Source organism: Domibacillus iocasae, assembly GCF_001750285.1.
Classification (GTDB): domain Bacteria; phylum Bacillota; class Bacilli; order Bacillales; family Domibacillaceae; genus Domibacillus; species Domibacillus iocasae.
In genome coordinates, this window is sequence record NZ_MAMP01000021.1 from 57,672 (window position 1) to 173,014 (window position 115,343).

At 43.6% G+C, this 115,343-nt stretch carries 102 protein-coding genes and 2 pseudogenes (2 of these 104 cut by a window edge); 80 read left to right on the top strand and 24 right to left on the bottom strand.

The genetic code is table 11. The annotated features are described in order from the left end of the window. Positions 1–927 carry the 5' portion of an SLC13 family permease gene (locus tag BA724_RS09100; protein WP_069938356.1) on the bottom strand. It extends 366 nt beyond the left edge of the window, so only the first 927 of its 1,293 coding nucleotides appear in the window; it begins with the start codon at positions 925–927; its stop codon lies beyond the left edge, outside the window. A gap of 768 nt (positions 928–1,695) precedes the next feature. On the opposite strand from BA724_RS09100, the gene BA724_RS09105 reads away from it, so the two are divergent. From BA724_RS09105 to BA724_RS09115, 3 genes are all read left to right on the top strand, one after another. Continuing rightward, positions 1,696–2,622 carry a DMT family transporter gene (locus tag BA724_RS09105; protein ID WP_169818534.1) on the top strand — a complete coding sequence of 309 codons (927 nt, stop codon included), beginning with the start codon at positions 1,696–1,698 and terminating at the stop codon, positions 2,620–2,622. A gap of 47 nt (positions 2,623–2,669) precedes the next feature. Continuing rightward, the gene (locus BA724_RS09110) at positions 2,670–3,611 is read left to right on the top strand and encodes a DMT family transporter (protein WP_069938358.1); all 942 of its coding nucleotides are present in this window, start codon (positions 2,670–2,672) and stop codon (positions 3,609–3,611) included. 74 nt (positions 3,612–3,685) lie between these two features. Next, on the top strand, positions 3,686–4,462 hold the full coding sequence (locus BA724_RS09115; protein ID WP_069938359.1) for an IclR family transcriptional regulator: 777 nt from the start codon (positions 3,686–3,688) through the stop codon (positions 4,460–4,462). Positions 4,463–4,962: 500 nt separating this feature from the next. Here BA724_RS09115 and BA724_RS09120 read toward each other — a convergent pair whose 3' ends face one another. The 7 genes from BA724_RS09120 to BA724_RS09150 are packed head-to-tail and all read right to left on the bottom strand — an operon-like array spanning position 4,963 to position 11,026. Next, complete coding sequence (locus BA724_RS09120; protein WP_069938360.1) at positions 4,963–5,778, bottom strand: DODA-type extradiol aromatic ring-opening family dioxygenase; 816 nt, start codon at positions 5,776–5,778, stop codon at positions 4,963–4,965. A gap of 18 nt (positions 5,779–5,796) precedes the next feature. Next, positions 5,797–5,994: a 4-oxalocrotonate tautomerase gene (locus BA724_RS09125; RefSeq protein WP_069938361.1), complete on the bottom strand. Its 198-nt coding sequence runs from the start codon at positions 5,992–5,994 to the stop codon at positions 5,797–5,799. A gap of 14 nt (positions 5,995–6,008) precedes the next feature. Further along, on the bottom strand, positions 6,009–6,794 hold the full coding sequence (locus BA724_RS09130) for a 2-keto-4-pentenoate hydratase (protein ID WP_069938362.1): 786 nt from the start codon (positions 6,792–6,794) through the stop codon (positions 6,009–6,011). A gap of 11 nt (positions 6,795–6,805) precedes the next feature. After that, complete coding sequence (dmpG, locus tag BA724_RS09135) at positions 6,806–7,834, bottom strand: 4-hydroxy-2-oxovalerate aldolase (RefSeq protein ID WP_069938363.1); 1,029 nt, start codon at positions 7,832–7,834, stop codon at positions 6,806–6,808. A 26-nt stretch (positions 7,835–7,860) separates the two neighbouring features. Beyond that, the gene (locus tag BA724_RS09140; RefSeq protein ID WP_069938364.1) at positions 7,861–8,745 is read right to left on the bottom strand and encodes an acetaldehyde dehydrogenase (acetylating); all 885 of its coding nucleotides are present in this window, start codon (positions 8,743–8,745) and stop codon (positions 7,861–7,863) included. A gap of 19 nt (positions 8,746–8,764) precedes the next feature. Next, on the bottom strand, positions 8,765–9,544 hold the full coding sequence (locus BA724_RS09145) for a 2-keto-4-pentenoate hydratase (protein WP_083256163.1): 780 nt from the start codon (positions 9,542–9,544) through the stop codon (positions 8,765–8,767). 15 nt (positions 9,545–9,559) lie between these two features. Continuing rightward, positions 9,560–11,026 (bottom strand): aldehyde dehydrogenase, encoded by a 1,467-nt coding sequence (locus tag BA724_RS09150; RefSeq protein WP_141719924.1) that lies wholly within the window; start codon positions 11,024–11,026, stop codon positions 9,560–9,562. A 240-nt stretch (positions 11,027–11,266) separates the two neighbouring features. Between BA724_RS09150 and BA724_RS09155 the strand changes: the two genes are divergently transcribed. From BA724_RS09155 to BA724_RS09190, 8 genes are all read left to right on the top strand, one after another. Then, positions 11,267–12,064, top strand: a complete 798-nt coding sequence (locus BA724_RS09155; RefSeq protein WP_141719910.1) for an IclR family transcriptional regulator — start codon at positions 11,267–11,269, stop codon at positions 12,062–12,064. Between the two features lie 40 nt (positions 12,065–12,104). Continuing rightward, positions 12,105–13,037 (top strand): amidohydrolase family protein, encoded by a 933-nt coding sequence (locus BA724_RS09160; RefSeq protein ID WP_069938367.1) that lies wholly within the window; start codon positions 12,105–12,107, stop codon positions 13,035–13,037. Between the two features lie 278 nt (positions 13,038–13,315). After that, positions 13,316–14,569, top strand: a complete 1,254-nt coding sequence (locus BA724_RS09165) for an aromatic ring-hydroxylating dioxygenase subunit alpha (protein ID WP_069938368.1) — start codon at positions 13,316–13,318, stop codon at positions 14,567–14,569. 66 nt (positions 14,570–14,635) lie between these two features. Continuing rightward, the gene (locus BA724_RS18615) at positions 14,636–14,836 is read left to right on the top strand and encodes a hypothetical protein (protein WP_069938369.1); all 201 of its coding nucleotides are present in this window, start codon (positions 14,636–14,638) and stop codon (positions 14,834–14,836) included. A 16-nt stretch (positions 14,837–14,852) separates the two neighbouring features. Then, positions 14,853–15,581: a 3,4-dihydroxyphthalate decarboxylase gene (gene phtC / locus BA724_RS09175; protein ID WP_069938370.1), complete on the top strand. Its 729-nt coding sequence runs from the start codon at positions 14,853–14,855 to the stop codon at positions 15,579–15,581. 20 nt (positions 15,582–15,601) lie between these two features. Further along, a complete protein-coding gene (locus BA724_RS09180; protein ID WP_069938371.1) occupies positions 15,602–16,813 on the top strand; it encodes a Gfo/Idh/MocA family protein in 1,212 nt (403 codons plus the stop codon). A 26-nt stretch (positions 16,814–16,839) separates the two neighbouring features. Further along, positions 16,840–17,853 (top strand): NAD(P)/FAD-dependent oxidoreductase, encoded by a 1,014-nt coding sequence (locus BA724_RS09185; RefSeq protein ID WP_069938372.1) that lies wholly within the window; start codon positions 16,840–16,842, stop codon positions 17,851–17,853. A 32-nt stretch (positions 17,854–17,885) separates the two neighbouring features. Further along, positions 17,886–18,131 carry a ferredoxin gene (locus BA724_RS09190; RefSeq protein WP_069938373.1) on the top strand — a complete coding sequence of 82 codons (246 nt, stop codon included), beginning with the start codon at positions 17,886–17,888 and terminating at the stop codon, positions 18,129–18,131. A gap of 727 nt (positions 18,132–18,858) precedes the next feature. On the opposite strand, the gene BA724_RS09195 is transcribed toward BA724_RS09190, so the two are convergent. Continuing rightward, positions 18,859–19,101: a Rossmann-fold NAD(P)-binding domain-containing protein gene (locus BA724_RS09195; protein ID WP_069938374.1), complete on the bottom strand. Its 243-nt coding sequence runs from the start codon at positions 19,099–19,101 to the stop codon at positions 18,859–18,861. Between the two features lie 258 nt (positions 19,102–19,359). Between BA724_RS09195 and BA724_RS09200 the strand changes: the two genes are divergently transcribed. From BA724_RS09200 to BA724_RS09215, 4 genes are all read left to right on the top strand, one after another. Then, positions 19,360–20,640 (top strand): Rieske 2Fe-2S domain-containing protein, encoded by a 1,281-nt coding sequence (locus BA724_RS09200; RefSeq protein ID WP_069938375.1) that lies wholly within the window; start codon positions 19,360–19,362, stop codon positions 20,638–20,640. A 118-nt stretch (positions 20,641–20,758) separates the two neighbouring features. Continuing rightward, entirely contained in the window at positions 20,759–21,853 is a 1,095-nt protein-coding gene (locus BA724_RS09205; protein ID WP_069938376.1) for a zinc-dependent alcohol dehydrogenase, read from the top strand. A gap of 167 nt (positions 21,854–22,020) precedes the next feature. After that, positions 22,021–23,415, top strand: a complete 1,395-nt coding sequence (locus BA724_RS09210; protein ID WP_069938377.1) for a hypothetical protein — start codon at positions 22,021–22,023, stop codon at positions 23,413–23,415. A 278-nt stretch (positions 23,416–23,693) separates the two neighbouring features. Beyond that, on the top strand, positions 23,694–24,587 hold the full coding sequence (locus BA724_RS09215) for a LysR family transcriptional regulator (RefSeq protein ID WP_069938378.1): 894 nt from the start codon (positions 23,694–23,696) through the stop codon (positions 24,585–24,587). A gap of 289 nt (positions 24,588–24,876) precedes the next feature. Here the strand turns inward: BA724_RS09215 and BA724_RS09220 are convergent, their stop codons facing one another. The 3 genes from BA724_RS09220 to BA724_RS09230 form a co-directional block, all read right to left on the bottom strand. After that, complete coding sequence (locus BA724_RS09220) at positions 24,877–26,382, bottom strand: tripartite tricarboxylate transporter permease (protein ID WP_069938379.1); 1,506 nt, start codon at positions 26,380–26,382, stop codon at positions 24,877–24,879. Between the two features lie 12 nt (positions 26,383–26,394). Next, a complete protein-coding gene (locus BA724_RS09225; RefSeq protein ID WP_069938380.1) occupies positions 26,395–26,847 on the bottom strand; it encodes a tripartite tricarboxylate transporter TctB family protein in 453 nt (150 codons plus the stop codon). A gap of 67 nt (positions 26,848–26,914) precedes the next feature. Next, complete coding sequence (locus BA724_RS09230; protein WP_069938381.1) at positions 26,915–27,916, bottom strand: Bug family tripartite tricarboxylate transporter substrate binding protein; 1,002 nt, start codon at positions 27,914–27,916, stop codon at positions 26,915–26,917. Positions 27,917–28,384: 468 nt separating this feature from the next. On the opposite strand from BA724_RS09230, the gene BA724_RS09235 reads away from it, so the two are divergent. The 23 genes and pseudogenes from BA724_RS09235 (at position 28,385) to BA724_RS09345 (ending at position 59,088) form a co-directional block, all read left to right on the top strand. Next, on the top strand, positions 28,385–29,557 hold the full coding sequence (locus BA724_RS09235; protein ID WP_069938382.1) for an MFS transporter: 1,173 nt from the start codon (positions 28,385–28,387) through the stop codon (positions 29,555–29,557). Between the two features lie 152 nt (positions 29,558–29,709). Beyond that, positions 29,710–30,525 (top strand): pyruvate, water dikinase regulatory protein, encoded by an 816-nt coding sequence (locus tag BA724_RS09240; RefSeq protein ID WP_069938383.1) that lies wholly within the window; start codon positions 29,710–29,712, stop codon positions 30,523–30,525. A gap of 2 nt (positions 30,526–30,527) precedes the next feature. Further along, on the top strand, positions 30,528–33,200 hold the full coding sequence (ppdK, locus tag BA724_RS09245; RefSeq protein WP_069938384.1) for a pyruvate, phosphate dikinase: 2,673 nt from the start codon (positions 30,528–30,530) through the stop codon (positions 33,198–33,200). Between the two features lie 336 nt (positions 33,201–33,536). Beyond that, positions 33,537–34,976: a PTS mannitol transporter subunit IIBC gene (locus BA724_RS09250; protein ID WP_069938385.1), complete on the top strand. Its 1,440-nt coding sequence runs from the start codon at positions 33,537–33,539 to the stop codon at positions 34,974–34,976. Between the two features lie 260 nt (positions 34,977–35,236). Further along, a complete protein-coding gene (locus tag BA724_RS09255) occupies positions 35,237–37,333 on the top strand; it encodes a BglG family transcription antiterminator (RefSeq protein WP_069938386.1) in 2,097 nt (698 codons plus the stop codon). Between the two features lies 1 nt (position 37,334). Further along, a complete protein-coding gene (locus BA724_RS09260) occupies positions 37,335–37,763 on the top strand; it encodes a PTS mannitol transporter subunit IIA (protein WP_069938387.1) in 429 nt (142 codons plus the stop codon). 1 nt (position 37,764) lies between these two features. Continuing rightward, positions 37,765–38,913 carry a mannitol-1-phosphate 5-dehydrogenase gene (locus BA724_RS09265; RefSeq protein WP_069938388.1) on the top strand — a complete coding sequence of 383 codons (1,149 nt, stop codon included), beginning with the start codon at positions 37,765–37,767 and terminating at the stop codon, positions 38,911–38,913. Positions 38,914–39,456: 543 nt separating this feature from the next. Further along, on the top strand, positions 39,457–40,923 hold the full coding sequence (locus BA724_RS09270) for a SulP family inorganic anion transporter (protein ID WP_069938389.1): 1,467 nt from the start codon (positions 39,457–39,459) through the stop codon (positions 40,921–40,923). A 73-nt stretch (positions 40,924–40,996) separates the two neighbouring features. Further along, positions 40,997–41,404: pseudogene (locus tag BA724_RS09275) on the top strand (universal stress protein). Between the two features lie 180 nt (positions 41,405–41,584). Further along, entirely contained in the window at positions 41,585–42,949 is a 1,365-nt protein-coding gene (locus tag BA724_RS09280; RefSeq protein ID WP_069938390.1) for a diaminobutyrate--2-oxoglutarate transaminase, read from the top strand. Continuing rightward, complete coding sequence (locus tag BA724_RS09285; protein WP_069938391.1) at positions 42,942–44,363, top strand: MFS transporter; 1,422 nt, start codon at positions 42,942–42,944, stop codon at positions 44,361–44,363. The genes BA724_RS09280 and BA724_RS09285 overlap by 8 nt, the downstream gene beginning before the upstream one ends. Beyond that, positions 44,350–46,017 carry an IucA/IucC family protein gene (locus BA724_RS09290; RefSeq protein ID WP_069938392.1) on the top strand — a complete coding sequence of 556 codons (1,668 nt, stop codon included), beginning with the start codon at positions 44,350–44,352 and terminating at the stop codon, positions 46,015–46,017. The genes BA724_RS09285 and BA724_RS09290 overlap by 14 nt, the downstream gene beginning before the upstream one ends. Beyond that, the gene (locus BA724_RS09295; RefSeq protein ID WP_069938393.1) at positions 46,001–47,761 is read left to right on the top strand and encodes an IucA/IucC family protein; all 1,761 of its coding nucleotides are present in this window, start codon (positions 46,001–46,003) and stop codon (positions 47,759–47,761) included. Before BA724_RS09290 ends, BA724_RS09295 begins: the two co-directional genes overlap by 17 nt. After that, positions 47,758–48,543 (top strand): HpcH/HpaI aldolase family protein, encoded by a 786-nt coding sequence (locus BA724_RS09300; protein ID WP_069938394.1) that lies wholly within the window; start codon positions 47,758–47,760, stop codon positions 48,541–48,543. The genes BA724_RS09295 and BA724_RS09300 overlap by 4 nt, the downstream gene beginning before the upstream one ends. Continuing rightward, on the top strand, positions 48,533–49,780 hold the full coding sequence (locus BA724_RS09305) for a type III PLP-dependent enzyme (RefSeq protein ID WP_069938395.1): 1,248 nt from the start codon (positions 48,533–48,535) through the stop codon (positions 49,778–49,780). Before BA724_RS09300 ends, BA724_RS09305 begins: the two co-directional genes overlap by 11 nt. After that, the gene (locus tag BA724_RS09310) at positions 49,740–51,563 is read left to right on the top strand and encodes an IucA/IucC family protein (protein WP_069938396.1); all 1,824 of its coding nucleotides are present in this window, start codon (positions 49,740–49,742) and stop codon (positions 51,561–51,563) included. The genes BA724_RS09305 and BA724_RS09310 overlap by 41 nt, the downstream gene beginning before the upstream one ends. Continuing rightward, entirely contained in the window at positions 51,550–52,158 is a 609-nt protein-coding gene (locus tag BA724_RS09315) for an RraA family protein (protein ID WP_069938397.1), read from the top strand. Before BA724_RS09310 ends, BA724_RS09315 begins: the two co-directional genes overlap by 14 nt. A gap of 108 nt (positions 52,159–52,266) precedes the next feature. Continuing rightward, on the top strand, positions 52,267–53,268 hold the full coding sequence (locus tag BA724_RS09320; RefSeq protein ID WP_069938398.1) for an ABC transporter substrate-binding protein: 1,002 nt from the start codon (positions 52,267–52,269) through the stop codon (positions 53,266–53,268). A gap of 83 nt (positions 53,269–53,351) precedes the next feature. Then, entirely contained in the window at positions 53,352–54,368 is a 1,017-nt protein-coding gene (locus BA724_RS09325) for a FecCD family ABC transporter permease (RefSeq protein ID WP_069938399.1), read from the top strand. Beyond that, positions 54,361–55,401: a FecCD family ABC transporter permease gene (locus BA724_RS09330; RefSeq protein ID WP_069938400.1), complete on the top strand. Its 1,041-nt coding sequence runs from the start codon at positions 54,361–54,363 to the stop codon at positions 55,399–55,401. The genes BA724_RS09325 and BA724_RS09330 overlap by 8 nt, the downstream gene beginning before the upstream one ends. Before the next feature lie 18 nt (positions 55,402–55,419). Continuing rightward, positions 55,420–56,241 (top strand): ABC transporter ATP-binding protein, encoded by an 822-nt coding sequence (locus tag BA724_RS09335; protein ID WP_069938401.1) that lies wholly within the window; start codon positions 55,420–55,422, stop codon positions 56,239–56,241. A gap of 13 nt (positions 56,242–56,254) precedes the next feature. Then, complete coding sequence (locus BA724_RS09340; RefSeq protein ID WP_069938402.1) at positions 56,255–56,995, top strand: IucA/IucC family C-terminal-domain containing protein; 741 nt, start codon at positions 56,255–56,257, stop codon at positions 56,993–56,995. Positions 56,996–57,351: 356 nt separating this feature from the next. Continuing rightward, positions 57,352–59,088 carry an alpha-glycosidase gene (locus tag BA724_RS09345; protein ID WP_069938403.1) on the top strand — a complete coding sequence of 579 codons (1,737 nt, stop codon included), beginning with the start codon at positions 57,352–57,354 and terminating at the stop codon, positions 59,086–59,088. Between the two features lie 46 nt (positions 59,089–59,134). On the opposite strand, the gene BA724_RS09350 is transcribed toward BA724_RS09345, so the two are convergent. Further along, positions 59,135–60,070 carry a bile acid:sodium symporter family protein gene (locus tag BA724_RS09350; RefSeq protein ID WP_069938656.1) on the bottom strand — a complete coding sequence of 312 codons (936 nt, stop codon included), beginning with the start codon at positions 60,068–60,070 and terminating at the stop codon, positions 59,135–59,137. Positions 60,071–60,308: 238 nt separating this feature from the next. On the opposite strand from BA724_RS09350, the gene BA724_RS17985 reads away from it, so the two are divergent. Beyond that, positions 60,309–60,479, top strand: coding sequence for a glycerol-3-phosphate acyltransferase (locus BA724_RS17985; RefSeq protein ID WP_083256165.1), 171 nt, complete (start codon positions 60,309–60,311; stop codon positions 60,477–60,479). Positions 60,480–60,638: 159 nt separating this feature from the next. Here BA724_RS17985 and BA724_RS18290 read toward each other — a convergent pair. Beyond that, positions 60,639–60,749 (bottom strand): annotated as a pseudogene (locus BA724_RS18290) (hypothetical protein); the annotation flags it as partial. Positions 60,750–60,821: 72 nt separating this feature from the next. On the opposite strand from BA724_RS18290, the gene BA724_RS09355 reads away from it, so the two are divergent. From BA724_RS09355 to BA724_RS09365, 3 genes are all read left to right on the top strand, one after another. Beyond that, positions 60,822–61,277, top strand: coding sequence for a GNAT family N-acetyltransferase (locus tag BA724_RS09355; protein WP_069938404.1), 456 nt, complete (start codon positions 60,822–60,824; stop codon positions 61,275–61,277). A gap of 84 nt (positions 61,278–61,361) precedes the next feature. After that, the gene (pduL, locus tag BA724_RS09360) at positions 61,362–61,946 is read left to right on the top strand and encodes a phosphate propanoyltransferase (protein ID WP_069938405.1); all 585 of its coding nucleotides are present in this window, start codon (positions 61,362–61,364) and stop codon (positions 61,944–61,946) included. Between the two features lie 273 nt (positions 61,947–62,219). Next, on the top strand, positions 62,220–63,020 hold the full coding sequence (locus BA724_RS09365; protein WP_069938406.1) for a YihY/virulence factor BrkB family protein: 801 nt from the start codon (positions 62,220–62,222) through the stop codon (positions 63,018–63,020). A 323-nt stretch (positions 63,021–63,343) separates the two neighbouring features. On the opposite strand, the gene BA724_RS09370 is transcribed toward BA724_RS09365, so the two are convergent. After that, the gene (locus BA724_RS09370; RefSeq protein WP_069938407.1) at positions 63,344–63,904 is read right to left on the bottom strand and encodes a hypothetical protein; all 561 of its coding nucleotides are present in this window, start codon (positions 63,902–63,904) and stop codon (positions 63,344–63,346) included. Positions 63,905–63,949: 45 nt separating this feature from the next. On the opposite strand from BA724_RS09370, the gene BA724_RS09375 reads away from it, so the two are divergent. From BA724_RS09375 to BA724_RS09385, 3 genes are all read left to right on the top strand, one after another. Further along, entirely contained in the window at positions 63,950–64,459 is a 510-nt protein-coding gene (locus BA724_RS09375) for a dihydrofolate reductase family protein (protein WP_425389012.1), read from the top strand. 4 nt (positions 64,460–64,463) lie between these two features. Beyond that, a complete protein-coding gene (locus tag BA724_RS09380; RefSeq protein WP_069938409.1) occupies positions 64,464–65,465 on the top strand; it encodes a PQQ-dependent sugar dehydrogenase in 1,002 nt (333 codons plus the stop codon). Between the two features lie 147 nt (positions 65,466–65,612). Next, the gene (locus tag BA724_RS09385; protein WP_069938410.1) at positions 65,613–66,308 is read left to right on the top strand and encodes a DsbA family oxidoreductase; all 696 of its coding nucleotides are present in this window, start codon (positions 65,613–65,615) and stop codon (positions 66,306–66,308) included. A gap of 221 nt (positions 66,309–66,529) precedes the next feature. Here BA724_RS09385 and BA724_RS09390 read toward each other — a convergent pair whose 3' ends face one another. Then, positions 66,530–67,984, bottom strand: a complete 1,455-nt coding sequence (locus BA724_RS09390) for an FAD-dependent oxidoreductase (protein WP_069938411.1) — start codon at positions 67,982–67,984, stop codon at positions 66,530–66,532. 78 nt (positions 67,985–68,062) lie between these two features. On the opposite strand from BA724_RS09390, the gene BA724_RS09395 reads away from it, so the two are divergent. Further along, on the top strand, positions 68,063–68,641 hold the full coding sequence (locus BA724_RS09395; RefSeq protein ID WP_342669999.1) for a metallophosphoesterase family protein: 579 nt from the start codon (positions 68,063–68,065) through the stop codon (positions 68,639–68,641). Here BA724_RS09395 and BA724_RS09400 read toward each other — a convergent pair. After that, the gene (locus tag BA724_RS09400; RefSeq protein ID WP_069938413.1) at positions 68,638–69,543 is read right to left on the bottom strand and encodes an AEC family transporter; all 906 of its coding nucleotides are present in this window, start codon (positions 69,541–69,543) and stop codon (positions 68,638–68,640) included. The genes BA724_RS09395 and BA724_RS09400 overlap by 4 nt on opposite strands. A 196-nt stretch (positions 69,544–69,739) precedes the next feature. Here BA724_RS09400 and BA724_RS09405 point away from each other — a divergent pair, with 196 nt between their 5' ends. The 10 genes from BA724_RS09405 (at position 69,740) to BA724_RS09440 (ending at position 76,382) form a co-directional block, all read left to right on the top strand. Then, positions 69,740–70,354 carry an acetate uptake transporter gene (locus tag BA724_RS09405; protein ID WP_069938414.1) on the top strand — a complete coding sequence of 205 codons (615 nt, stop codon included), beginning with the start codon at positions 69,740–69,742 and terminating at the stop codon, positions 70,352–70,354. A gap of 91 nt (positions 70,355–70,445) precedes the next feature. Continuing rightward, the gene (locus tag BA724_RS09410) at positions 70,446–71,207 is read left to right on the top strand and encodes a threonine/serine exporter family protein (RefSeq protein ID WP_069938657.1); all 762 of its coding nucleotides are present in this window, start codon (positions 70,446–70,448) and stop codon (positions 71,205–71,207) included. Positions 71,208–71,219: 12 nt separating this feature from the next. Beyond that, on the top strand, positions 71,220–71,663 hold the full coding sequence (locus tag BA724_RS09415; RefSeq protein WP_069938415.1) for a threonine/serine exporter family protein: 444 nt from the start codon (positions 71,220–71,222) through the stop codon (positions 71,661–71,663). 24 nt (positions 71,664–71,687) lie between these two features. Then, the gene (locus BA724_RS09420; protein ID WP_069938416.1) at positions 71,688–72,611 is read left to right on the top strand and encodes a DMT family transporter; all 924 of its coding nucleotides are present in this window, start codon (positions 71,688–71,690) and stop codon (positions 72,609–72,611) included. Between the two features lie 38 nt (positions 72,612–72,649). Beyond that, the gene (locus BA724_RS17990; RefSeq protein ID WP_083256166.1) at positions 72,650–72,799 is read left to right on the top strand and encodes a DUF624 domain-containing protein; all 150 of its coding nucleotides are present in this window, start codon (positions 72,650–72,652) and stop codon (positions 72,797–72,799) included. A gap of 198 nt (positions 72,800–72,997) precedes the next feature. Next, positions 72,998–74,557 (top strand): sodium:solute symporter family protein, encoded by a 1,560-nt coding sequence (locus BA724_RS09425; protein WP_069938417.1) that lies wholly within the window; start codon positions 72,998–73,000, stop codon positions 74,555–74,557. Continuing rightward, positions 74,550–74,780, top strand: a complete 231-nt coding sequence (locus BA724_RS09430; protein ID WP_069938418.1) for a hypothetical protein — start codon at positions 74,550–74,552, stop codon at positions 74,778–74,780. The genes BA724_RS09425 and BA724_RS09430 overlap by 8 nt, the downstream gene beginning before the upstream one ends. A 145-nt stretch (positions 74,781–74,925) precedes the next feature. After that, positions 74,926–75,075 carry a hypothetical protein gene (locus tag BA724_RS18850; protein ID WP_245676184.1) on the top strand — a complete coding sequence of 50 codons (150 nt, stop codon included), beginning with the start codon at positions 74,926–74,928 and terminating at the stop codon, positions 75,073–75,075. 178 nt (positions 75,076–75,253) lie between these two features. Further along, a complete protein-coding gene (locus tag BA724_RS18855) occupies positions 75,254–75,493 on the top strand; it encodes a dihydrofolate reductase family protein (protein WP_245676186.1) in 240 nt (79 codons plus the stop codon). Between the two features lie 64 nt (positions 75,494–75,557). Next, entirely contained in the window at positions 75,558–76,382 is an 825-nt protein-coding gene (locus BA724_RS09440) for an alpha/beta hydrolase (protein WP_069938419.1), read from the top strand. Between the two features lie 56 nt (positions 76,383–76,438). On the opposite strand, the gene BA724_RS09445 is transcribed toward BA724_RS09440, so the two are convergent. Beyond that, positions 76,439–77,071 carry a hypothetical protein gene (locus tag BA724_RS09445; RefSeq protein ID WP_069938420.1) on the bottom strand — a complete coding sequence of 211 codons (633 nt, stop codon included), beginning with the start codon at positions 77,069–77,071 and terminating at the stop codon, positions 76,439–76,441. A 614-nt stretch (positions 77,072–77,685) separates the two neighbouring features. On the opposite strand from BA724_RS09445, the gene BA724_RS09450 reads away from it, so the two are divergent. From BA724_RS09450 to BA724_RS09500, 11 genes are all read left to right on the top strand, one after another. Continuing rightward, positions 77,686–80,583 (top strand): DEAD/DEAH box helicase, encoded by a 2,898-nt coding sequence (locus BA724_RS09450; protein WP_069938421.1) that lies wholly within the window; start codon positions 77,686–77,688, stop codon positions 80,581–80,583. 1 nt (position 80,584) lies between these two features. Beyond that, positions 80,585–80,977, top strand: coding sequence for an 8-oxo-dGTP diphosphatase MutT (mutT, locus tag BA724_RS09455; RefSeq protein ID WP_069938422.1), 393 nt, complete (start codon positions 80,585–80,587; stop codon positions 80,975–80,977). Positions 80,978–81,235: 258 nt separating this feature from the next. Then, on the top strand, positions 81,236–82,621 hold the full coding sequence (locus BA724_RS09460) for a sigma-54 interaction domain-containing protein (RefSeq protein WP_069938423.1): 1,386 nt from the start codon (positions 81,236–81,238) through the stop codon (positions 82,619–82,621). A 327-nt stretch (positions 82,622–82,948) separates the two neighbouring features. Next, positions 82,949–83,929 (top strand): agmatinase, encoded by a 981-nt coding sequence (gene speB, locus BA724_RS09465; RefSeq protein ID WP_069938424.1) that lies wholly within the window; start codon positions 82,949–82,951, stop codon positions 83,927–83,929. Between the two features lie 33 nt (positions 83,930–83,962). Next, positions 83,963–85,387 carry a sodium:solute symporter family protein gene (locus BA724_RS09470; protein WP_069938425.1) on the top strand — a complete coding sequence of 475 codons (1,425 nt, stop codon included), beginning with the start codon at positions 83,963–83,965 and terminating at the stop codon, positions 85,385–85,387. 11 nt (positions 85,388–85,398) lie between these two features. Then, on the top strand, positions 85,399–86,841 hold the full coding sequence (locus BA724_RS09475) for an aldehyde dehydrogenase family protein (protein WP_069938426.1): 1,443 nt from the start codon (positions 85,399–85,401) through the stop codon (positions 86,839–86,841). A gap of 16 nt (positions 86,842–86,857) precedes the next feature. Continuing rightward, positions 86,858–88,246 (top strand): purine-cytosine permease family protein, encoded by a 1,389-nt coding sequence (locus BA724_RS09480; RefSeq protein WP_069938427.1) that lies wholly within the window; start codon positions 86,858–86,860, stop codon positions 88,244–88,246. Continuing rightward, a complete protein-coding gene (locus BA724_RS09485) occupies positions 88,230–89,063 on the top strand; it encodes a carbon-nitrogen hydrolase family protein (RefSeq protein WP_069938428.1) in 834 nt (277 codons plus the stop codon). The genes BA724_RS09480 and BA724_RS09485 overlap by 17 nt, the downstream gene beginning before the upstream one ends. Next, complete coding sequence (locus BA724_RS09490; protein WP_425389013.1) at positions 89,023–89,700, top strand: cyclase family protein; 678 nt, start codon at positions 89,023–89,025, stop codon at positions 89,698–89,700. The genes BA724_RS09485 and BA724_RS09490 overlap by 41 nt, the downstream gene beginning before the upstream one ends. Before the next feature lie 124 nt (positions 89,701–89,824). Further along, the gene (locus tag BA724_RS09495) at positions 89,825–90,244 is read left to right on the top strand and encodes a VOC family protein (protein ID WP_069938658.1); all 420 of its coding nucleotides are present in this window, start codon (positions 89,825–89,827) and stop codon (positions 90,242–90,244) included. A 391-nt stretch (positions 90,245–90,635) separates the two neighbouring features. Continuing rightward, the gene (locus BA724_RS09500) at positions 90,636–93,746 is read left to right on the top strand and encodes a PAS domain S-box protein (protein WP_069938430.1); all 3,111 of its coding nucleotides are present in this window, start codon (positions 90,636–90,638) and stop codon (positions 93,744–93,746) included. Between the two features lie 329 nt (positions 93,747–94,075). Here BA724_RS09500 and helD read toward each other — a convergent pair whose 3' ends face one another. Further along, positions 94,076–96,403: an RNA polymerase recycling motor HelD gene (helD, locus tag BA724_RS09505; RefSeq protein WP_069938431.1), complete on the bottom strand. Its 2,328-nt coding sequence runs from the start codon at positions 96,401–96,403 to the stop codon at positions 94,076–94,078. Positions 96,404–96,592: 189 nt separating this feature from the next. On the opposite strand from helD, the gene BA724_RS09510 reads away from it, so the two are divergent. Both BA724_RS09510 and yidA read left to right on the top strand, forming a co-directional pair. Beyond that, a complete protein-coding gene (locus BA724_RS09510) occupies positions 96,593–97,570 on the top strand; it encodes an aldo/keto reductase (RefSeq protein ID WP_069938432.1) in 978 nt (325 codons plus the stop codon). A gap of 209 nt (positions 97,571–97,779) precedes the next feature. Beyond that, positions 97,780–98,589, top strand: a complete 810-nt coding sequence (gene yidA, locus BA724_RS09515; RefSeq protein ID WP_069938433.1) for a sugar-phosphatase — start codon at positions 97,780–97,782, stop codon at positions 98,587–98,589. A 136-nt stretch (positions 98,590–98,725) separates the two neighbouring features. On the opposite strand, the gene BA724_RS09520 is transcribed toward yidA, so the two are convergent. Next, on the bottom strand, positions 98,726–99,610 hold the full coding sequence (locus tag BA724_RS09520; protein ID WP_069938434.1) for an NAD(P)-dependent oxidoreductase: 885 nt from the start codon (positions 99,608–99,610) through the stop codon (positions 98,726–98,728). 122 nt (positions 99,611–99,732) lie between these two features. Here BA724_RS09520 and BA724_RS09525 point away from each other — a divergent pair, with 122 nt between their 5' ends. The 6 genes from BA724_RS09525 (at position 99,733) to BA724_RS09550 (ending at position 107,323) form a co-directional block, all read left to right on the top strand. After that, positions 99,733–100,077, top strand: a complete 345-nt coding sequence (locus BA724_RS09525) for a Na-translocating system protein MpsC family protein (protein WP_069938435.1) — start codon at positions 99,733–99,735, stop codon at positions 100,075–100,077. 29 nt (positions 100,078–100,106) lie between these two features. Continuing rightward, positions 100,107–100,883, top strand: coding sequence for a formate dehydrogenase accessory sulfurtransferase FdhD (fdhD, locus tag BA724_RS09530; RefSeq protein ID WP_425389016.1), 777 nt, complete (start codon positions 100,107–100,109; stop codon positions 100,881–100,883). Positions 100,884–101,163: 280 nt separating this feature from the next. Further along, positions 101,164–104,121, top strand: a complete 2,958-nt coding sequence (fdhF, locus tag BA724_RS09535) for a formate dehydrogenase subunit alpha (protein ID WP_083256168.1) — start codon at positions 101,164–101,166, stop codon at positions 104,119–104,121. Further along, positions 104,114–104,593 carry a DUF1641 domain-containing protein gene (locus tag BA724_RS09540; protein ID WP_069938437.1) on the top strand — a complete coding sequence of 160 codons (480 nt, stop codon included), beginning with the start codon at positions 104,114–104,116 and terminating at the stop codon, positions 104,591–104,593. Before fdhF ends, BA724_RS09540 begins: the two co-directional genes overlap by 8 nt. Before the next feature lie 69 nt (positions 104,594–104,662). Next, a complete protein-coding gene (locus tag BA724_RS09545; RefSeq protein WP_211272226.1) occupies positions 104,663–105,928 on the top strand; it encodes an L-lactate MFS transporter in 1,266 nt (421 codons plus the stop codon). Between the two features lie 138 nt (positions 105,929–106,066). Beyond that, the gene (locus tag BA724_RS09550; RefSeq protein ID WP_069938439.1) at positions 106,067–107,323 is read left to right on the top strand and encodes a YeeE/YedE family protein; all 1,257 of its coding nucleotides are present in this window, start codon (positions 106,067–106,069) and stop codon (positions 107,321–107,323) included. 82 nt (positions 107,324–107,405) lie between these two features. Here BA724_RS09550 and BA724_RS09555 read toward each other — a convergent pair whose 3' ends face one another. After that, a complete protein-coding gene (locus BA724_RS09555; protein WP_342670000.1) occupies positions 107,406–108,428 on the bottom strand; it encodes a sodium:calcium antiporter in 1,023 nt (340 codons plus the stop codon). A gap of 186 nt (positions 108,429–108,614) precedes the next feature. Further along, on the bottom strand, positions 108,615–109,394 hold the full coding sequence (locus BA724_RS09560) for a Cof-type HAD-IIB family hydrolase (RefSeq protein ID WP_069938440.1): 780 nt from the start codon (positions 109,392–109,394) through the stop codon (positions 108,615–108,617). A 189-nt stretch (positions 109,395–109,583) separates the two neighbouring features. Here BA724_RS09560 and BA724_RS09565 point away from each other — a divergent pair, with 189 nt between their 5' ends. Next, a complete protein-coding gene (locus BA724_RS09565; RefSeq protein ID WP_069938441.1) occupies positions 109,584–109,916 on the top strand; it encodes a bh protein in 333 nt (110 codons plus the stop codon). A 60-nt stretch (positions 109,917–109,976) separates the two neighbouring features. On the opposite strand, the gene BA724_RS09570 is transcribed toward BA724_RS09565, so the two are convergent. Next, complete coding sequence (locus BA724_RS09570) at positions 109,977–110,849, bottom strand: cation diffusion facilitator family transporter (protein ID WP_069938442.1); 873 nt, start codon at positions 110,847–110,849, stop codon at positions 109,977–109,979. Positions 110,850–110,917: 68 nt separating this feature from the next. On the opposite strand from BA724_RS09570, the gene BA724_RS09575 reads away from it, so the two are divergent. After that, on the top strand, positions 110,918–111,115 hold the full coding sequence (locus tag BA724_RS09575; protein WP_069938443.1) for a hypothetical protein: 198 nt from the start codon (positions 110,918–110,920) through the stop codon (positions 111,113–111,115). 548 nt (positions 111,116–111,663) lie between these two features. Here BA724_RS09575 and BA724_RS09580 read toward each other — a convergent pair. Next, the gene (locus BA724_RS09580; RefSeq protein WP_069938444.1) at positions 111,664–112,131 is read right to left on the bottom strand and encodes a GyrI-like domain-containing protein; all 468 of its coding nucleotides are present in this window, start codon (positions 112,129–112,131) and stop codon (positions 111,664–111,666) included. 113 nt (positions 112,132–112,244) lie between these two features. Between BA724_RS09580 and BA724_RS09585 the strand changes: the two genes are divergently transcribed. The 3 genes in view from BA724_RS09585 to dat are tightly spaced (at most 38 nt apart) and all read left to right on the top strand, a layout consistent with a single transcriptional unit that may run on beyond the window. Beyond that, entirely contained in the window at positions 112,245–113,564 is a 1,320-nt protein-coding gene (locus tag BA724_RS09585; RefSeq protein WP_069938445.1) for an FAD-dependent oxidoreductase, read from the top strand. After that, entirely contained in the window at positions 113,561–114,559 is a 999-nt protein-coding gene (locus BA724_RS09590) for a class I SAM-dependent methyltransferase (protein WP_069938446.1), read from the top strand. Before BA724_RS09585 ends, BA724_RS09590 begins: the two co-directional genes overlap by 4 nt. A 38-nt stretch (positions 114,560–114,597) precedes the next feature. Further along, positions 114,598–115,343 carry the 5' portion of a D-amino-acid transaminase gene (dat, locus tag BA724_RS09595; protein ID WP_069938447.1) on the top strand. Its footprint extends 85 nt past the window's final position, so only the first 746 of its 831 coding nucleotides appear in the window; its start codon is at positions 114,598–114,600; the stop codon falls past the right edge of the window.

Sequence of the window (115,343 nt, forward strand, 5' to 3'; positions counted from 1 at the left end):
ATAGGTCATTACCCCAATTGTTTCCATCACACTTACATATGTTACGATTCCTGTAACGAGGAAAATAACGCCCCATGGCATTTCTTTCAAAACACCCTCTTGTTTACTTGGGGCTAACAAGGCTAATGCTAAGCCAACGATGATCGCCGCAAAACCAATATTTATATCAAACTTCAGCGTTAAGATTCCTAAGACGACAATGCCCAACAGACAAGCAGCTTTATATAAGTCTAAGCTTCCAGCCCGTTTTACTGTCGGCTCTCCATTAGCATCAAGAGCCTCTACCGAGGAGCCTACAATACCGAGAGTAGTCGGTCGATTACTTAAGTAACGATGACCGCCGAACATAAAGTATGCAATCATTGCGACGAGTCCGAAATAGATGAAGCAATTAACTAATAGCAATGCTGGGGAATGCTCAAGATCCCTAGCCTGCATTCCGCCGTTTACAATGATGCCAAAGACATTTAAAGGGGAGAAAGAACCAGCTTGCATCCCCATAATAATCATGACACTCATCATTAACGGACTGATGTTATTTTTGTGTGCGATTTTTAATGCGATTGGAGCTAAAAGAGAAACAACGGCAATTCCATACGTACCTACCGCTGCAAGTACCAACGCTAATAGAAACATTAGCCACGGTACCAAGCCTACATTGCCATTGACTGAACGGAGCCCATAGTCAGCAATTAGGTCAACGACCCCGCTTTTTTGGATGATGGTGAACAAATACGTGATCCCCACAATAATGATAAATAGTTCCACTGGAAATGCGCCATAAATTTCATCCATACTAAGACCACTGACTAGGGAACCGACTATAAATGCGGAGAAAAAGCCCCAAACACCTATGTTAATCGGTAAGATTGCGCCCATAACAAAAATAATTAAAAGTACCCCGATTGCAATTACTTCAATGCTCATTAAATCTCCCCCCAAATTTAAAATGTAATAGAATAATACTGCAAATGTAATATTCTTTATGAAGCGCTTACATTTATTGGCCGTATATTTTCCCCGTGAATGAAGATTGATACAAAGATGGTAACATGGCACCTCCTATTATTTGTCTAATAGATTTCAAAGACCGGTAAATTCTTTGAGAACTAAGATTATTTATAAGTTAATTGATATTTGTCTTTCATACAACACGAGTATTCCGATATACGCAACAAATGATAAAATTTTAAATTTTTTAAATTATCAGTTCAGTTGAAATATTGTTCATTCAAATGTTTTCCAATTCTTTTTATTTTATTGAAGGTCAACAGCTGCCTATAGTCGAAGATAAAAACTGAGAACGTAAAAAGACGTACGCTTCTAATAATACATCGCTTTTTACAAAAGGTTATGTATATGTCCGAGTTAGAAGTGAAAAAATAATAAATATATTTGTTGCATATAGAGGAACAAGGTAGTTGTATAGTGAATAAGTTTCCCTTAACATGAATTTTGAATAGTTAATATATTGAAGACGTAATTGGTATATCATTGTATTTGAAGTTAGCGGAAAAATCTCGTTTATTTTGTAAACGCTTTATATATTTGTTCGGTATTCAGTTACAAAATCGCAGAATCATTTGGTTATGAACCATGTAACAGTCATAGCAAGCTCAAGGTGCTTTGTAAGGATACAAAGAGAAGAGGGTGAGATGAACGATGCAGATCTTGATTTCTACAATGGGGGAAAAGATGAATAAGGTAAAAAATAACGCGTATATTCTTTTAATTTTCTGTACGATGTTTTGGGGTGGAAATGCGGTTGCGGGAAAATATTTAGCAGGTTCTATTCCTCCCGTTACAATCTCTTTTATGCGTTTGGCGATTTCCCTGTTAATCATTTTGCCAATCTTGTACCCTTTATTTAAAAGGGAAGCACCAGCAGCGCGCAAAAATATCAAATTATTACTTATTTTAGCCATTACAGGTGTGATTGGCTATAACTTATTTAGTTACTGGGCAGTGAATTATACTTCCGCAATCAACAGCAGCCTGCTTAATAGCACCGGTCCCCTGTTAATCTTCATGTTGTCTTATATCGTGACAGGTGAAAAAATAACGAAGAAGTTTGCTTTGTCCATTCTTCTTTCATTAAGTGGAGTTATGATCGTTATTACCAGAGGGTCATTTGAAAGGCTGGTCACCTTTCAATTTAATGCGGGTGATTTGATTATGCTTCTTGCTGTCACGATGTGGGCTGTTTATTCTATTTTATTAAAAAGCGCATCCCATAAAATGGATATAATTACCATATTTGGTTATAGTCTTTTGATCGGTTTTGCTTTAATGATTCCAGGGACGCTCATCGAATTATCTGTGATTCCAATCGAAAAGCTGGGGTCAACAGAATGGATTGCGCTTCTTTATTTAGGGATTTTTCCATCGATCTTTTCTTTCTTGCTTTGGAATCGAGCCATAGCATTGATTGGTCCATCAAGGTCTTCTATCTTCATGAACTTAACACCCGTATTTGCCGCTTTGATCGCTTTCTTTGTCTTAGGGGAGGTCATTACCGTTCCGCAAATTTTAGGAGGGATACTAGTCTTCATAGGTGTATTTTATTCATCAATCAAGAAAAAAGAGTATACACCTGAAAATGTACTGTTGAGAATCAAATGAATGTAAAACAAAACACTATATAAATAGAAGAAAAGGGGGGATGAAAGATGGGAGAAATGCTTGCTTTGCTATCGATGGTATTGTTTTCGGCCAATATCATTCTGACAAAAGTGGCGATTGCCCGATTAAATCTAAATCTTGGGTTTCTTATTTCGGTAGCTGTTAATGTGCTATTCGCATTTTTTCTTTTTTTTATTCAAATTCTCTTTTTTGAAGCAGGAGATTTAACGTGGCACGCTAAAGGATTTTTTCTTTTTTTGCTGGCAGGCTTTTTTGGTACTTACTTGGGAAGATGGTTTTTCTTTGAAACGATCGCAAAATTAGGACCAACACGTGCAAGTGCTTTCCAGGTGACGAACCCGATCTTTACAACGATCATTGCCTGGCTGTTTTTAAAGGAGCAATTAAGTTCAAGGGACTTATCTTCTATTCTATTAATCCTGTTTGGCTTATTCCTCGTATCCTATATCCCGCAAAGATCGAAGAAAGGTGAACTAGCTCAAAAAAGAAAAATGATATATTTTCACCCGTTTCCTGAATTGACCTTAAAGGGGTTTGTTCAATCTGGCATCCTTGTGGCTTTACTTAGCTCGTTTTCATATGCGATTGGTAATGTCATACGGGGTGCCGCTATTATAAACTGGGATCAGCCTATTTTAGGTGGAGCATTGGGTGCATTGCTGGGGTTTGTGCTGCACGCAGCTACAAGTAAAAGTAAAAGCCATATTTGGCGGCAATTAAAAGAGGCGGATACAACCGGTGTATGGCTTTATGTAATAAGCGGGATCATTACGATATCTGCTCAAATTTCTGTTATTGCATCCATGCGTTATATACCAGTTTCAGTAGCAAATCTTATTACGCTCTCAACACCCATTCTAGTTACCCCAGTGAGCTACTTCCTATTTAAAAACCAGGAAGGTATAACGTATCAGACAATTATAGGCATTGGACTGGTTTTAAGCGGGTTAGTGTTTATTATTTTATAAAATAGAGAGATCTTGTTCAGGCAGTTTTTAAGTTGAAAGATAATTGATAAAAAAGTAAATTCGGAGGGGTAATTATGGGCAACGAATTAAATCAAAGTTATTTTCTTTCTTCTGTTAAGAATGCGCTGCTGATAATGCGGAGTTTTACATTAGAAGAGCCGGAAAAAAAAGTAACAGACCTGGCCAACTCGCTGAACTTAGGAAAAAGTACGGTTAGCCGCTTATTATCTACTCTGGCAAGTGAAGGGTTTGTGGTGAAAAATCCTGAAACAAATAAATATCGATTAGGCTTATCTATTTTAAATCTCAATACGATCGTGACAAACAATATCGAAATTAATCGAGACTCACAGCCTATTTTGAGAGAACTTGTAAATGAAGTAAGAGAAACGGCACATATCGCTGTTTTAGAAGGAACAGATATCGTTTATCTATATAAAGTGGATTGTAAGCATCCTGTGCAGATTTTAACTCACATTGGAAAAAGAAACCCGGTTCATGCTACCAGTTCCGGGAAAGTGTTATTAGCTCACCAGTCGGAAGAGGTTATTCTTCATTGTCTGGAGAAAGAGCTTTATGGTTTCCAAAAAAACACTATTACTGATCCTGAAAAGCTCCGTGAATGTTTAACTCGCGTTAAAAAACAGGGATTCGCTACAAGTTCAGAAGAATTACTGGATGGTGTAGTATCTGTCGCAGCACCTGTACGTGACTATACAGGGAAAGTCGTTTACTCCGTTTCTGTTACAGGTCCCGAACACCGTATGGATCCAAGAAACCCGGCGCTCGTTAATAAAGTAATAAAAGCAGCGAAGGAAATTTCCGAGAACTTAGGCTGCTGGAAATATTAAGAAGGTTCATCTAATTGTAATTGTTCACATAAGAGAATAAGGTAAAAGTAAAGTGGAGTGAGGACCGACTGAAGGCGGCCGCTCTTTTTTTGTTTTTTTAGTGATCATATAAAGTGCACTGCTGGAGGGGAATGAATTAGATTAATAGTAATAAATGAAATGCAAAAATCATTACCACCCTTTAGGGGAATCGTAGTGATTTTTTCGTCATTAGACAAAAGAAAAATGCATTAAACATGAGCCGAAAGACGGAAGACGGGCAGTTCCGCTTTCCTGGTGGGCATACGCTGAACCCGTCTTCCCGCCGCCGGTTTCAGCTGCGGTGCTTGTCCACTGGGAGTCTACGCTGCCCGTCTTCCGCCTGGTGCACAACAAAAGAGCTTAGCCGGTTAGTGTATTCATCAGACAATAAAATAACGAAAAAGCACCCGCTTCTTTTCAGAATCAGCCGGTGCTTTTTCATTACGATTACTTTCGCATAATGCTTTTTGTTTACTAGCTTAAATAGCTACACTTTTTTGTTGAAACGTAATGATGGCATTCCAGCTACCGGATGATTGTCCTGCTGCGCCGATGGCAGGCTCATTATGCTGATCAAGCATACTCAGCAGCATGGCGAGATGCCGTCCACCTGATTCTACTCCTGCAAGACGGGCGTATTGCGGCAGCATGTTGTACGCGGCATCGTAATCTTTATTGGCGATAAATTGTAAAAACTCTTTATCTAGTGCATGCTCGGAGGCTGTTGGCTTATTTTCACGACCTCTGACCAGGTTGTGGGAAAGAGCCCCACTCGATACAAAGACGATGTTTTTCGAACTTTCATCGAGCACTTTTTTGATCGTTTTTCCCCATTCATACGTTTCCTGCAAGGAAGCAGCCAGGGTAACGGATAAGTTAATGACCGGGATATCTTCATTTGGCACAAGGTAGCGAAGAGGAACGACGCTTCCGTAATCCCAGACATAGTAAGGATCCGTAACAGAAACTGCTTTTATCCCATTTTGCTCACCGGCTTTAACAAGCTGCGAAGCGAGCTCTGCATCTCCTGGGAAGAAATAAGGGACGTCTTTAATTAAATCGGGACATTCAAAGGCTGTCAGCACTCCCTTGTGCTCAGGTGTTGCATCCACGTAATGAAAGAAGGTAGAGGGCCAATGACAGGAAACAAGCACAATCACATCTGGTTTTAATTCTTCTATTCGTTTGGCAGTTTGTTTGAGTCCGTCAATCATATCATGCTGAAAGTCTGGTGCGTTCTCTTCATGACAGATACTTGGCACGTGGGGTGCCAGCATACTAAATAAAATCGGCAATGTTACCCCTCCTAGTCGTTATTTATTTTTTGCCAGCTTCGACATAGGGACACCGGCTCGCCCCCAGTGCGTTTTCGGTATTTCCGTTACAATAACCCGGACTGCTTCGTGCGGAGCATCAAGTGTAGCAGCCACCGTGTCAGTTATATTTTCAATCAGTTCTTCTACTTTTTCTTCAGGTCTCCCCTGAAGAATTTGTATATTCACAATCGGCATGATTTTTACCCCTTTTATGCTTGGACTTTAAACGTAACATCCTGAAAACCATCGAATTTTCCAACGACTTGATCTCCATCAGCCAGCATAACCGCTCCGGTAATCGCACCAGATAAAATAACATCCCCTTTGCGGATTTTATCTCCTTTTTTAGCGAGCATATTAGCCAGCATGGCAATAGAGTTTGCCGGATGTCCTAAAACAGCCGCACCCGCGCCAAGTTCTTTTATCTCCCCATTAATGGACATTGTTACGCCCACTAAATCAAGATCCATAGTGGCGGGCTTTTTTAATGAATTGCCCAGCACCACTCTTGATGTGGAGGCGTTATCCGCCACGACGTCTGGCAGTGTGAAATTGAAATTTTCATAACGGCTATCGATAATTTCAAGAGCGGGTACCACATAATCTGTTGCTGCCAGCACCTGGGCACCGGTAATGCCGGGTCCTTCGATGTCTTTTCCGATCACGAAAGCAATTTCCGCTTCCACTTTTGGGTGAATTAAATCACTTAAATGAACCGTACCGCCATTTTCAATGAGCATATAGTCAAACACGTATCCGTAAATGGGCTCGTCCACATTCATTTGGGTCATTTTTGCTCTGCTTGTGAGGCCCATTTTTGGCCCAATAATTTTCCGGCCTTCCGCCAGTTTCATTTTGACGATTTCTTCTTGAACGAGGTACCCTTCTTCAACGGTTAAATCCGATTTTAAATCAGCTGTTACCCGCTGCGTTTCGTATTTCTCTGTTTCTGCTTTTACTAAGTACTCTGCCAATTCCTTGTAAACTCCCTGCATAATAGCGCCTCCTATTTTGTAACCAAGTTAGCTGATTGTTTGGCAAGATCTGCTGCAACATCAAAGATCATGTCTTCCTGACCGCCAACGACTTTTTGTTTTCCGAGCTCAATAAGAATATCACGAGAATCAACACCAAACTGCTGCGCTGCCCGCTGTGCATGAAGCAAGAAACTTGAATAAACCCCTGCATAGCCAAGAACGAGCGAACCTTTTGTGATTTCCTGCGGCTTTTCTAAAATCGGTGCGACTAAATCTTCTGCAATATCCATCATTTTATAAAGATCAACCCCTGTTTGAATACCCATCCGGTCAAGTACAGCGACAAGTACTTCTGTTTGTGTATTGCCCGCTCCAGCGCCAAGGCAGCGAATACTGCCGTCAATGCGGTCAGCGCCTTCTTGAATAGCCGCAAGTGTATTCGCCATGGCAAGCGATAAGTTGTTGTGAGCATGGAAGCCAATATTGACGGACAATTCATTTTTCAATCTGCGAATGCGTTCCGCCGTTTCATGAGGAAGCAATGCTCCTGCTGAATCCACAATATATACTGTATCGGCACCGTAGCCTTCCATGAGTTTCGCTTGTTCTGTCAGTTTTTCAGGAGAAGCCATATGCGACATCATCAGAAACCCGACTGTTTCCATCCCGAGTTCTTTTGCACGTGCGATGTGTTGCGGTGCAACATCGGCTTCGGTAACATGAGTGGCAACCCGGGCCATTTTGGCGCCAAGTGCTGCGGCTTCATTTAAATCTCTGACCGTTCCTATGCCTGGGATCAGCAATACGGCAATCTTTGCTTGATCAACAGCCGATACAGCGGCTTCGATCAGCTCCATTTCATTTGTTTTTGAAAGGCCATATTGGAGGGAAGAACCACCAAGTCCATCCCCATGAGATACTTCAATATAAGGGACACCCGCTTGATCAAGTGCACCGGCTACAGCAGCCACTTGATCCACCGTATATTGATGGCGTATGGCGTGACTTCCATCACGCAGTGCCACTTCGGTAATGATAATTTTTTTATCTGTCTGCATTTTTTCCGCTCCTCTCTAAATGGTCGTTACACAACAACCTTATTAAGTTTATGTTTTGCCCATTCTTCTGCTACTTTGACCGCAGCGGCTGTCATAATATCCAGATTACCAGAGAAGGAAGGCAAGTAATCTCCCGCACCTTCCACTTCTATGAAAACGGTTACTTTGTTATCTTCAAAAATCGGGTCCTGTTTCACACGATAACCCGGGACGTAAGACTGAACGTCTTTTTCCATTTCTTTGATGGATTGGATGATATCTTCTTTTTTTACATCCGATCCATCAACCAGTACGTGGATCGTATCGCGCATCATAATAGGGGGTTCGGCCGGATTTAAAATAATAATCGCTTTTCCTTTTTCCGCTCCGCCAATTTGTTCAATCCCGCCGGCTGTTGTTTTCGTAAATTCATCGATATTGGCTCGTGTTCCAGGGCCTGCACTATCGCTGGAAATCGTTGCAACGATTTCCGCATACGTCACGGATTGAACACGGTCAATGGCATGAACCATTGGAATCGTTGCCTGGCCGCCACATGTAATTAAATTAATATTATCTGCATCCAAATGTTCCTGAATATTAACCGGAGGTACTACCAGTGGACCAACTGCGGCCGGTGTTAAATCTAATACTTGCTTACCGGCTTCTTTTAATTTCTTGGCATGGCGGATGTGTGCTTTTGCGGATGTGGCATCAAAGATAATGTCCGCAAGCTCTGGCCGTGCCAGAAACCCGTCAAGGCCGTTATCAATGGTTTCATACCCCAATGCTCTCGCTTTTCTCAATCCATCAGAGTCAGGATCAATCCCGATGACCGTTGTTAACTCCAGCACGTCTGACCGCCCAAGCTTTATCATTAAGTCGGTTCCGATATTTCCGGAGCCGAGTACCGCTACTTTTATTTTATCCATGAAGAAACCCCTTTCAAATTTATTCTGTAAAATGAACGCTCACTTGCCCAATATGTGCGAATTTAGCTGTAAACACATCACCAGCTTGTGCATTAACCGCTGTTGAAAGGGCCCCAGATAAAATCACTTCTCCGGCTTCAAGCGCGATGTCAAATTCAGATAGCTTATTAGCCAGCCATGCCACGCAGGTGGCAGGATGTCCAAGTGCCGCAGCGCCCACACCTGTGTTGACCACTTCACCATTTTTCTCAAACACCATGCCCATCATTTCAAGATCCACTTCTTCAGGTTTTACAGGTTTGCCGCCTAAGATGTAAAGACCGGATGATGCATTGTCTGCAACGGTATCGGCCAGTTTAATTTTCCAGTCCCGGATGCGGCTGTCTACAATTTCCAAAGAGGGAAGAACATATTCGGTTGCCCGCAGCACATCGATCGGTGTAATACCTGGGCCTTTAAGCGTTTCTTTAAGCACAAAGGCAATTTCTGCTTCGACCTTTGGCTGAAGAAGGCGTTTAACCGAAATTGCCCCACCATTCTCAACGACCATATCATCAAGAAGGTGTCCATAATCCGGTTCGCTTACACCAAGAAGGTTCTGCATCGCTTTTGATGTGAGGCCAATTTTTTTGCCGGTTATTTTCCGTCCGGATTTTACTTTTTCTGCAATCGTTTCAAGCTGGACGTAATACGCCTTGATGACATCAAAATCACCTTGAATGGCTGTAAGGGGAGTGGTGCCATTGCGTGTTTCTTCCGCTTCAAGAAGCAGATTTGAGTATTCTTTAATTTGTGTCAATTGGATCCCTCTCCTTTACAATTTAATCGTAATGTTTGACAGCTCTGAATAGAAATCAAGGCTGTGCATGCCGCCAGTACGGCCAATTCCGCTGTGCTTCATGCCGCCAAATGGTGTTCGCAAGTCACGAAGGAACCACGTATTTACCCAAACAATTCCGGATTCCACCTGATGGGAAACACGATGCGCCCGGCGCAAATCATTTGTCCAAATGGTCGCACTTAATCCGTAGTGCGTGTCATTCGCCTGGGCAATCACTTCTTCTTCTGTATCAAATGGCAGCACGGTAACAACAGGACCGAAAATTTCTTCTCTTACACATCTTGAATTCCGGTCAAGCCCTGTGACAATCGTCGGCTCCAGGAAATAGCCTTTGTCCAGGTGTTCCGGACGGCCTCCGCCAGTTAAAATATCTGCACCGTCTGCACGGGCAATATCAATATAGCTGTTAACACGGTCATAATGCTCTTTCCCGACAAGGGCTCCAACATTTGTATCTGCTTCTAATGGAAGACCAACTTTTAATTTTTTCGTTTCTGCTGTGAATTTCTCAAGGAATTTTTCATATGCCGGACGCTCCACATAAATACGGGAACCGCATAAGCATACTTCACCCTGATTAATAAAGCTTGATCGTATCGTTGTTTCAATTACTTCATCCAGATCTGCATCCGCAAAAATAATATTCGGATTTTTCCCGCCAAGTTCAAAAGAAAGCTTTTTCAGTGAATCAGCTGATGCTTTCATAATAGCCGACCCTGTGCCTGGTTCCCCAATAAACGAAATGGCGTCCACATCAGGATGCTCTGAAATCGCGCCGCCTGCTGAATTTGGACCGAAACCGTGAACAAGATTGACCACGCCGTCAGGCACGCCAGCTTCTTTACAAATTTCCATTAACACAGTGGCCGTCATCGGTGTCCATTCAGCCGGTTTAATGACTGCTGTATTTCCCATTCCGAGGCATGGTGCCAGTTTCCATGTCAAAAGAAGAAGCGGAAGGTTCCACGGTTTAATAATGCCAACAACACCAACCGGGCGGCGGTACGAATAATGGATTGCCTGGTCGTCCTGCTGCTGTGCTTCGTTGCTCACTGAAGTAATATAGTCAGCAAAAAAATGAAAATTATATGCTGCACGCGGCACGTCGATTTTCTTAGCGAGAGAAAGAGGCTTTCCTGTGTCATACGATTCTAAATAGGCAAGCTCATCCTGGCGTTCTAAAATTAAATCACCGATGCGGCGCAAAATTTTTGAACGCTCTGTCAGCGTCATTTTTTTCCAAGGTCCGTTAAGTGCCCGGCGTGCTGCAGCAACTGCTAGATCCACTTCTTCTTTCCCGCCTTCTGCCACTGTACCGAGTACTTCTTCTGTCGCGGGATCAATATTTTCAAACGTTTTTTTATTAAGGGATTCTGTAAATTGTCCGTTAATAAAATGCAGACAGTTGATTGGCTCTGTTATCGGTGCATTTTTTGTCAATTCTTGATTTTTCACTTGTGATGTTGACACGTTATCCCATCCTTTACGTAAGTTTTTTCGTTTCTGGTTAAAAGGTTAAAGAATAAATCCACGCTATTCAACAGCGTTGTTCTTCTATACGCAACAAAAAAATAAAAATATAAAATATTCAGTATTTTCTTTTCAGTATCCGATCAATCTGCTATATTTTCACCAATAACTATCTAGTAATTGCTGGATATGAAACTGGGAGGTGGAAAAATGAGCGATGATCAATTACTTTCATCTGTTAAAAATGCCCTTCGCATTTTAAGAAGCTTTTCGATGGAAGAACCCGAGAAAAAAGTTAATGACCTGGCTGAATCGCTCGGAATGAATAAAAGTACAGTCAGCCGCATGATGGCGACTCTGGCCAGTGAGAATTTTGTTTACAAAGATCAAAAAACAAAAAAATATCGATTGGGCGTTTCGGCTCTAGCATTAAGCGGCATTGCCGGCAGCCAGCTTGATATTTCACGTGAAGCGCAATCCATTTTAAAGACACTTGTTGAAACAATGGAGGAAACAGTACATCTATCTGTTTTGGATCAATTGGACGTTATGTATATTGAAAAAGTGGAGTGCCAGCAGCCCGTGCGTGTATTAACGTATGTGGGGAGCCGCAATCCAATCTATTGTACAAGCGCAGGGAAAGTGATCCTGGCGAATTCAGAGAAACAACTCACAGAAAAAGTAATTGGGAGAGGGTTAAAAGCATTTACGGAGCACACCATTACAAATCCAGGTGATTTAATTGAACACCTTGAACAAATTCGTGAAACGGGTTATGCCTATAGCATTGAAGAGCTTCAAGAAGGGGTAACATCTGTTGCAGCTCCAGTATTCGATCATACAGGCAATGTCATAGCAGCGTTGTCAGTCGTTGGGCCGAAACAGCGTATTCAGCCTCATAGAATACCGATTTTCGCCAAAAGCATTACCGTTGCTGCAAAAGAAATATCAGCACAAATGGGCTATGAGGAAACTATGAATGAAATAGTAGAAAAATATTTTTTGTGAAAATAAGTACTGTCAATAGACGAAAGAGGAGAGATTTAATATGCATGATTTTCATACACATTTTATTCCAGAAGAAGTATTAACTTGGCTTAAAGAACAAAAAAATAGCGTTGGAGCGGAATGGTCCAATTTAAATCATAACAAAACGTTTCTAACTGTGAATGGAAAATGGGGATTTGAATTGAAGGATTCTTTTACGGATTACCAGAGGTACAAAGAGGAACAGGAAAAAGCTGGTGTCACGCATCCTGTCATCTCTCCTGTTCCGCAGCTTTTTCTTTATGAACTTCCAACGGACGTGACGAAAGAGTTAGTGACCGTATATAATCAGTCGCTTGCAGAGCTTGTTCATGCAAACAAAGGTGAGCTGTCTGCTTTTGCGACGGTGTCTCTTTCCAGCCCGGAACTGGCAGCTGCTCAATTGAGAGAGGCTATGCGGAACGGTTTGAAAGGCGCGATTATTGGACCAAACGCTGAAGGGCGCATGCTGACGGATCCATATTTTTATTCGTTCTTTGAAGAAGCAGACCGGCTTCAGGCCATCCTTTTTATTCATCCGCTTCTTTGCGAAGACCCACGTCTTAAAAAGAGAAAAATGCCGAATTTGATTGGAGTTCCATGGGAAACAACGATTTGTGCAACGGATTTACTTCTTGGAGGAATGCTGGATAAATATCCAAAGATTAAATTTTTATTGGCTCACGGGGGCGGTTTTTTACCGTATCAGATTGGTCGTCTGAATAAAGGGTATATGCAATGGCCGGATGTATCTAGTGTTTTAGAGGAAGCACCAGAAGAATATTTGAAACGTTTTTGGTTTGATTCTGTTCTTTGGCATCCCCAGGCGCTGGAGTTTCTCCTTCAAACAGTGGGCGAAGAGCGGGTTGTTCCAGGATCTGATTTTCCATTTGATCTATGCGTATGGCCGCCGGAATCAAGTGCAACGAAAGGGTCCGATTTCCTTATTCGTTAAGATTCAGAACAAATTTGGCTGCCGCTTAGTAATGAAAAAATAGTAATTTAAAAAATAATGCAATGTGTTGCTTATAGCAGAACAGCGTGGTTGTATAGAAAACACTTACTATTTAGAATGGGAATTACAAAAAATAAAACAGAGGTGATTCATCAGGACCTAGCAGCTAATAATTTTCAATATTCAATAAACCGGAAGCGTATACAGATGCGGTTAATGAAAAGAAAACGATTTTGCTGAATATTTTTAACTACTTAACTTAAAGGAGAGATGACACGATGTTAAGCAAAGAACAAAACGAAGCCTTAACTGAAGTTGGAGCCGGAAAGCCAATGGGGGAGCTATTAAGAAGATATTGGCACCCTATTGCGATTAGTGCTGATGTGGAAAAAATTGGAACGATCAAGAAAGTGAAAATTCTTGATGAAGCACTGGTTTTATACCGCGATAAATCGAATAATCTTGGCTTGGTCGCTGATCGTTGTGCCCACCGCGGGGTATCCCTTGAATATGCCATTCCGGATGAGTGTGGTTTACGCTGTCAATATCATGGCTGGTTATATGACCAAACTGGGCAATGTGTTGAACAGCCAAATGAGCCGGAAGACAGCACGTTTAAAAAACGAATCAAGATTTCAGGTTATGAAGTAAAAGAACTGGGCGGGCTGGTTTTTGCTTACATGGGTCCTGCACCTGCACCAGAACTGCCAAATTGGGATTTATTTGTTCAGGACAACGTGATTCGCACGATTGGATATGCCGAGATACCGTGCAACTGGGTGCAAATTATGGAAAATTCGCTTGATCCGACACATTTAGAGTGGCTGCATGGACATTACTTCGAACATGTATTTGAACAGCAAGGCCGTCCACAGAATGAATGGCCGATCACAAAGCGCCATCTGAAAATTGGGTTTGATGAATTTGAATATGGAATTATTAAACGCCGCGTGTTAGAAGGGCAAACAGAAGAAAATGAAGATTGGGCAGTCGGCCACCCGATTGTTTTTCCAAATTACTTGAGAGTTGGAGATAGCGGAGCGCACTCTTTCCAAATTCGGGTACCAATCGATGATACACATACATTACATTTTTGGTATACATGTTTTGTGCCGGCTGAAGGCATTAAAATCCCTGAAAACTATCCTATTTCATCCTATGAATGCCCAATTTATGATGAAAACGGAAAATTTGTAACAGACTATATCGATGGACAGGACATGATGGCCTGGATTACACAAGGTCCTGTTGCAGATCGATCTGTGGAACGGCTTGGAACATCTGATAAAGGGATTATTATGTATCGACAAATGCTGAAACGCGAATTGAAGAAAATGCAAAATGGGGAAGATCCAAAGTGTACAATTCGGGATCCGCAGCAAAATCAGAACATTGAACTTCCACAGGAAGAAGACAAATTTAGTGAGGGCGGGTTGCTGTCAGGGGTAGCTGTTCATTGGAATACACGCTATGCACCAAACCTAATTGAGATTATTGATATTTGCAAAGGCGAACCGGTTTCTTCTAAATAGTTCATAAAAAACAGTCCTTCTATAAGGAGGAGGGCTGTTTGTCCCCTTATTGAGGAGGTTTTTAAAATGGCGGAGAAGACAAATTACGAAATTAAATTGAAATACTGTCCCAATTGCGGGGAGTCGTTATTGAAAACGGGCAGTCTTTTGAATGAATATTGGATCTCTGAAGATACAGCGTACTTTTGCTGGTGTGGAGATTGTTCATGGAGAGGCGAAATTATCGAAGTAAAACGTGTAATCGCTCCAGAATTAGTTACATCATAAAAAAAGGTGTGATAGGATGAATGACTCATTGGAAGAACTCAGGGAGAAAGTAGCGCTATCTTGTAGAATTTTAGCAATGGAAGGGCTGGTTGATGAAACATTAGGCCATGTCAGCGCCCGTATTCCTGGAACAGATGAAATGTTTATACGCTGTCGTGGCGAATCGGAAAAAGGGGTTAGATATACGACGATTGACGCAATAAGACGAGTAGATTTCGATGGTCATGGAGAAGATTTACAGGGCATGTATCATGTCCCGAAAGAACTTTCCATCCATGGTGAAATCATGAAATCGCGTTCTGACGTTGGCTGTGTTATTCATGCCCATCCACCGGCGACGTTAATTTGTGGCATTACCGATCTGAAATTCCGGCCGATTTTTGGTGCCTTTAATATACCGGCAATGCGTATGGCTCTGGAAGGTGTTCCTATTTTCCCGAGATCGTATTTAGTAACCAGACCAGAACTGGCAGCTCCTATGATTGAAAAAATGGGAAACAAAGATATCTGTTTAATGAAAGGGCATGGAATTACAGCGACGGGTGCAACGGTTGAAGAAGCAACGATCAATGCACTGAATTTCAATACACTTGCCAAAGTGACACTGGAAGTAGAAAAAACAGGAAGAGAAGCTCCTTCCATTTCAGAGGAAGACATTGCGGAATTGCCTGATTTGGGAACGAAATTTAACGCCAAATGGGTTTGGCAATATTATGTGGAAAAATTAAAAGAACAAGAAAAATAAAGAAAAAAAGGGGGAGGAGTATGGCTTCCAAAAAACAAAGTATAAATATTGGAATTGTCGGGTTGGGGATTGCAGGGGCATCGATGATACCGGCAATAATAGCACATCCACATGTGAACCTGGCTGCAGCAGCGACGAGAAATCAAGAACGTCTTGATAAGTTTGCAAACGATTATCATGCAAAAACGTACTATACCATTGATGAATTATGCCGGGATCCAGAGATAGATGCTGTTTATATTGCCACGCCGACAGAACTGCATACAGAACATGTCCGCATTGCCGCTGAGGCAAAAAAACATATTATTGTTGAAAAACCGTTAGCTGTTTCTTTAGAAGATGCCGAGAGCATGATCGAACTTGCTGAAAAAAACGGTGTTCATCTTATCGTAGGCCATTCTCACAGCTTTGAGCCGCCTATTCAAAAAATGAAGGAAATCATCGACAGCGGTAAATTGGGAAGAGTCTTGATGATTCACAATTGGTATTACAACGATTGGATTTATCGCCCGAGAACGCCGGAAGAATTGAAAACGGATCTTGGCGGCGGGGTTACTTATCGTCAGGGATCACATCAATTTGACATTATACGGCTATTAGGTGGAGGAGAAGTAAGAAGTATTCGGGCTGCCACAGCCATTTCAGATCCTGAAAGGCCGACAGAGGGGAACCATTCCGTCTTTTTAGAATTTGAAAACGGCATTGCAGCGACGGCTGTATATAATGGCTACGATCATTTTCATACGACTGAGTTAACATTTAATATTGGTGAGGGCGGACCTCTTTCAAACTCAGGTGTTTATGCGCAAGCCCGCAGAACAATAAAAGCAACGAACTCTCCTCAAGATGAGGTGGCATTAAAGGTTGAGGCAGGGTATGGAGGGAGCCGGTCCAAAAATTATCAAGAGGCTGAAAAACATCATCCTTTTTTTGGTTTAACCATTGTGAGCTGTGAAAAGGGTGATATCCGGCAAAGCCCAGATGGATTAATCGTTTATGGAGAAGAAGAAAAATATACCGTTCAAATTCCAATGGAAGAGACCGGACGGATTAACGTTATCAATGAAATTTATAAAGCTGTCATTAAAGGCGTAAAACCGATTCATGATGGCCGTTGGGCAAGAGCAAACTTAGAGGTATGTATAAAAGCGATTCAATCCTCAAAAGAAAGAAAAGAATTATATTTGAATTATCAGGTCCCGGTCAAAGAGCCAGTTGAGAATAACATATGATTTTTAATGAGCAGAGGTGAAATGAGATGGAAGAAAAGGTTTTTGATATAACCATTATTGGCGGCGGACCGGTCGGATTGTTTACCGCATTTTACGCAGGCATGAGGCAGGCATCAGTGAAAATCATTGAGAGCCTGCCCCAGCTTGGGGGACAGCTTTCTGCTTTATATCCGGAAAAGTTTATTTATGATATCGCCGGGTTCCCAAAAGTGCGGGCCCAGGAGCTGATTGATAATTTGGTCGAGCAGATGAATCTGTTTCAAGACAATACGACGCTTTGTCTTGGCCAGTCTGTCCAGCATATTGAGAAACAGGATGGTATTTTTACGATCAGAACCGAGAATGAAACCCACTATTCAAAAGTGATCATCATCACGGCCGGCAATGGCGCCTTTCAAGCGAGAAAGCTGCCGATCGACGTATCAGAAATGCATGAAAAGGCCAATGTCCACTATTTTGTCAATGATCTAAGCCGGTTCGCCGGGAAAAAGGTCGTCGTGTTTGGCGGCGGTGATTCCGCAGTGGACTGGGCGCTGATGCTTGAGCCGATCGCTGAAAAAGTGACCCTTGTCCACCGGCGCGACAAGTTCCGTGCTCACGAGCACAGCGTCACCCTGCTGAAGGAGTCCCGTGTGGAGATTGTCACCCCTTATGTTCCTGTTCAATTACTGGGTGAGCAGTCTGTTGAAACAGTAGTGCTAGAAGAAGTGAAAGGGGCAGGGAGAAAAGAGATAGATGTGGATGACGTGCTGGTCAACTACGGGTTTGTGTCTTCACTGGGTCCGATTAAAGGATGGGATCTGGCCATTGAAAGCAATTCGATCGTCGTTAACTCGAGAATGGAAACGAATATCGAAGGCATTTATGCGGCAGGGGACATTTGTACGTATGACGGCAAAATCAAGTTGATTGCGACCGGCTTTGGCGAGGCAGCGACGGCGGTAAGCAATGCGAAGGTGTACATCGAGCCTTCCGCGAAAGTGCAGCCGCTTCACAGCACGAGTTTAATGGAAAAGAAAGAAACGAAGGTAGTAACGTAACTTTTTTAATCATGATTCAGGAGGGGTTCTAGATGACAAAATTCACATGGGTGGATCAGGAAACCTGTATTGCCTGCGGCGCTTGCGGGGCGGCTGCCCCGGACATTTTTGATTATAACGATGAAGGAATAGCATACGTTATATTGGACGGAAATCAGGGGAATTGTGAAGTGCGGGATGAGTTATCGGATGAGTTAGAAGATGCTTCGGAAGGCTGCCCAACAGAATCAATTAAAGTTTCAGACCATGCATTTACAGAAGGAATGAAAATCAGTTAAAAGAATTTTAATGAATTTTAAAATAGATTAACACGACTCCAAATTGGTCCTTCTATTATAGCACCGATCAAACTACTCCTGTTCTAATCGGTGCTAATAGAGGACTAGCTTGGAGAATTATAAGTCGTCAAAAAACACGAAGAGAAACTTTGCTCTTCGTGTTTCTTCAATTTATTATAATTTTTTATCATTATGAATGAGAAGCAGTGGAACTACAAATCAAGGATACTAGGATCACGCTTAATGCTGAACGTTCATGATTTTTCAGCAAATTTATCAATTGGCTTATTTAGAAGTTGATAAAATTTTTTAAAAAAATTTAAGTTTCTTCATCGTTAAAAACCGCTCATAAACTCAAATTGCTTTCTTTATCGACCTCTGACCTCTTTAACCATGAAATCACGGACTTCGGCATTGTTCCATAGGTTTGTCATACGGACATCTCCTCGATCAGTCTTTTTTCCACGGTTTGTGCGGAAGAAAGACTGATCGACGGGACGTTTTATCAATATTCAATATTGGCCGGTCGCTAAAGGCTGTCTATCGGACAACAACAGAGCGTTAAAAACATCAAAACAAATAAATGACAAAACATCTTATGATTGAATTCAGTACGACGTTAACTGGTTTGACAAGCTTATTCATTCACAGAATACTAGGCTAAGCAATTACATATAAATGATTGCTCCTTTAGTCCTTCTATTTCTTTAAATAGAAGCAGAATGACCTACCAGACTTGTGCTACTTGAGACAATTCAGCAGCCTCCCAAACTGGCAAAACGGTGAATCCGTCCTGTTCTGCCAGCCCCCAATTTTCATCACCAATACGAAGACCGATAACTACATTGATGCCATGATTTCGAAGGAAATTCGCCCTTTGCTGCCCCCCGTTATCTTGATAACCGAGAATCGCCACGGTTTTGTTGCTATAGCACTTTAGTATTAATTGTTCAAATTCTTTATCATTCATGAATATGCCCCTTCTTTCTAATAAACTTGGAAAATCCCGAAAAAATATTCTAAATTTTCTTTTTATTATATTCGTGAATTTGCTGCCAAGCAAATTGATGATTTTAATTTACCCCATTAAAAATATTGATAGCATTTTTGAAGCGATCAGACCTATTAAAGTTTCCTATAAGTCAGATAAAAAGAATCAATTTGAAAACGCTTTATTTTTATATGAGAATGGTAGTAGAACATCATTAAAGCGGGGAGGAACAAATATATGTTATCAATTAACGACAATAAATTACTGACAAACACGGGTCCTGGAACAACAATGGGAAATCTTCTTAGACAATATTGGATTCCAGCATTCTTAGCTGAGGAACTTCCGCATCCAGATTGTCCTCCGGTACGAGTCAAACTTTTGGGTGAGGAATTAATTGGTTTCCGCAATACAAATGGAGAGGTTGGTTTAGTTGATGAATTTTGCCCTCATCGTAAAGTCTCTCTCTTTTATGGCCGTAACGAAGATTGTGGCCTTCGATGTGCATACCATGGCTGGAAATTTGACACTGCTGGAAACTGTGTAGATTTACCTTCGGAGCCTGCAGAAAGTAAGTTTAAGGAGAAAGTAAAAATTAAGTCCTATCCATGTGAAGAACGTGGCGGTGTTATTTGGACATATATGGGTCCGGCTGAGTCCAAACCTGAACTTCCTGAACAAGAGTGGATGCTCGTTTCTGATAGCCAACGACATCTCTCAAAGAAAGTACAAGAATGCAACTTCTTTCAAGCATTAGAAGGTGGAATTGATTCGAGCCACGTGTCGATTCTGCACTCCGGTTCGGTAGGAGCTTTAGGCGTTTCTCAAAAAAGCAACAGTACCGCTTTATTAGCAAAAGATACAGCACCACGATTCGAAGTTGTCGATACAGATTATGGGCTGTTGATCGGTGCAAGAAGAGAAGCGGATGAAGATAACTTTTATTGGAGAATTACACAGTTTTTAATGCCTTGGTATACAATGATCCCGCCATTTGGTGGCGCTCCAAGAGGCGGCCACGCTTGGGTGCCAATTGATGATGAAAATTGCTGGGTATGGAGCTGGAGCTGGACACCAGATCGCGATTTAACCGAAGAAGAAGTGGCACAGATGAAAACAGGGGCAGGAATTCACCCGTCACTAATACCCGGTACATTCCGGACGAAGGCCAATAAAGAAAATGACTTCCTTATTGATCGAGAGATGCAAAGAAGAGGGGAATCGTTTGCTGGAATTTTTGGTGTTGGAATGGAGGATCATGCTGTTCAAGTAAGTGCAGGAGCTATTGTTGATCGTTCACAAGAGAAGTTAGGAACCAGTGATACGGCTATTATAAAAGCAAGACAATGTTTATTAAAAGCAGTAAAGATTCTTGAAGAGGGCAAAAGGCTGCCTGCCCTGGATCCTAGCACTCATCGAATTCGTTCCGCTTCTGTGTTATTACCTAAAGGAGTGCCGTTCCAAGAAGGCGCGAAAGAAGCATTGCAGCTCGCTGAAAAAGACTTTGAAGCAGTTTAATTGTGAAATTTGAAAATCAGTCGCTGCCTTGCGACTTTAAGAGAATGCATGTTACAGGGATTCCGTTTAATTATTATAAAAACTGTATAACTATTACTTTTTATTGAGGTGGATTTTTATGGGGGAAACAGCATTAGCTGCGGTAGCAACAGATACAAAACTTACAGAAATTAAAGAAGTTCTTTTACCGGATATTAAAGAAGATACAGGCATCTTAAAAGTAGAGATTGTTGGCGTCTGTGGGACCGATGTTTCTTATTATAATGATTTAAAAGAACCAATGATTTTAGGCCATCATGTAGTGGGTCATATTCACAAAATTGGTGAAGAAGCTTCCAAAAGATGGGGAGTCAAAGAAGGTGATCGAATTGTCATGGAAGAGTATATTCCTTGCGGTCAATGTGAGCTGTGCCGGACAGGGCTATATAGATTATGTCCCAATACGAATCCAAAAGTTGACGGGATAAGATATGGTGCCACACCTATTGCAACGGAACCTTCTCTGTATGGCGGTTTTAGTCAATACATGTATTTACATCCGAATGCTGTTCTCCATAAGCTTCCTTCACATGTACTGGCGGTCGAAGCTGCATTAACTTTGCCATTATCGAATGGTTTTGAATGGATGAGAATTATTGGTGGCGTAGGTCCTGGAGATGTCGTTGTTATACAAGGACCAGGACAGCAGGGACTGGCCTGTGCTTTAGCAGCAAAAGCAGCTGGAGCTGAAACGGTGATTATGACTGGCCGAAACAGCAGCCAAGAGCGCCTGAGATTGGCACTGGAATTGGGCGCTGATTATTCAGTTAATGTGAGTTCAGAGGATCTGATCGAAAGAGTACGGCAAATCACAAACGGCAAAATGGCTGATCTCGTCATTGATGTAACGAGTGGTGGAACAGAGCCTGTTGTCTCGTCATTGGCAGTCGTAAAAACGGGCGGGATGGTTTTACTAGGAGCGCTAAAGAACCGAAAATTTGATGATTTCGACTTGGATGTCATTTACAATAAAAGTTTAACGATTAAAGGCGTCCGTGGACATAGTTATAAATCCGTTCAAATGGCAGTAGAATTCATCTCCTCGGGCAAATTCCCGCTTAGTAGGATGAACTCACATAATTATAAATTAAGTGAAACGGACTTAGCATTAAGAACGGCGGCAGGAGAGGTTGATCCTTTGCGGTTATTGGTTACCGTCTCTCCATGGTTATAAACCATACCCAAAAAAGCTCCTTTTAGTTAAGGAGCTTTTCTGGTTTCATGCGAGTAGATGAAATGACGGTTTACCTATAGACAGTTTTGATTTAACGCATAACAGCTTGGTGAAATTTAAATGAAAGGTCTTTAGGAAATCAATATATTTCCTTTTAGGATGACTTGATGAAAATACAACAATTCTTTTTTTGTGCTAGATCAAGTATTTTTACACTTGCTGTATTGCTCTTTCTTGTCTTTCAATTAATGCCGTTTAAAGGATTAGACTTTATTTTATCAGTCGTTTCCATATTGGCTATTGCTTTATCCCTTTCATCATGTAAGTTATTTACCCGGCTGATGTCAATTGTGTTTTTAACTTTAGGGACATGGATGGTTTGGAATAAAGACTTTTCTTTTGTTTCCTATATAAAGCTCTATGGTGATATGCTCTATTTACTTTCTCTGTTTTTGATCGTTCCCTTATTATCTATACCGATACAGGTTGGAGAGTATAGGAAGGTTTTTGAACAACTGTTTCAGAAGAGAGTAAAATCAATTTCTCAATTTTACCGCATTATTACGGGTTTATCTTATTTTCTGGGCAGTTTTTTGAATTTAGCGGCAATTCCTATTGTCCACTCAAGTGTAAAATCTGCTGTGGATGTCCAGCAAATCGATGAACCAAAGCGCTTTTTAGCCAGCAGCATCATTCAAGGGTACTCATTACCCAATATGTGGACCCCTTTATCAGGAGTGGTAGGCGCTGTTCTTTATGTAACAGATGTCTCCTGGATATATATTTTCCCAACTTTATTTCTCATCAGTTTAGTCACACTCATCTTTAATTGGACTCTTTTTAGCATCATTGAGCATAAAAAATCTGGTCGTGTAAAACAAGAAACAGCTGTAACCGCTGAACACACGCTGCCCGATTCCCATCCTCTCTTTTTTCGTAAGATGCTCCAAACGCTGCTGGCGATTATATTGCTATTACTGCTGATCGTCGGGGTTGATGCTGTCTTTTCATTAGGTTTAACTGTGAGCGTTACCCTGATAACGCTCCCCTTTGCTTGGCTGTGGTGTCTTACATTAAGGAAAGGTCAGGCCTTTATGCCAATGATAAAACAGCATTTTACACATAAAGTAGGGGAGATGAGTGAATCCTTTGCTATTTTTCTAAGCGCCGGTTTTTTTGTGCAGGCTCTGCAGTATTCTGGAAATGATCGTTTCGTTAATCAATTATTTGTTCAATTCAGCGAACTTGTTGGCGTTCACTTTTTTTTATTTTTGATCCCCTATATTACACTGTTATTGGCCTATTTAGGCATGCATCCAATTGTTGTCGTCACTTTACTGGCCCAATCACTAGCACCTGATATTTTAGGTGTTCCACCTGAACAATTGGCTATTGCTTTTCTAGGTGGGGCTGTCATGACGTTTTATATGGGTCCATTCAGTGGAACTCTTGGACTCATGTCTTCTATTATTGATGTCGCCCCTTTGCGTATTTCCAGATGGAGTCTAGTACAGGTAATAGGCTTTTCGTTTATTCTAACGGCTGCTTTTTGGCTGGGTTAATGAAGCTTTCTAATAAGTTAGATTCGTTTATCTCAAGCAGCCCAGGCTATTTTGCAGCCTGGGCTGCTTTCATGTGTTTTCAGCCATTTTCTGATCAAACTAATACATTTGATCAAAGGAAATATTATTTTATAAAAGAACTTAGGATTTTACATAAAAAATTTTGAATATTTTAAAAAATAAATACATTTACATGAAAATGGATGGAACATTGGTCATTAATATATTAAAATTGTTAATAGGTTAATGTTACCACCGATAAGAAAGGATAGAAGACGATGGAATTAAAAAATATTGAAGCATTCTTGATGGTGGTAGAAAAAGGGAGCTTTTCAGCCGCAGCCGCAGCCTTATATATTAGCCAGCCTACTATCAGTGTTCGAATTCAACAACTAGAAAGACATTTAAATTGTTCATTATTTGAAAGAGAAAATGGAAAAAAAACAGTATTAACGCATTCTGGTAAACGAGTTTATCAATATTTTTATGAAGCGCATCAGCTTATAGAGAAGGCGCAAGATATTCTTAAAGAAGAACCTGTCCATTCAAAAAAAATAAAGATATCTTGTATGAATCATATGGGTGTAGAAATAATGCCGGAATTACTAAAGATTTTATATGACTGTTTCCCTGGATTTGAATTTCCAGTTGAGATTAAATCCACCGAGCAAATGACGGACGATATCGGTATAGGGGATATAGATATGGGATTTGCTTACGTACAACCAAAAGAAATCCATCCAGATCTTTCGGTCATTAAAATTGCCAGCGAGCAAAATATTCTTGTTTGTGCACCAGACCATCCTCTTACCAAAACAGATAAAATTGTTCCGTCAGATTTGGAAAATGAGCGTATTATTGTGTATAATCGTGAGTTTGTTACGACTAAAACCATAAGCGAATTCCTTGAAAAGAATCGGTTAAAAGAATATAAAGAAGTGGAAATTAATAATGTGGGATGGCTAAAAATGATGGTTCGAAAAGGGTTAGGAGTGGCTTTTTTACAAGAGATGATCGTACAAGAAGAACTTAGAAATGGAACACTAAAAAAAGTTCCTCTTAGCAAATCTATTCCACCTACTTCGATTTACTTATATTTACATGCTGAGTTATCTCAAAATATAAAAGAAACCATTATTCAAACCTCTAAAAGGATTTTTTCTCAAATTTAATGCTACGCCTTTGAAAGTCTTATGGTATATCACTACTGTTAACGAAAGAAAAAGAGATAACATCGAAAAAGTGATCCGTACTTTACGGCTTCTTCTTTGTCGCTTAACCAGATTAGTAGTGGAGAAAAGCCAGCTAAAATGGCAGAAAAAGCACACTATGGTTTATGCAGTCACAAAACTTGTGATCTCTAAGTTTTTTTATTAAAGCTGATTGCGCAAAAAAGCAGCCTTTCCCTGGATGAAAGGCTGCTTTTCTATTCCTAATTAATAGGAAGAGATAAGATTACTTCTATACTTCAACGTCACTTGCTAAGTACGCCCTTTTTTTCTTCAGTGCACTAAAAATGCTTAAGATTAAAATAAGGATACATAAAACACTTAAAGTCCCAGATATTGGTCTTAAGAATAAAAAGAGTAAACCATTTTCAGAGATTGCAAGAGATTGGATCAAAGAAGTTTCAAGTTGAGCCCCTAATACAAAAGTCAACACCGTGGCAGCAATTGGAAAGTCAAATTTTTTCATAAAGTACCCTATGACCCCAAATAGAACCATCATGCCAACGTCCCATAAACTATTATTAATCGTATATGTCCCTACACAACAAACCAATAATAAAATCGGAAAGAGCAATTGATATGGAATTAAAGCAACCTTTGCCCATACACCTGCCAATGGCAAGTTAAAGATTAGAAGAACAACGTTTCCGATAAACATACTTGCAATTATAGCCCATATAAAATCAGGATTACTCGTAAAAAGAGCAGGGCCAGGCGTTAGACCATGTACGATAAACGCTCCCAAGATGACCGCAATTGTAGGAGAGCTTGGAAGCCCTAGAGTAAATAGGGGAATGAGGGAAGCGCCGCTGTGAGCATTATTTGCTGTTTCTGGACCAGCTACTCCTTCAATCGCCCCTTTACCGAAACGAGAAGGATCCTTTGCCCGCTTTTTTTCTAGTGAATAAGACATTAGAGACGAAATAGCAGCATTGGATCCAGGAATAAGGCCAATCAGGAAACCTAAAATCGTTCCTCTACCAATTGACATAGAAGTAGGCAGCCATTCTTCTTTTTTAGGAAAAAGTCCTTGGATTTTTGCAGGTTTCTCCATGTTTGTCGGGTTTCCAGCATTTGATAAGATCTCAGAAATCCCGAAAAGCCCGATTGCCAAAACTGTAAAATCAATTCCTCCAAGCAGTTCCTGCTGGCCAAAGGTAAAACGAATTGCTCCTGATGCCGGGTCCATGCCTATTAGTGATAATGTGAGTCCAAATATTGCAGCGATTAATCCTCTAACTAAGGATTTTCCCATTAATCCAACTAATGTAAGCAAACCAAGCAGCATGAGTGTGAAATACTCTGGAGGACCAAACCTGGTTCCGAACTCGGCTAAAACGGGCCCTAAAAACGTTAACCCAAGGACAGCCACTATGCCGCCTATAAAAGAGCCGATCGCAGCCACGCCAAGGGCCGTTCCTGCTCGTCCCTGTTTGGCTAACTGATGTCCGTCAATACAGGTGATAACCGATGCGGATTCTCCGGGAGTATTAATTAAAACGGAGGTAATAGTCCCTCCATACATAGAACCATAATAAATGCCTGAAAGCATAATGATCGCTGTTACTGGTTCCATGCCAAACGTAACGGGTATCAGCAAAGCAGTTCCGGATACAGGACCTAATCCGGGCAATATCCCTACAAGCATACCAATAGACACGCCAATTACACAATAGATTATATTCGTTAAGGTAAGCGCACTTTCAAATCCATGTAAAAGCAAAGATAGTGATTCCATTACAGCTCCTCCTTACCAGCCAAATTCATTTACAGGCAATGTGACACTTAAAACCTTAGCGAAAATCCAAAATAAAAAAAGCGAGGCTCCTACGGAAATACCAATGTTAAGGTGCCAGCGGTAATAGCGAAAGAGTAAAGCAAATAAGAAAATGGTGCTGGATAAGACAAATCCTAATAGGGGAACCACACCAAGATAAATTAACATACTAGCTAAAATAAATACGATGTTTTTTAATTCTGTTCCTCTGGGCATTGGCTCACTTTCAGATTCTTCCGACTTAAAAGTAGTATAGATATAACACAAAGAAAGAATAACCAACATTCCGGATAGCCAAAGCGGGAAAAATCCTGGTCCCAGTCCATCTGCTCCCGAATAAGACAATGTAAGTGATTGGATAAAGAAAATGATGGAAAAAATCAAAAAAGCTAAGCCGAACCAAACCCCTGCCTTCCATGTCTTCATCTGATCCCACTTCCTTTTCAAAGTATAATCTAGGTATAGTTTTTTTCTATGCCTAGTATGGATTATGTTATTCTACTAAACCGATATTTTTTAAGATCTTCCCATACTCGTTGTAACTTTCTGTGATCTCTTTTTGAAATTCTTCAGGGCCTGCATACTTAGGGTCAACATCGATTTCCTTTAATTGTTCTTGCACAGAAGGATCATCTAATGCCTGTTTAAAAGCATCATGGATCAATTTTTGAACATCTTGCGGCAGGCCTTTAGGAGCGACAACACCGGTAAATACATCTACTTCTGCATCTAAACCTTTTTCTTTTAACAAGGGGGTATCTTGATGGGCTTCAGGTTTATAGCTTCCTAAATTCGCTAATATACGAAAATCTCCGGACTTAACATATTCTTTTGCTGTTTGAGGAAGTAAACTAGCTCCTTGAGTATGTCCACCTAACACAGCTGTAACAGTTTCACCGCCGCTTTCAAAGTGAACGGCCTTCGTTTTTACGTTTGCAGCAGCGTTTAAAGCTTCCATACTAATGTGTACAGTACTGCCAGCGCCCACTGTAGCGTAAGTAAATTTCCCTGGATTCTTTTTGACATATTCCAGCCACTCATCAAATGTTTTCCATGGTGCGTCTGATTTTACAGTCAAAAATTGAGGAACAACGGTCGCTTGTAAAATAGGTTGAAAACTATCATGAGTAAAGACAGTTTTCCCAAAAAGCGGTTGAAGGGAGAGCTGAGACACGGTTAACATCCCAAGGGTATAGCCATCTGGTTTTGCTCCGTGTACTTCTGTTGCTCCAATTGTAGCGGCACCACCGGGCTTATTCACAACTACGATCGATTGTCCATTAGGGATGTATTTTTCAGCTCCCTTTGCAAGCACCCGGGCTATCATTTCTGTAGAAGAACCTGAGGCATAAGGAACGATCAATTGGATTGTTTTTTTAGGAAAGTCACTATTAGCCTGCCCTTCATTGTTTTCTGAAGAGGCCTTTTGGGTTTGTGAGCAACCTCCAAGTATTAAGGATAAAATCAACATGGATAACATAACTAATTTTTTCATCATCAAAACCCCCTTTTGATTTTTATAAGCGCTTACATTTATTTTGGAATGTCATGTGCCTGAGTTCGACATTGGTTCTGTCTATCATTTTTCTTAGATAATGATTTTTCTACACAAAGTAAACTGAATAACTCTGCTTGTAACCACTTCAAGTAATGAAAATTAATAAATCAAATCAACACCCCCTTGCCAAATTTTTCTTAAAGATACCTTGCTTTTAATAAATCTGTTTTTTACGTTACACCATGGTTGTAAGTAAATAAAAGACCCAAGTTGCATATAACAGAACAAATGAAAAAAATTAAAAATTTTGACTTTTTCATTATCCATCTATTTGAGTATTAATATTATCTATTGGTCGGATAAAAATAATCAATTTGATAATGATGTACCTTTTCATTAATAATCTACATATATCCATAAAACTTAATTTAAATATCTTATTCGGATGAAATCGAGGGATAAAAGATGCATGATCAGAGCATATGGAGTAAGGACTTTATATTAGTCTCAATTAGCAGCTTTTTTCAGTTTATGACCTTCTATACGATGCTTGCTACTCTCCCTATGTTTGTTTTGGATTTTTTACAAGGAACTAGTCTTCAAGCGGGCCTTGTCATCACGTTACATGCGCTCGGTGCCATTCTATTAAGACCATTGACAGGGAGGTGGCTGGATGAACTTGGAAGGGAGAGGGTTTTACAGGTCTCATTAATTTTATTTACAGGTATTTGTTTTTTGTATCTGGGGGTTCGAAGTCTTTTACTTTTACTTTTTATTCGACTTTTCCACGGCATGACATTCGGAACATTGTCTACGACAATGGCGACAATTGCAATTGATATTTCTCCGGATCAACGCAAGGGGGAAGCATTAGGGTATTTTGGAATGTTTATGAGTTTGGCAATGGTTCTTGGCCCCTTTACCGGCCTTGCGATTATTAGCCACTATAGCTACAACGTATTGTTTATTTGTTGTACTGTTTTTGCTTTGCTTACCTTTCTTTCTGGAAGCTTAGCGGGGGCTTTTGAAAAAAAAGAAAAAGCGAAGAGTATGGAATCATTGAGTTGGAGAAACTTTATCGAAATTAAAGCCGTTCCTTATGGGTTAATGACTTTTATTCTTGCATTTGTTTACGCAGGAACGGCTGCCTTTATTCCAATTTATGCGAGACAAATAGGCATGGAATCTTTTGCTGGTTATTTCTTTGTAATCTTTGCAGCTTTCATCATACTATCTAGATTATTTGTAGGGAAGTTGTACGACCGTAAAGGAACGAACATGGTTGTTTACCCATTCGTTCTGGTTTATATCATTGGGATGATAACGCTAAGTCAAGCACATAATCCATTATTTTTTTTGAGTGCAGGAGCACTCGTAGGACTTGGATATGGTGCCCTGCACCCTTCTTTTCAAACACTTGCAGTGCAATCTGTTGCCAATTATCGGAGAGGCTTAGCAACATCTACATTTTACTTGTTTTTTGATTTAGGCGTGGCAGTAGGGTCGTTTTTGCTGGGCATTATCTCGTCTCATACAAATTATAGCTTCATCTATATTTTATGTGCTGTTTTTTTGCTGCTAATTTATGCGTTGTATTATTACTTCCATCAACAAAAAAATAGCCCTGATACCATTTAGATTAGTTTGTTAGTATATAAGTTGCTGAATAGGCGGCATATATCTTTTTAGAAAGATTTTTTGTCCGAAAATTAAAAAAATAAACACAAAAATAGAGGGTCTTGTCCTTGTTTCCAGAGTGTACTTAACTGAGAGTGAGGAGTGAATGCCTTATGAGCAAGAAAGAAATCGTTTATCTTTTATCGGATTCTGTTGGGGAAACTGCTGAGTTCGTGGTGAAAGCGGTTGCCACCCAATTTATTAGGAGGGAATTTGAGATTCGGCAGAACTCCTATGTCGACAAAGTGTCTGATATAGAAGATGTCATTGTGGAGGCGAAACAAACGAATTCGATTATTGCCTATACGTTAGTCATAGACTTTTTAAAGGATTATTTAAATAGACGAGCTAACGAAGAAAAGATTCTTGCTGTAGATTTACTCCATCCACTAATGGATGCTTTTATAACGAAGTTTAATAGGGAGCCAATTCGTGAACCAGGCTTGATGCGGAAACTAGACGAACATTATTTTCAAAAGGTAGAGGCAGTGGAGTTTGCTGTAAAGTATGATGATGCTCGTGATATAGAAGGCATTTTAAAAGCCGATATTGTCTTAATTGGTGTATCACGTACCTCAAAAACGCCGTTATCTATGTACCTGGCTTACAAAGGGTATAAAGTGGCGAACATTCCTCTCGTTCCTGAAGTGCCGGCTCCTCATGAACTGTTCAACGTTCCGAGAAACAGATGTGTGGGCCTCGTTATTACCCCGGATAAGTTAAACGCTATTCGCAAGGAACGTTTGAAGACATTAGGCTTAAAGCCAGAGGCGAGTTATGCCCGGTTTGAGCGGATTCTTGAAGAGCTGGATTATGCCGAGAAAGTGATGAAACAAGTCGGCTGTCCCGTTATTAATGTTTCCAACAAAGCGATTGAAGAAACAGCGAACTATATTATTGAATCTTTAAATATGGAGAGGAGTTTTTAATAGTGGGGAAAATGGTATATATGTTTGATGAAGGACATAGTGGAATGAAAGAAATTCTAGGCGGCAAAGGGGCAAACATTGCAGAGATGACCCGTATCGGCTTGCCGGTTCCTTATGGTTTTACCATTTCCACTCAAGCTTGTAATGCCTATTACAAAGCAGGAAAAGAGATTCAACATGAAGTGAAAACTGAGGTACTTGAATCGCTGCGCCGCCTCGAGGGAAGAACAGGTAAAAAACTTGGAGATACATTCAATCCTCTCCTTGTATCGGTGCGCTCGGGTTCCGTGTTTTCCATGCCAGGGATGATGGATACGGTATTAAATCTGGGCATGAATGATCAAACCGTGGAAGCGATGGCCCAATTAACGAACAACCCACGCTTCGCTTATGACTCGTATCGCCGGTTTATTCAAATGTTTTGTAATGTTGTTCTAGAGATAGATGTCTTTTTCTTTGAGCAATATCTAGAAGAAATAAGAGAACAAAAGGGATATCATTCTGATCCTGAATTGACTGCCGAAGATTGGAAAGAAGTCATTGTCGGCTACAAAAAAATTGTCAAAAAGCATACAGGAAGCGAGTTTCCTCAAGATCCTATGGAACAGCTTTTCTTAGCGATTAACGCCGTATTTGATTCATGGAATAACCAGCGGGCCATCGTATACCGTCGCCTTAATAAAATCCCGAGTCATCATGGTACGGCGGTCAATATTCAAAGTATGGTCTTTGGAAACATGGGGGAGGACTCCGGGACTGGGGTGGCATTTACCCGCGATCCGTCAACAGGGGAGGCCGTACTTTATGGGGAATATCTAATCAATGCTCAAGGGGAAGATGTTGTCGCAGGCATTCGAACTCCTCATCCGATTCACACGTTAAAAAATGATATGCCTGATGTTTTTGAAGAATTTAACGGCATGTGCCGTCGACTTGAATCTCATTATAAAGATATGCAGGACATTGAATTTACTGTGGAGCGCGGCCAATTGTTTATTCTCCAGACGCGAAATGGGAAGCGAACAGCCCAAGCGGCCATACGTACTGCAGTAGAAATGGTGGAGGAAGGGATCATTGATCGAAAAGAAGCGATTCTTCGGATTGAGCCAGAACAGTTAAATCAACTGCTCCATCGCAGAATTGATGATACGCACGAACGCCATACACTCGCGAAAGGATTGCCCGCTTCACCTGGAGCGGCAACAGGGCAAGTTGTTTTTGATCCCGATGAGGCGGAGAGATTAAATCATAAAGGTGAAAAAGTGATTCTCGTCCGTCCTGAAACAACGCCAGATGATATTCATGGCATTATTGCATCAGAAGGAGTGTTGACAAGTCGTGGCGGTATGACGAGTCATGCAGCTGTTGTGGCTAGAGGAATGGGGAAGGCGTGTATTTGTGGCTGTGAACCATTAAAAATTGATCTAAAGCAAAAACAGTTTCAAATAGGTGAGAACGTTGTTAACCACCTGGATACGATCACAATTGACGGAGGTACAGGTGAAATCATGCTTGGAGAAATTCCGATGATCGACCCACAGCTTTCAGATCAGTTTGAGCTATTGCTTTCTTGGGCAGATCAAGAACGAACGCTTGGTGTGCGTGCAAATGCTGACAACCCAGAGGATACGAAAAAAGCGCTTGAATTTGGCGCCATCGGCATAGGTTTATGCCGAACAGAGCATATGTTTATGGATGCCAGCCGAATTCCGATTGTGCAGGAAATGATTCTTTCAGAGACGTATGAAGAGAGGAAACATGCATTGGATAAGCTCTTACCGATGCAGCAGGGGGATTTTAAAGGCATTTTTGAAGTGATGCAAGGTTATCCAGTAACGATTCGTTTATTAGATCCGCCACTGCATGAGTTCCTGCCGGACAAAGAGCAGCTGATCGTCGACGTATCAAAACTGCAAATCACAGATCCAGAGTCTTCAGAGTTAAAGGAAAAAGAATTGTTGCTTAAAAGAGTCCGTCAATTAGATGAGTCTAATCCAATGCTGGGCCATCGGGGCTGCCGTCTTGGTATTATTCATCCTGAAATTTACAAAATGCAAGCTGAAGCCATTTTTTACGCAGCAACTGAATTAGTAAAGAAAGGCATCGATGTAAAGCCGGAAATTATGATTCCTCTTGTCGGGCATGTGAATGAGCTTAAAATGCTGCGACAATTGGTTATGGATACTGCCAATAATATAATAGAAGAAACAGGAATAGTCATTGACTTTACAATTGGTACGATGATAGAAATTCCCCGGGCTGCACTTACAGCAGATGAAATTGCAGAAGAAGCTGACTTTTTCTCCTTTGGAACGAATGATTTAACGCAGACAACTTTTGGTTTCAGCCGAGATGATGCGGAGGGCAAGTTTCTGAAAACTTATATAGATGAAAACATCGTGACCGATAATCCTTTTGCGGTTCTGGACCAAGAAGGGGTTGGGAAATTAATCAAAATGGGTGTGAAGCTTGGCCGGCAAACAAAACCAGCTTTAAAAACGGGTATTTGTGGGGAACATGGAGGAGAAAAAAGCTCTATTGAATTTTGTTATAAAGAAGGCTTAGATTATGTAAGTTGTTCACCATACCGAGTTCCGCTGGCACGTTTAGCTGCAGCTCAAGCGGCCATTCAAAATGAAAAACAAAAAGGCCAACTGGTAAGTGCTGATCATTAAACTATACCCCATCTAGTTGACGCATAAAAAAGTCCCTGTTTGGGGCTTTTTGTGTTTTGCAGAAACACCCGTTTATAAGAAGCATAACTGCATGAGCGGAGGAAGGTAAGGAAACAAGATTGGCCCAGTCAATGTCCGGAAAAGGAATATAATAGGTATGTTCACCTATAGAATCTTACTGGTACAGTTCACTTTTTTCAATGATGTCAACATTCCCCTTGCCAAAATAGTGTTTTCCTTTCATTGTTTATCTGCTGAAACCGCTTTATTATAAGACTATAGACAGAGATAATCAGTCAGATGAAATAGAAAACAAAAAGGAAAGGGGTTTTTCAGATGAATCAACAGACAGAGCCTAAAGCAGATTTTCGTGTGAAAATTCAGCGGTTCGGCAGTCATTTAAGCGGCATGATCATGCCAAATATCGGTGCATTCATTGCATGGGGACTTATTACCGCATTATTTATTCCAACTGGATGGATTCCGAATGAAGACTTAGCGGCGCTTGTCGGCCCAATGATTACGTTCTTATTGCCAATTTTAATCGGTTTTACCGGCGGACGGATTGTATATGACATCCGCGGAGGTGTCGTCGGTGCAACAGCAACGATGGGGGTTATCGTCGGCTCGGATATTCCAATGTTCCTCGGTGCCATGATTATGGGTCCTCTCGGGGGCTATGCGATTAAAAAGTTTGACCAGCTTGTAGATGGCAAAATTAAATCCGGTTTCGAAATGCTTGTCAACAACTTCTCAGCCGGTATTATCGGTGGTATTTTAACACTTATCGCGTATAAAGCGATCGGTCCGGTTGTTTTGACACTTAACAAAACATTAGCGGCAGGCGTGCAGGCGATTGTGGATGCAAACCTGCTTCCGCTGGCGAGTATTTTTATTGAACCGGCGAAAGTATTGTTCTTAAATAACGCGATTAACCACGGCATTTTAAGCCCGATTGGAATTGAAGAAGCGGCAGCAGCAGGAAAATCGGTTTTATTCCTTCTTGAATCGAACCCGGGTCCTGGTCTTGGAATTTTACTTGCGTACATGCTTTTTGGGAAAGGAATGGCGAAACAGTCTGCACCAGGTGCGGTCATTATCCATTTCCTTGGCGGTATTCACGAAATCTATTTCCCATATATTTTAATGAAGCCAATTCTGTTAGTGGCAGCAGTTGCGGGCGGGGCAGCAGGTGTGGCAACATTTCTTTTATTCGATGTCGGTTTGTCAGCAGCTCCGTCACCAGGAAGTATTTTTGCCTTGATGATCATGTCGCCTCCAGGGAATCACCTTGGCGTGTTGGCAGGGGTTATTGCCGCAGCAGCTGTATCATTCCTGATCTCGGCTCTTGTATTGAAAACGTCTAAAGCAACAGAAGAAGATGGCTTGGCTGCAGCAGCTGCGAAAACATCTGCGTTAAAAGGAAAAGAAAGCCATGCAGCTTCTCTTGTGAAAACAGAAGAAACACCAACAGCGACTCCAGCAGAAGGTCTGCCATCGAATGTAGAAAAAATTATTTTTGCCTGCGATGCAGGGATGGGGTCAAGTGCAATGGGTGCATCTATTTTGAAAAATAAAGCGAAAAAAGCAGCGCTTGATGTAAACATTTCGAATACGTCGATCAGCAACTTGCCGGCGGACGCGGATGTAGTTATTACTCATAAAGACTTAACAGACCGCGCCAAAGCAAAATTGCCAAATGCGTATCATATTTCCGTTGAAAACTTCTTAAATAGTCCGAAATACGACGAATTGATGGAACAATTGAAGAAATAACAAAAAAGCAGCCGCATCGGGCTGCTTTTTTGTATGTTGAGGGGTATGACCTCTGTAAAGATGACACCTTTAGTATATAAAGAATAAAGTTCATAAACCATTATTCCGTTAGATTATCTCACAAAGAAATGTTTTTAAATGTTGGCAACAAGTTTCGTGACGAACTTCCATTTTCGATTTGTTGAATCCACAATTTAATGGGTTTATGATAAGAGAAGAAAGAAATACTAGTAAAAAGATGTCACAAGGGGGTGCACGGCATGTATGTATCTGCCCGTGAACGGCTGATTTTGGATTTGCTTATTGACCGGGAAGAAGAAATGACGGTTAAAGATCTGGCAGATGACATCGATGTCAGTGTGCGGACCGTCCATCGTGACTTAAAAGGCATTGAGCAGATGATAGAAGCTTACGATTTAAAGCTTGTGAAAAAAGCGGGGGTAGGTGTACAGCTCGTTGGCGCAAAAGAGAAAAGAGATGAGCTAAAAATGGCGATTTCTCACCTTTCTTACAGTGAGTATACGCCGGATGAACGCCAGACGATGCTGCTGTGCGCGCTGCTGGAATCGATTGAGCCGGTGAAGCTCGTATCCCTTGCTAACGACTTGCGCGTAACAATTGCCACAGTCAGTAATGATTTGACGAAGCTTGAAAAAACACTTAAGCAGTTTGGATTAACGATTGTCCGCCGGCGTGGGTATGGCGTAGAGCTTGAAGGAAGCGAAACAGCGAAGCGGCGCGCCATGAGTAGCATCATTGCGGAAAACGTGAATGAAGTGGAATTTTTATCCCTGGTAAAAGAAAGTATTCAAAAAAAAACACAGGATTCATCAGATTCTATTTCCGAGCGCTTGCTTGGATTAGTGGAGAAAAAGAAATTATTAATTGTTGAAAAAGTGGTCAAAGAAATTAACGCTGGTCTTCCGTATCCAGTGGCGGACAGCGCCTACATCGGACTTGTTGTCCATTTGGCGCTTGCGATTGAACGGATAGAGCGGGGCGGCAACATTCAAATGGATCGGGCCTACTTGAACCAGCTGCAGGCCGCGCCGGAATTTGATATTGCCCGAGAAATGACGGAGAAATTAAAAGCCGTTTTTCAAATGGATATTCCGGAAGCGGAAGTCGGCTATATTACGATGCATTTGCAAGGGGCGAAGCTGCGTCAGGACAAAGAGTATGTCTTAGAAGAATCAAGTTTTCAGGTCGCTCTAAAAGCAAAAGGATTAATCCAGTTCGTTGAAGAAAAGCTTGGGATTGGGCTGCTGGACGACCAGTCTCTTTTTCAAGGGCTCGTCGTCCATTTAAAGCCGGCTATGTACCGTATTAAGCAAAAAATGGGTATTACCAACCCGCTGCTTGAACGGATCCAATCCGATTACAGTGACTTATTTGCGATTGTTAAACAAGCGGTACATCATGTTTTTCCATCCACTGATGTGCCGGATGAAGAAATTGGCTATCTCGTCATGCATTTTGGTTCAGCCTTGCCCGGCGCCAAGCCCGCCGGACCGTTAAAGGCATACACAATTTGCTCAACTGGCATCGGTACATCAAAAATGCTAGCTGCACGGCTGCAGCAGGAAGTGCCGGAATTAACAAGCATAAAAAACATTTCACTGTTTGAATTAAGCAACCTGGAATTAGACGATGATCTTGTTATCTCAACGATTCCACTGCCAGATTTTGATCACGATCATATTGTGGTCAGTCCGGTGCTGACGAAAGAAGATTTAACGAAAGTACACGCTTATATAAGAAGGCACAATGCGATACCGGTTCAGCCGGAGCGAACTGCTTTCAAACAGCCGGTTCGTTCATTTGGCCAAATCGAAAAAACAGTGGGCAGCATTCAGCGTTATTCGGATGCGCTGCAAAACATTTTAAGACAGCTTTCCGTTACCCGTTCTGAGAAGAATGCAGCAGAAGAAGTGCTGAAGGAAGCCTGTACCGTGCTTTCGTCCATTCAATCGGAAGAGACAATCGTGCAGGCGCTGCTCCAACGGGAAAAGCTGGGCGGCATCGGGATTCCCGGGACAAAAATTGCTTTTTTCCATGCGCGCCACCCGGATGTTTTAACCCCTTCGTTTACGATGCACAGACTGGCGAAACCGGTCATCCTCGAAGGAATGGATCAACAGAAGATGAAATCGGACACGATAATTATGATGCTATCACCGGATCCTTATCATGCGGAAGGGCTTGAGTTGCTGAGTATGATCAGTTCACTCATAATTGAAAGTGATGACAGCATCGCCTTGTTTCAGTCGGGACGGGAAGAGGAAATAAAAGAGTGGATGGCGACAAAATTAGAGACGTTTTTATATGAAAAAATAACAGAATTAAGGAGTGTTTAACATGGCTATTTTATCTGCTGAAAACATCGTATTAAATCAACAACTTGGATCAAAAGAAGAAGCGATTCGTGCAACAGGACAGGTGCTTGTGGACCGTGGATATGTTGAACCCGCTTATATCGAAAAAATGCTTGAGCGTGAACAATTGACGACAACATATATGGGCAATTTCGTAGCGATCCCGCACGGTACAGAAGAAGCGAAAAGTGCCGTAAAGGAATCAGGTATCTCTATTATTCAAGTGCCGGATGGGGTCAGCTTTGATGGAAATGAAGTAAAGCTGTTAATCGGTATTGCTGGAAAAGGCGATGAGCATTTGGAAATTCTATCGCAAATCGCGATTGTCTGCTCTGAGGAAGATAATGTGCTTCAAATCGTAAATGCTTCGTCTAAAGAAGAAATTTTAGCTATGTTTGACGAGGTGAACTAATATGCTAGCTGTCCATTTTGGCGCAGGAAACATCGGCCGCGGCTTTATCGGAAGCCTTTTGTATCAATCGGGATATGAAACATGTTTTGTTGATGTAAACAGTGAAATTGTGGATTTAATCAACGAAAAAGGCGAGTACCGTGTTGTGCTTGCAGATGAATCCCATGAAGAGCTTGTTGTGAAAAACGTCCGTGCGGTCAACAGTGCGGCAAATCCAGAACAAGTCATTGAAGCGATCGTACAGGCGGACTTGGTAACTGCGGCGGTTGGCCCGAACATTTTGCCGCACATTGCCGGTCTTGTGGCAGAAGGATTGCGTAAACGCACAAAACCAGTTAATGTGATTGCCTGCGAAAATATGGTTGGCGGCAGTACATTGCTGAAAGAAAAAGTAATGGAAAAAACACCTGAAGCAGAACGGGAAGCGATATTGGCCCGAACCGGCTTTCCGGATGCAGCGGTTGACCGGATTGTGCCGAATCAGTCAAACGAAGACAAATTGATGGTTGTCGTAGAGCCATTTTATGAATGGGCTGTCGAAGAAACAAAAATCGTTGGTGAAAAGCCTGCGGTAGAAGGCATCACTTGGGTACCGGACTTAAAGCCGTATATTGAGCGGAAGCTGTTTACCGTCAATACGGGCCATGCGGTTGCAGCGTATTTTGGCTGGCAGGCGGGGGCAAAAACGATCGATGAAGCCCTTCAAAACGATACCATCAAACAGGCGCTTGAAGCGACTTTAAAAGAAACAGGCCGTTTTTTAGTGGAGAAATACCGATTTGACGCAGCTGAGCATGATCAATACATTGCAAAGATCATCGGCCGTTTTGCCAATCCGCATATTACAGATGATATTCCACGTGTCGGTCGTGCGCCAATTCGTAAGCTGGGCGGAGATGACCGCCTTGTCAGTCCGGCAAAGCAGTATGAACAGCTCATCGGTGAGACACCAGCTTATCTGGCGAAAAGCATTGCCGCTGCCCTTTTGTATGACTATGCACAAGATCCGGAAGCGGTTGAAGTGCAAGGAGAAATTGGCCAGAACGGTGTAGAATCCGCCATTAAAAAATTCACGCAGCTTAATGAAGCGAATCCATTGTTTGCGGAAATTGTGAAGCAATACGAGTTGATTCAGGAGAATGGAATTTAATTAAAATGAAGAGGCTGTCCCACAAATCAGGCACATCTGAATTTGTGGGACAGCCTTTTTTATTCGCCATTTCCCGCTAACGCTGGAATACCAGTCATTAACGTCGGGAAATTAGTTTTTTCGGCGCAATCAGAAATATATCGGCGTTAATTCATGATAGACCAGCATAAGGAAAATACCACAGAACGGATCGATTCTCCGGGCAATGCAATACGGAGTACATGTCGCTGAAGAGATCCATTCAATTCATTCTATAAAGTCATTAATAAAATCACGTTCCAATATGTCTGGCGGTTCCTGAAGAAAGTTGAGACACTGCCGCTGCAAGGACCAGCCGCAGCAAAATGATTGGCTTTGTAAAAGGTTTATCCCCCTTCTTAATGATGCAGTTCCTCGCCTTCTATTATAATTTTTAATGGTAGCGTTTTCCTCATATTTTCATTAAAATCCAACTGTGGTATCATACAAGGACTTAAAACGGGCAGTGACTTCCATGAGAGTTGGGGGTCAAACAATAATTTAATAGAGGTGAAGAGTTTTTTTATGTTTACACAATTAAAAAAAGAATGGTTTGGCAATGTCCGTGGTGACATTTTGTCGGGGATTGTTGTAGCGCTTGCGCTCATTCCAGAGGCGATTGCCTTTTCGATTATTGCGGGAGTGGACCCGATGGTGGGTCTGTACGCATCCTTTTCGATGGCAGTTGTAATTGCGTTTATGGGCGGGCGTCCGGCGATGATTTCTGCGGCAACTGGTGCCATGGCGCTTGTAATGGTGACACTCGTAAAGGATCACGGGCTGCAATATTTATTTGCGGCGACCATTTTAACGGGGATTCTTCAATTAACATTCGGCTGGCTGAAAGTCGCGCGTTTTATGAAGTTTATTCCGCGCTCTGTAATGGTTGGCTTCGTGAATGCACTGGCGATTCTTATTTTTATGGCGCAGGTGCCCCACTTTGTCGGCATTTCAACGATGACATACGTTTTTGTCGCGGCGACGCTTGCGATCATTTACATTTTCCCGCGTTTCGTTAAATCGATTCCGTCACCGCTCGTAGCGATTGTTGTTATGACAGTAACTGTGGTGTACGGCGGTTTTGACCTGCGGACGGTTGGCGATCTTGGAAACATTACGCAGTCTTTGCCATCGTTTTTTATCCCGGATGTACCGTTGAACTTTGAAACATTGTCGATCATTTTCCCGACTGCACTGGCTTTGTCGATCGTCGGCTTGCTTGAATCGCTCTTAACAGCATCCATTGTGGATGACATGACAGATACGACAAGCAATAAAAACCGTGAAGCGCGCGGACAGGGAATTGCGAACATTGTGACCGGATTTTTTGGCGGCATGGCCGGCTGTGCGATGATTGGCCAGTCTGTTATTAACGTGAAATCTGGCGGGCGCGGGCGTTTGTCTACTTTTGTGGCAGGGGCATTTCTGCTCTTTTTAATCATGGTGCTTGGCGGTGTAGTTGTGCAAATCCCGATGCCTGCACTTGTTGGTGTTATGATCATGGTGTCGATTGGGACATTTGACTGGTCTTCTTTGAAAGCGATGACGAAAATTCCGATTACCGACAGCATCGTGATGGTCGTGACTGTGGTCACGGTTGTCATTACGCATGATCTGTCAAAAGGCGTATTTGCCGGTATTTTATTAAGTGCGATTTTCTTCACGGCGAAAATTTCCAAAGTTGATGTCATCTCTTCGCGTGAAGGCGATACACTAAATTACCGGGCATCCGGCCAGGTGTTTTTCGCTTCAGTAACGGATTTTGTTGATGAATTCGACTTCCAGCCGGACAGCGTCCAAAACGTAAATATTGATTTTTCAAAAGCGCATGTATGGGATGATTCAGGCGTGGCAGCAATTGATAAAATAGTCTTAAAGTATCGTGAAAATGGCATACGTGTGTCGCTCGCCGGCTTAAATGAAGCGAGCTCATTAATGATCAAGAAAATGGGCGTTCATGATAAACCAGGCGGAAAGGTGTCTGGACATTAATTGATTAAGAGGCGCATTGTGTAAAAGCGATGTGCCTTTTTTCAAAATAAAGGGGGATGTTCAAGTGAGTGGAATGATTTTGCTTGCATCTGATGGGTCTAATCACGCATTGCGTGCGACAGATGAAGCGATTAAGCTGGCAAAAGGGTTAAACAAAGAAATCATTGTCGCTTACGTTGTAGATTTTGATCAGTCGAAAAAGGACGCGCTCCACAGTACCGGCTCGCTTGATCGTGAACAAAAACGAAAAAAGCAGCTTCAAAGCACGGGAGAGAAGCTGCAGGAAGCGAATGTTCCTTATTCTGTTAAACTGCTTCACGGAGTTCCATGACCGGCCATTGTTGAGTGTACGAATAAAAACGCTGTTTCGTATGTCGTACTGGGCAGTCGCGGCTTAAATGGCCTGCAGGAAATGGTGCTCGGCAGCGTCAGCCATAAAGTGGCGAAACGTGTGCAGTGCCCGGTTTTAATTGTAAAATAAAAAAAGAACGACAGGCTGTGGAAATTCCGCAGCCTGTTTTTTTTATGCTCAAAAATGAAAGGGAATATTTTTAGGTAAATTTTCTCATCTTTTAATTTACAGGTTGATTTTGAGAATGGTTATCAATTATGATAAAAAAGCCATTTGATATTGAAAGTCATTCTCAAATAAAAGGAGTGCTTGACTATGATCACAATGAGTTCAAATAAATCGTATTTAGAGGTGCAGGAGGAAAAAGAATCGAATGCGAGATCCTATCCGCGCCGTTTTCCATTTGTTATTGAAAAAGCAGCAGGCATGATGATCCACGATGTAGATGGAAAAGAATTTTATGATTGCTTGAGCGGTGCAGGAACGTTAGCGCTTGGTCACAATCATCCAGTTGTGATCGAAGCAATTGAAGAGGTATTAAAGAAACAAACGCCGCTGCATACGCTGGACTTGGCCACGCCATTAAAAATTGAGTTTATGGAAGAAATCTTTTCTATTTTGCCAAAAGAGCTGAGAAATAAAGCGAAAATTCAATTTTGTGGTCCTACCGGTGCAGACGGAATAGAAGCAGCCATTAAATTAGTTAAAAATGCAACGAAAGGAAAATCCATTTTGGCGTTTCAAGGCGGCTACCATGGATCCACGCAGGCGACAATGTCAATGAGCGGAAATTTGGGCAAAAAGCAGCACTTGCAAAGCTTATTGCCGGATGTTCATTTTTTGCCGTTCCCATATGAATTCCGCTGCCCATTTGGGATTGGCGGCGAAAAAACAGCGGAGATCAGCGCCCGGTATATTGAAAACCTGCTGGATGACTGTGAAAGCGGCATTGCGTCTCCATGCGGCATGATCTTTGAAACGGTGCAGGGAGAAGGCGGCGCGATTCCGGCAAATATTGAATGGCTGAAAGAAATGCGCCGCATTACAGAAGAACGAGGCATCCCGCTTATCATTGATGAAGTGCAGACCGGCATTGGCCGAACGGGTGAAATGTTTTCATTTGAACACGCGGGCATTATCCCTGATGTAATTGTCTGTTCGAAAGCGATTGGCGGCAGCCTGCCGATGTCTGTGGTCATTTACAAAGAAGAGCTGGACCAATGGAACGCCGGCGCGCATATCGGCACATTTCGAGGCAATCAGCTCGGTATGGCAACGGGGCTTGCTACATTGAAATACATAAAAGAAAACAAGGTTCTTGAAAATGTCAAAGCGCGCAGCCGGCAATTTTTTAAAAGGCTTCATGCTTTAAAAGAAACATACGATGTGATCGGTGATGTTCGCGGAAGAGGTTTAATGATCGGGATTGAAATCGTCAATCCGGCTGCGCGAAAAGATGCATTAGGGCATTATCCAGCGTATGAAGAAATGGCGAAAACCATTCAAGAGCGGTGCTTTTCAAATGGTTTGATTGTGGAAGTGGGCGGGCGCCATTCTGCCGTGATGCGCTTTTTGCCGCCGTTGATTATGACAGAAGAGCAGACAGAGGCCGTCTTAGCAATCTTTGAACAATCAATCGCTGAAGCGGTGCAAATGATCCAGGCGAATGTGTAAGGCAGAAACTTTAAAAAAGCATGCGGTTTTATTTGCGATCTTAATCGGTGCGTTTTCGTTAGTACTGACCAATAGCGCTTTTAATATTTTACTGCTGACTATTACACAAATGTACGGTGTAACCACGACATCAGGCAGCTGGACCATCACGCTTTATTTGTTAGCGATGACGGTCACGATGCCGTTAACGGGCTTTATTGTCGACCGCCTTGGCCGCAAAAACGCCTATTTGTGTGGGCTCAGCCTGTACGGATTCTTTTCTTTAATAGGCGCTTTGTTTTATCAATCTTTTTTCATCCTGCTGCTCGTCCGTTTTATGCATGGCGTGGCAGGAGGGTTAATGATCCCGCTGTCACTCGTGCTGCTGTTCCATTTTTATGGAAAAGAAGTAAGGGGAAAAGTGACCGGTGTATGGGGGCTGCTTTTAACGATTGCCCCCGCTGTTGGTCCAACGGTCGGCGGCATCATTATTCAATACGGTGATTTCAAGTATTTGTTTTGGATCAATGTTCCGTTTGCACTGCTGGCTCTTTTCCTTTGTTGGAAGCAGATTCAGTTTGATCGGCCAGTGAACAAAAAAAGACTTTATACTCAGAGCGTTGCGCTTATGATGTTCGGAGTAGGCGGATTGGGTCTAGGTGTTCAGCTTATGTCAAACCCGACTTTTCCACTCTGGGCAAAAAGTGCAGTGATGTTCGGAAGCATCCTGGCATTAATTGCTTTTATTCAAAAAGAAAAAGTGCAGGAAGAGCCATTAATCCGAATTGGTCTGCTGAAGAATCCGGTATATGCCGTCTCGATCATTCTGTCAGCCGTTCAGGCCTCTGTCATGTTTGGCGTCATTTTTGTTTTTCCGTTACTGCTTCAGGACGTCTTTCATTTGTCTCCTTCCGTAACAGGAGCGCTATTTTTACCGACAGCAGTGTGCACAAGCCTTTTTGTCTGGATCGGCGGCAGCTTGATTGATTCTGGAACATCACTGCATTTTATTGCAGTCGGCATCGGCCTTATTGGTTTTTCGGTTCTATTGCTGGCGCTTGTTTCAAAAGAGGTGTCACTTCTTGTTCTTGTCGCTTTGATGGCGGTGAGAGGCATTGGAATAGGGCTGTCCAATATGACCGTCACAACGGTCGGACTTTCTGCATTAAATGACAGCGATCTTCATGAAGGATCAGCGCTTGCGAATACGATAAAGCGGCTCGCTTCTTCTGTCACGGTTATGATCTTGACGGTCTATTACGATCTTAGATGGCAGGCGGTCCATCAGTTAGGGGAAAATGCCGATCGGGCAAAATGGCTGGCTTTGAAAGAAGAATGCATCCTGCTCGGGTGTGTGATGCTGGCAATGATGCCGCTCGCTTTATTTCTAAATAAAACAAAAGTGGATGTAGGTGTTATTGATGATAGTAAATAATCAACGATTGAGCTGGGAGCAGGCACAGTTTCATACGTGCAAGACATTGCTGAATTGTTATATCAGAGAATATGGTCACAAAGAAAAATTGTTTTCAAGGGATCAAAACCAAAACAATTATTCGGTTTTTTTTCCAACAAGCAATGTTGAGATTTCAGGATCCCTTTCTTTTTATTCTGCTATTGGCGAGCATGAATACGAGAATTTCTTCGTAAAAGGCAGCCGAAATGTTCATTATTCGGATATTGTTCAATGGATTGTGGCAGAGCTGCGAACAAACAATATGGACATAACAGATGAGCGAGCCGGTGACTTTTTGAAAAAAGTACAAAACAGCTATGAGAAGCTGTCCATATTTTTAGCCCATTCATCACAGCCGCCGGAATGGAATTACCAATCATCGGAGCAGTCGCTTGTTTATGGGCATCCGTTCCATCCGTTTCCGAAAAATACGCTCGGTTTTAGCGAAAGGGAAGTAAAGCAATTTTGCCCGGAACTCCGCACATCTTTTCAGCTTTGCTATCTGGCTGTACGGCACGATATGTTTGAAGAAGAGTGGGCGGTTGGAGAAGAAAAAATAAAGTGGCCTGAAACTGTAAAAGAACAGGCCAGGCAGCTGCTAAATGAAAAAGAAGAAGAGTATGCGATTTTGCCTGTTCACCCGTGGCAATATGAAAACGTCTTGTTAGTGGAAGACGTACAGAAATACATAAAAGAAGGAAAACTCATCCTGCTTGGCCGCTTTGGTCCGGATGCTTATCCGACTTCTTCCGTCCGAACGGTTTATGTGCCGGAAATGAACTGCAATATTAAACTGTCTCTTAATATTCAAATCACCAATATGATGCGAAACAACAACCGTGAGCAGATGAGGCGGACAATGGATGCGTCCAACTATCTCCTGCGGCAAAAAAGCTTTCAAAACGAATCACATACAAGCATTTCATATGAAACAGGCGTGTGCGGCTGCCGGTTTGAAAACGATGAGACGACGAAATTATTTACAATCGTCTACCGGCCGATTCATTTTGATACGACGTCTACGTATGTCCTTTCCAGCTTGATTGAAACACCAGCAGGAGAAGAAAGATCACGGCTGTATTCACTGATTGGCAGCCACAGCGTAGAGGAATGGTTTAAGCGGTATTTAGCCATTTCAATGATTCCAATGCTCTGTCTGGCAGAAAAGGCAGGCATTCATTTTGAAGCGCATTTGCAAAACACACTGCTGACCATAAAAGAAGGCATGCCGTATGAATTTATTATCCGCGACCTTGAAGGGGTCAGTGTGAATAAAGAAAAAGCGGCCTCAAATGTTGATACGGACGGTCCTCTTTTTTACACAAAAGAAGATGCCTGGGCCCGGACATCTTATTATTTTGTCGTGAATCACCTTGGCTCAATGATTCATGCCATCGCCAAAGATGCCAAAAAAGACGAAGAATATTTTTGGGGAATCGTGAATGATGTGTTGGTGCAGGAAGAAAAAAAGAGTCCAAATGAATACATTCGGCACCTGTTAACGACGCCGGCATTTATGGCCAAAAAGAATATGATCAGCTGTCTTGTTGGGAAAAGCGAAACACCTTTTTACGTCCCGGTGAGCAATCTGGTGAAAAAAGCAAGGAGTGGGATATATGCATCAACTGTCTAAAGAAAAAACGTCCGCAATCGAGGAAGTAAAAGAACGGATTATGCGCCAAACAATGGAGGCGATAATATATGAAGGAATGATTAACATTGATAAAAACGAACGGGAGTGGTCGTTTTCAGGAAAAAATGTTTTCGGTGAAGACATTCGGTATTCCTGCTTAGCAGATGAAAAATGGTCATTCGGCCGGATTAAAATCGAAAAACAGTCGATTAAAAGAGGGGGAGAGAAGTGCACGGATCTTTATCTCTTTCTAGAAGAAGTGATTTTAAACGGTTTAAAAGGAGAATTGACTTCCCAGTTTGTTGATGAATTATTGGAAACACTGGCGAAAGATACGCAGTCAAAGCAATACCAGCTTGACCAAATTCCGGAGCAGGACAAGCATTATGAAGCATTGGAAAGCCATATGGTTGATGGCCACCCATATCATCCAAGCTATAAATCAAGAATCGGCTTTTCGTTGAAAGACAACGCCGCCTATGGGCCTGAATTTAATCAGAAAGTAGCTGTTTATTGGGTCGCTGTAAATAAACAGCTGGCGGCCATATCGATTTCCCGGGAAATATCGGTGGATGAACTGTTGCATGCCCATTTGTCAAAGGAAGATAGACAACGATTTTCAGATGTGATGAAAGACAAAGGCTGCCCAGATAAAGAATACGTGATGATACCTGTCCATCCATGGCAGATGGAACATAAACTTCAATCGTTGTTTATACAGCAGATAATCGATAAAGATATCGTTATTTTAGGGACGGGATCCAGCTTGTACCGGCCGCAGCAGTCGATCCGTTCATTGTCTCACCGCAGCAATGCGGAAGCATCATACATGAAATTTCCGCTTAGTATAACCAATACATCAACGAGCCGAATTCTGGCGCAGCACACGACACAAAATGCACCAATGATCAGTGATTGGCTGCATGCGATCATTCAAAATGATCCGCTGCTGCAAGCAGAAAAGTTTGCTATTTTGCGTGAAACGCTCGGGCTTTCTTTGCAGTATGATAAGCTGTCTGCTATTCAATATGGCCGGGCTTATGGCACGCTCGGTGCGATTTTCAGAGAAAATGTCTCAGCCTATTTGGAAGCAAACGAAGAAGCATGGCCGTTAAATGCCGTGACGCATGTTCAGAAAAACGGGGAGTTATTTATTCAGCCGGCGATTGATCAGCATGGGATCGAAGCGTGGAGTGATGCACTCATTAACGTTGTCATCACGCCAATCATTCATTTATTGTACGCACACGGAATCGCACTCGAATCGCATGCGCAAAACATTATTTTAGTGGTGGAAAATAATCTTCCAAAGCGGATCATTGTAAAAGATTTGCATGACGGCGTCCGCTACACAGCAGATCATCTATTGCACCCAGAATGGGCGCCGTCTCTTCATCCAGAACCGGAAAGCCATCGGAAATTTAATCGGTACTCGTTTATTCAAGCGGAATCGGCATCAGATGTGAGAGATTATACATACGATGCATTTTTCTTTATTTGCATGACAGAAATCAGCTTTACGCTTGAACAGCTTGGCGTAAGCGAGCAGGATTTTTGGGCAAAATGCGTCAAAACCATCATCGATTACCAGAAGCGGCATCCGGAATACAAAGAGCGTTTTGCCGCTTTTGACTTGTTTTCGGAGGATGCATTGATTGAAGAAATGACAAAGCGGCGTATTTTCGGCGATGGGGATTTATTCTTCCGGAAAGTAAAAAATCCGCTTCGGGAGTCTTTGAGATGAGAAAAAATAAGCTGAAAGAAAAAATCAGCCGCAACGAGCCTGTCTTTGGCCTATTTGTCTCCATTCCGCATCCAATTATGGTGGAGATGATCGGCTGGGCAGCATTTGATTTTGTCATTATTGATTACGAGCATGCATCAACAAATATAGAAACGATTGAAGAAATGATTCGTGCGGCAGAATTGCATGATCTTACACCGCTTGTTCGGATCGCGAAGGTAGATCGGACCGATATATTAAAAATACTGGATTGCGGCGCGCAGGGAATTGTCATTCCAAATGTCCAGAGCAAGCAGGAAATCAACAAAGCAATTGAGTATGCCTGCTATCATCCAATTGGCATGAGAAGCTTAAACAGCGGCCGTCCGGGTGCGTTCGCGAAATATTCTTTAACCGAGTATATTGCAAAAGCAAATGAAGAAATCATGATTGTGCCGATGATCGAAAGCGAAGCAGGCATCGCGGAAAGTGAGACGATTTTATCATCACCGTATATTAGCTTTGTGCTGGAAGGCGCGGCGGATTTGTCTCAGTCGTTAGGCGTGCCGTGGGAAACTGATCATCCGAGCGTGCAGGCAAACTTAGAACGATTATTTGATGTCGCAAAACGGCATAATGTGCCATACGCAGTTGTTTCACGCAGCCCGGACAACCACCAAAAATGGGTGGGCAAAGGGGCAGCTATTTTTGTACTGGGTGATGAACGCGGCACCGCTTTTCGCGCCTATATGGAAAAACTAAAAAACTACCGGCAGCTAACAGGAGGCTTACATGAATCCTAACGTAGAATCATTGGTAAAAAGCATTCATCACCAAGCGGCAGATCCGTTATGTGCGTACATTTACGACTTAGTCGGCATTCAACAGCATGCTGCACAAATGGTTAAAACAATGCCTGAGCAGACGCACTTATTTTACGCGATTAAAGCAAATCCGAATAAAAGAATCATTAAAGAGCTCCTGCCATTTGTAAAAGGATTTGAAGTGGCCTCCATCGGGGAGCTGCTGAAAGTAAGAGAGGTTTCCGATCAAGTGCCCATTTTATTTGGCGGTCCTGGCAAAAAAGAATATGAACTGGAAATGGCGCTTGAGAAAAATGTCTCGTTCATTCATGTTGAAAGCCTGCTGGAATTAAAAAAGCTTTGTTTTTTAGCGAAGAAAAAAGAAAAGACGATCAGCGTGTTATTCCGGATGAATATCCGTTCAAGCGCCTTGCCAAAAACAAACATTTCTATGGGCGGACGCCCAAGTCAGTTTGGACTCGATGAACCATTGCTTCGGGAAGCCATTTCAATTGTCAAAAGTGAAGAAAACACTCACGTGCATTTGCGCGGCTTTCACTTTCATTCGCTGTCCAACAATTTACAGGCAGATTTGCATGTGGAAATGGTCAATCATTATATAGAAAAAGTGAAACAATGGGAAAAAATATACCAATTGAATGTTGACATTATTAATGCGGGTGGCGGATTTGGTGTCTCTTATGACGATACGCCGCAATTTGACTGGCACCGCTTTACTACAGGACTGGGGAACAGTGAAGCATTTGGGAAGCTTGGCGATAAGCAGCTGTTTTTTGAGCCGGGACGGTTTATTGTGGCCAACTATGGCTATTATGCGGCCGAAGTCGTTGACATTAAACAGGCAGCAGGGCAGTTTTTTGCTGTATTAAGAGGAGGGACACATCATAACCGGCTTCCGGCTTCATGGAGGCATAACCATCCATTTGCCGTCATTCCATTCGGGAAATGGCCGTATCCATTTGAGCGGCCGGAAGTGAGAAATACGACTGTCACGATTGTCGGCGAGCTATGTACACCAAAGGATCAGCTGCATGAGAATGCGGAAATCGAACAATTACGCGCGGGCGATGTTGTCGTTTTTAAACAATCAGGCGCGTATTGCTGGACAATTTCGCATCATGACTTTTTAGGTCATCCTCATCCGGATTTTTACTACGTAACAGAAAGGACGAATCATGAACAAAACCATCACTCAACCGAAAAACAGTACAGCTGAACAGCTAATTATGAAAGATTTGCTCAATACAATGATCACAGAACAATTTTTTAGGCTAAATGAACAAACATTAAAACCGATTGCGGAGGTGCCGGTTGAGATTCAAGCTCTCTATGATGAATGGCAGCAAGGCTGGATATATACAGAAGAAATTTGTTTTTTAGTGGAAGATAGCATTCGCCAAAAGCATCAATGGGTGCAAGACTCCCCTGTTTTTGTCCGGAATGAAGGGACCTGGGAACAAGTCGATTCGCCGGTAGAACTGGGCCGGCAGGTTTTTCGGCACACATTGTCTGAAGAAGCGTATGCGCATCCGGGAGTTGGTGAATTTTTAAAAGGGCTCGAGCTTTCTATTCAGCAGCTTGGCTTAAGCTTGAATGCAGTAAGCGAACAACAGCCGGCATCTTCTTATGAATGGTACGTAAAAGGAGAGCAGATTGCATCGCTGCGTGACCGTCCATTTCATCCACTGGCAAAAGCCAAGATCGGTTTTTCACAAACAGATTACGAAAAGTATATGGCCGAATTTCAAAATGAAACAATCCTGTACTGGGCAGCGATTTCAAATGCTTCTATCACAAAAGGCTGCAAGAACAGCGAAGTAGATTGCCTCCGATTGTTGGATGGTGCGGAGAGAGCGATGATTGAAAACGAACTGCTTCAAAATGGAATATCAACAGAAACGCATACAGTCATGCCTATTCACGAGTGGCAGCTGGAGAAAATCATTTTGCCGAATTTCAAAAAAGAGTTAGCAGACCAGACGATTATTCTGTTAAATACAAAAGCAGGCCGCTTTTTCTCCACGTCCTCTGTCCGTTCTCTGGCACCCGTTGAAGCATCACCGTATATGCTGAAGCTGCCAATCAGTCTGAAATCACTAGGTGCCGCCCGGTATTTGCCGGTTGTAAAGCTGTTAAACGGCATCAAAGGAGAGAGCATGTTTCGTCAGGCACTTGCCTGCGATGAAACCCTCGCGGAAAAAGTATTTTTATGTGAAGAAAAAAATTGGTGGGGCTATATGCCGGAATCGATGGGACTCTTTGATGACCATCCGCGTCATTTAGCGGCACAAGTGAGAATCTATCCAAAGGAAATAATAAAAGAAGGCTTTAAGACGATCCCAATGGCAGCCCTTGGTGTGGAATGGGATGGACAGCATTTTTTAACACAGTTATTCGGCGGTCATATATCGCAGGAAGAAGTTGTCCGTTTTTACACAGAGCTGGCAGCATTATTTTATGATGTGGTGTTAAGGCTGTTCAAAGTTGGCGTTGTGCCGGAAATTCACGGGCAAAATTGCTGTGTGGTGCTGAACGGCACAAAACCAATGGCCTTATTATTCCGTGATCATGACTCCGTTCGGCTGCATCAGCCTTATTTAACAAAACACGGCATTAAAGACCCTGAATACCATATTAGACCGGGCTATTCAAACAGCTTATACAATGAAACAATCGAAAAGCTCGTCTACTATATTCAATCACTCGGCACACAGGTCAATTTAGCTGCGATCATGGAATCGCTATCGAGCGTCTATGCTGTTTCTGAAAAACAGCTTTGGAACATCAGCAGGCAAAAGCTGCATAATGCACTTCAAGCAACGGCTATTTTGGAAGCGGACAAAGAAACGCTCTACCAAGAGTTATTTGAAAAGAAAGAATGGCCGGTCAAACTAGTTATCCGTCCATTGCTCGAAGCGGACGGTGTCCCGGGTGCGATGCCGTCTGGAAAAGGAAGAGGACATAATCCATTTTGGAGAGAAGAACATGTTAACAGTTAAAAAACGAGTACAGAAATACACGGAAAGTGAAAAGGAAACATTTAAAACGATTAGTACATCTACGATCGGTCATTTAACAGACTTTGGTTTTTTGAAAAATTTCCATTGCACGGTGCCCGTTTTTAAGGCAGCGGGTGAGGTTATTACCGTGAAATTATCAAATGGAGATGGCTGGCCGTTAAACAGCGCACTTGAGCAAGCCGAAGCAGGCGATATTTTGGTCATTGATCCATCTGGCAACGAAACGCACGCTTGCTGGGGGGAATTTCGGGCCAGAAAGGCAGAACAAATCGGGCTGGCTGCTGTGATCGTGGATGGCGCTGTGACGGACACTGCCCATTTACAAAGGAGTGCTGTTCCTGTTTTTTATAAAAGTATTTCCGCAAGAACCACAAAATCCTTAAAGCTTGAAGGGGAAGTGAATACGCCGGTCAGTGTTGGCGGTGTTGTGTTTGAGCCCGGTGATTATGTGATTGCGGATCAAGATGGTATTTATAAATTTAACAGCTTGCATTACAAACCATTAGTCGAAACAGCCATTCAAAAAGAAAAAATGGAGCAAGGAAAAAGAAAAATCATATATGGAAAACAATGATATTGAGAATGATTTTCAAATTCACTGTTGCTATCAGAAAAAAAATGAATTATAATCTTAATTGAGATAGATTCTCATTATCAAATAACAGTTTACAGGGGGCACAACATGCAAGCAAATACATATGCATTTTCACGGAAATCACTATTTTCGTTGATGGCACTTCTTTTATCCATGCTGCTATTTTTAGCTGGCTGCGGGAACGATTCAGCGGGTGGAGCAGAAGAAACAAAAACAGAACCAAAAGCAGAGGAAGAAACAGCGCGTGAAATCACACACGCAATGGGCACAACAACAATTGAGGGAACACCTCAGAAAATTGTTACACTGTATCAAGGTGCAACAGATGTTGCTGTAGAAATGGGCGTGAAGCCGGCAGGTGCCGTGGAATCATGGCTTCAGCAGCCCGTATATGAGTACTTGAAGGATGATATGGAAGGCGTAACAATCGTCGGCCAGGAGACACAGCCAAATCTGGAGGAAATTGCAAAGCTGGAGCCGGATTTGATTATCGCATCTAAGCTTCGTCATGAAGAGATTTACGATCAGCTGTCGCAAATTGCGCCGACTGTTGCACATGAAACGGTATTTGATTTTAAAGGCACGGTTGAAATGATGGGCGAAGCAATGAACCAGCAGGATAAGGCAGATGAGCTTCTTGCTGCATGGGACGAGCGCGTATCTGATTTCCAAGGTAAAATTCAAGAAAAAATGGGCGACAAATGGCCAATGCACGTATCTGTTTTGAACTTCCGTGAAGATCATGCCCGCATTTATGTAACAGGCTTTGCCGGTTCGATTTTAACAGAGCTTGGATTTGAAGGGCCAAAAAACATTACAGATGAGAGCTTAGATGTCGTGAAATTAACGGACAAAGAAAGCATTTCTCAAATGAATGCGGATGTTTTCTATATGTTTATGGAAGATAATGAAGCGGTGAAGAAAACACACGATGAATGGACAAGCCATCCGCTTTGGGCAAACCTTGATGCAGTAAAAGCCGATCAAGTGTACACAGTTGATGAAATTATTTGGAATATGGGCGGCGGAATTAGAGCGGCAAACTTGATGCTGGATGATATTTATAACCGATTTGAATTAGAAAAATAATCGCATGAGCGTAAGGCAGGAGAAGGAATTATTCTTTCTCCTCTTTTCGCTATACTTTTTGCGCTGCTGAAAGAAGGATTGAAATGGAACACTTGTTTTCAAGGCCGTCGCTGAAAATAAGCGGATTTATTGGCTGTATATTGCTGTTTGCGGCTGCTTTTTTGCTCAGTGTAGCGCTCGGCCAGACACCAATCCCGCTTCAAACAACATTTGATGCTCTATTCAACTATGATGAGACGAATACAGAGCACATTATTGTCACAACCTCGCGGATGACAAGAGCGATTATTGCATCGGTGATCGGTGCTAATTTGGCCATCGCCGGGGCACTTATGCAGGCGCTGACGAGAAATCCGCTGGCAGCGCCCGATATTTTTGGCATTAACGCAGGCGCCTTGTTTTTTATTGTGTTTTCGGCCACGTTTTTTGCAGTGGATTCGTTAACGAGCTATATGTGGATTGCTTTTTTAGGTGCGGCAGTCGCCGGCGTGCTTGTCTTTTTCCTTGGTTCGGTCGGGCGGGACGGCTTAACGCCTATTAAAATTGTTTTGGCGGGAGCTGCGATCAGTGCTCTTTTTGTTTCCTTTACACAAGGAATGCTAGTCATTGACGAACAGGCGATTCAAAGCATTTTGTTTTGGATGGCAGGTTCAGTTGCGGGCCGAAATATGGACATGCTGCTGCCTGTGCTGCCATTTATGCTGGGGGCAGGTATTGTTACGCTTTTTCTGGGGCGGCCCATTAATATTTTAATGTCCGGTGACGATGTGGCGAAAGGGCTTGGACAGCGGACGATTTTAATTAAAATCATCACTGGTCTTGCAGTTGTGTTTTTAGCCGGCGGCTCGGTTGCGGTAGCTGGTTCTATTGGATTTATCGGCTTAATTGTGCCCCATATCGCACGTGGTCTTGTTGGACCCGACTATCGTTGGGTAATTCCATTTAGTGCACTGATTGGAGCCAGCTTACTGCTGCTGGCCGATGTGGCAGCACGGTTTGTCATTATGCCCCAGGAAATGCCTGTTGGCGTGATGACTGCACTCATTGGTGCACCATTTTTTGTGTATATTGCGCGGAGGGGGCTGTCACGACATGACTAATTTTTTTGCAGTCCGAACAAAATCCGGCGCTATATCGTTTCAATTCTCGAAAAAAACAACGATCATCATTAGTTGCCTGTCGTTGACGGCAGTCTTCGTTTTTATTCTCAGCTTATCGGCCGGGAGCAGTTTCATCTCTCCTCTGGCAGTGGCTGGTCATGTATTCGGCTACGGAGATGGCAGCTATGACTTTGTACTGAATACATTAAGGTTCCCGCGTGCGTTGATGGCTTTTATGGTTGGAGCGGCGCTTGGTGTAGCAGGTTTAATTTTGCAGGGAATCATCCGGAATCCGCTTGCGTCTCCGGACATTATCGGCATTACGAGCGGTGCATCTGTCGGCGCCATTATTTTTATCGTGTACTTGATGGGCACAGTCAGTTTAAATTGGCTGCCGCTCTCAGCAATTAGTGGTGCAGCTGTGTCGGCTGTCTTCATTTATTTGCTTTCCTGGAAAAAAGGCGTGACGCCCATCCGGCTTGTTTTAATGGGGATCGGAGTCGCTGCTTTAATGAAAGCCTTTGTGACAATGATGTTAGTCATGAGTGAAGCAGCGATCACGACGAAATCATACCTTTGGCTGACCGGTAGTCTTTATGGCGCGACTTGGATGGATGTATATGCGATGCTGCCCTGGCTTCTCGTTTTTATCCCGGTGACATTTTTGTATACGCGAACGATGAATGTATCAGAGCTTGGTGATGATGTGGCAAAAAGTCTCGGCATTAACATAGAGCTTCAGCGTTTCATGCTTTTGTTTATCAGCGTTGTGCTGGCTGGATCAGCGGTTGCATTTGCAGGCGGTATTGAATTTATCGGGTTGATTGCTCCGCATATTGGACGAATGATTGTGGGGCGTTCATTTGCAGCACTGGTGCCTGTATCGGCGCTTATCGGCGGTATTATGGTCATGCTGGCCGATATCGTGGCACGGACCGCTTTTTTGCCACTCGACATTCCAGCCGGTGTGTTTACTGCCGCCATAGGCGCACCATTTTTTATTTACTTGCTGTACCGAAATCGAAATAATTAATGAAAAGGGGATGGAACAATGAGTGCATTAGAAACAGCAGCTTTAACGCTTGGGTATGGCGGCAGCTATGTGATTGAAGATCTTAACTTGGAAATACCTGAAGGGAGAATAACCGTTTTAGTCGGCTCTAACGGCTGCGGGAAATCAACGCTTTTGCGGTCACTTGCCCGGCTGTTAAAGCCGGTGTCTGGGGGTATTTTATTAGATGGCGATCTTGTAGGAAGTCTGTCAACAAAAGAAATAGCCAGGCGTCTGGCTATTTTGCCGCAGGGACCGATCGCGCCGGAAGGGCTGACTGTTTCACAACTAGTCAAGCAAGGAAGATATCCGCATCAAAGCTGGCTGAAGCAATGGTCGAAGGAAGATGAAGATGTTGTCCAGCAAGCGCTTGAAGCCACGGGCCTGATGGACTTTGCTGAAAGAACGGTTGATTCATTGTCAGGCGGCCAACGGCAGAGAGCCTGGATTGCGATGACGCTGGCGCAGAAAACGAACATCATTTTACTGGATGAGCCAACAACGTATTTGGATATGACGCATCAAATTGATATTTTAGATCTGTTGTTTGAGTTGAATGAGCAGGAAAACCGTACCGTTGTGATGGTACTGCATGATTTAAATCTTGCTTGCCGGTATGCTCATCACATTGTCGCATTGTACGATAAAAAGATTTATGCCCAAGGGAAGCCGGAGGACATTGTGAATGCTCGTATGGTGAAAGATGTTTTTCAAATGAACTGTGACATTGCAGAAGATCCGCTTTTTGGCACGCCGATGTGCATTCCACACGGCAAAGGCAGACGAATTAACTCAAAAAAGCAACAGAGCGTTTTGGCATGAAGGGGTGGGGTGCATGAGCCGGACAATGAGGGATAAACTTAAATCCTTCCATATACTTGCAGAGAAAGATCAGTTGCAGGAAACCCCAATCATTGATTTATTACATGAAGAGACGTGCCTGGCTTTTTTACAAAAGCAAAAAATCGAACTGAAAGCACCCAGTGTATCCGTCGCGGCATCCATGATTTCAAAAAGGTATGCGTATCTTGTCGTCGCGTCTACTTTGTACAGTATGATTGAGTTCAATAGTGCGCTAAGGCTGCCCCTGCATGCATGCGCATTAAGCAAAGAACGCAATTTATGCATTAAAGAAGACATGTGTTATTGGCATGGGGCGGACGTGGAAAGAGCACAGTGGCGCGAGGCTGTCCTGTGTGAACTTTTTTCCGAGCATATTACGCCGGTGTTATCTATTCTTGGAAAAACATCCCGTATTCCAGAATCGATCCTTTGGGAGAATGTCGCTGTCCGAATAAATTCGATTTATAGAAAAACATTATCGAATGAAGTGGATCTAATGAAAATAGAACGTTTAAAAAGCGACTTCTATTTTTTAAAGCATGCAACAGGGGAATTATTTAATTTAAATAAAAACCCCATCGGACATTATTTGAAAATAGGCGAAGAACTTACATTGAATCCATACCGAAAAACGTGCTGTATGTACTATAAATTAAAAGAACACAGTGAAGAGAGCGCTTATTGCGGCAATTGTCCAATAATCAAAAACAGAAAAAAGAACATTACTAGATAGATGGCATAATTTCCTTTGATTGCGCCATCTTTTTTGCGTGTAAAACTTGAGAAAAGATTAAATTGTTTTTGAAAAAATTCTTTGTGAAATAATCTGACGACGAAAAAGATTTTTTCTTAAAAACATGGTAAGATCTTCTTACTAAACGGATACCTAAACATAAAAAGCGCTTTGCACAGACTGGACCCCTGCCAGTACTGGTGTTAAAGCGTTTTTTATATGTGGAGAAACGATGGGCGAAAAGCTCTTATCAGGCTCTCTGTTCGCTGTCATTTTATCAGGAAATAACTTCCTTGAAAGTTATTCGGCTCTCCGGTCAAGATAAGCAGTAATGACTTACAATATGGGAGAACAACATGCTGAAAGAAGCGATCTATCACCGGCCGAAAAATAACTTTGCTTATGCTTACGATGAAAAAACCGTCCACATTATGATGAAATCGAAAAAGCAAGACCTTGATCGAGTTGATTTATTATACGGAGATCCTTACATATGGAAAGATGGAGCGTGGCAGTATAAAACAAAAGAAATGAAGCTTTCCGGCTCAGACGAATGGTTTGATTACTGGTTTGCGGCGGTGGAGCCTGAATTTCGCCGTCTTCGATATGGGTTTGAATGCAGCGGCCAAGCAGAATCGATTATTTATACAGAAAGAGGATTTTACGCGGAACTGCCAAAAGATATCGGTTCTTTTTTTGCTTTTCCATTTCTACATGCGGTTGACGCCTTTAAGGCGCCTGAGTGGGTAAAAGAAACCGTTTGGTATCAAATTTTTCCGGAGCGATTTGCCGATGGAGATCCGCATTTAAACCGAAAAGATACAAAAAAATGGGGGACTTCTCCGGATAAAACCAGCTTTTTTGGCGGTGACTTCCAGGGGATTTTAAACCGGCTCGATCATCTTCAGGAATTAGGTATAAATGGTATTTATTTTACACCTGTTTTCCAGGCGGAAACGAATCATAAATACGATACAACCAATTATTTAGCGGTTGATCCGCAGTTTGGCAATAAGGAGTTATTAAAAAATCTTATCCGGGAATGCCACAGAAGAGAAATAAAAGTGATGCTTGATGCCGTCTTTAATCATAGCGGCTATTGTTTTGCCCCTTTTCAGGATGTATTGAAAAATGGGGAAAAATCGAAATATAAAGATTGGTTTCATATTCACCGTTTTCCGCTTCAAGAAGGGGATACTATTCATTATGATGCATTCGGTTTTGAAAAAGCGATGCCAAAGCTTAATACAGAAAACCCCGAAGTAAGAAACTATCTGCTCCAAACGGCTGTGTACTGGATAAAAGAATTCGACATTGATGCGTGGCGCCTCGATGTGGCAAATGAAGTAAGCCACGATTTCTGGCGCGAGTTCCGCCGCGCGGTGAAATCAGTAAAGCCGGATGTCTATATTTTGGGTGAAGTCTGGCATGATTCGATGGCATGGCTTCAGGGAGATCAGTTTGATGCGGTAATGAACTACCGGTTAGCCGATACCGTCGTGGACTTTTTTGCGAAAGGAAAAGCAACGGCCAATCAATTTAAAAATGAAGTGAGCCATTTGCTTCATTCGTATCCGTTGTCTGTAAACGAAGCGGCGTTTAACTTGCTTGACAGTCATGATACGCCGAGAATATTAACAGTTGCCGATGAAGACAAAGAAAGTTTGAAACTAACCTTTTTGTTCCATCTTTCTTTTATTGGCACTCCGTGTATTTATTATGGTGATGAAATTGGGATGACAGGTGAGTCAGACCCGGATTGCCGAAAATGTATGATCTGGGGGGAAAGTGAACAAGACCGCGATTTATTTCATTTTGTGCAAAAATTAATTGAGCTGCGTAAAAAAATCCCAGCCTTTTGCAATCAAGGCGATTTTGCGTTTATTGATCTGCATCCTGCTGCTGTGAGTTATACAAGAAAAAACGAAACGGAAACGCTGCTGTTTATCATAAATCCGACAGAACAGACTGTTGAAGTGAATTTACCGGATCATTTCAAAGGGATGGCAAATCTCTGGACAGGTGATAGCCTCGAATCCTCTGCAGCACTCATTCAGAAAAAAGGATTTTTAATTCTTTATAAGCAAAAGTAGGTAAATAAAAGGGAGTTCTCAAAAACGAGAACTCTCTTTTGAAATATTATCCTTTTCGGTCTGCTTTTCGAGCCCAGTAGGTTGCTAAGAGCGGACCGGAAATATTGTGCCAGAAGCTGAAAATCGCGCTCGGCACAGCAGCAAGCGGGCTAAAGTGTGCAGCTGCAAGTGCCGCCCCGAGTCCGGAGTTTTGCATGCCGACTTCGATAGCCAGCGCTTTTTTATCTTCATAAGGCATATTGAATAGTTTTCCCGCTAAGTACCCTAACAAATAGCCAAGACCATTATGTAAGATGACGACACCGAAAATTAGCAAGCCTGATTCAACAATTTTGTCTTTGCTCCCGGATACAACGGCTGCTACGATCAGTACAATCGCGATAACAGAAATAAGCGGCATCACATCGACACTCTTTTTAACTTGTTCTTTAAAGAACATTTGCACAATTAAACCGAGAATAATCGGCAAAAGAACGATTTTGACAACTGACATGAACATAGCAGAAGCCGATACTTCCAGCCATTCGCTCGCAAGTAAATAAATAAGCGCTGGCGTTAAAATTGGTGCGAGCAATGTTGAAACAGACGTAATCGCGACGGATAGTGCGGTGTTTCCTTTTGCTAAAAACGTCATGACGTTTGATGCCGTACCTCCTGGACAGCAGCCCACGAGAATAACGCCAATCGCAATTTCCGGTTCTAGGCGAAGCCCTTTCGCCAAAGCGAAGGCAAGAGCAGGCATGATCATAAACTGAGCTAAAACCCCGATTAATACTTTGAGTGGATGCCGGCCGACTTCTTTAAAATCCTCCGCTGAAATGGTCATTCCCATCCCGAACATAATCACACCGAGTAAAATAGAAATATAGGGCGCAATCCACGTGAACTGTGCGGGAAGAAAAAACGCGAATGCCGCAAAAACAAGAACCCAGATGGCGAATGTTTTACCGGCAAATTGACTGACTTTAATTAATGAATTCAATTTCATTTCACCTCCATTATAGTAGAATAGCATAAAACAAAATGTATTTTCAGATTTTTTTGATTTAAGAGCATTTATTCTTCTAAGTCTGAAAAACCATATAGTCAAAGCTGAATGAAAATTGTCAAGGCGGTCATGCATGAAATCAAGTCAATAGAATCGTGAAGTGCTAATATTGTATAATGGGTAAAAGAGGAAAATTGGTTATTATATTCCAATTTGTTAAAGGAGATGAGATATGCTCATTGTTCTATTAAGCTATTTCGTCGGCAGTATACTTGGCGGAAAAATATACGGTCTCCTAATCCACCGTGACTTAGCAAAAGAAGGATCAGGGAATACGGGTGCACGTAACGCGATGCGTATCGGTGGAAAGAAAGCAGTCTTACAGCGGAGCATCCCAGCATGAACCGGCTCTTTTTTATGTGCGGCTCTTATAGAAACAGCAAGCCCGCCGCATTTCGAATCCGATAAGAAAGCTATAACTAACGAACAATGGCGGATCAGAAAAATCAGATGTGCTGACAAAAGGTTTGTCTACACTCTGGATGTAAAGGGTATAGTTTTTTCAAAGGCAGATGTGGATTCCTTTTGAAAAGGCGGGCAGCGCTTCAATCGCAAGCAGAACTCGAAACAAGTCGCTGACAAAACGTGAACACTCTGGCCAGTTCATGCCAAACTGAAATTTCTGAAATTATCGGGAAAAGCGTGTATAATCGGTGTACGAAGAAGTTTGAAAGGGGTTACGGGGATGATCGAACGGCTGCATCATGAAGAAGAAGCGACGGCCGCGGAAATTTTGGCTCTGCAGATTCCTGCTTATAAAGTGGAAGCGTCATTAATTGGATTTGACGGCATTCCGCATTTGAATGACACAGTTGAAATGATTAAGAAAAGTGATGAAACGTTTATCGGTTACTTAACAGAAGGCGAGCTGTGTGGATTTCTTTCCTATAAAGATGAAGGAGGGGCAGCGTTTATTCATCGGCTTGTTGTCCATCCGGGTCACTTCCACGAAGGCATCGCTTCAAAGCTCATCACGTTCTTTTTGCAGGAGGAATCGGCGGGGCGGGATGTAAAAGTCACAACTGGAGCGAAAAATGAGCCGGCACGCAATTTATACAAAAAATTTGGGTTTGAAGAATTAGACATGTTTTCGCCAGAGCCGGGTATTGATCTTGTTTTGTTGGAAAAAAATCATCATTAAACTCATATTGCTCGTATTTTCACAAGGAAATGGTGTAAAATAAAGCCGTATAAAATCTTTATGATCAGAAAGGCTGGAAGATAGATGCCATTAACCAATCATGGAACGATCCCTGTTGCTGTTTCCGCACGCCACGTGCATTTGTCACAGGAACATTTAGAAATTTTATTCGGAGCCGGCCACGAGCTTACAAAACGTGCTGACTTGTCGCAGCCGGGGCAGTTTGCGGCGGAAGAAACCGTCACAATTGCCGGCAAAAAAAGTGAAATCGCTCGTGTTCGTGTTCTCGGACCATGCCGTCCGGCAACACAGGTGGAAGTAAGCTGGACAGACGCAATGAAGCTTGGTGTCCGTCCGCCGCTTCGCGAATCTGGAGATATTAAAGGCTCGGAAGCTGTCACGATTACAGGTCCTGCCGGTACGGTTGAACTTGAAGAAGGACTCATCATCGCACAGGCGCACGTCCACATGACAACAGCCGATGCAAAAGAATACAACGTTGAAAATGGTCAAATTGTTACTGTTGAAGTAGGCGGCGATCGCCCTGTTGCTTTCCGCAACGTCGTGATTCGTGTATCCGACAGCTACGCGCTTGAAATGCATATCGATACAGATGAGGCCAACGCGGGCTTTATCTCTCAAGGTGCAAAGGGCGATATTTGGGCTTAACAGGATGACAAAAAAGGTGTTCTTCCAAATGGGAGGCACCTTTTTTTATGCTTTTAGCTGCCATCGCCGGAAAACTATTTTATCGGCGTTAGCGAATATTTTTTCGGTTATAGTGGACAAATACCGGCGTTACACTTCTTCTCACAATAAAAATAAGGGATTAATTCTGTACTGCTACATATTCGTTATGGGAGAAGGTCATTGTTCATGCGGATGTGCAGCGTCCGGCTTAGTTTTGTGTTCAAATGGGAAAAATAGTGAAGGGGTGAATGAATGTATACAATAAAACAAATGCTGTCCCGCTTTTTTGGCGAGCGATTTTACGATCAGGCAGCGCAGACCGCGTACTACTTGTTACTGTCCGCCATTCCATTTATTATTTTCATGCTTTCATTAATCAGCTTTTTCCCCATTAACCAGGAAGCGATTCTGGAATTTGCCCGTCCTTATGCGCCCGGCGAATCGTTTTCGCTAATTGAAAAAAATGTGAATGCCGTTTTGTCTACGGGGAAAGGGCAGGTGCTGTCACTTAGCTTAGTATCAACGTTCTGGCTGTCATCGATGGCTGTCCAGTCACTCGCCCGGTCATTGAATGACGCAAACAGGATCGAGCGGGAGCTGCCTTTTTGGAAAGGACTTCTGCGGGACTTTGGCGTGACGCTCATTTTTATGGTCATGGTGCCACTGTCGCTTGTCATCCAGCTATTAGAGCGGTTTTTGCGCTGGATTGTTGCTCAATCGGATACGATTGAGGAGTGGTCCGGCTGGCTGGATATTTGGCCGGCTGCCCAGTGGGGAATTGGATCGCTGTTTTTGTTTGTCTTTTTTATTGCGTTTTATAAAATTTTGCCGAATGAGCGGCAGACATTCCATTTTGTCCTGCCGGGAGCCATTTTTGCGGCACTTGGCTGGCAGATTGTCTCCTGGCTGTTTGGCACATATGCGTCAGCATTCAGCTACACACGCCTGTACGGCCAGCTGTCGGGAATTATCGTGCTGGTTCTCTGGTTTTACTTAACGGCTGTCGTTATTCTGCTGGGCGGCCTGCTGAACGCGGAAAAGGCGCGACGATGAAAGGGAAGGCTCTAATCCTGAGTTTTCCTTTTATAATTTATTTAATTGGTCATTCATCCTGCGCGCCTTAATCGATAAATCATACAGAAAAAAGCCAAGCACATGGATCAGGACAAAATCAAAGCTTGTAATAATGATAGATTTTAAAATGCCGCAAAAAAGCAATGTTTTCATCGGCACAGGTGTTTTGAATGATGATCATCATTTCTCCCCCGTTCGCCTTTCTATTCGCAGTATAAGATCAAAAAGAGAAGGCATCCCATAGATTTCGGCCACATGTACATGAGGAGCTGTCACCGGTTAAGAAATGAAGGTGAAATACATTACGAATTATCACTGAGAAAAGAAAGGCACTTTAAGTAGCATTCATTTAAATAGGCCTGCCGTTCTGTTTTTCCGCTTTCGGCAAATCCATCTTCAAGCAGTTCTTCAAATTCGTCATCCGTCTGAAAGGAATGAACGAGCAGCACAGAATGATCGTCCAGTGGCAGCGCAACTCCGGTTAAATAGGCGGCGTGGTCATTTTCAACTTGCCACTTCGCTCCATCGCTCCAGCATGAGTATGTACCTTCAGGCGTCCGATGTCCGGCAAAAATAAACGGCTGCTTCCATTTTTCTAATGTGTCACGGACAAAGGGTTTCGCTGTAAGGGCGAGCTGTTCTTCGATATAATGAAGCCAGAAAGAATCGTTTTGAATGATGGCATACCATTCGTCAATAGCGGATTCGACCGAATCGTGTGTCACGTATGTGCTGAGAAGTGGAATCCATGTATGGTAAAGCTGTTCACGCTCGTCTGCGTCTGTATGTTGTTCAATGAAACTGGTAAAGCCGTCGAGAATTGCAGCGAGTTCGCGTTTGTGAAGCGAGGTAATGTTCGACATAAAAATCCCCTTTTTAGATTGATTATACGTTAGAGGATGAGGAACATGGGCAAAAATGTGCTTTATATTGCAGCGAGCCTCGATGGATATATTGCAAGAGAAGACGGCTCGGTGGACTGGCTTGATGATGTGAAAGGAGACGGGGCAGATAACGGATATCTCGCTTTTTATGAAACGATTGATTCCGTTTTGATGGGGCGCGGCACGTATGAAAAAGTGCTGGAGCTGGCCGATGACTTTCCGTACGCAGGGAAAAAATGTTACGTGCTGTCACGGACAATGAAAGGGAAAACCGATCAAGTGATGTTTACAGATGAACCGCTGCCGGATGTATTGGAGAAAGCAGAAGGAACGGTTTGGATTGTTGGCGGCGGCCAGGTCGTGAAAGAATGTCTCGTGCATGATCTGCTTGATGATGTATATATTGCCGTCATTCCGAAAGTTTTGGGCAGAGGCATCCCCTTATTTCCACCGGGAACAGAAGCATCATTTTCACTCGTTCATGTTGAAAAAATCGGGGATATGGTGTCCATTCACTATAAGCGAAAGGACTGACACGATGGCGAAAAAGTGGCTGGCAGGGCTCATTTTATTAGCAGGATGCGGCGCGCAGGAACCGGAACAGCCGGAAAGCGAAGAAATACAAGAAGTAGCGCGAAACCTGGATGTCCCTTGGTCGATTGAGCAGAATGAAGATGTTTTTTACATTTCTGAAAGGTCTGGGACCATTGCCAAAGTGGAGGATGGGGAAGTGCTGCGTCAGCAGGTTGATCTGACAGCTCCGTTATCAGACGCGGCAGAAGCCGGGCTGCTTGGCTTTGTATTAACGCTGGATTTTAAAGAATCGAATCAGGCTTATGCATATTATACGTACGACAAAGATGGAGAGCCGTATAACCGGGTGGTGACGCTGGAGCTGGATGGATCTCGATGGCGTGAGACGGATATTATGTTAGACGGCATCCGCTCCGGCACTGTCCATCACGGCGGACGTCTGGAAATCGGACCAGATGATGCGCTTTATATCACGATTGGCGATGCGTCGGAGCCTGCAACCGCGCAGGACCCGGATTCATTAAATGGAAAAATTGTCCAAATTGACGGATCAGGTGAAGCAGCTGTCTATAGCACGGGTCACCGGAATCCACAAGGGATGGCCTGGGCGGAAGATGGAACGATGTATGCATCGGAGCATGGGCAGTCGGCAAATGATGAAATAAATATTATTGAAGAAGGAAGCAACTATGGCTGGCCTGAGATTGAAGGTCCCGAAGAGGCGAAAGGATTGAAAACACCGCTTGCGGCATCCGGCGCTGACGACACATGGGCACCATCCGGCATGACGTGGCACAAAGGAGAGCTGTACGTGGCGTCTCTCCGCGGAGAAGCGGTGCTGAACATCGATCCTCAAACAGCAGATGTCACAAAAGAAATCGAAGGCTACGGCCGCATCCGCGACGTGTTTTCTGACGGAGAAAGCCTTTATTTTGTCACGAATAATACAGACGGGCGCGGGAATCCGGCTGACGGTGATGACAAATTGTACCGGATCGGGGAGTGAAGGTCGCACCGTTTTAGGGCAAAATCGCACATCTTTAGGTGAAGTTCGCACGAAACCGGAATTGTCGCACCATCGCGATACGACAGGCAGAATAGTTGCGGCTTGTCCCATTTCCTCCTACTCTTAAAGAAAAGGAGTGGAAAAGAGATGAAAGTAGAAATTTGGTCCGATTTTGCATGCCCGTTTTGTTACATCGGCAAGCGCCGGTTTGAAGAAGCAGCAGCACAATTTGATGGAAAGATTAAAGTGGAATTCCGCAGCTTTGAACTTGATCCGCATGCGCCAAAAAAAGCGAATGAGGATGTTCACAGTATGCTCGCCAAAAAATATGGAATGACCCGTGAAAAAGCGAAGGCGATGAATGATCAGCTGACTGCGCAGGCAAAAGAAGTGGGTCTTGAATACAATATGGACACACTTATTTTGGCAAATACACACGATGCACACCGCTTGTCTCATTTTGCGAAAGAAAAAGGAAAAATGAATGAATTTACCGAGCGTGTATTAAAAGCCTATTTCACTGAATCAAAACATATTGGAGACTTCGATTTGCTGGCTGGGTGGGCGGAAGAAGCCGGGCTGGTCAAAGAAGAAGCGATGGATGTTCTTAAAAGCGGCAAATACAGCGATCGTGTCCGTGAAGACCAAGACGAAGCGCGTGAAATCGGCGTGGAAGGCGTACCGTTTTTTGTCTTCAATGAAAAGTATGCGGTATCTGGTGCGCAGTCTGTTGAAGCGTTTAGACAAGTGCTGGAAAAAGTTGCAGCGGACGAGCAGGTGACAGCCGGGAAAACAGAGTGGTGCCAGGAAGACGACTGTACGGGTGTTGACAGCGAAGGCTGAATGTGGTGAAAAAGAAATAACTGTTTCCAAAATAAACACCGAAAAGAATTATTACTGGCAGGCAGGCAAAACCTGAATTTGTACCGGGGTGTATATTGCCCGCTGACAAATTCAGGTTTTTTGTTTCCAATCAGATAAACGAGTGGTGAAAGCAGATGGAGAGTAAAACAGTATTCAATTTACCGCATTATCGAGGCAGGAATTCAATCAGTAAAGCTGATTTAAAGTTCAAATAAACCGGGTGCAATAGACCGTGCACAATGAATGCCGCTTGCCGTTGCGCCAATTGTGCCGCCACCTGGAAAAATGGAATCGCCGCACAGCCATAGATTCGGAATTCCGGAACGGTGTGAAAGGGACCCGAACAGGGCATGGCGAACCGTCTGCGGAAAACCGCCAACAAACCCGTTCGGACGAAGCGTATAACGCTCCCACGCCTTTGGTGCACCAGTTTCCATAACCATGACTGCCTTGCGAAAGTCCGGATACACCGTTTCAATCATTGACAGCATTTTTTCTGTTAACCTATCTTTGTACGAATCATATTGTTCTTTTGTGGACCAATGATCGGGTGATGAATGAGTCGAGACCGTCATCGTCCGTTTTCCCTCTGTGGCACGAAGACGGTCGTCAGGTGCGGAAATGGACATAAACAGATGGCTTCCCTCGCTCATCGAATCCGCTGAAATTTGCTGAAACAGCGGAAATTGATCCGGGATAAGTGATCCATCCAAGGTCAAGTACAACGTATGGGTCACCCAGGTTAGCACGTCCGCCATTGCACGGTGACGACCGGACAGCCCGGATACAAGTGATGGCAGCTGTTGAAGTGCACCGTTAAAAACGATATGCTGCGCTGAGTATTCATTCCCGCGCTGGTCCACAGCGATCCAGTAGTTGTCTTTTTTTGTGGAAACAACTCGGCGGTTTTTCTTTAATATACCGCCGTTTTCTTGAATCGATTCGACGAGTCTTTCCGCGACGCGATATAAGCCGCCTTCCACGTAGTATGCGCCTTCATGATAAATATCCAGGGCGGTCGCGGCCATTAAATAAGAAACATGACGTGACGTCGTCTGCATACTGTCAATCAGCTGGCCGTCAAGCACATGGATAAATGCTGACTCTTGATCGAGCCCGTACGCACGCAGCCGGTCAAGCAGTGTTGCTCGCGCAAACGGTGCAAGCAAAACGTGCTCGGGAGAAAGGGAAGACAACAAATACGCCCATTCGCCGGCTGTCTTAGGCGGCAAAGCAGGAAGCGGCTTCATCAGCTTTCGAATAGAAGCAGCTGCTGTCCAGAGTTCAGCATAAAAAGAACGAATTTGTTTATCCACATGCGGAAAGTGGCCGCAAATGGAATCGAGGTGCTGCTTGCGGTCACGATAATAGGTGATTATCCGTTTTGGAAAATGAAGCACCATGACTTCATCAAGCAGGCGCAGGGGCACTTCTTTTCCAAGAAGACGCAGCACCCGTTCATGCAGCCCGCCCTGCTCAAAACCCATCCCGAGCGTGGCACCGACCGGAAATAAGGTATGGCGACGCTGAAATTTACCGGCGCAGCCGCCCCACTCTAAAGACGCCTCCAGTAGTGTCACATCATGACCGGTTTTGGCTAAAAGCGCTGCAGCTGTTAAGCCGCCGATGCCGCCGCCGATAATAAGTGTATGCACGAAATCCCCCCTTTTCTTTATTGTGCAAAAAAAACGGGAAACGCTGCAATTTTAAACTCGTTTTGAAAGGAAGAACAAATGATGAAATATGCCTTGCTGGGGGACCTGCATTCAAGTGTAGAAGATACAAAAGCAGTGCTTGCCCATATTGAACATTGTGCGCCAAGTGCAAAAATTATCGGGCTCGGTGATTTGTATGAATGCAATATTGGCAAAAGAAAAGCGGAAACAGCGAGGGATCTTCCAATGAAAAAAGCGGCACATATACCAAAAGATTTTGTGCCATTAGTAACGTTCCCCTCTGTACGGGGAAATCAGGAAGAAAGAATTATGCTCGTTACCGGCCGCGAAGACTTCGAGCATTTGCCCGAGAAAATGATTATTGCTGGGGCGGTTATCATGCACGGCCATCAATGGAAGTGGACGAAGAACTGGCTTCCGATTCTGCCGAAAACAGAACCGCCGCTCCTGTTTTTCGGGCATAGCCACATGGCCGGACTGTACCGGAAAAAGAAACGGCTTCCTATTGAATACGGTGAGCCGGTTTTGTTAAAGAAAAAAAGATACGGCATCAATGCCGGCGCTGTCTGGGGCGCACGTGAATGGGTGCTGTATGATTCTGATGCGCGGACTGTCACGTTCATGAAGGCGGATTAAATGCCAATTAAAAATAAAACGAGCGGAATGGTCAAAATGCTTAAAAGAGTTGTGATCAATGTCGTAAATGAAACAAGATCCGGCTCTGTTCCAAATTGAATCGCAAACATGGTCGTATTTGCTGCAGCAGGCATCGCAGCCAAAAGGATCATGACGTCTTTTAGTAAATCATTCACCGGTAGAAAAGATACGATCGCGACCGCAAGCAACGGTGACACAGCCATCCGGATAACAGCAACCGCATTCACGTATTGATAGGCAACCCGTTTTGTGGCGATAACAGCCAGCTGCATGCCAAGGACAAGCATCACAGTTGGAATCGATGCATCCGCCACAAGGCTGATCGCATCCATAAAAGTCGGCGGGATGTGAACGTTTAACAGCTGAAGCACCACCCCAAGAATCGCGCCGTGCAGCACCGGCATGCGGGCTACGCGCTGCAGCGACTGCTTGAGTGTTGTTTCTTCTTCACCGCCGAAAGACGCCGCAAACAAGCCGATCGTGTTCATTAAAAAAGCTTGAAAGACCATAATAATAACCGCATAATCAAACCCGGTCGCGCCAAATGCGAACAGCACAACCGGTGCTCCATAATTGCCGCTGTTCATAAACACGCCGCCGAGAATCATGGCGGCCATCTTTTGGCGCGTCGCTTTCATGAAAAAGCCAGTAATCAGCACAACAATGATCAAAGCAAGCGATAAAATAAGGCAAAAAGCGGTGATATATACATATTCCATCGTTAATTCATTTGCGTAAAACGTCCGAAACGCAAGAAACGGCGACATTAAATAAAGCGCAGCCATAGAAATCGACTTTATCTCAAATCCAATCCATTTTTGGCCGATGTAGCCTGTTAAAAAAATAAGAAACGCCGGCAAAACAATCATTAATAAATCCAAATCGAACTCATCTCCGTCCCGCTTTCAACTATCTTTCTATCATATCAAAACATTTCACGCAAAACAGGTAGATTTCCAGGGGTTTCTGTAGGCGAATGAAATAGATTCGTGTACAATCAATGTATGGGCTTTCATAAATAGAATAAAATCGCTCGAACAAACCGACTGGTCGGTAAAATAATTAATGGAGGTATATATGAGTGAAACAAAAGAAGTAAAAGTGGTAACAGCGGATCCGTCGGCAATTGGGCTCTTTGGGCTCGCCATGGTGACACTTGTCGCCTCATCTCAAAAACTTGGCTGGACAGACGGCTTATCCCTTGTTATTCCGTGGGCGATTTTTCTTGGCGGCATTGCGCAATTTTACGCGTCGATTTTGGATGCGAAATTAAACAATACATTTGGTGCTTCCGCGTTTGCAGCGTATGGCTTGTTTTGGATGGGTGTCAGCCTGTCTTGGCTGATGAATCTAGGTGTGCTTGGGACGACTTTGCAGGAAAACGCAGATATGCATCAGCTCGGTTTTGCATTTGTCGGCTATCTTATTTTTACCCTGTTTATGACGATCGGCGCACTTGAAACAAACAAAGTATTATTTATCATTTTCTTTTTAATTGATTTTTTGTTTATCGGGCTGTCGCTCAGCTCATTTGGCATTATGGAAAATGCGATGCACCAGCTGGCGGCGTATTCAGAACTGCTTATTTCATTATTCTCGTTTTACGGAGCGGGTGCAGCTGTGCTGAATAAGCATTTCGGGCGCGAGTTTATCCCTGTTGGCAAACCGTTTGGCATGATCCGAAAAGGGTAAAGAATAACTCGCCGGTGTTTGGCCGGCGGGCTTTTTTTTGTGGAAAGAAACGGCTATAATGGGGGCATTGACAACGAATGGAGTGGTGCGGATGGATGCCTTGCTTGAAAAACAGTACGACATCATGGACGTCAGCCTGCTCGCGGGTAAAATTATGCTAGAGAGCGGGGCAGAAACGTACCGGGTAGAGGATACGATGATGCGGATTGCGCTGTCATACGGCATTGAAGAGTCGCACAGCTTTGTGACACCAACCGGTATTATGTTTTCGATCGAAACAGAAGAGCCGACGAAAACGAAATTGATGCGGATTTCCAGCCGGACAACGGATTTATATAAAGTGAGCGCGGTCAATGCGATTTCTCGTCGGATTAGCGCGGGGGAGCTGACGGTTTCCCAAGCGTATAAGGAATTAAAAACGATTCAAAAAGCACCGATGTTTTTTTCCTTTTTCGTGCAGGTTGCGGCGGCGGCTTCAACGAGCGGCTGTTTTGTTATTTTACTGAAAGGGTCATGGGATAATGTTCTTCCAGCGATGCTGGCGGGAGCGCTTGCTTATTTTCTTGTTTTAAAAGTGGCGGAGATTGTGCCAACCATGTTTTTCTCGGAATTTATCGCAGCCCTGGCTGGCGGCACAGCCGCGTATTTTCTTTTTCGGCTCGGGCTTGGAAGCGACCTCGACAGAATCATTGTCGGAACGCTGATCCCGCTCGTACCGGGCTTGTTGATCACAAATGCGGTCCGCGATTTAATGGCCGGCCACTTTCTCTCAGGACTCGCAAAAGGAGCCGAAGCGTTATTGACGGCCCTGGCGATCGGGACAGGAATCGCGGTTGTGATGACGCTTATTTAAGGGGGTGCACACGTGACCATTATAACGAATATGCTGTTCAGTTTTTTGGCAGCCGCGAGCTTCGGCATTATGTTTAATGTGCCAAAAAGCTTGTTGATCAAGTGCGGAACCGTTGGCATGGCTGGATGGATGATGTATTATTTTTTGTCCGAAAACAACGTGGACCCGCTCCCCTCGACCGTAGCGGCGGCCTTTACAATCGCTTTGATCGGCCACGTGTACGCAAGAGTGTATAAAACACCGGTCATCATTTTTACAATCGCCGGCATTATTCCGCTCGTTCCCGGCGGTACCGCTTACCGGGCGATGCGTTCTTTCGTGCAGAACGATTACAATACCGCGATTAATCTCGCGGCGAAAGCATTTATGATTTCGGGGTCGATTGCGCTTGGGCTTATTTTGTCCGATGTGTTTTATCAATTGATTCTCCGGAAGAAAGCACCTGCAGAGAAATAAGCAGGCATAGAAAGAAGGGGCGCTTTGCAAAAATTAAAGCCATATATTTTGCTGATTTTAGTGATGATGATTTGGGGATTCAATGTCCCGCTCATCAAAATGCTGGTCAGCACATTTGAGCCGGTCACGATTACCGCTTTTCGAATTTTTACCGCATCGCTTGTTGTTTTTCTTATTTTAGGGAAAATGGGAAAAGTGCACTGGCCGGCCATTTATCATTGGAAATATATTTTAGGCGGCGGCCTGTTTAACGTCTTTTTTCACCATTTGTTTTTAGGGCTTGGCGCTGCTGGCACAAGCGCCGTGCATACAGGCATTATCCTCGGACTTGGTCCGATTTTGACGGCAGTAATGTCCGTGGTTTTTTTTCGCCGCGGATTGTCTATTTTTCGTGTGCTTGGATTTGTTACGGGAACCGCTGGTGTTTTAGTGACCGTGCTTGGCGGCGGAGCCGGGTTAAGCGGGTTTGTGCTCGGTGATTTATATATTTTCTTATCGATTTCCGCGCAGGCGTTCAGCTTTATTTTAGTCAGCCGGGCGGCACGCGACATGGACCCGCTCCTGTTGACCGGCTACATGCAGCTGTTCGGCTCATTTGGCTTGTTTCTTGCGAGCTTCATGCTCGAACCGGCCGGCATGGCGTCACTCCAAAACATCAACTTTAACATGGTCATTGTTTTTATGCTGTCAGCAGTAGGGGCTACAGCGGTCGGCCACTTAGTATACAACAATACGATTACAAAAATTGGACCGGCCGAAGCAGCCATTTTTTTAAACTTAAACACCTTTTTCTCCATCGTCGGTTCGGCGGTGATTTTAGGCGAATCGATTTATTATTATCACTGGCTTGGGCTTTTGCTTATCGTACCGGGTGTTTTGATGGGGTCTGGGGCTTTAGAGGAAATGATTCGAAAGCGTCGAAAGACTATTATTCGTTCAAATAAATGATAAAACTCTGTGCGGAAAAGCCCAACTTTTAATAAAGTTTGGCACTTATTCCGACCGGCCCTGCTATTCATGCCATTCTGTTTTCGATGGATAAACTGGTACGGACGAAGGAATTGTCACCGGCTCGTGATTTTTGGCAAAGCTTTCGTTCCAATATAAAAGAGACAATGATGATTTGGCTCATATAAAACATTCGTTGAAAAAAGTCTTGAAAGGAAACTTTCGAGGCTTTTTTGTTTGAATAGGATTAGTAGTTTCAAAAAGTTTCTTGTTAGATTATCTGACGAAAGCATGGTTCTGGCAAAAACCCCATGATAAGGTGTTTATGTTCTTATATGTTACTTTATATAACATATTCATGTTAACAAGTTATGGGGGATGACAAGATGACACCAATAGTTGGATATGCAATTCTTTTAATTTTTGGCACATTTTTTACGGGATTAACAATCATTATGCAGCGCCGGCGCGGCACTGCGATGACAGCGGAGCAATTCAGCACGGCGGGCAGAAGTGTTGGGACGGGTCTTGCGAGCGCCTCGATTATTGCGGCGTGGACATGGGCGGCGACATTAATGATGTCTTCGGCAACAGGCTATCAATACGGCATTAGCGGTCCGTACTGGTACGCAGCGGGTGCAACCATTCAAATTTTATTGTTTGCGATAGTTGCGATTCATTTGAAACGGAAAGCGCCAAATGCGCATACGTTTCTTGAATTTATTTCACAGCGCTTTGATAAAAAGAATCATAGATTAATGATGTTCTTCGCGTTAATGACAAACATCATTGTAACAGCGATGGTTATTTTAGGCGGCGCGATTGCGCTCAATTCACTGACAGGCATGAATATTTTTATCGCGGCCTTCCTGATTCCGATTACGTTTACGATTTATACGATGATCGGCGGCTTGAAAGCTTCTTTTGTGGCAGATTACTTGAATACCGTTATGATTTTTATTATTTTAGTAATTTTTGCCGCAGCCGTTTACTTTAAATTCGGCATAACAACGGTATATGACGGCCTGCAAAATATGGGCGATTCGGCAACGATGCTGACGATGGCATCGGTTCCGGGACTAATGTTCGGCATGATCAATATTATCGGAAATTTCGGGACAGTTTTCGTTGACCAGGCGTACTGGCAGCGTGCGATTGCGAGTACTGACAGTGCCGCATCTAAAGCGTATATTTACGGTGGTATCGCCTGGTTCTCAATTCCATTTGCGATTGCAACGTTCCTTGGTGTAAGTGCGGCTGGTCTTGGCATCGCCGTTCCGACACCGGATGCAGTTGCGCCATTAATGGCAGCAGAACTTCTCGGTACGGCCGGATCTATTTTATTTTTAGCGATGCTGTTCATGGCGGTTATGTCGACGGGTGCAGCAGAACTAACGGCAATCACAAACATTATTGTTACAGATATTTATTTGAAAAATATCAATCCGAAAGCATCAAGCCGGAAGATTTTATCCGTTTCCCGTAAAGTGACACTTAGCTTTGGTCTTGCGATGGGCGTACTTTCTATGCTTTTGTTCTACATGGGCATCAGCCTTGGATTCGTTTATATGGCAATGGGTATTTTTGTGAGCGGTGCGGTTATACCGGTGTCATTGGGTCTTATGTGGAAAAAAACAACAAGCACTGGCGCATTTTACGGCGCCTTATTCGGAATGATCGGCGGATTAACAGCGTGGATGACAACGGCGTATGTGAACTTTGGTTTCATCGGGATTGAATCATTAGGCGACTTAATATCCATGCTGATTGGCAACTCGACTGTCTTTATCGTCAGCGGTGCGATTGTGGTTGGACATAGCTTAGCCGCAAATCGTGACTTTGATTTTGATTCATTAAAAGACAAGTTTAAGAGCTTTGACGAGCATGAAGATGAAGAGGAAGAAGCGGAAATCGTTACGAAAAAAGGGGTGGCCTATGATGGATGAAAAACAACTTTTAAAAGATGCAAAAACGTGTACACGCTGGGCATTAAGCTTAACTGTTGTTCTGGTCATTCTCTGGCCGGGCGTTATGTTTTTAACCGGTTATGAATACAGCCTCACGTTCTTTAAAGGCTGGGCTGCACTTGCCTTCACATGGCTGATTGTTGCCGGAACGTTCATTACTGCACTTCCAATTGTAGAAGCAAGAAAAGCAAAAAAACAGTAGTCCGCCGATTTGGCGGACTTTTTTTCGTTTTTTGGCTGAGCTAGGGGATTTAAACAGATTGCCAGATCTGTTCTTCCTCACGTTAATGTAACTGGAGATTCGTACTAAAATGGATATAAATAATGACAGAGGAGAGGCTTTTCATATGAGCAGTCAGAGGAAGCTGGTCTTTTATGGAGCGATCAGTGTAGACCGCTATATTGTACGGGAGGACCATTCGTTGGATTGGTTAATAGAGACAGAGGGAGAAAAAGAGACAAGTCGGATTTCTACGAAACGGTTGATACCATTTTAATGGAGAGAAAAACGTACGAACAAATTTTGATACTTTTCCCACAGAAATTTTTGTATAAAGAAGGGCGGTGTTTTGTTTTCTCCCGTTCTATGACAGGATCAAACGAGGAAGTCCCGTTCATTAATGACGATGGCTCCACATTTATCCAAGATTTAAAAGAGGAGGAAGGCAAGCATATTTGGATTGTTGGCGAGGTGAAGTGTTAGACCCGCTGCTTCAGGCCAAACTGGTGGACGCGTTTATTATACAGGTTGCGCCGTCCATTATCGGCAGTGGGATCTCGTTATGTAAGCAGGGAAATCAAGAGAACGATTTGACGCTGGTGGGATCCGGCGCTACAAACAATTGGCTGAATGGCATTATGTGCTCAAGTAGTACATTCAAGCTGTTTTTTCGAAGATGGGACGGAAACAAGTAAAAGCACTATTATTAGAGGGGTGTAGATGTTAAAATTTAACTATACACAGATGGGAGGGATTTAGATGAAAAAGGAAATAATCATCCATTCCTTTGATGGAACTGAACTGTATATGCAAAAAAATACGCCTCAAAATCCGCATGCGGTAATGGTTATTGTCCATGGACTTGGCGAGCATTCGGGCCGGTACGAGTACGTAACCGAAAAGTTGAATGGGTATGGATATGCCGTCTACCGTTTTGACAACCGCGGCCATGGGAAATCCGGCGGCGCACGAGGCTATGTGGAGGATGCGTCCAAATTCGTTCATGATGCACATGAAGTCGTAAAGGCGGCTCGTCATGACTATCCGAAACTGCCGATTTTCATGCTCGGTCACAGTATGGGCGGATTTATTGCGGCGTCTTATGGTGTTCAATACAAAAATACATTGGCCGGCCAAATTTTCTCCGGGCCTGTCATTCTGGAACTGCCGGCATTCGATGAGTTAAAAAAGCTGGATATGGAAAAAGAGGCGCTGACGCGGATTCCGAACGGACTGGCTCACCTGATCTGCCGCAGCCCGGCTGTCGTCCAGGATTACGAAAACGACCCATACAATTTAAAAGAATTCACCGCAAAACTGCTGACGGCTGTTTTTCAAGAGGGTGTACAACATTTGCTTCAAAAGCTCCCTCAGTACACATATCCTTGTTATATTTTACACGGCGAGGACGATCAAATCGTTCCTGCCGATTCAGGAAGGTACTTATACGACCACATTGCCTCTGAAGATAAATCTATTTGTGTAATCCCGCACCTCTATCATGAAATACTGAATGAGGAAAAAGAAAAAGACGAGCTTTTACAAGAAATATTCGAATGGATAGAAGAACGAATACAAAAATAAAATTGCTCTGCATGTAAAATAGCCACCCTGTTTTTCCAAAAGGGTGGCTATAATATTTACAATGTTTTTGCCGTTTCACACTGCTTTTCTTTTAAAAGTGGGCAGTATGGGCATTTATCGCACCCGGGCACTTCTTTATACAAGCAGCACGTCAGCCGGCTGAAGTTCGCCATGGCTTCTTCCGGTGTCTGCTTTTGCAGGAATCGTTCGTATTGTTTTAAAAGCGACAGATCGCGTGTATCCTGCAGCACATGCACGTACATCCAGAGTGCATAGCCGAAGATGTTTTCCCGGGAAATAACCGCTGGCAGCTTGGCGTTTTTAGCCATCAGTGTGACGATTGGGTCAACAAGCCGTTTTAAAAGCAGAGCGGCTCCTTCATCTCCACAAGATTCCCATTTCTCATGGGACAGCTGAAACAAAATCGGCCACGGTTCCCCGTCACTCATAACAATTTCCACCTCATCCGGGCTGCCTGTCCATATACGCCGCTCCTCTGAAAAAATGGCCAAATGGCCGGTGATAAACAGTCCGTAACGGCGCATAAACATCGAGGCTGCTGCCGGAAGTGATGCAGTGCCCAATTCTTTTTCGGCTGAATGTGCCATTAATTGCACGTCTTTTGCCCACTCCAAAACCGTCCCTGCCGCTTCCTGCCCATTCGTAAACTTAAACATCGACCGGTCCAAGCCGACCACCTCCATGATTATTTATTATAAGTGAAAATGATTTTCAAAATCAACATAAGCACCAAGCCGTGCCCTGATGATTTTTTTATACATATTCTGCAAGAGAGAGTGGAGGTGGATACAGATGAAAAAACGTGGATGCGGGTGCGGATGTGGATGCAAAAAACAAGAAGGCTTTAATCCTGGCAGAAAGTCCGGTAAGAAAAAGTCCACGAATTCCGTGACCCAGTCTTCGAAGCGGAAAGGGTGATAGAAGCGATAAAGAAAATAGCCAAAATGATTTAGTCGGTGTCAGGACCAGGCTGCTTTAACGCAGGGGGAGACTGGCACTTTTTCTTGCCGATTGAATGGACATAAACTATTCACGTTTCTTTAAGAAGAAGTAATCTTTTAGCTGTCTGTTCATTTTTTTACTTTTTTATCTTTGTTCTGATTTGCTTAAAGAAAGTATCTGTCTTTTTCCTTTATGATAAGAAGAGAGAAAGAGCAAAATGTCGAACAAGCCCTATTTGCCGATGTGAGAAATAGGCGATTTTTTATATAAATTCGCATGAATAAAGGCCTGTTTTTGTTGGAAGTGGTAATATGGTGGAAAAGAGAAATTTGGTGATAACATGGAAAACTTTATCGAAAACCTGCAAGGTTCTTTATACAAAGGCTTTATCAATCAAAACGAATTAAAGCCGGGCAACTTCAAGCCACAGCTTCTCATTAACAATGCGAAACAAAACGAAAATGTCCTTACCACTATTTTAGAAGAATTGGACAAAAGTCAGTCATTCCTTTTTTCGGTGGCGTTTATTACCGAAAGCGGGCTCGCAACATTAAAAGCGAAACTATTGGATCTGCACCAAAAAGGCATTTGTGGACGTATTTTAACATCGACTTTTTTAAATTTCAACCAGCCGAAAGTATTTAGTGAGTTAATGAAAATCGAAAATATTGAAGTTCGAACGACCGATATAAAAGGATTTCATGCCAAAGGTTACATTTTCGACCAGGGTCATTCATTTTCGCTGATCGTTGGCAGTTCAAATTTAACAGCACACGCTTTAAAAGTAAATTATGAGTGGAACGTCAAGCTCACTTCACACGGAAATGGTGAAATTGTCCATCACTTTAAAGACCAATTTGAAAATGTGTGGGAAAAGGCGGAGACGTTAACTCAAGAATGGATTGACCGCTACGAAGTGACATACAGTGCAACGCAGGAGCAGCGTGCGATGCAGCAAGTCATCGATCCGCCAACGAATTATGAGACAAATTCAATTCAAAAAGCGTTAGAAATTAAACCGAATAAAATGCAGGAAACAGCTCTTCAACAAATTCAATCGCTTCGAAATGAACAAAAACAAAAAGCATTAGTCATTTCTGCAACCGGTACAGGGAAAACGTATTTGTCGGCTTTTGATGTGCGCGCTTTTCGGCCAAAGCGCATGCTGTTTGTGGTGCACCGTGAACAAATTTTGCAAAAAGCGATGAACGATTTTCGAATGATTTTAGGTGGATCGGAAGAGGACTTCGGTATTTTATCAGGCACGTCGAAACAAGTTCAGGCGAAGTATTTATTTGCGACGATTCAAACGATCTCAAAACGTGAGGTTCTTCAACAATTTGAACCAGACATGTTTGATTACATATTGATTGATGAAGTGCACAAAGCGGGAGCGGAGTCATATCTTCGTGTTATTAACCATTTTGTTCCTGCTTTTTTAATGGGGATGACGGCGACACCGGAACGGACCGATGACTTTAATATTTACGAATTGTTTGATTATAACATCGCATATGAAATTCGGTTGCAGGAAGCACTTGAAGAAGACATGCTTTGTCCCTTTCACTATTTCGGCGTCACCGATTTAGAGATTAATGGCGAAGTGATTGACGAAAAGACAACGTTTATGCAACTCGTTTCTGAAAACCGAATCAATCATATTATTGATAAAATCGGTTACTATAGCTATTCGGGTAAAACAGTAAAAGGACTTATGTTTTGCAGTCGAAAAGAAGAAGCGAAAGAATTGTCAGCGAAACTAAATGAGCGAGGGTATCGAACAGTTGCGTTGACTGGAGATGACAGGCAAGAAGTGCGCCTTCGTCGAGTAGAAGATCTTGAAAATGGGAAATTGGACTATATCTTAACTGTTGATATCTTCAATGAAGGAATCGACATTCCGTGTATTAATCAAGTTGTCATGCTTCGTCAAACGCAGTCTAGCATTGTCTTTATTCAGCAGCTCGGCCGCGGCTTGCGCAAGCACGACTCAAAAGATTTCGTCACGATTATCGATTTTATCGGCAATTACAAGAACAATTACATGATTCCAGTGGCACTTTCAGGGGATCAGTCTCAAAATAAAGATAACATCCGTCGCAAAACTGCTGAAACGAATTACATTTCCGGCGCCTCAACAATTAATTTTGAAGAGATTGCACGAAAGCAGATTTTTAAAGCGATTAATAATAGCACATTAAACACTGCTAAATTATTAAAAGAGGCTTTTGTTAATTTGAAAAATAAAATAGGTCACGTACCACTTTTACATGATTTTGTAGCAAATCACTCTATTGATCCGATTGTGATCGCAGACAAATACAATACGTATTACCATTTTTTAATCAGCATAAAAGAAAAAACACCTATATTGTCTTTATACGAACAGCACGTGTTAACGATGTTGTCACTTGAAGTGTTGAACGGAAAACGGCGACATGAAGTTCTTTTATTGGATCAATTACTAGGGCAAAAACAAGTGAGCCATGATACATATTTAAGTATCTTACGTGAAAATGATTGTACAGTAGACGACCAAACGATTGAATCTGTTCAGCGTATCGTTGATCTATCGTTCTTTAATCAAGCAACACAAAAAAAGTATGGTGATGAACCGGTTGTAGTAGTTAAAGACGATATTTATAAGCTGAATGAAAAAATTCAACAAAGTCTATCTGAGAATTTATTTTTTGAAACACTCATGAAAGATGTTATTGAAACAGCAAAAGAAAAAAATAAAGCTTACCTATGTGAGGAATCATTAACAATTTATCAAAAGTATTCGCGTAAAGATGTGTGTAAATTGCTGAACTGGAAAAGTGATGAAAGCTCTACGATTTATGGATATAAACCTAAATACGGGACTTGTCCAATTTTTATCACATATCATAAAAACGAAGAAGTAGAAGCCAGCGTTAATTATGGGGATGAATTTATTAGTCCGGAATTGTTAAAGTGGTTTACACGTAGTAATAGAACGCTAAAATCAACTGAAGTACAAAAAATTGTAGAAGCCGAGCAAAGTGGAGTAGATATTCATATTTTCGTGAAAAAAGATGATGATGAAGGTACAGATTTTTATTATTTGGGCAAAGCACTTCCCGATCGAAAAACAGTTGAGCAAACGACCATGCAAGATAAACATCAGAAAGATATCCCTGTTGTTACAATGAGCATGGTCATGGAAAAGCCGATTGAGCATTCGCTCTATCATTATTTAACCGAAGGAGCCAATTAAGATGAAGAAAACGGTCCGCGTTGTTGGCGCAATAATTGAAAATGAAAATAATGAAATTCTGTGCGCGTTACGTTCACCTGAAATGACCCTGCCGAACTTGTGGGAGTTTCCTGGCGGGAAAATTGAAGCAGGTGAAACACCGGAGCAAAGTTTAAAAAGAGAGATTCAAGAAGAGTTAGCTTGCGAGATTGAAGTTGGAAGCAAAATTGAAGAAGTGACGCATGAGTATGAGACGGTTATTGTTAATTTATTAACGTACCATTCTCGAATTATAAGAGGAGTTCCAACAGCTGAAGAACATGCGGAATTACGATGGATTTCGCGTGATCAATTAAACGAATTAGAGTGGGCGCCTGCGGATATTCCGACGATTGATAAGCTTCATAAACGTTAAAAACCTGAACAACTGGTTTTTGGTTGTTAATAGAAAGAAGTCTGTTGAAGTTGTTTTGGTTGTTATTTTACATTATTTGTTATAATGCGGAAATCTCTAGTGGAATTATTCTGAAGCAGACTGAAAAAATGCTGCTTTATGTTTTTGTTCTTTTGGATGAACTTTACTGTGCAAATCTTTTAATGGCTTTATAATAAAGCTACTAAAAGGTGAAACCTGACATGACCATCTAGTGGAATGAAAGAGTAGGTGAAAGCGATGGAGTTAGTGGAAACCCTGCTTATGGAGCTTGAGGCAATCTTAAATGTATCCAACGACAACATTGTTGTGACGGATGGCGACGGGATTGTGTTGCGGGTCAGTAAAAAGTGTGAAGAGATTTATGGGGGGGATGCGGCTTTTTTTCTGGGCAAGTCCGTCCGGGATCTTGAAGAACAAGGCATCTTTACTCCTTCTGTGACAGCGAGAGTGTTAAAAGAGAAAAAAGAAGTCCAGGTAATGCAGACGGCCGCAAAAGGCGGGAAGGTGATGGCGACGGGTATTCCGGTTTTTTCTCATGATAAACGGCTGATCCGGATCATCAGCTTCTCGCATGATTTAACGGAAATTCAGCGGCTGAAAGAAGATTATGATCAGCTTCAGGCGCGAATGGATCAATATGAAGTGCAGTTGGAAGGGCTTCGGGCTTCAAAGGAAATCGTGCTGAAAAGCAAAAACATGCAGAAGATTTGGGACCTTGTTAACCGGGTGGCAAAAAGCGACGCGACGGTTGTGCTGCTCGGTGAGTCAGGTGTTGGGAAAACGATGTTTGCCCGTGCGCTGCACAATCGAAGCGGCCGGCAAAAGGAAGCCTTTATTGAGGTGAACTGCGGGGCCATCCCGCCGGCACTTTTTGAATCAGAAATGTTTGGTTATGAGGCCGGCGCTTTTACTGGTGCCTCACAAAAGGGAAAGGCAGGCATGATTGAACTTGCAGATCAAGGAACGTTATTTTTAGATGAAATCGGTGAACTGTCGATGGATATGCAGGTAAAGCTGTTGAAAGTGCTGGAAGAAAAACAAGTGAGGAGAATTGGCGGGCATCAAGTGAAGAAAGTGGATTTCCGGCTGCTGGCTGCTACAAACAATCATCTTGAAGAAATGGTGAAAAAAGGGCGGTTTCGCGAGGATTTATTTTACAGGCTGAGTGTCGTGCCAATTACCGTTCCCCCATTACGCGACCGAAAAGAAGATATTATTCAGATGGCGCACTATTTTTTGAGTAAATTTAATCAAAAGTACGAAACCGGCAAAGTATTTCATCATGATGCCCTTGATCTTTTTCATCAATATAATTGGCCGGGCAACGTCCGTGAATTTGAAAATGTCATTGAACGGCTTGTTGTAACGATGGATTCGAACATTATTATGGCGGAGCAGGTTCCATTTTATCATTCTAATCAAAAAGTGGAGACGAAAAAGGAAGAAATGACGATACTTGACTCAGGGTTCACAACACTGGAGGACGCGCTTGAAAAAGTGGAGCGTGAGTGGATCTGTCGTGCATTTCGCCAATGCAAAACAACGTATGAAATGGCGGAGCTTCTTGGAATAAGCCAGCCGACAGTGGTGCGGCGATTAAAGAAATACAAAATTAATTCGTAATGAATTGATAATTCATTTTTGAATCGAAAGAGAGCACTTTCATTCATTAATGAATTATTTTTTTAAAGCAAAAAGTGTCTAAACCTATAGTTCAGCAATTGGCACGCTTCTTGCAATTAAAATGAAAAACGTATTAGAAAGAATTTTATTATTTTGATATAATTGTAAGCGCTTCAATTTTAATTATATTTTTATTGATTTATGAGAATTAACATTGGTATTTAGGGATTTTAAGAATATTGTCAGAAAAACTAACAAGATTATGGATAAAGAAAAAAGATTTATTATTATAATATTAAGAGAATTAATCATCAGGAGGTTTTTTAAATGCCAAAGTATCAGCCGAAAGATTCATTTCAATCCCCGCGTTTTTGCGGTGTACGTACGTTTATGCGCCTGCCGTTAGTTGAACAATTGGATAACGATATGGACTTTGTGATTACTGGTATTCCATTTGATTCCGGACAGTCATTCCGCACTGGGGCAAGATTCGGTCCCCAGGCCATTCGAGATTTTTCGATTTTACTGCGCCCTTACAATCCGGAGCAGGATATAAATGTATTCGATTATGTGTCCGGTGTGGACTACGGAGATGTGCCGATTGTGCCGGGGTTTATTACTGAAACGTATGAGAAAATTGAGGATACGCTGACGCCGGTTGTGGAAAAAGGCATCATCCCAATTAGCCTTGGCGGTGATCACTCGATGACACTGGGTGAGCTTCGGGCCATTGCGAAAAAGCATGGACCGGTGGCCCTGCTGCAGTTTGATGCTCATTCAGATACGTGGGACAGCTACTTTGATCAAAAATACAACCACGGCACTGTATTCCGGCGGGCAATTGAAGAAGGGTTGATTGATACGAAGCGCTCTATTCAAGTCGGCATGCGCGGGGGGCTTTACGGGCCGGAAGATCTAGAAGACGCGCGTGAGCTTGGGCTGGACGTTTATTCAACGAACGATTATAAACGGATGGGTGTAGACGCGATGCTGGATATTATTCGTGAGCGAGTGGGAGAAGGACCGGCTTTTTTAACATTTGATATCGATTTTTTAGATCCAGCTTATGCCCCGGGAACAGGGACGCCTGAAATCGCAGGTGCCAGCATTGATGATGCACTAGCTTTTGTCAGAGGGCTAGCGGGTCTTGACTTTGTTGGGTTTGACCTTGTGGAAGTGCTGCCGGCTTATGATCACGGAGACATTACTGCCGCCGCTGCCGCTAACATCGTGTATGAATTTATCACGCTTATTGCGTTGAAGAAACGAATGGGGGCTGCCCATCATTATATTACCGCTGTAAAGTAATAGAGGCTCATTCCCTGATAGGAGGTTATAGGTATGCATTTCGTTGATGTAGTAGTAATGACGGCTTATTTTATTGCGCTTATTGTCGTCGGGATTATTGGCGCAAGGCGGGCAAAAACATCTGAAGATTATATCGTGGCGGGACGCAGCCTTGGCTTTACGATGTATTTAGCCTGCTTGGCCGCTGTTATTTTAGGTGGTGCATCGACAATCGGCACTGCGAGGCTCGGATATGAATTTGGCTTGTCCGGATTTTGGCTTGTCGCGATGCTTGGACTCGGTATTTTAGCTATTGGTTTGTTTTTAACAAAAAAGATTTCGAACTTAAAGGTGCTGACAATTAGTGAGATGCTGCATGACCGTTTTGGCGCTCAAACCGGCCTTGTCAGTGCTGTTGTTGCAGCCATTTATGCCATGATGGTTTCGGTCACTCAAGTCATTGGCATGGGCACGATTTTAAATGTGCTGCTTGGCTGGGATTTGACGTTATCCATGATTACAGGCGGTGGAATCGTTCTTTTTTATACGATGCTCGGCGGTATGTGGTCAGTGACGATGACAGATATTGTCCAGTTTGTAGTCATGACCGTTGGTATTTTTTTCATTATGCTGCCAATGAGTTTAAGTAAAGCAGGAGGATGGTCGTCTCTTGAAGCTGGTCTTCCTGAGGCGCATTTTGATTTTACTTCTATTGGAGCAGGCACTATTTTTCAATATTTTCTTCTGTTCTGCCTTGGGATGGTCGTCGCACAGGATATTTGGCAGCGTGTTTTTACGGCGAAAACAGATAAGGTGGCGCGTGTTGGTACGATCGGGGCAGGCCTCTACAGTTTTGCTTACGCACTTGCTGTAAGTGTGATCGGGATGTGCGCACTGATTGTCGTACCGAATTTGGGCGATACGCAGACGGCTTTTGCAAGCATGGCAATCGAAACGCTGCCCGCGGGCATTTTAGGGTTTGTTCTGGCAAGTGTCGTTTCCGCTTTAATGTCCACTGCATCAGGCACTCTGCTTGCGTCATCGACATTGATTGTAAACGACATTATTAAGCGTCAATTTATGAAAGAAATGAATGATAAAATGTTTTTGTTTGTATCCCGTGTGACCACATTTATGATCGGATTCATTACGATCATATTTGCCTTATGGATTCAAGATGTCCTTGTGGCCCTGGATGTCGCTTACGCGGTTTTATCCGGCGCTGTATTTTTTCCGGTAATAGCAGGGTTTTTTTGGAAGCGTGCGACGACTCGCGCTGCTTTTTATTCCATTACTTTAAGCACGATTGTTATTTTATCCGGACTTGCCGTTAAAGGTATTACTTCTACAGATCCAATTCTTTACGGTTTGCTGACGAGTGCGGTTGTACTTGTGGCTGTAACTTATATGACATCGGAACAAAAACAAAACACATCCGTTATCGAAACGGATGAGAACCGGACTGGAAAAATTATATAAGAGGTGGAAATATGCATAAGCACGTATATATCAATGGAGAATGGCTGACTGGGAAAGGAGGGGCGCGGCAGCTGCTTTCTCCTTTGTCACTAGAGGAGACAGCGCTAATTTATGAAGCGGATCCATCTCAGGCGGGGGAGGCGATTCAAGCTGCGGATCAGGCCTATGAACAGCGGGAGTGGTCTCAAAATGCTGCTTTGAGAATTCGGTGTCTGGAACAGCTGGCAGCTAAAATATCGGAAAATTCAGATATTTTAGCTGAGATAGAAATGACCAATACTGGAAAGCCAATACGGGAAGCAAGGTTAGACGCAGAAGACTCGGCTGCCTGCCTGCGATATTATGCTAGTTTCATAAAAAAGCAGCAAGATAGGTTCATTCAAATGGAAGACGGATCTACAAGCACTGTCCTGCAGGAGCCAATTGGTGTGTGTGCACTCATTGTACCATGGAATTTCCCGCTCCTTCTCGGTATGTGGAAAATTGCGCCTGCTCTTGCGGCGGGCAATACGGTAGTCTTTAAGCCTTCTGAAACCACGCCATTATCGATTCTCGCTTTAACAGAAATGATAGACCAGTGCTCATTCCCAAAAGGGGTTTTTAATGTCGTAACTGGAGACGGCTCCATCGGGGAAGTACTCGTCAATCACCCGAAAGTGGCTAAAGTATCATTCACAGGCGGATCGGAAACAGGCCGCCGGATTAACATGCAGTGCGCCCAGTCGTTTAAGCGGGTTTCGCTTGAACTCGGCGGGAAATCCCCGCTTATTGTCCTAGAAGATGCAGATATTGAACATGCGGCAGAATGGGCGGTTTTCGGTGCCTTTTTCAACCAGGGACAAGTATGTGTAGCTTCTTCCCGGCTGCTCGTGGACGAAAAGATATACGATATGTTTTTGACACGGCTGGTTGAAAAAACGGCAGCTATTCGAATCGGCGATCCTTCGTTAGAAGAAACGGAAATGGGTCCGATTATTACAAAGGAACATTTGGAGAAAATTGAACGCTATATCGAGATCGGGCGCAGTGAAGGGGCTGAACTGCTTTACGGCGGAGAACGGCTTGAGCGGGATGGCTTCTTTATCACTCCATCTATCTTTGGCAATGTAACGCAGCAGATGCGTATTGTGCAGGAAGAAATTTTTGGCCCGGTTGTGACGGTACAGTCATTTCGAAATGAAGATGACGCGGTTGAACTTGCGAATGGGACGAATTTTGGACTGGCCGCCGGCGTTCTGTCTGCGGATGTGGAGAAAGCGGAAAGAATTGCTTCCCGTTTAAAAGCAGGCACGATTTGGGTGAACAGCTATCATACGCCTTACCTAGAAGCGCCGTGGGGAGGCATGAAACAAAGCGGTATTGGCCGTGAATTAGGGCCGGATGGATTTCACGCATTTACAGAAGCGAAGCACATAAACAAACAACAGCTTGCATCAAGCGGCTGGTATTCGTAAAAGGGAGGTTTTTTATATGGCAGACTTTAAGAATGGATTAGGGCACGATAGTATTCAGCCTGTAATCGGCAGCGACCGGTCGATGAATTTTTTCAGCACGTTTACGCTCTGGGTGGCAGCGAATTTTGTGATTACCTCGGTTATGACCGGGATGCTGTTTATCCCGGACATTTCTATTACTGAAGCGATGTGGGCTATTTTTCTTGGTTCTGCCATTGGTGCCATTCCCCTTGTGTTAACCGGCTATATTGGCACGAAAACCGGACTGCCGACAATGGCAATGGCACGTGCCGCTTTCGGACAGAAAGGAGCGGTTCTTCCAGCGATCATCAATTCCATCATTTTAATCGGGTGGAGCTGGATTCAGGCGTATATGGCCGGGCTAAGCTTAAACTATGCGGTAGAATACGCAACTGGCTACAGCAACATTAATCTGTTTGTTATTTTAACGGAAGTTCTGGTTGTAGCGATTACGATATATGGCCATAGAGGATTGGAACGCGTGGAAAAATACATTTCCATTACGATGATTGTGTTATCATTTGCCTTATTTTATAAGCTTTTTACAACCTACGATGTACAGTCATTGATTTCAATGCAGCTAAGTGAGAATCCAGTGACAACGACGGTCATTGCGTTTGACATTGTTATGGCAACCGCTTTTTCCTGGATGTCGACCGTCTGTGACTTTAACCGCTATTGCAAAACGAGCATGGCGAGTGTGGCAGGCACCTATACCGGCTATTTGCTCGCTTCGCTGCTTGCAATGGGTATGGGCGCAGTTATCAGCGGCTTCAGCATTTTAAATGGGATGGAGCAGACGTATGATCCGACGGTGCTGCTGGCGCAATACGGATTTGGTTTTGTGGCGGCAATTGTTGTTTTTTGTTCCGTGGTTTCGACGAATGTGATGGCACTGTACAGTGCAGGCATGTCTTTAATGAACGTGGCGCCTAAAGCGGATTTTTGGAAAGTGATCGCCGGTCTTGGCATCGTCTGCACGCTGGGTGCCTTGCTCAAAGAAGCGCTCATGGCAAACTTTTATACGTTTATTTTATTGATTGCCACTTTGTTTATCCCGGTGTTTGCAATTATTCTCGTTGACTACTTCATCTTGAAAAAACGGTATTATAATGCGCAGGAAATTTTGTCAAACGAACGGAAGCAGTATCACTATCAGGGCGGGATCAATCTATCTGCTTACGCTGCTTATGCAGTCGGTGCTTTATTTGCTTATTATTTCACGTATATTCAGCCACTTTCATTTGGCTCTACTGTCGTGACGTTCTTTTTCTCTGCCGTTGTGTACTGGTCGTTGATGAAACTATTTAAGCAGACATCCGCGGTTGTAATAGAAGAGCCTGAACAGGAAGAAGCGGAGATGCCTGATGCAAAAGTTAACTAATGCGAGCGTCGCTATCGTTCAGTCTTTGTTTAAAAAAGGGTGCTTTTATGAAAATCAGCAGTGTATGGAGCAGAGCGTTCAAACGACGTTGAAAACAAATCCGGCCGCTGTGATTTTTTTATTCCCTGAACTGACATTATCCGGTTACTCACTTGAGCGGTCTGTACTTGAAGAAGCAGCGGAACGAAGGGAGGAAGAAGCTGGTTTTGTGAAATCTCTTGCCAAATGGCATGGCGTTTATATTGTGTATGGCTATGCCGAGAAGAAAGACGGAAAATTTTATAATACAGCAGAAATGGTTGGGCCGGATGGGTCTACAAAAGCGGTCTACCGCAAGATCCACCTCACTCCTTTTGAACGTGGTGTTTTTGAAGCGGGGTCGGAATTGGTCGTCGCAAAGACGGAGTGGGGGACGGCCGGATTGATGATTTGCTGGGATTTGGCATTCCCTGAAATGGCGCGGTCGCTCGCTTTAAAAGGGGCAGATATTTTATTAGTGCCGGCTGCATGGGAAAAACCATATGAGCAGCCGTTTCAGACATTTTGTGAAGCGAGAGCAATGGAAAACAACGTATTTGTGGCTGCATGCAACCATAACGGGACAACGGATGGACTCCACTTTTTTGGCCATTCCTCTCTTTTTACACCTGGAGGAGAGAAATGGGCTGATGCTCAAGAGCATTCGACCGTTGTGACGGGTCTGCTTGATTGGGAGGAACGAAAGCGATGGAAAAGCCGCTTCTTTAGTATGATGGATGAAAGGCGGCCGGATGTATATGAAGGAGGCGGTCTGCTTGATTATTCAAAAAATCATTGATTTATCGATTCCCGTTACCGCTCAAACACCGGTTTATCCGGGAGATCCAAAACCCGCTGTCCATCCTGCCGCCCAAATTGAGCGGGATGGATACAATGTCAGTTCCCTGCAAATGGGCTCTCATACAGGGACTCATGTGGACGCGCCTTTTCATTTTAACCAACATGGGAAAACGATTGATCAAATTCCGCTCAGCCAGGTGATGGGGGAGGGCCTTGTGCTGGATGTGACAGGGAAAGAAGCGGGAGAAGAAATTACAATGGAAGACGTCAAGCATTACGAGAAACAAATCAGACCGGGGCTGATTATTCTTTTTTATACCGGCTGGTCCCGATATATAGGGAATGAGCTTTATTTTCAGCATCCTTACATTAGTCCAGCTGTTATTGAATGGCTGCTTGATAAAGGGATTTCGACCTTTTTTATTGATGCCATTAATATTGATCCCCCCGACGGTTCATCTTTCAAGTGTCATGAACTGATCATGGGCGCTGACGGTGTCATCGGCGAAAACTTTACTCATTTTGAAGAGATTACTTTTCTACGACCTTTTATTATCTGCCTTCCTCTTTTGATGCCTGGTCTGGATGGTTCTCCTGTACGTGCAGCTGCTCTAGAGTGGGTTTCAGAAACGTAGAAATAACGCCTAGCAGTTAGAAGAACAGCTTGCTAAAGTTTAAAAATAATAAAAGGTGGGAGCACGTCAAACGGCGAATATCTTTGTTATATAAATAGTAAATACATTGGCGGGAGTGATAAATATAGCGATTCAACCGTATCTAATTTTTGATGGGAATTGTAGAGACGTATTAGATTTTTATGAAAAGGTATTCCAGACGGGGCCTGCCAATCGGATGACGTTTGGTGATTCACCGCCGAATCCCGATTATCCTTTGCCGGAAGAAGCAAAGGATCGCATGATGCATGCGAATCTGGAAGTGGAAGGCACGAAGCTCATGTTCTCGGATACATTTCCGGGCATGCCGTATCATCCGGGCAGTGCCATCACCCTGGCGCTGGTCAGTTCGGATGCGGAAAAGCTTCGTTCTTATTTTGAAGGGCTGTCTGACGGCGGAGAAGTTCTCATGCCGCTTCAAGAAACATTTTGGAGCAAATTGTACGGCCAAGTGCGTGACCAGTTCGGCATTGAATGGCAGATCAGTCATGAGGAACAGGCGTAAGGAAAGGAGTTAAGAGTTTTGTTTTGATCATAAATATTCCTTTTTTGAAAAGCCGTCCAGAATCGTATTCAGGGCGGCTTTGTGCTGTAACAGACGTGTATATAAACGACTAAAGACTAACGAAACGGCCCGCCGTCGGTTAGTCTTTAGTTATGAAGACTGCCACGATACTCACTCTGCTTTATTTCTTCGCACACCGCTTTTTATAGTATCTTTCAGCTATTAATTGTCCGATTATTCCCATTTCAACTCCCAAATCATGTTATGATTATTCTAATATGATCTCGTAAGGGTATTCGTGTAAGCATTTCGTTTATGTTTAATAAAGTAGTGCAAGGGTTTTGGTCAATGTGATTCAGTCGCCGGCCATTATTTTTGAAGGAGGAGCATTATGAAGATTTTTAATGAAGCATGGAGTAATAAAAATAACACATCGAATACATGCTCCGTCTCAACGGATGAAATGGCGTCTATCGCAAACTTACATACATGTATGATCAAATTGCTTGCAGGTGGGGATTCATTGCACACTATCATGAGAACACTGACATTAAAACTGGAAGAGCACTTTAAACGGAAAACATACTGTGCCCTTTTACTGACAGCGGAGGGGGACAGGCTTGCTGTAGAACATGCGCCGAATCTTCCTTCTGAATATCAGCAGGCGATTCATCTCATTAAATCAGGTCCAAAAGCCGGCTCGTGCGGCACAGCTGTTTATCGAAAAGAAACGGTTATTTCGTCTAATATTGAAAATGATCCGCTCTGGGAGGATTTTCGTCAGGATGCCCTGCGTTTTGGACTGAGAGCTTGCTGGTCCATTCCTATTTTAACAAGTGGGCGTGTCGTCGGCACCTTTGCGGTTTATCATACAGAGATTTGTACGCCTGCAGCTCATGAAATCGAGGTGCTGGAAACATGTGCAAGTCTGGCTGGGCTTGCGATTGAACGGGACTTGCGAATAAAGCTGGAGCAGCAGCTGCAAGAAAGCGAACAGCGATTTAAATCATTGTTTGATTATTATCCTCATTCGATTTATGTCTTTTCATTAGAAGGGCATTTTATTGGATTTAATGAAGCAACGGAGCCGGTATCCGGATATAAAAAAGAGGAACTGCTTGGAAAAAGCTTTCTTCCGTTAATTGCCCATGAGGATAGAGAAAACGTATTGCATCATTTTAATCAGGCAAAAAAGGGAATCGTCCAGCATTACGAATGTAAAGTTAAACATAGAAAAGGGAATAATTTAATTATAAGCCTCACCAATATACCTATCACTGTGAATGATGAGATTGTGGGGGTGTATGGAATTGGCCGTAATATTACCCATGAGAAACAAGTGGAACGGGAACTGAATGCCCTCCATAAGGAAACGGAGCATGTATTTAAAAATCATCAGGGGTTCATTTTTAAATATAAAAAAGAAAAAGAACAGTTTATTCATACATTTGGAGAAGGCCAATTAGTTGAGAAATTCGGGTTGAAGATGGCAGAGCTCACTGGGAAGTCGCTAAAGGAATTTTTGCCGGCGGAGGTCGCTTCTCGAAAGGAAATCTATTATGAACAGGCTTGGGATGGGAATGAGACGGGCTATGAAGGAGAGTTAAACGGTGTCCATTACATGGCAATGATGAAGCCGATTTTGATGGATGGACAAGTAGTCGAAGTGATTGTCACATGCAATGATATCACTGAACTGAAGAAAGCCCATGAAGAGCTGCGGGAGACGAAGGAGCTCATGGAGTCTTTTGTGAACAACACAGCGGATGCAATCGGTACAATGAACGTTCACGGCCAGATAACATATGTCAACCAAGCATATGTGGATCTATTTGGCTGGCGGGAAGACGAGCTAATCGGCAAAGAGATTCCGAATGTGCCAGAGAATCAAAAGAAAGAATTCGACCGTTCTGTCCAGCTTGCTTTTGCAGAAAAAAAGGTCAGCCGGTTCGAGACGGAGCGGCTAAGTAAAGATGGACGATTCATTCCGGTTAGTGTGACACATTCTCCGCTAAAAGATAAAAATGGTGTGGTAAACGGGGCATCAGCGATCATTTGCGATATTACCGAACGGAAACGGACGGAACAAGAGCTGGAGGAAAATAAGCAGCGTTATGAGTCCCTTTACAGCGTCAATCCGGATATCGTCTGCAGTATGGATGTAGACGGTGCACTGCTAAATGCCAACCTTTCATTTTATAAGACATTAGGCTATACACCCGAGCAGGTGAAAGGGGCGAGCGGGGAAGTTTTCATAGAAGAGCATTTTCTTAACAAAACAAAGCAATATTTTAAAAAGGCGTTACAGGGAAGCCCGCAAACATACGAAACGACTGGTATTCATCAAAACGGCCAGGGAGTCATGCTGCAGGTAACCAATATGCCTATTGTCGTGAATGATCAAATTGTCGGTGTTCATGGGGTTGCCAAAGACATTACCGAAAGCAAGAAAGTGCAGCAGGAAATTCTGTCTTTAAAACAACAAATGGAACTAGTGCTAGATTCAATAGGGGACGGCATTTACGCCATAAATTTGAACCGGGAAATTACCATAATTAACCCGGCGGGAGCCAAAATGCTTGGTTATGACGTAAAGGAACTGATGGGGAAAAAACCAAAAGACACGTTCCGGCTTCGTAATGAGTCCGAAATTTGTACGCTGCATCAAACGCTGCTTGATGGAAAGGTCCGGTATGTAACAGACGAAGTCTTTTTTAGAAGAGACGGAACAAATTTCCCTGCTGAGTTTGTATCGTCCCCTATATGGGAAAATGGGGATATTTCGGGGGTTGTCGTGGCATTTAGAGATATTTCACAGAAAAAAATGGCTGAGGAATACGTCATTAAATCAGCGAAATTAGAAATGGCGGGACAGCTTGCGGCAGGAGTGGCTCATGAAATTCGCAATCCGCTTACCAGCATTCAAGGATTTATTCAATTATTAGAAGAAACGGACAAGAGAGAACCTGAATACTTCTCGATTATACGATCGGAATTTGAACGGATTGAAGGGATTATCAGTGAATTCCTTGCACTTGCCAAACCGCAGGCGGTAAACTTTCAAGAAAATGATGTCGGTCTTATTCTAAAACAAACCATCCATTTGATGAATGTCCAGGCCATTATGCATGGTATTGAGGTCGTCTCCGTTATTGAGCCAGAGCTTCCTCTTTTTCAATCTGATCAACATCAGCTCAAACAGGTTTTCATCAATGTTATCAAAAATGCAATCGAGGCAACTACATCCAAAGGACAACTGATCATTACCTGTAAAAAAATCAAATCTCATCTTCACATCGAATTTCAAGATCAGGGAGAGGGAATCCCGCCGGAAAGGATCAAGCATCTCTTTGAACCCTTTTACTCCACGAAAGAAAAAGGGACGGGTTTGGGGCTGATGGTCAGCTATAAAATCATTGAAGAACATAAAGGAATCATGCGGGTTGAAAGCGAGGAAGGAAAAGGAACCATTGTTCATATCTTTCTTCCTCTTTCAAGCTAGAAGAAAATCAGCCTGGATCATAAAGAAATGGCGCGTTTTCATTTAAAAACGCGCCATTTCAACAGGCTAATACGCCGCTTTTTAAGTGAATTGAGCTGTCTCAAGGAGCTTTCTTTTCAGTAAGGAAGCTCCTGATTCAATTTTCTGGAAAATTAGTCTTTAACTTGCGCTTCGTTCTTATTTTGAAGGGCTTTCTATGGGCGGTACGGTCACGATGCCGCTCCAGAAAACGAGCTGTATAGGGTCTATTTGGCATCGACTGGCAGATCAATTGCAGTGAACAATAAGGAAAAAGCGTGTCCCGGCCAGCAATGGCTGGGACACGCTTTTTATTTTTCAATCACCGTATAAGTTTCTGGCTGAGCAGGCTGCAACAGGCGGGTTTCTTTTCCAAGCGAAAACAGATGAAGCTCATGCATGGCGCGGGTGCAGGCGGTATAAAACAAGTTTCGCTCCGATTCCCGGCTGTATACGTCTTCGGATACGTTGAAAAGAATCACGGCATCAAACTCGATCCCTTTCGCTAAATAAGCGGGAATTACGACGAGTCCCTGCTCAAACGTATATGTTTCTTGATCCAGTAATTGCGCGGAAAGGTGAGGTGTCAGCCAGGCATGCACGTTTTGACTTTCCTGCATCGTTTTGCAAATGACAGCGATCGTTTGGCGACCGTCTGCTTCGAGCAATGATTTAATACGTTCTAACAGCTTCTGATGGAGGTCTTCTGTGTGATCTGCATACGTTAGGGTTGGTTTTGAGCCTTCCCGGTTAAATGGTTCTATTTGGCTGCCACCTTCGATCAATTGCCGTGTAAATTCGACGATCGGGCGGGTGGAGCGGTAGCTGCGTGTGAGCGTAATTTTTTCGAGTGATTCCTTTTGGCTTGGCGTGTCCGATAAAACGGATGACTCATTCGAGGACTGAACAAAGATGGATTGGTTCACGTCACCGAGCAGCGTCATTTTACTGTACGGAAACAGCGTTTTTAAATAAGCAAGCTGAAAAAGCGAGTAATCCTGTGCTTCATCAATAAAAACGTGGCGGATACGCGAAAAAGACTTTTTCCCTTTGAGCTGGTCTTGAAAATACAAATAAGCGGTTGCGTCTTCCCAGCAGAGTATATGCTGGTCCAAGGCTTTGAGCGTACTTTCGCAAACATGGGCCCACATATCGGAGGCGGGCTGTGTGCGTGTTTCAAATATCTTCCGGAAATTCGCTTTTTCATCCACAAAGCCGAGCCGCTTCATTTTGCTTCTTAACGGCTGAAAAGATTTTCTGACGACGCTTTGGCTTAAGATGTGCCATTCCATGTCTGCATCGTTGAAGGTATCCTCTTTTTTTGCCTGCTTTTTCTGGCTTGCCCGGTACGCGTTTAAAAAATCTTCTTTATCCAAAAGCTCTACTTCATCACGCACCCATTCTTCGTTTTGTTCCAAGCGTTCCAATTTTTTAAGCTTTTTCAGCAGCCATTCTGAGACAAGCTCTAACCGGTTTGGCAGGAGAATAGAAGGCGCTAATGCGTAAAAGTACTGCCCGATTTCTTTGGAAGAAACGAGTATTTTATTCCGAAACACAATATCGTGAAAAACGAGGCCTTCCTGCGAAAGGGAAGCGAGAAAATCATCAATGTGCTTCTTAAAGTCCAGACCGGTTTTGAACTGAATGGCAGCTGTTTCAACAGAATCATCAGGTTCTGTTCCTTTCAACAGGAACTGTTCAAGCTGCTCAAACGGGCTTTGAACGGTGAAGGCATCACCGATCCGGTCCTCTACATATTCCTTGTACGTCGTCTGGAGAATATTTTCTTCTCCGAGTTCCGGCAGTACAGTGGATACGTAGCTGTTGAATAGGGGGTTGGGCGAAAACAGGAGCATATTTTCAGCCTGCAGCGTCCGGCGGTTGGCGTACAGCAAAAAAGCAATCCGCTGAAGTGCCGCTGATGTTTTCCCGCTCCCAGCCGCACCTTGAACAATCAGCGTCTGGCTTCTTTGATTGCGGATAATTTGATTTTGCTCCCTTTGAATGGTGGCAACAATATTTTTCATTTGCGCACTTGATTTCCCGCCTAAGACTGCCTGCAAAATATGATCACCAATCGTTAAACTCGTGTCGAATTGACCAGTAATCTCGCCGTTTTGAATGATGAATTGCCTTTTTAAAGAAATGTCTCCTTCTATCTGGCCTTCCATTGTATGGTAAGCGGCAGGACCGATTGTGTAATCGTAATACATGCTTGAAACAGGGGCCCGCCAGTCATAAATTAAAAAGTTCTCCTGCTCCTGATCCATGAGAGATGCAATGCCGATATAAATTGGTTCCGGTTTCGGTTCACCGGATTCTTGAAAATCAATTCGGCCAAAATAAGGGGAACGGCGCAGCCGGTCAAGCTTTTTCAGTTCATTAAACAGCTGCCCATGGCTTCGTTCTCTTTCTTGAAGCAATTCGGCCTGCTGCTTGATGCCTGCTTGTGTTTCAATAACGTCGTCGGGCTCATCCATATTGACCGTTACGTCTTCCCAAAAGTTGTTGCGAAGACCAATAATGCCTTCTTTTAAATGGCCTGTTTTTTCTTTGATTTCTGCTTGTTTTTGATCGATGATGTCAATCACTTCATTCACGCGCAGCTGTTCCTTTTGCTGTTCAGTTTCTTGATTCATGCTCCACACACATCCTGTTTTTCAAAGTTTGTTATTCTATCCTTGTATATCACCTTTTAACGCTATACTCAAACAACGTATGCCCGGCTCAAACATAGTATTTCCTAAAAAACCGTCCGAATCGCATTCAGGGCGGTTTTATGATGTAATGGAAGAGAATGTACATACTGAATAAGGGAGAGGATTTTTTTGAAAACGTTACCCATTCAAAAACATGGATTAAATGCGAGCCGGCTTGTCTTAGGCTGCATGGGGTTTGGCGGCGGCTGGAGCCGTGATGCAATTACAGAGGAACAGGTGAAACAGGCGCATTGGGCGGTGGATGCGGCGATTGAGTCAGACATCAACTCGTTTGATCATGCGGATATTTATGCGTATGGGAAAGCGGAGGAAGTGTTTGGGCGCGTGCTGAAAGAGCGTCCTTCGCTCCGGGATGAAATTCTGATCCAGTCGAAAACGGGCATTACGTTTCCGGATAAAGAAGCGGGCTTGCCGACACGTTACAATTTTTCCAAAGAGTATATTTTGGCTGGAGTAGATGGTATTTTAACGCGGCTTGGCGTGGAGCATTTGGATACGCTTCTCTTGCACCGACCGGATGCCCTCATGGAGCCAGATGAGGTGGCGGAAGCGTTTCATGAATTGAAATCGTCCGGGAAAGTACGCTATTTTGGGGTATCGAATATGAGCGCGGGACAGATTAAATTTTTGCAAAGTGCGATCAGCGACCGTCTAGTTGTGAATCAGCTGGAAATGAGCCTGCATAAAACCGGCTGGCTTGAGTCCGGCGTGCATGTGAATCAGCCGGCGTTTCGCGAAACTGTCTTTCCAGAAGGAACGCTTGAATATTGCCGAATGGAGAACATTCAAATTCAGGCGTGGGGACCGCTTGCACAAGGCGTCTATTCCGGCGCACCACTTGAAGAAAAAAGAGAGTCAGTGAAAGAAACGGCCGCGCTTGTGAAAAGGATGGCACAGGAAAAAGGAACAACGACAGAAGCGATTGTACTGGCGTGGCTGATGAAGCACCCGGCAATGATTCAGCCGGTGATTGGCACGACCAGTCCGGACCGGATACGGGCTTCCGCTCAAGCGGTAAATGTGGAGATGAGCCGTGATGAATGGTATACGCTTTATGTGTCATCGCGTGGTGTGAATTTGCCGTAAGCAAAATCGCACGAAACCGGGCAGAATCGCTCATCTAGCTGTGAAAGTCGCAAAAGTTGGAAATTACCGCGCCAATGCTTACAAGATTCGCACCGAATCGACGGATTTTCGCATGACTAAAATAAAGTCGTATCAAATCCGATCTATTTGCCGCTATTCTGCTGTTCGTTTATGATAAGGAGTAGATTGGACAGACAGGAGAGTGCAGAATGTATAAACTGATCGCGATTGATATGGATGGAACGCTTTTAAATGACCAGCATGAGGTGACGGATGAAGTCCGGAGCGCGCTGGATGAGGCGCGGGACCGCGGAGTGAAGATCGTGCTTTGTACGGGACGGCCGCTTGCCGGAGTGCGCCGTTATTTAAAAGACCTTCGTCTTGAGGATGAAGAGGATTATGTGATTGCCTACAATGGGGCGATTGTGCAAAATACGAATACGGATGAAGTGGTCTTTAAGCAGTCGCTTGGCTATGACGATTTCCGTTCGCTGCATGAATTGAGCTTGACCCTTGATACGCCAATGCATTTTTTTGATGCAGAATATTTATACACGACGAATAAATTGATCAGCCCATATACGGTGCACGAGGCATTTCTTACAAAAATTCCATTCCGCTACACGACAGTGGAGGAAGTGCCGGCCGATATTGCCATACCAAAAGTGATGTATATTGATGAACAGGAACGTTTGGACCGGACAATTGCGGCGATTCCGGCCGAAATTAATGACAAATATATGATGGTGAAAAGTGCGCCGTTTTACTTGGAAATTTTGCACCGCGACGTAAGCAAGGGGAACGCGGTAAAACGTCTGTCTGAAAAACTTGGCATTAAGCGCGAAGAAGTGATGACAATCGGTGATAACGGAAATGATTTGTCGATGATTCAATTCGCGGGCTGCGGCGTGGCGATGGAAAATGCCATTCCGATGGTAAAAGAAGCGGCGGATTATCATACAAAATCCAATAACGAGCATGGGGTAGCGCATGTGATTCGGGAATTAGTGCTTGTGTAACGCCGAAAAAAACAGATTAGCGCCGAAATTCCGCCGCTGATCGCTGGAATAGTATTATTCCGGCGTTAGTGGATTGGATTCCGGCGCTTTTTTTAAGATAACGGCGATCCCGCCATCGATTTCGGCGCAAAAACGATTATTCCGGCGTTAGCCCGCCGCCTTTTAACAATAAGTAAATCGCCTGCGTTCCTTTGTCATCGTGACCCTGTTCAGACAATTTGTCGTAAAGGGATTTGGCAAGAGTGAGGCCTGGTGTGTCCATCCCCATTGCTTCAGCGGATTCGATGGCAATGTTCATGTCTTTAATAAAGTGTTTAATGTAAAAGCCGGGTTCAAAATCGCCTTTGATCATACGGGGAGCAAGGTTTGAGAGGGACCAGCTGCCTGCGGCTCCACTGCCGATGCTGCCGAGTACCTGTTCCGGATTGAGGCCCGCTTTTTCAGCGTAAACAATAGCTTCGGCTACACCCATCATGTTGGAGGCGATGGCGATTTGGTTGCACATTTTTGTATGCTGGCCGGCACCTGCTTTTCCTTGTAAAATAATATTTCCGCCCATCACCTCAAGAAACGGCTTCACTGCGTCAAAGTCTTCTTCATCGCCGCCAGCCATAATGGTGAGCGTACCGTTTTTTGCGCCGATATCACCGCCGGAAACTGGTGCGTCCAATACATGAACATCCTTCTTTCTGCCTTCTTCATATAACGCAGCTGCCAAAATGGGGCTTGAAGTCGTCATATCAATCGCATAAGAACCCGGTTTAGCGTTTGAGAGGATCCCTTCTTCGCCAAGATAAACCGCTTCTACATCATGTGGATAGCCGACAATCGTAATGATCACATCCGCTTCTTTCGCGACATCCGCCGGTGTTTCTTTCCAGACAGCTCCTGCCGCCAGCAAGTCTTCCGCGCGCGCTTTTGTCCGGTTGTACACGACGACCGGATAACCCGCGCTCATCAAATGGCCGGCCATGCTTTTTCCCATGACGCCTGTCCCGATAAATCCAACTGTTTTGCTCATATGTATCCATCCTTTCCAAATAATTCTTATTTTTATTGTAGCACAAAAATGGCTTTACTTGTTTTGCGGCAGGACTAAGAGTGGTACAATGCAAGTTGTATAAAGTTGAGGGGGCGATCGGGATGTCAGCGCAAGTGAATCGATTTAATGATATTATTAGAAAGCTCAGGAAGCAGCTGTTTGGCAAAGGGCCTGACCGGCTGGAAACGGTGTTTATGCAAAATATGGCGGTGACGACACTGTATGGCAATTTGACGCCGACGGAAAAGTTCATTTCTGGAACAAATGAAGGAAAAGAGATGATACACACCGCCAGGACGCGATTAATTCAAGAGGTGTATGCTAAATCGCCGCCGGAAGGGCTGGAAGAAGTGGTAGGGGCAAAATTTGTTTATTTATTTTCAGACATAAAAGTAGAAGAAGATATCGCAGTGTCAGTGTTTGTGTTTGACCGGCCGATTGTGTGAAAGGAAGAATGACAGTGAAAGACGTACAGATGAAGCGGAGTGTCATCCGTTTTGAAAATGGAAAAGCGGAGCAGGTGGAGGATCATATTGTGACCGAACAGCCGGTAACAGTGAAAATAAATGGGGAAGAATTTGTCACGATGGTGTGTACGCCGGAGTACATAGAAGATATGGTTATTGGCTATTTGGCGTCTGAAGGAGTGATTCGCCGTTATGAAGACATCCGCTATCTCCGGATAGACGACGAGGGTTTTGTTCATGTGGAGCTGTCGCACATCAACCCGTTTTTTCAAAAGCTGCAAAACAAGCGGTACGTTACTTCGTGCTGCGGGATGAGCAGGCAGGGATTTGTCTTTGCGAACGACGCGCTGACAGCGAAAAAAATGCATGATATTCATATTCGTATTACACCGGATGAATGCTTTTCGCTCATGTCGGCGATGCAGAAAGAAGCGGCTGTTTTTCAGCGGACCGGGGGCGTTCACAATGCGGCATTATGTGATGAGTCAGGTATTTTGCTGAGCCGGATGGATATTGGGCGGCACAATGCGCTCGATAAATTGTATGGGCACTGCTTGAAAAATGGCCTGTCGACAAAAGGGAAGATCATCGTATTCAGTGGACGGATTTCGTCTGAAATTTTGCTGAAAGTGGCCAAAATTGGCTGCGAAATGGTTTTGTCAAAATCAGCACCGACTGAATTTGCGCTCCAGTCCGCAGAAGAACTCGGCATTACAACGGTTGGATTTATACGAAACGGTTCGATGAATGTTTATACATGTCCAGAACGGATTATATTGCCTTAAATGCATTATTCTGATAAAATAGGTAGCGCTTACATGAAAAGCAAAAAAGGATGGAAAGAAAGCACGGCCTGTTTTCTTTTTATCCGTCATACTAATGGTGTTTGGCATTTCTGCAAGCAATGCAGAAACATTAGACAGCGTTTAAAAAGCTTATGGAAATAGGCTTTTTGAATGCTGTCCTTTTTTGTTTCCTACAATAAGGAAAAGGGTAATGTAAAAAGATATTTGCTAAAGTGCGAATATTCAAGTTTTTATCCGAACAAGAAAGGGGTTTTTTGCGTTGACGGAATACGTGGGGATTAAAGTGAATGGGCATGCAATGAGCATTCCGGGTGACGTGTCGGTCATGCAGGCGCTGAAGGAGCAGGCGATCGATATTCCAAGCGTCTGCTACCATCCGGCGCTTGGCGCAATTGAAACGTGTGATACATGTATCGTGGAGGTAAACGGAGAATTTGTCCGGTCGTGCTCAACGATGATTCAAGATGGGGATGTCATCGATGCGGTATCGCCGGATGTAAAGCAGGCACAGGAGATTGCGATGAATCGGATTTTGTACAATCATGAGCTGTACTGTACGGTCTGTGATTACAATAACGGCCGCTGTGAAGTACATAATACGGTCAAACAGATGAAAATTGAGCACCAGAGTGAGCCGTTTACACCAAAACCACATGAAATTGACAACTCCAATCCATTTTACCGGTACGATCCGGACCAATGTATTTTGTGCGGGCGCTGTGTGGAAGCGTGCCAGGACGTGCAGGTAACAGAAACATTATCAATTGACTGGAGCTTAAAACGCCCGCGCGTCATTTGGGACAAGCATTCAACGATCAATGAATCATCTTGCGTATCATGCGGTCATTGCTCAACGGTTTGCCCATGTAATGCGATGATGGAAAAAGGCATGGAAGGCGAAGCCGGCTTTTTAACGGGCATTAAGAAACCGACGCTTCGGCCGATGATTGAACTGACCAAAAATGTTGAAACCGGTTACAGTTCGATTTTAGCCATTTCAGATGTGGAAGCCGCCATGCGGGAATCACGAATTAAAAAAACAAAAACGGTCTGCACGTATTGCGGTGTCGGCTGCAGCTTCGACGTATGGACGAAAGATCGGAAGATTTTAAAAGTCGAACCGCAGATGGAAGCACCGGCCAATGGCATTTCTACATGTATAAAAGGAAAATTCGGCTGGGATTTTGTCAACAGTGAAGAGCGCCTGACGAAGCCGCTTATCCGTGAGGGTGATTCGTTCCGTGAAGCGGAGTGGGAAGAAGCGCTTGCATTGATTGAGGGGAAATTTAGAGAGGCGAAAGACACATATGGACCGGATTCAATGGCGTTTATTTCTTCTTCTAAATGTACAAATGAAGAATCGTATTTAATGCAAAAACTCGCCCGCGGGGTAATCGGCACAAATAATGTCGATAACTGTTCACGTTATTGTCAGACACCGGCAACGGTAGGCTTATTCCGCACCGTTGGCTATGGCGGTGACTCTGGCTCGATTACCGATATCGAACAAGCAGAACTTGTTATAGTGGTCGGCTCGAATACGTCAGAATCGCATCCGGTGCTGGCGACAAGGGTAAAACGGTCACATAAATTAAAAGGGCAGAAACTCATTGTCTCCGATTTGCGGAAGCATGAAATGGCGGACCGGGCTGATTTATTTATTCAGCCAAGAGCCGGTACGGACCTTGTCTGGCTATCAGCAGTAACAAAATACATCGTTGAACAAGGCTGGGCGGATGAATCCTTTTTAAGCAACCGGGTGAACGGCCTGGATGACTATGTCAAAAGCCTTGAGAAATATACGATGGAGTATGCGGAGCAAGTAACGGGACTGCCGAAAGAAATGATGATTCAAGTGGCGGAAGCGGTGCATGAAGCAGATACGACGAGTGTTCTTTGGGCGATGGGTGTCACACAGCATTCAGGCGGAAGTGACACAAGTACAGCGATTTCGAATTTGCTGCTGATTACCGGCAACTACGGAAAACCAGGCGCGGGCAGCTATCCGCTTCGTGGCCATAACAACGTACAGGGGGCGAGTGATTTTGGCAGCATGCCGGACCGATTCCCGGGATATGAAAAAGTGGCGGATGATGCGGTACGGGCTAAATATGAAAAAGGCTGGGGTGTGAAAATTCCAGCGGATCCCGGCTTAAACAATCACGAAATGGTATCCGGCATTCATGCTGGCGATGTAAAAGTGATGTATTTAAAAGGGGAAGATATGGGCTTAGTCGATTCGAATTTGAATTATGTGCACGAAGCGTTTGAAAAACTCGATTTCTTCGTCGTGCAGGACATCTTCTTATCGAAAACGGCACAATATGCGGATGTTGTTCTGCCGGCCGCCCCGTCTTTTGAAAAAGAAGGAACGTTTACGAATACAGAGCGCCGCATTCAACGCTTGTATCAGGTTTTTGAGCCGCTTGGCGATTCAAAACCGGACTGGCAGATTATTATGGAAGTCGCAAATCGTCTTGGAGCCGGCTGGACATATAATCATCCAAGTGAAATTATGGCAGAAGCGGCCAGCTTGATGCCATTGTACGCTGGTGTTACGTATGACCGTTTATCAGGCTATAACAGTCTGCAATGGCCAGTTGCTTCGGATGGTACGGATTCACCGCTTCTATTCTTAGATGAATTCCCATTCCCAGACGGAAAAGCACGCCTATTCCCGGTTGAGTGGACGAAGCCGCTGGAATACGAAGAAGAATACGATCTTCACGTCAACAACGGGCGCCTGCTTGAGCATTTTCATGAAGGCAATATGACGTATAAATCAAAAGGCATTACCTCGAAAACGCCTAGTGTCTTTTTGGAAGTATCGCCGGAGCTTGCAGCGGAGCGCGGCTTAGAGGACGGCACTGTTGTAAGGCTAACGTCGCCACATGGAAGCGTCAAAGTGCCATGCCTTGTCACGGACCGGGTAAAGGGAAAAGAAGTATACTTGCCGATGAATGACTCGGATGAAGGTGCGATCAATTATTTGACGAGCAGCCATGCTGATAAAGATACGGATACACCGGCCTACAAAGAAATCAGCGCCAAAATGGAAATTTTAAAAACAAAAGGCGACAGTCCGCTGCCGCGCATTAACTCTCGTAATGGCGATCCGCAGCCGCAGATCGGCGTACAGGTCGAGAAAAAATGGGCGCGTCCCGACTACATTTTCCCTGGCGATCTTGTAAAGAAAGGAGTGGGTCAGCGTGGCTAAAGCGATAACAACCATTCATCGTCTGGAAATAAACGAAGAAGAGCAGCGCCGGCGTGACTTGGAAGAAATTGAAACGCTTCTTGTTGAACATAAAGATACACTTAAAGAGTTTCTCCACATGCTGGGGGAAATCAACAAGAAGGGCGGCTTGGAAATGGGCGCCAGCTTGTTCAGTGAAGGAGACCGGGTATTGGACGTGCTTGTCAAAGCCATTGATAAACCGGAAGCGGCCTCTATTTTAAAAAATGGCCTGCTGATGCTTGGTACACTTGGGAAATTGAACGTTTCCGAAATGGGTCCACTAGTGAATAAGCTAAATAGTGTCATTTCGGTCGCAACGAAAATCAGCCGGGTGGAATCATCTGCCGTTCAATTAGTAAAAGGGAATACAATGTCAAAGAGCTGGCTGGTCGCCGCAGCGGGTGCGTCGCTGGCAGGTATGGCATATATGGCAAGAAAATCTGACCGATAAAAGAATTTTATCGGTCAGATCCACACAATGATCAGTTAGATGGTTTACAAAACGAGAGGGGTATAGCTGATGGAAAAAGTCAAAAATCGTTGGCTCATTGCAGCGGCAGCAGTAGGCATTCATATGTCGATTGGGTCGGTTTATTCATGGAGCGTGTTTACAAATCCGCTTCATGAAGAGCACGGATGGGGATTAACAGAAATTTCATTGACGTTCAGTATCGCGATTTTCTTTCTAGGCTTGTCGGCTGCTTTTATGGGGCACTTTGTTGAAAAACATGGTCCGAGAAAAGCTGGCTTGATTGCTTCAGTCTTTTTTGGTATCGGGTTAATCGGAGCAGGATTTGCCAACAGTATTGACTCGCTTTATTTGCTTTATTTTTTCTACGGGGCAATGGGAGGCATTGGCCTCGGGATCGGCTACATTACACCAGTTTCCTCCCTCGTCAAGTGGTTTCCCGACCGGCGTGGTCTTGCGACGGGTCTTGCCATTATGGGCTTCGGCTTCGCGTCACTAATCGCAAGCCCGATTATCGCTCAGTTAATTAACAACATTGGCATCAGTAATACATTTTATTTACTCGGAACGGTTTATTTTGTCGTCATGATTTTCTCTTCTTTGTATCTTGCACCGCCGCCAAAAGGCTGGCTGCCAGCCGGGATGAAAAAAGGACAGGCTGGAAAAGAAACGAAGAAAGCCGATTTGTCTGAACTGACAGCGAATGAAGCGGTTAAAACAGTCCGGTTTTGGGCGCTTTGGTTTATGTTATTTATTAACGTAACATGCGGCATTGCGGTTATTTCCGTTGCCTCGCCAATGGCACAGGATATTGCTGGATTATCCGCCGCTGCCGCTGCAACAATGGTTGGGATCATGGGCTTGTTTAATGGTTTTGGCCGAATCGGCTGGGCGTCAATTTCAGACTATATCGGCCGCCCGAATGTATACACAGCTTTCTTTATTATTCAAATCGTTGCGTTTATGCTTTTGCCGAGCTTAACAAATGCCATTTTATTTCAAATTACGGTTTTTATCATTTTATCCTGCTACGGAGGCGGATTTGCGTCAATTCCCGCGTATATTGGAGACTTGTTCGGGACGAAGCAGCTCGGTGCCATTCACGGCTATATTTTAACGGCGTGGGCCGCGGCCGGTCTTGTTGGTCCAATCGTTGCCTCTAATATTCGAGAAGCGACGAACAGCTACTCGCTTACGCTTTACATCTTTACCGCCGCCTTCGTTGTGGCGCTTGTCATCTCGATGCTTGTCCGCGTGAACATCCGTAAAGTACGGGCGGCAAATGAAATGACCACTGGGGTGATGAAAAAAGCATAACAATTAGAGGGCTCGCTGATACGTGTCAGCGGGTTTTTTGTGGACAGATAAAAGCCAAGCAAAAAACTTTACTTTCAAGTTGAAAATAACTATTATTTTTAAAGTCAACTAATTCAATAAGAAAGGGAGGTTTTTTTGTTGGCACAACATGTTATCAAGTCACCCGACAGCGTTCCGTATAAGCGGACAACGGTTATCACAGACCTAAGCCCAATGCAAAAACCTTTTGTTACAATAGGCGTTGCAGCTGCTGTAGTACTGTTTATTGCGATTGTCAGTACAACAAACTGGACGCAGGGTGTTTTATATATCATTGGTCTTGCGCTCGGCATGACGCTTTTGTACGCGCGCTTTGGTTTTACATCCGCATTCCGCCGGCTTGTATCGGTCGGGAATGTACAGGGGCTGCAGGCGCATATGCTTATGCTCGCGGTGGCGACGACGCTTTTTGCGATTATTTTAAGTACCGGGTTTAGTTTCACGGGCGTCACGCCTGCAGGATATGTTTCGCCGGTTGGGGTCAGCGTCATTTTTGGCGCGTTTATTTTTGGGATTGGCATGCAGCTTGGGAACGGCTGTGCATCAGGTACACTCTATTCAATAGGCGGTGGTTCATCGTCTATGATTTTGACGCTGCTTGCGTTCATTGCCGGCTCTTTGCTCGGGGCTTATCATTTTACATTTTGGATGGAAGACACCCCGTCCCTTCCGCCAATTTCATTGGCTGAATCAACGGGGCTTGGCTATTTTGGAGCGTGGGTGCTGCAGCTTGCTCTCTTTGCTCTAATCTATTGGATCACCATTCAAATTGCGAAAAAGAAAAACCCTCCAATGATGAAGCCGCTGCCGACCACAGTCGGCTGGAAAAAAGTCATTCGTGGTTCTTGGCCGCTTTTTGCAGCAGCGATTGTTCTTGCTTTGCTGAATGCCCTGACATTGACAGTGCGTGGGAACCCATGGGGCATTACGTCCGCATTTGCGCTATGGGGCGGTAAAGCATTGACGGCTGTTGGGATTGATGTATCTGCTTGGGGTTATTTTTCAGGACCTGCCGGCGAAGCGCTGACGCAGTCGGTCTTGGCCGATTCTACAAGTGTCATGAATTTCGGCATCATTCTCGGGGCTTTTATTTCCTCAGCGTTTCAAGGCACATTTAAGCCGGGCAAAATTAAGCCTGGCGTCGCTGGTGCGGCCATTGTTGGAGGATTAATGATGGGTTACGGCGCTCGTTTAGCTTTTGGATGCAACATCGGTGCTTATTTTGGCGGTATTGCCTCTTTCAGCCTACATGGCTGGGTATGGATGATCATGGCGATGCTTGGAACATTCTTAGCACTTTGGATTCGTCCGTTATTCGGCTTGAAAAATCCGAAATCAACCGACTCCGTTTGCTGATCACATAAGCAAGACCAGCCGGCATGGTTCACTCGACATTCGGTGCAATACAATATGACACAGGACATGCTTAAAGTCATCTTCATCTGGCTTTAGGCATGTCCTGTTTTTTCGGATTCAGCCGAGAAAGATCATATAAGACGAGTAAAGATACCCCGCAATAATCAGCAGTGAAGGGATCATATAGCGTATAGTCGATGTCTTTTTTTTGCAAAAGCGCCATAATCAACATGACAGATAAAATGGATACGGATAAAGAGGCTGTGTGAAGAACAGGTGATATATTAGAAAGGATAGGACCTTGTTGGTAAAACACATCAGATCCTGCCAGAATCAATATATTAAAAATATTGCTTCCGAGTATAGAGCCGAGAGCTAAGTTCACATTTTTCAGATGGAGGGCCACCAGTACGGCAATAGCTTCAGGCATAGAGGTAGTGGCTGCTAATAAAAAACTGCCGACAAAACTTGAACCAAGACCTGTGATATCGGCAATTTCATCACCAGCGAAAGAACGCATACTGCCTGCGCCTGTTATGATCAAAGCCATCAGATTAAAACCTGCGATGGTTTTCTTAAACGAAAATGCGGTTTGACCGGCTTCGGATGGGCTGACATTCATAGGCGTTTCCGGTTCGGCCGCTCCCGTCTGGATCATTTTGCTGATGATGTACATACCTAACACACAAATAAGGGCGATAAATAAGGAATCCACCCCAGTACCGAAAACCATGTAATCGGATTGTCTTGCAAGCGCCAAAAGAATCATGAGTGAAAGAATGAATCCGAGTCCAGCCGTATACAAATGTTCGCCGCTGACGGATTGGTATAAACGGATTCTCCGATAGTACAAGTCAAAACAGGCGATGATACAAAGGTTAAACATGTTCGATCCTAGCATATTTCCAATGGCGATATCCGGGTTTCCAATGAAAACAGCAGAGAGGCTGGTTGTGACTTCGGGCAGCGATGTAGCTCCTGCTAGAAAAAGTGTGCCGACAAGCAATCCGCTAAATGACGTTTTCTCGCTTAGCTCATCTGAATTAATTTGGATAGCGCAATCGCTGCTAATACCGGGAAAGAGCGGCCGTTCCGAAAAGCACAAAGAGCGTGGCGATCCTCCTTCATGCTGATGAATACAAGCAGAAAGAATAATGGCTTGTACCATTCATTGTATAAATGAGGAGCAATATTCATTCCTTTTTGCATAAAAAAGAAAGCTTTGAAAGTTATCACTTACTGACTTTCAAGGCTTTCTTTAGCTTATTTTTTATGAATATGGATCTGGTTATCAGTCAAGCAGTCCGACCATTTTCAAGCCGTTTAAAATGCCGTCTTCATGGACATTTGTGGTCACATGCTTGGCGGCCTTTTTTGCTTTTTCATGCCCGTCGCCCATGGCCACGCTGTTGACCACAGTCTTCAGCATTTCTACATCATTTAAGCCATCTCCAAATGCATAAATGTTTTCTGGAAGAATACCGAGCTGATCAATGATTTTTTCAATGCCTTTCGCTTTTGAACCGCCGGCCGGTACGATGTCGACTGAAAAAGGGTGCCAGCGGACAAAATCAAATTCAGGAAACTGCTTTTCATATTCCTTGTCTTCGGGGTCCTGGCAAAACAGAAGTGACTGGTATAAATCACGTCCTTCATGATAAGCCGGGTCATGTTCAGGAAAGTAATTAATTTTCAGCGAATTAATCCCGGCCGTTACATGCTCGTGGTCCGGCGTATTTGCTTTCATGTCTTCGTGATCCATAAACACGACGGGGTGATTGCGTTCAACTGCGATATCCGTCAAACGGAGCAGTGCTTCTTTGTTTAGTGGATTTTGGTAGAGAGGCTCGCTTTTAAAAACAACATATTGCCCGTTATAGCTGACAAACGTTTCAATGCCAATCTCCGCGCGTAAATCCTTAAACATAAACGGTGCACGGCCTGTTGCGATCGCCACTTCATGCCCACGTTCCTGCAGGTCACGAATTGCTTGACGTGTGGAAGCCGGCAGCTGTTTATCATGGTCGTACAATGTGCCGTCTATATCGAAAAAAATGATTTTTTGACTCATAAAAATCTCCTTCACGTTTTATTTTCCCCTTTATATACTAGCAAATGCCGACTCGTTGAACAAATGAATCAAAGATGCAGGCCCTTCAGGCGAAAAGCTTTTAAGAAAGGAGGTGGGGATGTCTGTAGATCAGCTGATTGACATATAATAAAGAGGAAGCATGGAAATAGGTGTGAGGGAGAGGGCTAAATGAAAATTTCCGAAATGGAAGCAGGCCTTTATTGCACGCGTTGTCACGATGAAACCATTCACCGGGTTGTATATATGAACAATAAAATTCAAAGCATTGAATGCGAAGAATGCCACCGGTTGACCAGTGTGAAAATCAATGCTAAAAAAGAATTGTATGAAGAAGTATATGACCGAATTTCAACAAAACCGTTACGGATGACGCTGGAATACAAGCAGGATTTAAGCAAATTTGTTTCCGGCATGCCTCTGCGGGTCATCAGCAAGCCCTACAGACTTATTAAATATGTAAATGAAACTAGAAAAGTAATGAAACAATCCAAACATTTCTAATCTAAACGGTATGCTTTTTATGAAGCGGCCGTTTTTTCATGCAAAAAAACGGCGCACTGTTCAGTGGCCGTCTGGTTCAATGTGAATATGTGTGATTCGAATCCCGTGTTCCTGCAGCAAGGCTTCTTCAACATATTCGGTAATGTCATGACTTTCAATGACATTTAAATCCGGGTCGACGAACAAGACAACATCGACAAAGGTGACATTGCCATGGGAGCGGGCTTTAATGGTTGGTACTCCGCGGACACCGGGTACTTTTTCCACTGTTTTTTGCATGCCCTTCAGCTTTTCAAGATCAAAGGCATCCGTCAGTGTGAGTGATGCCTGGGCAAAAATATCCCAGGCCGTTTTTAAAATGATGAGACCGACAATAAAAGCTGTCAGTGTATCAAGCCAGCCCAGGCCAAGCCGTGAGCCGATAATGCCAACAAACGCGCCGATACTGACTAAGGCGTCGGACCGATTATCATGAGCGGCCGCCATAATGGACTGGCTGTTAATTTTTTTCGCAAGCCGCGCGTTGTATAAATAAACGCCATACATGATGATCGCAGCAAACAGAGCGGTCCAGGCCGTGAACATGTCTGGTGTTTCATGGTCTGCTTGAAACAGGGAGGTGCCGGCTGAAATAAGGACTTGAATGGCGACAGACGCCATAATAAATGCCGCTAGAAGAGAGGCGACCGTCTCCGCGCGAAAATGCCCGTAACGATGGTTTTCGTCCGGCGGCTTGCGGGCAATTTTTAAGCCGATAAGAATCGCGATCGATGCGATAATGTCGGTTGAATTATTTAATCCATCGGCTTTTAGTGCTTCTGAAGCTCCGATCCAGCCAACGGTCAGTTTTAATGTGGAAAGGAACAGGTAGGCGATAATGCTGATCCATGCGCCGCGTTCCCCTTTTTTTAAATCTTCGTATGCTGTTTCCACCTGTTTTGCCTCCAAAAAAGTTAGTGTTTTTACTATACCAGTCCATATTCGGGTGGGTCTATGGCAACATGATTGCCGCTGTCTTAACAAGTTGCCCAAGCGCTACAATTGTTCTTTTTAACAAAAAAGACAGGCTGGAGCAAAATAGCAGGATAGAGAAAAGACCGGTGTTAAGAATGATGGATGCATTCAGCAATATGCACCCCGCGTTGCAGGCACTGATCGGCGGTCTTATCAGCTGGGGAAGCGCTGGGGGCGGCGATTGAATTTAGTGAAGAAAATGGACAAACAGCCTGGCTTCCTCCTGTAATTGGCTTTTTGCTTGGCGGCGTTTTTTGTATCTGCGGGACGTCATCGTGCCACATGTGCATGTCGGGCGGACAAAAGGAGAAGGACTATCCACACAGATTTGAAGAAAACAACGCGCTTATTTTTAGCGATTACGCTACATAATATTCCCGAAGGACTCGTCATTGGTGTGGTGTTCGGTGCAGCCGCACTGAATATGAACGGGGCAACGGTGGCGGCAATGGCGCCTAGAGCTAGACAGTACAAGTAAAGTACAGTATAGAAAAATAAAAAAACAGCCTCAATGCACGATTGAGGCTGTTTTTTGTGCCATATAAGCAGTTTGCAGCTGGTAAAAGAAAATAAGGCTCAAGCCGGGTAAATAAATAGAAGGTTTTCGTTCCGCGTGTTCGTCCATCACTGGTTGTTCCTCCCTTATCCGTTCAAAATCATATTTTCAGATGCCTCCATTATGAAAGAACAAATCCAGCTTGTCTTTTTTCCTGTTAGAAATTCTCACACATTTTTATACTGCTTCTTCAATTGCCTCGCTTCGTTTATCTGCCAGCCGCCAATATAAATGATGGTGGCCATCGCTTACAGTTACATGAATCCGAAATTCATTCGCGTCAAGCCGGACATTATGTTCGCGAGCCCATGTTAAAATCGACCGAAAACCATATTTTACTTCTTCCGCTTCACCGTGAAATTCAAGCAATGCATACGAGCCGGCTGGAATCGTCAAGCTGGACATACCGGCAGGAATAATATCGATATGGTTCACTTCCATGGCAATACAGTGCGTATACAGCTGACCGGCCCGCTTCAAACAAATATCCATGAGATGGCCGTCCGTCTGTTCCGGAATCTGGCCGGCCGCTTCTAAAAAACGCTCTTTCCATTCCGGGCGCAATGCTGCAATTTCTTCTTGTGTGCCGCTCATTTCATATCCTACAACCGTGACGGCACGAACGTCTACAATTTTCGGATTCATGCGCTCAGCTCCTTTTTTCTCTTCTTTTCCCGTTTATGCGTGTTTTCACACCGGCCGATCAGGGAATAGTGCTATAAAAATTGTGAACAAAAGTTATACATGGAGGGCTCCTTGTGAAAACAAATGTGTTTATCTCGGGCGGCGGCATTTCCGGGCTTATACTTGGGCTCATGCTGGCACGTAATGGCATTGATGTAGTCGTGGCTGAAAAAGATGCAAAGCCGTCCGTTAAATATAAAGGAGAATTGCTTCAGCCAAAAAGCTTAGACATGATGAACCGTCTCGGCATTTATGAAGCTGTTCGGGCAGCAGGTTTTCCGATTCATACGACATCGATTACCGAGTATGACGGCAGCCGTCTGATGAAAAAAATTCAATATCATTACAACGTGATCGATCACCCGTTTAATGAAGCGCTTATGGTGCCGCATGAAAAACTGAAAGAAATCATCCGAAATCAGGCGGAGCGGCATCCGTCTTTTCACTTTTTAAACCCGGCGAAATTTACTGAATTTCGCGAGCCGGATGATATAAAAAAGACGGCCGTTGTTATGCATAAAGAACAGGGTGAAATCGAGATTGCGGCCGACTTTCATATCGGGGCGGAAGGACGGGTGTCACCAATCCGTAAAAGCCTTGGCATTGAATTAACAGAAACAGAGTACAATCATTATTTTTTAACGGTTACCTTTCCCCGTCCCTCGAATTTGACAGAAGGAGAAATGATCGTGCGCGGTCATTATTTTCTTGGTTTGTTTCCATTGCCAGATTTACAGGTGCGTACTGTACTGCTTATTAAAAAAGAGGAATACAAGGAAATGAAGAAAGAGGGACTTGAATCGTTTTATCGATGCTATACTCGTTTGAAGCCGGAGCTGGACGGGTACGTGCAAAACATCACAACATGGAAGGATATTCAATTGATGGTGCCCACGCGTCATAATGCGGACCGTTACATAAGAGGCAACTGTGCGCTCATGGGCGATGCGGTGCATACTGTTCATCCGATGGCGGGGGAAGGCATGAATTTAGCCATTCAAGATGCGTATACACTTGGAGATCTGCTGAGCTGTATGTACGAAACCGGCAATTTGAATGTTGCACAATTAAAGCGATATGAGCAGGTGCGCAGGCCTCGGTCAGAATTTTTGTCTTCGCTCTCGAATTTATCGGCCATGGCGTATTCATATTGGCAAGGACCTTGGCCGAACGTGAGGTCACACGTACTGAAGCGAATTGAGCGCATTCCGGCACTTCACTATAAACATATGCTGAATATTTCAGGGCTTGGCATGTGGAAAGATACACTGCTTGACAGATTTGTGCAAATTGGGCTCTTGCCCGGCGGTATTTTGCCGAAAGTGAAAGGCACCGAGCATCAATACTCGGAATATGATGATCATCCATGGACGATGAAGGAGGAAAAGGAATGATTGCAGAATACCGGAAAATGTGGGAAGCCCGCAATTGGATGAAAAAAAATGAGCCTTTTTTGCCTACGTGGCAGGCGTATGTCGGCTACCGGCTTGACTTATTTGAAAAAATTTCCCGAGGGGCGACAATTGAGTCACTGGTTGATGAATATGGATACGAAGAAAACCTGCTTCGCTCTTGGGCGGACACAGGTGTTGTGCTCGGCCATTTAAAAAAAGAAGGGGACAAGCTCGTTCCATCGAAAAAAATGCTTAGATTTTTTTCGCGAAAAAGCGATGATACGGTTGGCGAGTTATTAACGGAATTATTTGAAATGCATATGCCGGCGCTCATGAACTATCCAGAGATGATCCAATCCAATCGAAAAGAAAAGTTTAATGGAGACGATTTCGGTAAAACGGTTGCGGCAACATCTGCATTAATTGAAAAAAGAGCATTCGGACACGTGGCAGCGGAGATTGATGCCCAAAAGCCGAACTGGGTACTCGATATCGGCTGTGGGACAGGCGGTTATTTAATGAAGCTTGCGAAAAAAGCGAATCCCGGCACATTTGTGGGCGTAGATATTAGCAAAGACTGTATAGACGAAGCCCGTGAAAAAGCATCCAAGCAGGGCCTCGATGAAAAAGTGAAATTTTATTATGCGGACATTAATACATGGGATGTGCCAAACGGTTTATTTGATGTAGTAATGATGAACAACCTTCTTCATTACTATTCCCCAGACGCGCGGGAATCCTTATTCAGCCGCGTTGCTGAACTGGTCAGTAAAAAAGGGACGGTTATTGTGATTACACCGCTTTATTTAGAAAAAGGCGGCCTGCGCTTTTCAGCTGCATTTAATTCTTTTATGGAAGCACATGAAAACTTATATCCGTTGCCGCGCAAAGAGGAACTCATTCAGGATGCAGCGGCAGCAGGCTTCAAGCTAAAGTCCGTTAAAACGGTTGTCCGCGAAGGCAGCTGGTATTGTATGAGTTTTTCAAAAAAATGAGTATAATGGGAGTAAACCATTGAAGTGAGGCGGGAAATATGGCAATTGGCTATTTAAATGGAAAAGTGATCAGCTCAAGTGACCCGGTGCTGCCGATTGACGAACGCGGGCACCAGTTCGGAGATGGCGTCTATGAGTACATCCGCATTTACAATGGACGTGCGTTTATGATGGATGAGCATATGGACCGCTTTTTTAAGAGTGCAAAAGCGATCAAGCTGAATCTCGGCCAGACGCGCGAAGAAATTATCACGGTTGTAAATGATTTAATCGAGCGCAGCGGCTTAGCTGATTGTGATGTTTATATGCAGGCGACCCGCGGTATTGCTCCGCGCAATCATTTGTTTCCGAACGTCCCAGCATCCATTTCCATGACTGTGAAGCCTTTTCGAGCAATGGATGAAACGCTGCGCAAAAACGGGGCGAAAGTGAAACTGCTGCCAGATGAACGGTGGCAAAATTGCTGGATTAAAACGCTGAATCTTTTGCCGAATTTGCTGGCAAAGCAGGAAGCCTTCGAAGCGGGCGCGTTTGAAGCGGTATTAGTGCGTGATGGCATTGTAACGGAAGGATCAAGTTCGAATATATTCCTTTTAAAAGACGGAACGCTCATTACGCCGCCGGCGACGAAGCACATTTTACACGGCATTACCCGAATCGCTGTACTCGATATTGCTGCGGAACTCGGCATTCCGGTGGAAGAAAAAGAATTTGCGCCTGAATTTATTTTTGAAGCGGATGAAGTTTTCTTAACAAGTACCGGCATCGAAATCGTACCGGTTAC

What these genes read in the sequence shown, in the direction of transcription:
- BA724_RS09105 (WP_169818534.1), top strand. Translation starts at nt 1,696, where the DNA reads ATGAATAAGGTAAAAAATAACGCGTATATTCTTTTAATTTTCTGTACG.
- BA724_RS09110 (WP_069938358.1), top strand. Translation starts at nt 2,670, where the DNA reads ATGGGAGAAATGCTTGCTTTGCTATCGATGGTATTGTTTTCGGCCAAT.
- BA724_RS09115 (WP_069938359.1), top strand. Translation starts at nt 3,686, where the DNA reads ATGGGCAACGAATTAAATCAAAGTTATTTTCTTTCTTCTGTTAAGAAT.
- BA724_RS09125 (WP_069938361.1), bottom strand. Translation starts at nt 5,994, where the DNA reads ATGCCGATTGTGAATATACAAATTCTTCAGGGGAGACCTGAAGAAAAA.
- BA724_RS09130 (WP_069938362.1), bottom strand. Translation starts at nt 6,794, where the DNA reads ATGCAGGGAGTTTACAAGGAATTGGCAGAGTACTTAGTAAAAGCAGAA.
- dmpG (WP_069938363.1), bottom strand. Translation starts at nt 7,834, where the DNA reads ATGCAGACAGATAAAAAAATTATCATTACCGAAGTGGCACTGCGTGAT.
- BA724_RS09140 (WP_069938364.1), bottom strand. Translation starts at nt 8,745, where the DNA reads ATGGATAAAATAAAAGTAGCGGTACTCGGCTCCGGAAATATCGGAACC.
- BA724_RS09155 (WP_141719910.1), top strand. Translation starts at nt 11,267, where the DNA reads ATGAGCGATGATCAATTACTTTCATCTGTTAAAAATGCCCTTCGCATT.
- BA724_RS09160 (WP_069938367.1), top strand. Translation starts at nt 12,105, where the DNA reads ATGCATGATTTTCATACACATTTTATTCCAGAAGAAGTATTAACTTGG.
- BA724_RS09165 (WP_069938368.1), top strand. Translation starts at nt 13,316, where the DNA reads ATGTTAAGCAAAGAACAAAACGAAGCCTTAACTGAAGTTGGAGCCGGA.
- BA724_RS18615 (WP_069938369.1), top strand. Translation starts at nt 14,636, where the DNA reads ATGGCGGAGAAGACAAATTACGAAATTAAATTGAAATACTGTCCCAAT.
- phtC (WP_069938370.1), top strand. Translation starts at nt 14,853, where the DNA reads ATGAATGACTCATTGGAAGAACTCAGGGAGAAAGTAGCGCTATCTTGT.
- BA724_RS09180 (WP_069938371.1), top strand. Translation starts at nt 15,602, where the DNA reads ATGGCTTCCAAAAAACAAAGTATAAATATTGGAATTGTCGGGTTGGGG.
- BA724_RS09185 (WP_069938372.1), top strand. Translation starts at nt 16,840, where the DNA reads ATGGAAGAAAAGGTTTTTGATATAACCATTATTGGCGGCGGACCGGTC.
- BA724_RS09190 (WP_069938373.1), top strand. Translation starts at nt 17,886, where the DNA reads ATGACAAAATTCACATGGGTGGATCAGGAAACCTGTATTGCCTGCGGC.
- BA724_RS09195 (WP_069938374.1), bottom strand. Translation starts at nt 19,101, where the DNA reads ATGAATGATAAAGAATTTGAACAATTAATACTAAAGTGCTATAGCAAC.
- BA724_RS09200 (WP_069938375.1), top strand. Translation starts at nt 19,360, where the DNA reads ATGTTATCAATTAACGACAATAAATTACTGACAAACACGGGTCCTGGA.
- BA724_RS09205 (WP_069938376.1), top strand. Translation starts at nt 20,759, where the DNA reads ATGGGGGAAACAGCATTAGCTGCGGTAGCAACAGATACAAAACTTACA.
- BA724_RS09210 (WP_069938377.1), top strand. Translation starts at nt 22,021, where the DNA reads ATGAAAATACAACAATTCTTTTTTTGTGCTAGATCAAGTATTTTTACA.
- BA724_RS09215 (WP_069938378.1), top strand. Translation starts at nt 23,694, where the DNA reads ATGGAATTAAAAAATATTGAAGCATTCTTGATGGTGGTAGAAAAAGGG.
- BA724_RS09220 (WP_069938379.1), bottom strand. Translation starts at nt 26,382, where the DNA reads ATGGAATCACTATCTTTGCTTTTACATGGATTTGAAAGTGCGCTTACC.
- BA724_RS09225 (WP_069938380.1), bottom strand. Translation starts at nt 26,847, where the DNA reads ATGAAGACATGGAAGGCAGGGGTTTGGTTCGGCTTAGCTTTTTTGATT.
- BA724_RS09230 (WP_069938381.1), bottom strand. Translation starts at nt 27,916, where the DNA reads ATGAAAAAATTAGTTATGTTATCCATGTTGATTTTATCCTTAATACTT.
- BA724_RS09235 (WP_069938382.1), top strand. Translation starts at nt 28,385, where the DNA reads ATGCATGATCAGAGCATATGGAGTAAGGACTTTATATTAGTCTCAATT.
- BA724_RS09240 (WP_069938383.1), top strand. Translation starts at nt 29,710, where the DNA reads ATGAGCAAGAAAGAAATCGTTTATCTTTTATCGGATTCTGTTGGGGAA.
- BA724_RS09250 (WP_069938385.1), top strand. Translation starts at nt 33,537, where the DNA reads ATGAATCAACAGACAGAGCCTAAAGCAGATTTTCGTGTGAAAATTCAG.
- BA724_RS09255 (WP_069938386.1), top strand. Translation starts at nt 35,237, where the DNA reads ATGTATGTATCTGCCCGTGAACGGCTGATTTTGGATTTGCTTATTGAC.
- BA724_RS09260 (WP_069938387.1), top strand. Translation starts at nt 37,335, where the DNA reads ATGGCTATTTTATCTGCTGAAAACATCGTATTAAATCAACAACTTGGA.
- BA724_RS09265 (WP_069938388.1), top strand. Translation starts at nt 37,765, where the DNA reads ATGCTAGCTGTCCATTTTGGCGCAGGAAACATCGGCCGCGGCTTTATC.
- BA724_RS09270 (WP_069938389.1), top strand. Translation starts at nt 39,457, where the DNA reads ATGTTTACACAATTAAAAAAAGAATGGTTTGGCAATGTCCGTGGTGAC.
- BA724_RS09285 (WP_069938391.1), top strand. Translation starts at nt 42,942, where the DNA reads ATGTGTAAGGCAGAAACTTTAAAAAAGCATGCGGTTTTATTTGCGATC.
- BA724_RS09290 (WP_069938392.1), top strand. Translation starts at nt 44,350, where the DNA reads ATGATAGTAAATAATCAACGATTGAGCTGGGAGCAGGCACAGTTTCAT.
- BA724_RS09295 (WP_069938393.1), top strand. Translation starts at nt 46,001, where the DNA reads ATGCATCAACTGTCTAAAGAAAAAACGTCCGCAATCGAGGAAGTAAAA.
- BA724_RS09300 (WP_069938394.1), top strand. Translation starts at nt 47,758, where the DNA reads ATGAGAAAAAATAAGCTGAAAGAAAAAATCAGCCGCAACGAGCCTGTC.
- BA724_RS09305 (WP_069938395.1), top strand. Translation starts at nt 48,533, where the DNA reads ATGAATCCTAACGTAGAATCATTGGTAAAAAGCATTCATCACCAAGCG.
- BA724_RS09310 (WP_069938396.1), top strand. Translation starts at nt 49,740, where the DNA reads ATGAACAAAACCATCACTCAACCGAAAAACAGTACAGCTGAACAGCTA.
- BA724_RS09315 (WP_069938397.1), top strand. Translation starts at nt 51,550, where the DNA reads ATGTTAACAGTTAAAAAACGAGTACAGAAATACACGGAAAGTGAAAAG.
- BA724_RS09320 (WP_069938398.1), top strand. Translation starts at nt 52,267, where the DNA reads ATGCAAGCAAATACATATGCATTTTCACGGAAATCACTATTTTCGTTG.
- BA724_RS09325 (WP_069938399.1), top strand. Translation starts at nt 53,352, where the DNA reads ATGGAACACTTGTTTTCAAGGCCGTCGCTGAAAATAAGCGGATTTATT.
- BA724_RS09330 (WP_069938400.1), top strand. Translation starts at nt 54,361, where the DNA reads ATGACTAATTTTTTTGCAGTCCGAACAAAATCCGGCGCTATATCGTTT.
- BA724_RS09335 (WP_069938401.1), top strand. Translation starts at nt 55,420, where the DNA reads ATGAGTGCATTAGAAACAGCAGCTTTAACGCTTGGGTATGGCGGCAGC.
- BA724_RS09340 (WP_069938402.1), top strand. Translation starts at nt 56,255, where the DNA reads ATGAGCCGGACAATGAGGGATAAACTTAAATCCTTCCATATACTTGCA.
- BA724_RS09345 (WP_069938403.1), top strand. Translation starts at nt 57,352, where the DNA reads ATGCTGAAAGAAGCGATCTATCACCGGCCGAAAAATAACTTTGCTTAT.
- BA724_RS17985 (WP_083256165.1), top strand. Translation starts at nt 60,309, where the DNA reads ATGCTCATTGTTCTATTAAGCTATTTCGTCGGCAGTATACTTGGCGGA.
- BA724_RS09355 (WP_069938404.1), top strand. Translation starts at nt 60,822, where the DNA reads ATGATCGAACGGCTGCATCATGAAGAAGAAGCGACGGCCGCGGAAATT.
- pduL (WP_069938405.1), top strand. Translation starts at nt 61,362, where the DNA reads ATGCCATTAACCAATCATGGAACGATCCCTGTTGCTGTTTCCGCACGC.
- BA724_RS09365 (WP_069938406.1), top strand. Translation starts at nt 62,220, where the DNA reads ATGTATACAATAAAACAAATGCTGTCCCGCTTTTTTGGCGAGCGATTT.
- BA724_RS09370 (WP_069938407.1), bottom strand. Translation starts at nt 63,904, where the DNA reads ATGTCGAACATTACCTCGCTTCACAAACGCGAACTCGCTGCAATTCTC.
- BA724_RS09375 (WP_425389012.1), top strand. Translation starts at nt 63,950, where the DNA reads ATGGGCAAAAATGTGCTTTATATTGCAGCGAGCCTCGATGGATATATT.
- BA724_RS09380 (WP_069938409.1), top strand. Translation starts at nt 64,464, where the DNA reads ATGGCGAAAAAGTGGCTGGCAGGGCTCATTTTATTAGCAGGATGCGGC.
- BA724_RS09385 (WP_069938410.1), top strand. Translation starts at nt 65,613, where the DNA reads ATGAAAGTAGAAATTTGGTCCGATTTTGCATGCCCGTTTTGTTACATC.
- BA724_RS09395 (WP_342669999.1), top strand. Translation starts at nt 68,063, where the DNA reads ATGATGAAATATGCCTTGCTGGGGGACCTGCATTCAAGTGTAGAAGAT.
- BA724_RS09405 (WP_069938414.1), top strand. Translation starts at nt 69,740, where the DNA reads ATGAGTGAAACAAAAGAAGTAAAAGTGGTAACAGCGGATCCGTCGGCA.
- BA724_RS09410 (WP_069938657.1), top strand. Translation starts at nt 70,446, where the DNA reads ATGGATGCCTTGCTTGAAAAACAGTACGACATCATGGACGTCAGCCTG.
- BA724_RS09425 (WP_069938417.1), top strand. Translation starts at nt 72,998, where the DNA reads ATGACACCAATAGTTGGATATGCAATTCTTTTAATTTTTGGCACATTT.
- BA724_RS09430 (WP_069938418.1), top strand. Translation starts at nt 74,550, where the DNA reads ATGGATGAAAAACAACTTTTAAAAGATGCAAAAACGTGTACACGCTGG.
- BA724_RS18850 (WP_245676184.1), top strand. Translation starts at nt 74,926, where the DNA reads ATGAGCAGTCAGAGGAAGCTGGTCTTTTATGGAGCGATCAGTGTAGAC.
- BA724_RS09440 (WP_069938419.1), top strand. Translation starts at nt 75,558, where the DNA reads ATGAAAAAGGAAATAATCATCCATTCCTTTGATGGAACTGAACTGTAT.
- BA724_RS09450 (WP_069938421.1), top strand. Translation starts at nt 77,686, where the DNA reads ATGGAAAACTTTATCGAAAACCTGCAAGGTTCTTTATACAAAGGCTTT.
- mutT (WP_069938422.1), top strand. Translation starts at nt 80,585, where the DNA reads ATGAAGAAAACGGTCCGCGTTGTTGGCGCAATAATTGAAAATGAAAAT.
- BA724_RS09460 (WP_069938423.1), top strand. Translation starts at nt 81,236, where the DNA reads ATGGAGTTAGTGGAAACCCTGCTTATGGAGCTTGAGGCAATCTTAAAT.
- speB (WP_069938424.1), top strand. Translation starts at nt 82,949, where the DNA reads ATGCCAAAGTATCAGCCGAAAGATTCATTTCAATCCCCGCGTTTTTGC.
- BA724_RS09470 (WP_069938425.1), top strand. Translation starts at nt 83,963, where the DNA reads ATGCATTTCGTTGATGTAGTAGTAATGACGGCTTATTTTATTGCGCTT.
- BA724_RS09475 (WP_069938426.1), top strand. Translation starts at nt 85,399, where the DNA reads ATGCATAAGCACGTATATATCAATGGAGAATGGCTGACTGGGAAAGGA.
- BA724_RS09480 (WP_069938427.1), top strand. Translation starts at nt 86,858, where the DNA reads ATGGCAGACTTTAAGAATGGATTAGGGCACGATAGTATTCAGCCTGTA.
- BA724_RS09485 (WP_069938428.1), top strand. Translation starts at nt 88,230, where the DNA reads ATGCAAAAGTTAACTAATGCGAGCGTCGCTATCGTTCAGTCTTTGTTT.
- BA724_RS09490 (WP_425389013.1), top strand. Translation starts at nt 89,023, where the DNA reads ATGAAGGAGGCGGTCTGCTTGATTATTCAAAAAATCATTGATTTATCG.
- BA724_RS09500 (WP_069938430.1), top strand. Translation starts at nt 90,636, where the DNA reads ATGAAGATTTTTAATGAAGCATGGAGTAATAAAAATAACACATCGAAT.
- helD (WP_069938431.1), bottom strand. Translation starts at nt 96,403, where the DNA reads ATGAATCAAGAAACTGAACAGCAAAAGGAACAGCTGCGCGTGAATGAA.
- yidA (WP_069938433.1), top strand. Translation starts at nt 97,780, where the DNA reads ATGTATAAACTGATCGCGATTGATATGGATGGAACGCTTTTAAATGAC.
- BA724_RS09520 (WP_069938434.1), bottom strand. Translation starts at nt 99,610, where the DNA reads ATGAGCAAAACAGTTGGATTTATCGGGACAGGCGTCATGGGAAAAAGC.
- BA724_RS09525 (WP_069938435.1), top strand. Translation starts at nt 99,733, where the DNA reads ATGTCAGCGCAAGTGAATCGATTTAATGATATTATTAGAAAGCTCAGG.
- fdhD (WP_425389016.1), top strand. Translation starts at nt 100,107, where the DNA reads ATGAAGCGGAGTGTCATCCGTTTTGAAAATGGAAAAGCGGAGCAGGTG.
- BA724_RS09545 (WP_211272226.1), top strand. Translation starts at nt 104,663, where the DNA reads ATGGAAAAAGTCAAAAATCGTTGGCTCATTGCAGCGGCAGCAGTAGGC.
- BA724_RS09560 (WP_069938440.1), bottom strand. Translation starts at nt 109,394, where the DNA reads ATGAGTCAAAAAATCATTTTTTTCGATATAGACGGCACATTGTACGAC.
- BA724_RS09565 (WP_069938441.1), top strand. Translation starts at nt 109,584, where the DNA reads ATGAAAATTTCCGAAATGGAAGCAGGCCTTTATTGCACGCGTTGTCAC.
- BA724_RS09575 (WP_069938443.1), top strand. Translation starts at nt 110,918, where the DNA reads ATGATTGCCGCTGTCTTAACAAGTTGCCCAAGCGCTACAATTGTTCTT.
- BA724_RS09580 (WP_069938444.1), bottom strand. Translation starts at nt 112,131, where the DNA reads ATGAATCCGAAAATTGTAGACGTTCGTGCCGTCACGGTTGTAGGATAT.
- BA724_RS09590 (WP_069938446.1), top strand. Translation starts at nt 113,561, where the DNA reads ATGATTGCAGAATACCGGAAAATGTGGGAAGCCCGCAATTGGATGAAA.